95 protein-coding genes and 1 pseudogene (1 of these 96 running past the window's edge) are annotated in these 115,343 nt (G+C 55.2%); 88 read left to right on the top strand and 8 right to left on the bottom strand.

Annotation, left to right across the window (positions count from 1 at the left end):
• Positions 1-528, bottom strand: partial view of an S-layer homology domain-containing protein gene (locus GT003_RS15490; RefSeq protein WP_161699314.1) — the 5' portion only. 3,525 nt of this gene lie to the left of the window's left edge; 528 of the gene's 4,053 nt are visible here — the first part of the coding sequence; it begins with the start codon at positions 526-528; its stop codon lies beyond the left edge, outside the window.
• 496 nt (positions 529-1,024) lie between these two features.
• Between GT003_RS15490 and GT003_RS15485 the strand changes: the two genes are divergently transcribed.
• The 30 genes from GT003_RS15485 (at position 1,025) to GT003_RS15340 (ending at position 44,430) form a co-directional block, all read left to right on the top strand.
• Positions 1,025-3,166: an alpha-galactosidase gene (locus GT003_RS15485; protein WP_161699312.1), complete on the top strand. Its 2,142-nt coding sequence runs from the start codon at positions 1,025-1,027 to the stop codon at positions 3,164-3,166.
• Positions 3,163-4,617 (top strand): sialate O-acetylesterase, encoded by a 1,455-nt coding sequence (locus GT003_RS15480; protein ID WP_161699310.1) that lies wholly within the window; start codon positions 3,163-3,165, stop codon positions 4,615-4,617. The genes GT003_RS15485 and GT003_RS15480 overlap by 4 nt, the downstream gene beginning before the upstream one ends.
• Before the next feature lie 28 nt (positions 4,618-4,645).
• Positions 4,646-6,256: a hypothetical protein gene (locus GT003_RS15475; protein WP_161699308.1), complete on the top strand. Its 1,611-nt coding sequence runs from the start codon at positions 4,646-4,648 to the stop codon at positions 6,254-6,256.
• Between the two features lies 1 nt (position 6,257).
• On the top strand, positions 6,258-7,304 hold the full coding sequence (locus GT003_RS15470; protein WP_161699306.1) for a zinc-dependent alcohol dehydrogenase: 1,047 nt from the start codon (positions 6,258-6,260) through the stop codon (positions 7,302-7,304).
• A complete protein-coding gene (locus tag GT003_RS15465) occupies positions 7,301-8,461 on the top strand; it encodes a mandelate racemase/muconate lactonizing enzyme family protein (RefSeq protein WP_161699303.1) in 1,161 nt (386 codons plus the stop codon). The genes GT003_RS15470 and GT003_RS15465 overlap by 4 nt, the downstream gene beginning before the upstream one ends.
• Before the next feature lie 28 nt (positions 8,462-8,489).
• The gene (locus GT003_RS15460; protein ID WP_170312239.1) at positions 8,490-9,269 is read left to right on the top strand and encodes a 3-hydroxybutyrate dehydrogenase; all 780 of its coding nucleotides are present in this window, start codon (positions 8,490-8,492) and stop codon (positions 9,267-9,269) included.
• A gap of 14 nt (positions 9,270-9,283) precedes the next feature.
• On the top strand, positions 9,284-9,994 hold the full coding sequence (locus GT003_RS15455) for a CoA transferase subunit A (protein WP_161699301.1): 711 nt from the start codon (positions 9,284-9,286) through the stop codon (positions 9,992-9,994).
• A complete protein-coding gene (locus GT003_RS15450; RefSeq protein ID WP_161699299.1) occupies positions 9,991-10,659 on the top strand; it encodes a 3-oxoacid CoA-transferase subunit B in 669 nt (222 codons plus the stop codon). The genes GT003_RS15455 and GT003_RS15450 overlap by 4 nt, the downstream gene beginning before the upstream one ends.
• Positions 10,656-11,852 (top strand): acetyl-CoA C-acetyltransferase, encoded by a 1,197-nt coding sequence (locus GT003_RS15445; protein ID WP_161699297.1) that lies wholly within the window; start codon positions 10,656-10,658, stop codon positions 11,850-11,852. The genes GT003_RS15450 and GT003_RS15445 overlap by 4 nt, the downstream gene beginning before the upstream one ends.
• Positions 11,849-12,556, top strand: a complete 708-nt coding sequence (locus GT003_RS15440) for a PIG-L deacetylase family protein (RefSeq protein WP_161699295.1) — start codon at positions 11,849-11,851, stop codon at positions 12,554-12,556. The genes GT003_RS15445 and GT003_RS15440 overlap by 4 nt, the downstream gene beginning before the upstream one ends.
• A gap of 42 nt (positions 12,557-12,598) precedes the next feature.
• Positions 12,599-13,753 (top strand): trans-sulfuration enzyme family protein, encoded by a 1,155-nt coding sequence (locus GT003_RS15435; RefSeq protein WP_161699293.1) that lies wholly within the window; start codon positions 12,599-12,601, stop codon positions 13,751-13,753.
• Positions 13,750-16,548, top strand: a complete 2,799-nt coding sequence (locus tag GT003_RS15430; protein ID WP_161699291.1) for a glycosyl hydrolase — start codon at positions 13,750-13,752, stop codon at positions 16,546-16,548. Before GT003_RS15435 ends, GT003_RS15430 begins: the two co-directional genes overlap by 4 nt.
• Positions 16,545-19,655, top strand: coding sequence for an alpha-L-rhamnosidase (locus tag GT003_RS15425; protein ID WP_161699289.1), 3,111 nt, complete (start codon positions 16,545-16,547; stop codon positions 19,653-19,655). The genes GT003_RS15430 and GT003_RS15425 overlap by 4 nt, the downstream gene beginning before the upstream one ends.
• 12 nt (positions 19,656-19,667) lie before the next feature.
• Positions 19,668-20,582 (top strand): DMT family transporter, encoded by a 915-nt coding sequence (locus GT003_RS15420; protein WP_161699287.1) that lies wholly within the window; start codon positions 19,668-19,670, stop codon positions 20,580-20,582.
• Positions 20,567-21,469, top strand: coding sequence for a sugar phosphate isomerase/epimerase family protein (locus tag GT003_RS15415; protein WP_161699285.1), 903 nt, complete (start codon positions 20,567-20,569; stop codon positions 21,467-21,469). The genes GT003_RS15420 and GT003_RS15415 overlap by 16 nt, the downstream gene beginning before the upstream one ends.
• A 27-nt stretch (positions 21,470-21,496) precedes the next feature.
• Positions 21,497-22,720, top strand: a complete 1,224-nt coding sequence (locus tag GT003_RS15410; protein ID WP_161699283.1) for a carbohydrate kinase family protein — start codon at positions 21,497-21,499, stop codon at positions 22,718-22,720.
• A 16-nt stretch (positions 22,721-22,736) separates the two neighbouring features.
• The gene (locus GT003_RS15405) at positions 22,737-24,176 is read left to right on the top strand and encodes an L-fucose/L-arabinose isomerase family protein (RefSeq protein ID WP_161699281.1); all 1,440 of its coding nucleotides are present in this window, start codon (positions 22,737-22,739) and stop codon (positions 24,174-24,176) included.
• Entirely contained in the window at positions 24,169-25,674 is a 1,506-nt protein-coding gene (gene arfA / locus GT003_RS15400; RefSeq protein WP_170312238.1) for an arabinosylfuranosidase ArfA, read from the top strand. Before GT003_RS15405 ends, arfA begins: the two co-directional genes overlap by 8 nt.
• A gap of 159 nt (positions 25,675-25,833) precedes the next feature.
• The gene (locus tag GT003_RS15395; RefSeq protein WP_161699279.1) at positions 25,834-26,538 is read left to right on the top strand and encodes a PIG-L deacetylase family protein; all 705 of its coding nucleotides are present in this window, start codon (positions 25,834-25,836) and stop codon (positions 26,536-26,538) included.
• 58 nt (positions 26,539-26,596) lie between these two features.
• Positions 26,597-28,165, top strand: coding sequence for a glycoside hydrolase family 32 protein (locus GT003_RS15390; protein WP_161699277.1), 1,569 nt, complete (start codon positions 26,597-26,599; stop codon positions 28,163-28,165).
• Between the two features lie 159 nt (positions 28,166-28,324).
• Entirely contained in the window at positions 28,325-29,968 is a 1,644-nt protein-coding gene (locus GT003_RS15385; protein ID WP_161699275.1) for a response regulator, read from the top strand.
• Positions 29,949-31,772 carry a cache domain-containing sensor histidine kinase gene (locus tag GT003_RS15380; protein ID WP_161699273.1) on the top strand — a complete coding sequence of 608 codons (1,824 nt, stop codon included), beginning with the start codon at positions 29,949-29,951 and terminating at the stop codon, positions 31,770-31,772. The genes GT003_RS15385 and GT003_RS15380 overlap by 20 nt, the downstream gene beginning before the upstream one ends.
• 152 nt (positions 31,773-31,924) lie before the next feature.
• A complete protein-coding gene (locus tag GT003_RS15375; protein WP_161699271.1) occupies positions 31,925-32,827 on the top strand; it encodes an ABC transporter permease subunit in 903 nt (300 codons plus the stop codon).
• Entirely contained in the window at positions 32,824-33,723 is a 900-nt protein-coding gene (locus GT003_RS15370; protein ID WP_204798917.1) for an ABC transporter permease subunit, read from the top strand. Before GT003_RS15375 ends, GT003_RS15370 begins: the two co-directional genes overlap by 4 nt.
• 92 nt (positions 33,724-33,815) lie before the next feature.
• Positions 33,816-35,624: a type 2 periplasmic-binding domain-containing protein gene (locus GT003_RS15365; RefSeq protein WP_161699269.1), complete on the top strand. Its 1,809-nt coding sequence runs from the start codon at positions 33,816-33,818 to the stop codon at positions 35,622-35,624.
• A gap of 83 nt (positions 35,625-35,707) precedes the next feature.
• Positions 35,708-37,378 (top strand): SGNH/GDSL hydrolase family protein, encoded by a 1,671-nt coding sequence (locus tag GT003_RS15360; RefSeq protein WP_161699267.1) that lies wholly within the window; start codon positions 35,708-35,710, stop codon positions 37,376-37,378.
• 40 nt (positions 37,379-37,418) lie between these two features.
• Positions 37,419-40,106 (top strand): alpha-L-rhamnosidase, encoded by a 2,688-nt coding sequence (locus tag GT003_RS15355; protein WP_161699265.1) that lies wholly within the window; start codon positions 37,419-37,421, stop codon positions 40,104-40,106.
• Positions 40,107-40,127: 21 nt separating this feature from the next.
• Complete coding sequence (locus tag GT003_RS15350) at positions 40,128-41,210, top strand: SGNH/GDSL hydrolase family protein (protein WP_161699263.1); 1,083 nt, start codon at positions 40,128-40,130, stop codon at positions 41,208-41,210.
• Positions 41,207-42,334: a beta-galactosidase gene (locus GT003_RS15345; protein WP_161699261.1), complete on the top strand. Its 1,128-nt coding sequence runs from the start codon at positions 41,207-41,209 to the stop codon at positions 42,332-42,334. The genes GT003_RS15350 and GT003_RS15345 overlap by 4 nt, the downstream gene beginning before the upstream one ends.
• 71 nt (positions 42,335-42,405) lie before the next feature.
• Positions 42,406-44,430, top strand: coding sequence for a hypothetical protein (locus tag GT003_RS15340; protein ID WP_161699259.1), 2,025 nt, complete (start codon positions 42,406-42,408; stop codon positions 44,428-44,430).
• Between the two features lie 122 nt (positions 44,431-44,552).
• Here the strand turns inward: GT003_RS15340 and GT003_RS15335 are convergent, their stop codons facing one another.
• Both GT003_RS15335 and GT003_RS15330 read right to left on the bottom strand, forming a co-directional pair.
• Entirely contained in the window at positions 44,553-45,266 is a 714-nt protein-coding gene (locus GT003_RS15335) for an LbetaH domain-containing protein (protein WP_161699257.1), read from the bottom strand.
• Positions 45,267-45,470: 204 nt separating this feature from the next.
• A complete protein-coding gene (locus tag GT003_RS15330) occupies positions 45,471-46,439 on the bottom strand; it encodes a helix-turn-helix transcriptional regulator (RefSeq protein WP_239565885.1) in 969 nt (322 codons plus the stop codon).
• Between the two features lie 119 nt (positions 46,440-46,558).
• Here GT003_RS15330 and GT003_RS15325 point away from each other — a divergent pair, with 119 nt between their 5' ends.
• The 15 genes and pseudogenes from GT003_RS15325 to GT003_RS15260 all read left to right on the top strand — a co-directional run bounded on the left by GT003_RS15325 (position 46,559) and on the right by GT003_RS15260 (position 60,278).
• Positions 46,559-47,038 carry a hypothetical protein gene (locus tag GT003_RS15325; RefSeq protein ID WP_161699255.1) on the top strand — a complete coding sequence of 160 codons (480 nt, stop codon included), beginning with the start codon at positions 46,559-46,561 and terminating at the stop codon, positions 47,036-47,038.
• A gap of 325 nt (positions 47,039-47,363) precedes the next feature.
• A pseudogene (locus GT003_RS15320) lies at positions 47,364-48,372 on the top strand (AMP-binding protein); the annotation flags it as partial.
• Between the two features lie 39 nt (positions 48,373-48,411).
• The gene (locus GT003_RS33025) at positions 48,412-48,858 is read left to right on the top strand and encodes a class I adenylate-forming enzyme family protein (protein WP_338045949.1); all 447 of its coding nucleotides are present in this window, start codon (positions 48,412-48,414) and stop codon (positions 48,856-48,858) included.
• Positions 48,855-50,009 carry a thiolase family protein gene (locus tag GT003_RS15315; protein ID WP_161699253.1) on the top strand — a complete coding sequence of 385 codons (1,155 nt, stop codon included), beginning with the start codon at positions 48,855-48,857 and terminating at the stop codon, positions 50,007-50,009. The genes GT003_RS33025 and GT003_RS15315 overlap by 4 nt, the downstream gene beginning before the upstream one ends.
• Positions 50,006-50,386, top strand: a complete 381-nt coding sequence (locus GT003_RS15310; RefSeq protein WP_161699251.1) for an FAS1-like dehydratase domain-containing protein — start codon at positions 50,006-50,008, stop codon at positions 50,384-50,386. Before GT003_RS15315 ends, GT003_RS15310 begins: the two co-directional genes overlap by 4 nt.
• Positions 50,383-50,736 (top strand): MaoC family dehydratase, encoded by a 354-nt coding sequence (locus tag GT003_RS15305; RefSeq protein ID WP_239565884.1) that lies wholly within the window; start codon positions 50,383-50,385, stop codon positions 50,734-50,736. Before GT003_RS15310 ends, GT003_RS15305 begins: the two co-directional genes overlap by 4 nt.
• Positions 50,733-51,554, top strand: a complete 822-nt coding sequence (locus GT003_RS15300; RefSeq protein ID WP_161699249.1) for an SDR family NAD(P)-dependent oxidoreductase — start codon at positions 50,733-50,735, stop codon at positions 51,552-51,554. The genes GT003_RS15305 and GT003_RS15300 overlap by 4 nt, the downstream gene beginning before the upstream one ends.
• Positions 51,551-52,513, top strand: a complete 963-nt coding sequence (locus GT003_RS15295) for an NAD(P)H-dependent flavin oxidoreductase (RefSeq protein WP_161699247.1) — start codon at positions 51,551-51,553, stop codon at positions 52,511-52,513. Before GT003_RS15300 ends, GT003_RS15295 begins: the two co-directional genes overlap by 4 nt.
• 99 nt (positions 52,514-52,612) lie before the next feature.
• Positions 52,613-53,449 carry an oxidoreductase gene (locus tag GT003_RS15290; RefSeq protein ID WP_161699245.1) on the top strand — a complete coding sequence of 279 codons (837 nt, stop codon included), beginning with the start codon at positions 52,613-52,615 and terminating at the stop codon, positions 53,447-53,449.
• 280 nt (positions 53,450-53,729) lie between these two features.
• On the top strand, positions 53,730-55,448 hold the full coding sequence (locus GT003_RS15285) for a hypothetical protein (RefSeq protein WP_161699243.1): 1,719 nt from the start codon (positions 53,730-53,732) through the stop codon (positions 55,446-55,448).
• A complete protein-coding gene (locus tag GT003_RS15280) occupies positions 55,445-56,983 on the top strand; it encodes a M20 family metallopeptidase (protein WP_161699241.1) in 1,539 nt (512 codons plus the stop codon). Before GT003_RS15285 ends, GT003_RS15280 begins: the two co-directional genes overlap by 4 nt.
• Before the next feature lie 298 nt (positions 56,984-57,281).
• Positions 57,282-57,761, top strand: a complete 480-nt coding sequence (locus GT003_RS15275) for a hypothetical protein (RefSeq protein WP_161699239.1) — start codon at positions 57,282-57,284, stop codon at positions 57,759-57,761.
• Positions 57,762-57,785: 24 nt separating this feature from the next.
• A complete protein-coding gene (locus GT003_RS15270; RefSeq protein WP_161699237.1) occupies positions 57,786-58,262 on the top strand; it encodes a GyrI-like domain-containing protein in 477 nt (158 codons plus the stop codon).
• A 365-nt stretch (positions 58,263-58,627) separates the two neighbouring features.
• On the top strand, positions 58,628-59,191 hold the full coding sequence (locus tag GT003_RS15265; RefSeq protein ID WP_338045948.1) for an RNA polymerase sigma factor: 564 nt from the start codon (positions 58,628-58,630) through the stop codon (positions 59,189-59,191).
• On the top strand, positions 59,163-60,278 hold the full coding sequence (locus GT003_RS15260; protein ID WP_161699233.1) for a DUF4179 domain-containing protein: 1,116 nt from the start codon (positions 59,163-59,165) through the stop codon (positions 60,276-60,278). The genes GT003_RS15265 and GT003_RS15260 overlap by 29 nt, the downstream gene beginning before the upstream one ends.
• Positions 60,279-60,324: 46 nt before the next feature.
• Here GT003_RS15260 and GT003_RS15255 read toward each other — a convergent pair whose 3' ends face one another.
• On the bottom strand, positions 60,325-60,684 hold the full coding sequence (locus tag GT003_RS15255; protein ID WP_161699231.1) for a BLB8/JUQZ-1 family protein: 360 nt from the start codon (positions 60,682-60,684) through the stop codon (positions 60,325-60,327).
• A 272-nt stretch (positions 60,685-60,956) separates the two neighbouring features.
• On the opposite strand from GT003_RS15255, the gene GT003_RS15250 reads away from it, so the two are divergent.
• The 16 genes from GT003_RS15250 (at position 60,957) to GT003_RS15175 (ending at position 78,534) form a co-directional block, all read left to right on the top strand.
• Entirely contained in the window at positions 60,957-61,220 is a 264-nt protein-coding gene (locus GT003_RS15250; RefSeq protein WP_161699229.1) for a hypothetical protein, read from the top strand.
• Positions 61,221-61,393: 173 nt separating this feature from the next.
• A complete protein-coding gene (locus GT003_RS15245; RefSeq protein ID WP_161699227.1) occupies positions 61,394-62,344 on the top strand; it encodes a carbon-nitrogen hydrolase family protein in 951 nt (316 codons plus the stop codon).
• Between the two features lie 24 nt (positions 62,345-62,368).
• Positions 62,369-63,334, top strand: a complete 966-nt coding sequence (locus GT003_RS15240; protein ID WP_161699223.1) for a PLP-dependent cysteine synthase family protein — start codon at positions 62,369-62,371, stop codon at positions 63,332-63,334.
• 105 nt (positions 63,335-63,439) lie between these two features.
• Positions 63,440-63,895: a VOC family protein gene (locus GT003_RS15235; RefSeq protein WP_161699221.1), complete on the top strand. Its 456-nt coding sequence runs from the start codon at positions 63,440-63,442 to the stop codon at positions 63,893-63,895.
• A 164-nt stretch (positions 63,896-64,059) separates the two neighbouring features.
• On the top strand, positions 64,060-64,470 hold the full coding sequence (locus tag GT003_RS15230) for a MerR family transcriptional regulator (RefSeq protein WP_161699219.1): 411 nt from the start codon (positions 64,060-64,062) through the stop codon (positions 64,468-64,470).
• Between the two features lie 562 nt (positions 64,471-65,032).
• A complete protein-coding gene (locus GT003_RS15225; RefSeq protein WP_170312237.1) occupies positions 65,033-66,034 on the top strand; it encodes an oxidoreductase in 1,002 nt (333 codons plus the stop codon).
• A 427-nt stretch (positions 66,035-66,461) separates the two neighbouring features.
• Entirely contained in the window at positions 66,462-67,334 is an 873-nt protein-coding gene (locus GT003_RS15220; protein ID WP_161699217.1) for an alpha/beta fold hydrolase, read from the top strand.
• 87 nt (positions 67,335-67,421) lie between these two features.
• Positions 67,422-67,757, top strand: a complete 336-nt coding sequence (locus GT003_RS15215) for a thioredoxin family protein (protein WP_161699215.1) — start codon at positions 67,422-67,424, stop codon at positions 67,755-67,757.
• Positions 67,758-68,257: 500 nt separating this feature from the next.
• Positions 68,258-70,024 (top strand): ABC transporter ATP-binding protein, encoded by a 1,767-nt coding sequence (locus GT003_RS15210; protein WP_161699213.1) that lies wholly within the window; start codon positions 68,258-68,260, stop codon positions 70,022-70,024.
• Positions 70,021-71,826: an ABC transporter ATP-binding protein gene (locus GT003_RS15205; RefSeq protein ID WP_161699211.1), complete on the top strand. Its 1,806-nt coding sequence runs from the start codon at positions 70,021-70,023 to the stop codon at positions 71,824-71,826. Before GT003_RS15210 ends, GT003_RS15205 begins: the two co-directional genes overlap by 4 nt.
• A gap of 457 nt (positions 71,827-72,283) precedes the next feature.
• Positions 72,284-73,282, top strand: coding sequence for a mannonate dehydratase (locus GT003_RS15200; protein ID WP_204798915.1), 999 nt, complete (start codon positions 72,284-72,286; stop codon positions 73,280-73,282).
• A 219-nt stretch (positions 73,283-73,501) separates the two neighbouring features.
• Positions 73,502-74,176: a response regulator gene (locus GT003_RS15195; protein WP_170312236.1), complete on the top strand. Its 675-nt coding sequence runs from the start codon at positions 73,502-73,504 to the stop codon at positions 74,174-74,176.
• 11 nt (positions 74,177-74,187) lie between these two features.
• On the top strand, positions 74,188-75,231 hold the full coding sequence (locus GT003_RS15190) for a sensor histidine kinase (RefSeq protein ID WP_239565882.1): 1,044 nt from the start codon (positions 74,188-74,190) through the stop codon (positions 75,229-75,231).
• Positions 75,232-75,407: 176 nt separating this feature from the next.
• Positions 75,408-76,193, top strand: coding sequence for an ABC transporter ATP-binding protein (locus tag GT003_RS15185; protein ID WP_161699209.1), 786 nt, complete (start codon positions 75,408-75,410; stop codon positions 76,191-76,193).
• On the top strand, positions 76,171-78,150 hold the full coding sequence (locus GT003_RS15180; protein WP_338045944.1) for an ABC transporter permease: 1,980 nt from the start codon (positions 76,171-76,173) through the stop codon (positions 78,148-78,150). Before GT003_RS15185 ends, GT003_RS15180 begins: the two co-directional genes overlap by 23 nt.
• Positions 78,151-78,198: 48 nt before the next feature.
• Complete coding sequence (locus GT003_RS15175) at positions 78,199-78,534, top strand: YxeA family protein (protein WP_161699205.1); 336 nt, start codon at positions 78,199-78,201, stop codon at positions 78,532-78,534.
• Positions 78,535-78,659: 125 nt separating this feature from the next.
• Here GT003_RS15175 and GT003_RS15170 read toward each other — a convergent pair whose 3' ends face one another.
• Positions 78,660-79,769, bottom strand: coding sequence for a glycoside hydrolase family 172 protein (locus GT003_RS15170; RefSeq protein WP_161699203.1), 1,110 nt, complete (start codon positions 79,767-79,769; stop codon positions 78,660-78,662).
• 140 nt (positions 79,770-79,909) lie between these two features.
• On the opposite strand from GT003_RS15170, the gene GT003_RS15165 reads away from it, so the two are divergent.
• From GT003_RS15165 to GT003_RS15130, 8 genes are all read left to right on the top strand, one after another.
• A complete protein-coding gene (locus GT003_RS15165; protein ID WP_161699201.1) occupies positions 79,910-80,782 on the top strand; it encodes an AraC family transcriptional regulator in 873 nt (290 codons plus the stop codon).
• Between the two features lie 528 nt (positions 80,783-81,310).
• A complete protein-coding gene (locus GT003_RS15160; protein WP_161699199.1) occupies positions 81,311-82,177 on the top strand; it encodes an SDR family oxidoreductase in 867 nt (288 codons plus the stop codon).
• A gap of 129 nt (positions 82,178-82,306) precedes the next feature.
• Complete coding sequence (locus GT003_RS15155; protein WP_161699197.1) at positions 82,307-82,801, top strand: NUDIX domain-containing protein; 495 nt, start codon at positions 82,307-82,309, stop codon at positions 82,799-82,801.
• A gap of 66 nt (positions 82,802-82,867) precedes the next feature.
• Positions 82,868-83,206 carry a VOC family protein gene (locus tag GT003_RS15150; RefSeq protein ID WP_161699195.1) on the top strand — a complete coding sequence of 113 codons (339 nt, stop codon included), beginning with the start codon at positions 82,868-82,870 and terminating at the stop codon, positions 83,204-83,206.
• A 203-nt stretch (positions 83,207-83,409) separates the two neighbouring features.
• The gene (locus GT003_RS15145) at positions 83,410-83,817 is read left to right on the top strand and encodes a MerR family transcriptional regulator (protein WP_161699193.1); all 408 of its coding nucleotides are present in this window, start codon (positions 83,410-83,412) and stop codon (positions 83,815-83,817) included.
• Positions 83,814-84,413, top strand: a complete 600-nt coding sequence (locus GT003_RS15140; protein ID WP_161699191.1) for an NADPH-dependent F420 reductase — start codon at positions 83,814-83,816, stop codon at positions 84,411-84,413. The genes GT003_RS15145 and GT003_RS15140 overlap by 4 nt, the downstream gene beginning before the upstream one ends.
• Positions 84,414-84,663: 250 nt before the next feature.
• Positions 84,664-85,632 (top strand): C45 family autoproteolytic acyltransferase/hydrolase, encoded by a 969-nt coding sequence (locus tag GT003_RS15135; RefSeq protein ID WP_161699189.1) that lies wholly within the window; start codon positions 84,664-84,666, stop codon positions 85,630-85,632.
• A gap of 147 nt (positions 85,633-85,779) precedes the next feature.
• Positions 85,780-86,790 carry an SDR family oxidoreductase gene (locus tag GT003_RS15130; protein WP_161699187.1) on the top strand — a complete coding sequence of 337 codons (1,011 nt, stop codon included), beginning with the start codon at positions 85,780-85,782 and terminating at the stop codon, positions 86,788-86,790.
• 31 nt (positions 86,791-86,821) lie between these two features.
• Here GT003_RS15130 and GT003_RS15125 read toward each other — a convergent pair whose 3' ends face one another.
• Positions 86,822-88,174, bottom strand: coding sequence for an aminotransferase-like domain-containing protein (locus GT003_RS15125; protein ID WP_161699185.1), 1,353 nt, complete (start codon positions 88,172-88,174; stop codon positions 86,822-86,824).
• Positions 88,175-88,307: 133 nt separating this feature from the next.
• On the opposite strand from GT003_RS15125, the gene GT003_RS15120 reads away from it, so the two are divergent.
• The 16 genes from GT003_RS15120 to GT003_RS15045 all read left to right on the top strand — a co-directional run bounded on the left by GT003_RS15120 (position 88,308) and on the right by GT003_RS15045 (position 109,252).
• Positions 88,308-89,246 carry a DMT family transporter gene (locus tag GT003_RS15120; RefSeq protein ID WP_161699183.1) on the top strand — a complete coding sequence of 313 codons (939 nt, stop codon included), beginning with the start codon at positions 88,308-88,310 and terminating at the stop codon, positions 89,244-89,246.
• Positions 89,243-90,118, top strand: a complete 876-nt coding sequence (locus tag GT003_RS15115; RefSeq protein ID WP_161699181.1) for an NAD-dependent epimerase/dehydratase family protein — start codon at positions 89,243-89,245, stop codon at positions 90,116-90,118. The genes GT003_RS15120 and GT003_RS15115 overlap by 4 nt, the downstream gene beginning before the upstream one ends.
• A 241-nt stretch (positions 90,119-90,359) precedes the next feature.
• Positions 90,360-91,154 (top strand): endonuclease/exonuclease/phosphatase family protein, encoded by a 795-nt coding sequence (locus GT003_RS15110; RefSeq protein WP_161699179.1) that lies wholly within the window; start codon positions 90,360-90,362, stop codon positions 91,152-91,154.
• Positions 91,155-91,590: 436 nt separating this feature from the next.
• Entirely contained in the window at positions 91,591-92,670 is a 1,080-nt protein-coding gene (locus GT003_RS15105; protein ID WP_239565881.1) for an ABC transporter permease, read from the top strand.
• 15 nt (positions 92,671-92,685) lie between these two features.
• Positions 92,686-93,552 carry a carbohydrate ABC transporter permease gene (locus GT003_RS15100; protein WP_161699177.1) on the top strand — a complete coding sequence of 289 codons (867 nt, stop codon included), beginning with the start codon at positions 92,686-92,688 and terminating at the stop codon, positions 93,550-93,552.
• A 36-nt stretch (positions 93,553-93,588) separates the two neighbouring features.
• On the top strand, positions 93,589-95,187 hold the full coding sequence (locus GT003_RS15095) for an extracellular solute-binding protein (RefSeq protein WP_204798914.1): 1,599 nt from the start codon (positions 93,589-93,591) through the stop codon (positions 95,185-95,187).
• 21 nt (positions 95,188-95,208) lie between these two features.
• Entirely contained in the window at positions 95,209-96,135 is a 927-nt protein-coding gene (locus GT003_RS15090) for a TauD/TfdA dioxygenase family protein (RefSeq protein ID WP_161699175.1), read from the top strand.
• Between the two features lie 63 nt (positions 96,136-96,198).
• Positions 96,199-97,593, top strand: coding sequence for a sulfatase (locus GT003_RS15085; protein ID WP_161699173.1), 1,395 nt, complete (start codon positions 96,199-96,201; stop codon positions 97,591-97,593).
• A 377-nt stretch (positions 97,594-97,970) separates the two neighbouring features.
• On the top strand, positions 97,971-99,725 hold the full coding sequence (locus GT003_RS15080) for a sensor histidine kinase (protein WP_161699171.1): 1,755 nt from the start codon (positions 97,971-97,973) through the stop codon (positions 99,723-99,725).
• Positions 99,722-101,110: a helix-turn-helix domain-containing protein gene (locus GT003_RS15075; RefSeq protein WP_161699169.1), complete on the top strand. Its 1,389-nt coding sequence runs from the start codon at positions 99,722-99,724 to the stop codon at positions 101,108-101,110. Before GT003_RS15080 ends, GT003_RS15075 begins: the two co-directional genes overlap by 4 nt.
• A gap of 229 nt (positions 101,111-101,339) precedes the next feature.
• Entirely contained in the window at positions 101,340-103,121 is a 1,782-nt protein-coding gene (locus GT003_RS15070; protein ID WP_161699167.1) for a type 2 periplasmic-binding domain-containing protein, read from the top strand.
• Positions 103,122-103,200: 79 nt separating this feature from the next.
• On the top strand, positions 103,201-104,103 hold the full coding sequence (locus tag GT003_RS15065) for an ABC transporter permease (protein WP_161699165.1): 903 nt from the start codon (positions 103,201-103,203) through the stop codon (positions 104,101-104,103).
• A gap of 20 nt (positions 104,104-104,123) precedes the next feature.
• Positions 104,124-105,011 (top strand): carbohydrate ABC transporter permease, encoded by an 888-nt coding sequence (locus GT003_RS15060; protein ID WP_161699163.1) that lies wholly within the window; start codon positions 104,124-104,126, stop codon positions 105,009-105,011.
• A gap of 207 nt (positions 105,012-105,218) precedes the next feature.
• On the top strand, positions 105,219-105,818 hold the full coding sequence (locus GT003_RS15055) for an NUDIX hydrolase (RefSeq protein ID WP_161699161.1): 600 nt from the start codon (positions 105,219-105,221) through the stop codon (positions 105,816-105,818).
• A 199-nt stretch (positions 105,819-106,017) separates the two neighbouring features.
• Entirely contained in the window at positions 106,018-106,164 is a 147-nt protein-coding gene (locus tag GT003_RS15050; protein WP_161699158.1) for an AraC family transcriptional regulator, read from the top strand.
• A 211-nt stretch (positions 106,165-106,375) separates the two neighbouring features.
• Entirely contained in the window at positions 106,376-109,252 is a 2,877-nt protein-coding gene (locus tag GT003_RS15045; RefSeq protein WP_161699156.1) for an S-layer homology domain-containing protein, read from the top strand.
• Positions 109,253-109,484: 232 nt separating this feature from the next.
• Here the strand turns inward: GT003_RS15045 and GT003_RS15040 are convergent, their stop codons facing one another.
• Positions 109,485-111,287 carry an LGFP repeat-containing protein gene (locus tag GT003_RS15040; RefSeq protein ID WP_161699154.1) on the bottom strand — a complete coding sequence of 601 codons (1,803 nt, stop codon included), beginning with the start codon at positions 111,285-111,287 and terminating at the stop codon, positions 109,485-109,487.
• 361 nt (positions 111,288-111,648) lie between these two features.
• On the opposite strand from GT003_RS15040, the gene GT003_RS15035 reads away from it, so the two are divergent.
• Genes GT003_RS15035 through GT003_RS15025 form a run of 3 tightly spaced genes read left to right on the top strand, consistent with a single transcriptional unit; the run spans position 111,649 to position 115,150 of the window.
• On the top strand, positions 111,649-112,332 hold the full coding sequence (locus GT003_RS15035) for a response regulator transcription factor (RefSeq protein WP_161699152.1): 684 nt from the start codon (positions 111,649-111,651) through the stop codon (positions 112,330-112,332).
• Complete coding sequence (locus GT003_RS15030; RefSeq protein ID WP_420831453.1) at positions 112,278-113,696, top strand: sensor histidine kinase; 1,419 nt, start codon at positions 112,278-112,280, stop codon at positions 113,694-113,696. Before GT003_RS15035 ends, GT003_RS15030 begins: the two co-directional genes overlap by 55 nt.
• Positions 113,612-115,150, top strand: coding sequence for a hypothetical protein (locus GT003_RS15025; protein ID WP_161699148.1), 1,539 nt, complete (start codon positions 113,612-113,614; stop codon positions 115,148-115,150). The genes GT003_RS15030 and GT003_RS15025 overlap by 85 nt, the downstream gene beginning before the upstream one ends.
• Before the next feature lie 90 nt (positions 115,151-115,240).
• On the opposite strand, the gene GT003_RS15020 is transcribed toward GT003_RS15025, so the two are convergent.
• On the bottom strand, positions 115,241-115,343 hold a 103-nt coding region (locus GT003_RS15020; protein WP_161699146.1), incomplete at its 5' end, for an IS3 family transposase.

Here is a 115,343-nt window from a genome sequence, read left to right as displayed (position 1 = left end):
CGTCGAATAGCTGTCGGCGATGCTCGATAAGTCGCTGTAGCCGACGATGCCGCCGACAGCTTCATGTCCGGCGACGGTTCCGGATACCGAGGAGCCCGACAATTGGGATCCGCTAAAATCGCCCACGAGCCCTCCGACGTAGGCGTATCCTCGGACATTTGCATGCACGAGATGCACATTGGCGATGCTGGCGCCGTCGGTATGCTTAAACAACCCTACATTGTTTTCTCCCGGCCGATCGATGTTCAAATTGGAAATCGAGTGCCCCTGGCCGTCGAATTTGCCGGTGAAGGGCGAGCTGCCGGAATCGCCGATCGGGTTCCAATCGGCATAGCCCGAAAGATCGATATCCTCGATCAGCCTGAAGTTGCCGGCGGGATGATTCCTGATGTCATCCAATTCCGCGGGCGTGCGCACATCGATCCACGTTTCGGCCGCAGCGGCTTCCCGCACGGCTGCTAACGAAGGCGCCAGCGCCGCAACCAGCAGGAGACAGGCCGTCATGAGAGAGAGGCGCTTCTTTTTCAATTCATTCACTCCTTTGTCGTCGGTGTTCAAAAATAGGCAAACATATAACTATTAGCCTTAACGTCCTAAAATCCTTTATTTTTTCGACAATTATTCCCAATCTCCGACAAGTCGACCGGTCTAGAATAGTGATTGCAGGGTCTTCGGTAGGAGTCCGGGTAACATGAATAGGTACCTTTAGAAGCCGCGTGATTGCGGCTTTTTTGCTTTGCTCGATAAGCAGCCGGAAAGGGCTCGGCAGTTTCCGGTGCCGAAAGTCCAAAAATCATAAAGAAAATACAATTTTTATCGCGAGCGAATTCCGCAACCTCCGCGTGGCGCCGGATTGTTATAGATTCCGCCGAAATGTCCATGTTTTCCGAGGAAAGCCTTTTCTATAATGAGTCCATAAAGAGGCGAAATGGCTGCAATAACGGCAGGTTAGAGCACGTAACCGCGACAAGGGACTGCCTATCGAGAGGCGTCCCTTTTCCACGAAAGAGAAGGTGGTTGCCCAATGAACGTAACGTCCAACGCCATAATCGCGGATTTAGAAAAGCTGCGTTTCCAGTACGTGTCGGAGCTGTCGGTTTACACGGAGTCGCTCGTGGACGGCAGGCTGCTGGTTTCGGGATTTCAAGATAACGGCATCACCATTTACGAATTAAGCGATCTAAAGGATAAGCCGGCTTTCGATCTCGTCGTGGACGGCGAATCCATCTACTACGGCTGGGAATTCGCGGGCTTCGTCTCGGACGAGGACGCGACCGGCAACGCGCGCGGAACGCTGACGTTGAGAAATACGATAAAGCCGCTGCTTCTGAACATAACGACGGGCTGCTGCGGATTCGGCTTCTTCACGAGATCGATGGAAATCGCGAATCTCTCGGAGGATGCGACGCTAGGACTTACGAGCATGGTTCCTTTTAAGGGATGCATATGGAACGTGAGCGACAACTTGGCGGATAACCTGCGAGACCATACGGTCTCTCCGTATTCGGTGGGAAGATTCAAAGACTTGTATTGGTCGCACGAGGGCAATTTCGATTGGCAGGATATCCCCTTGAACACCGGCGTCTTCTTCCAGTCGACGTTCGGCATGAGCGGGCACAGCAATCCGTTCTTCATCCTTCGAAACAACATCAACGGCGGCTACTTCGTGTGCCAGATGGGCTGGTCCTCCAATTGGAAAACGGCCTTCTTCGCGGATTACTTCAACGACGGCCGGCTGCCCATGAAAGTGAACTTGAATTTCGAGATCATGCCGGTTACGCCGGCCCCGGCCAGACTGATCGCGCCGGGCGAATCGGTTCAAGCGCCCGTCGTGCACTTCGGCATGAGCCATGTCGACTTGGACACGGCGGTCCAGAACCTCCATTCGCACCTGCGAAAGTCCGTCCTGCGCACGGCCGGCGACGGCCTGCAGCCGGTCATCTATAACCAGGCCGGGTATATGCAGCCGGGCTATAAGCAGCCGCAGATGAGCGAGGTAGGGCTGAAGCGGGAGGCGGATATCGCGGCGGCGCTCGGAGCCGAGCTTCTGATGGTGGATGCGGGCTGGTACGGGAATAACGGACAGGATGGCGCGGATTGGGGCAATACGACAGGAGATTGGCATCCCGCGGAAGGCCTCCCGAACGATCTGTTCCCTGTCTTCGACTACGCGCGCTCCAAAGGCCTGAAGGTCGGATTGTGGGTAGAAGCGGAAACCGCCGGCTCCAAATCGAAGCTCGCGGAGGATCACCCGGACTGGTTCCTTCATAAGTACGGCAGCAAGTTCGAACGCGTCCTCGACCTGGCGAAACCGGAGGTCAAGGCTTTCGTGGAGTCGGAAATCATCCGTCTCGTGGAGAAGTACGATCTGGATATGTTCCGCTTGGATTACAACTCCAGCTCCAACGACGGAGGGTTTAACCGGCGGGACGGCAGGAACGAGAATACGCATTGGAGGCACGTAGAAGCGGTTTACGACATTTTCGAGCGCGTGGGCAAGCGGTTTCCGAACCTGCAGCTGGAGAACTGCGCAAGCGGGGGAGGGCGGACGGATATCGGCATCGTCAGCCGGTTCACGACGACCTGGGTGTCCGATTGGTTCAAGATGCCGCGGACGGTTCGGATCCTGAACGGCATGAGCATGGCGCTGCCGCCCGAATATATCAACCGGTCGACGGGCATCGAAAGCGCGTATGCCGGAAATCTCGATACCCAATTGCACGCGATCGTCATGGGGCATCCGACCTTGTTCGGCATCGCGCCAACGCTGGAGAATGCCAATCCGGCCATTATGAAGACGACTCGCAAATATATCGAGATCTACAAATCGTTTATCCGAACCTTTCATCGGACGGCGAAGGTTTATCATCATACGCCTGTCATACCCGGAGCGGACGGCAGCGGATGGGCCGCGCTGGAGTACGTATCGGAGGAGCGCAGCAAAGCCGTCGCGGCGGTATTCCGGCTCGTCAACGCGGAAGAAAATGCGTATACGATCAAGTTCAAGGGACTTAAGAAGAATGCCTCCTACCGGGTACGAATCGAGCCGGAAGGCAGCGAGTTCTCGCTCGGCGGCTATTCCTTGTCGAGAGAAGGGCTTGAGATCCAGCTGGATACGGCGTTGACTTCGCAGCTGATCCTGCTGACGGAAGAGGGTTCGCCATGAAGCCGAGCCGCACGGAAATTCGTTTGAGCGATACGGCGTTTCCATGCAGGATCGTCGAACCGGTGCCTCATCAGGTGGTGCAACGAGACGAACGGAACGAAGCCGTCATTCCGATCAAGCTGGAACTGGCGGGCGTTCTTCCGGCAGGTTCGGAGCTTTGTGCGGAAGCCCGATTCAACGGAACAAATTCCGTCGGCCCATGGACCCCTCTGGGCCCTGCAGAGAACCATGCAATTACGGGCGTTTTGGCAAACGTGCCCGTAGGAGAACACAGCGTAGAAATCAGAATCCGATCGGGAACGGCCGATTCCGATGATTCCCGTACGGCGTTCGGTTCCGTCTCGCCGGTATTCGCGGGAGATCTCTGGATACTGGCCGGTCAATCGAATATGGACGGCGTAGGCAAGCTCGGAGAAATTCAGCAGCCGGAGGCCGGAATCAGCTGCTTCTACTTAGGCGATCGCTGGGATGTCGCGACCGATCCGCTCTGCTGGCTGCTGGAATCGGTCGACCCCGTCAATCGAGAGGTGTCGGATGCCGAGCTTGCGCAAGCGATTGTCGAACAAAGGCAATTTCGCCAGCATGGAGCGGGCTTAGGCATTCCGTTTGCGAAGGAAGTGAGACAACAGGTCCAAGTGCCGATCGGCCTCATCGTATGCTCCCATTCCGGAACGAGCATGGCGCATTGGGATTACCGGCTTGCGGACAAGGGTGGCGATTCCTTCTATGGGGCAATGCTTCGCCGGATTAACAAGCTTGGCGGTAAGGTCAAAGGAGTCCTGTGGTATCAGGGAGAGAGCGATACAGGCACGGTGACCGCTCCTCTGTATTACGATGCGATGGTTTCCTGGGTAGCTGCTTTGCGCCAAGACCTGAACGACCCGCTGCTACCGTTCATCTACGCGCAGCTTTCCGTGTTTCATGTCCTCGAGCCCGATACGCGATGGCCGGATCCCGCTTTGTGGAACCGCGTGCAAGACGATCAGCTGGCGCTGGAGCAAGCTATTGCCCATTCGGCCATGGTTCCGACGATAGACGCCGGTTTGGCGGACATTATCCATCTGGATACGGAATCGCTTCGGATCGTCGGACGAAGAATGGCCTGGCAGGCGCTGCGGATCGCCTACGGAATGCAGGTGGCGGAGAAAGGGCCGCGTCCGGCCGGATTTCGCTGGAACGAGGCGCGTACGGAGCTGACGATCGACCTGTCCGGCATCAATGGCCGGCTGCAGGAGATCGGGCCATTATGCGGATTTCGGGTGGAGAGAGAGAAGCGGAGAATTCCGTTCGCGGCCGAACTGACGGAAGACCGCCAAGGCATCCACTTGCGTTTCGAGCAATCCGTGCCCGCCGACTGTCAGCTTTCCCACGGTGCAGGCTTCAACCCCGTCGTCAACGCGAAGGACGCGATGGGCATCCCGTTGGCCGTATTCGGACCGGTTTCCATATGAAAAGACTACTACGCGAAGGAGCAAACCAATGAAGCTGAATTACAGCATGGAACATCGGCCGCTGCTGGACGTCGACGCGCGCGATCGTCTGATCGGACTCATGAAGGACGCGGGAATACGGAAAGTGTGGATCGCCGGCTTCTTCTCCGGAAAAATGATCGATACGGCAGAGCTTATCGAAGCGAGAGCATTCGCGGAAAGACACGGACTCGAGGTCGGAGCGGTCACCATCCCGATCGGGCATCCCGGCAACGCGCTGAATCCGGACGATCCGGATCTCGAGCATCTGGAAATTCCGAAGCATTGGCACTATCGGATCGATAAATCGGGCGAGACCGTCTACTATTGCGGCGCGATCGATGCCAGCTTGATCGAAGACAACGCGCAGGCGGCCAGAAAGCTGAGGGAAGCCGGCTTCAAGGAAGTCTTCCTGGACGACGACTTGAGGAACGCCAACTTCGGTCCGGATATCGAAGGGTGCTACTGCGAGGCCTGCATCGCGGAATTCAACCGGATCTACGAGCGGCGGGCGACGAGGGAATCCTTGCGCGACGCGACGATCGATAAGCGGGACGCGGACTTGATGCTGGACTGGGTCGCGTTCCAATGCGGCAAGGTGACGGACGTCGTCGAAGCGACGGACATCGACGGGGTTCGGCCGGGGATCATGGTCATGCATTACGGCGATGAACGCCATGGCATCGACGTGCCTTCCATCCGCGCAAGAATTCCGGATACGATCTTCCGGGTCGGGGAGCTTCACTTCAACGACGGAACCTTCGGCAGCCCGAACGGGAAGGCGCAAGAAATGATGGGCATCGCCTACCACTTGAATTTCATGGCCGGCGCGGATGCGTACAGCGAATCGACGATATTCCCTCCGAGATCGCTCAAGCCGCACAATCTGGTCTATAAAGCGAAAATGGCGATTACGGCCGGGATCGAGAACGTGCTGTTCATGAGCGGGACGTGGCTGTTGGACGAAAGCTATTGGAACGCTTTGGCTGCCGCGCGGCCGGCGTTGGAAGCGCTCGACCAAGCTTGTTCGGATACCGTCCGGAGCTATCCGGTACATGTCGCCTATGGCACGAGCGGCGCGTATTCGGAAGCGTTCATCCCTACGACTTTGCCCGTGCTGGCGGGCTTGCCCGCAAAGCCCGTTCGCGCGGACCAAACCTGCGACGACGGAGAGCTGCTCTTGTTCTTCGGCGCGTACCGGTTAAGCGAGCAATGGCTGGCGAAGCTGCCTGCTTACAAGCAAGTGGTATTCGACCGGATAGCGGCGGAAGCAAACAAAGACATGCTTGAGCGCTTGGGACCATCCGCATCCCATATCGTCTTCTGGGACCGGGAGGCATCGTCGGCGAACGCTGCGGAAGGAACCGCGCAGCTTCGCGAATTGGTGAGCCGGAGCGGAGCAAGCTGGCAGTTCCCTTGGGTCGCCGAGGGTGAAAACATCGGGCTGACATGGCTTGCGGACAGCGGAAAAGCGGTGCTGTCCAATCTGGCGGAAACCGAATCGGAAGGCGTCGTGAATTGGTCGGGTACGCGGTATCCGGTCGTGCTTAAACCGTTGTCTTTCGCCGTCTTGGAACGATCCGGCGCCTACGTCGAATACGATTCGGAGGTCGCGCCCTGACATGACGAACGCAAACGCGCGAAATCAAATGTGGGAATGGACGGGATTCAATGCCATGGCGCCGCGCGAAGCCGAACGCGCCGACGTGGGTCCCGGTCAAGTCGAAGTGCGCATTCGGGCGATCGGCATCTGCGGCACCGACCTGCACATCATGAGCGGCCATGCGGAATTCGGCAAGCCGCCGCTGCCGCTCGGACATGAATTGGCAGGCGTCGTGGAGCGAGTCGGCGCGGGCGTTGCTTCCTGGCGGGCCGGCGACCGCGTATGCGTCGATCCGTTAACGGCTTGCGGCGCCTGCGAGGCGTGCTTAGCCGGGAACAAGCACCGCTGCCTCGATTCCGGAGAATTCGGTCTTCATTATCCCGGAGGCTGGCAGCGGTTCATGGTCGTTCCCGCGGCCAACCTCTACCTGCTGCCGGACGCGGTCGGCTTCGCGGAAGCGACCCAAGCGGAGACGCTGCATTGCTGCCTGGGCGGCATCGATAAGCTGGACGTGCGGATCGGCGATCAGGCGACCGTGGTGGGCGACGGCCCGACGGGCTTGTATTTCGTGCAGCTGTTGAAAGCGGCCGGCGCGGGCAAGGTCCGCATGATCGGCATGCGGGACTACCGGCTCCGGCTGGCGCGGGAGCTCGGCGCGGACGAAACGACGAACTTGCGCGATCCGGACGCGATCCCGCCCGCGTCGAACGCCCAAGACATCGTCATCGACGCGGCGGGAACGGAGACGTCGCTCGCGCAAAGCATCGATATCTTGAAAATAGGCGGCAGGCTGCTCCTGTTCGGACTCGCCGGCAAGCCCATAACGGTGGATATGCAAACCGTCGTTCTGAAGGAACTGAGCTTGCTTGGCTCGACCAACGCCCCGCATGTATGGCCCCGCGTCATTCAGATGCTGGCGGCCGGCCAGGCGAGGGTGAAACCGCTTCTTACGCATACCTATACGTTCGGCGAGATGGATAAAGCGATCGCTTTCGCTCGAAGCCAGACCGACGAAGCGATCAAAATCATCGTTTCCATAGACGACAATCAGGAGGAATCGCAATGAAAATTACGGCCGTTCGCACGAAACCGATCAAAATCCCGTTTTACAAAGGCGAAAAATGGTCGGGCGGCACGAGGTACAGCGCCCCATCGCTCATTATCCAGATCGAGACGGACGAAGGCTTGATCGGCGTCGGCGAATCGGTAGGGCCGACCATACCCGTTATTCAAACGGTGGTAGACAAGGAATTCGCCCCGTTCGTCGTCGGCCGCGATCCGATGGAGCTGGAATCCATCCTTCACCGGCTGGAGGAATACTGCGTCAATTGGAAGCAGATCGGCTACTACGGCATGGCGGGCATCGAGATGGCGCTGCTTGATTTGAGAGGGAAAATATTGAACACGCCGGCCTACAATTTGCTGGGCGGCAAAGTGAAATCGGACGTCGCGTTCGCCGGCTACATCTTCATCGATGCGCCGGAAGCCAACGCTGAAGAAGCCCGGAAATTCGCCGCGGCGGGGTATACCGAACTGAAGCTGAAGGTCGGAAGGGACATCGATCTGGATACGAAGCGAGTCAAGGCGGTGCGCGAAGCGGTAGGTCCGGCGATGAAGATCCGCATCGACGCGAACCAGAACTGGAGCGTTCCTACCGCCATCAAAGCGATCCGGGCGATGGAGAAATACGATCTGCAGATGGTCGAGCAGCCGACCCGTTACGACGACGTGGACGGCATGGCCGCCGTCGCGCGCGCGGTCGACGTGCCGATCATCGCCGACGAAGGCTGCGCCACTTACGAGGATGCGCTGCGGTTGATCGACAAGCGGGCATGCGCGTGCTTTCTCGTCTACCCGTCGGAAGCCGGCGGCATCTTGAAAGCGAAGCAAATCGTCGACCTGGCCAACCATGCCGGCATTTGGTGCGTTACGGGAAGCTGGGCCGAGACCGGCATCGGAACGCTCGGCAACGCGCATTTCGTCGCCTCCTCGCGAAACTTCCCGTTTGCGAACGACACGCATCTGAACTTCATGACCGGCGATCTGCTGCGCGAGCCATTGGCGTTCAACCAGGGCCGAATCGCGGTACCGGACCGGCCGGGCTTCGGCATCGACCTCGACGTGACGAAGCTGGAACGCTACGGCGCGAGCTTCGAACGGGAAATGGTGTTTTACGATCCGAAGGACCCGCAGTTCCAACCGCGGATCGGCCAAATATTATAGGCGGACAGCGGCAAGGAGGCCGATACCCATGTTACTGGCAAACAAAGTCGCGTTCATAACGGGAGCGGCGAGCGGAATCGGATTGGCGATCGCGCGGAAGTTCGCGGACGAAGGGGCGATCGTCGTCCTGGCCGACAGAAGAGGCGAAGCCGCGGCCGCTGCCGCGCGCGGCCTGGAAGAGGATGGCGCGGCCGCGGAGGGAATGGAGCTGGACGTCACGAACGAGACGCAGTTCGCGGATGCGATCGCGCGCGTGCTAGAGATACACGGACGTCTGGACGTTCTCGTGAATAACGCGGGCTTGCAGCATGTCTCGCCGATCGAGCAATTTCCGACGGAGCGATTCGAATACATGCTTCAGGTGATGGTTACCGGCGCGTTCATCGGCATCAAACACGCTTTTCCGATCATGAAGCGGCAGCGCCGGGGGCGCATTCTCAACATGGCTTCGATCAACGGCGTAGTCGGGTTCGCGGGCAAGGCGGCTTACAACAGCGCGAAGCACGGCTTGATCGGCTTGACGAAGGTCGCGGCGCTCGAAGGAGCCGAACACGGCATCACCGTCAACGCGCTATGCCCCGGTTACGTGGATACCCCGCTCGTGCGAGGGCAGCTCGAGGATTTGGCGCGCTCGCGCGGCGTACCGGTGGATAACGTGCTGGAAGAAGTCATCTATCCCCTCGTCCCGCAGCGAAGGCTGCTGGATGCGGAAGAGATCGCGGATTACGCGGCCATGACCGCGAGCGACAAGCTGCGCGGCGTGAACGGAGCGACGCTGATGATCGACGGAGGCTATACGGCCCAATAGGAGGTATTGGCAGCATGAATAAAGTAGCGCGTTCGGCCGAAGAGGCGATAGGGCACATTCCGGACGGAGCGACGATCGCGGTCGGCGGATTCGGTTTATGCGGCATACCGGAGAACTTGATCGCGGCGCTGCGGGAACGGGGAACGAGCGGACTTACGATCGTCAGCAACAATTGCGGCGTGGACGATTGGGGCCTCGGCCTGCTGCTGGCGAACCGGCAGATCAAGAAGATGATCGCTTCGTACGTCGGGGAGAACAAGGCGTTCGAGCGGCAATTCCTGAGCGGCGAGCTGGAAGTCGAGCTCGTCCCGCAAGGAACGCTGGCCGAACGGCTGCGCGCCGGCGGCGCCGGCCTCCCGGCGTTCTATACCCCTGCGGGGGTAGGCACGCCGGTGGCGGACGGCAAGGAGACGAGAACGTTCGACGGCCGCGCTTATTTGCTGGAACGGGGGATCAAGACCGATTTCGCGCTCGTGAAAGCATGGAAGGCGGATCCTTACGGCAACCTCGTCTATCGCCGCACTTCCCGCAACTTCAACCCGCTCGCCGCGGCAGCCGGCGGGATCACGATCGCGGAAGCCGAAGAGCTCGCGGACGTGGGCGAGCTGGATCCGGACGGGATCCATACGCCGGGCATCTACGTGCAGCACGTTCTGCGCGGCCGGCAGTACGAGAAACGGATCGAGCGCCTGACGACGCGGAGACCGGAGGAGGAACGCGTATGAGGGACAGCCGTTCGATCATCGTGTCGCGGGCGCTCGATGAGATCGAGCCGGGCATGCATATCAATCTCGGGATCGGGATGCCGACCTTGATCGCGAATGAAATTCCCGCCGATCGCGGCGTCATGCTCCAGTCCGAGAACGGCCTTCTCGGCATCGGACCTTATCCCGAAGAAGGGCGCGAGGACGCGGATCTCATCAATGCGGGCAAGGAAACGGTGACCGCCGTGCCCGGCGCCGCCTGCTTCGACAGCGCGGATTCGTTCGCGATGATCCGGGGCGGGCATGTCGACCTGGCGATTCTTGGAGGCATGGAGGTCGCGGAGAACGGAGATTTGGCCAACTGGATGATCCCGGGCAAGATGGTGAAAGGCATGGGCGGAGCGATGGATCTGGTCCACGGCGCGAAGCGGGTCGTCGTCATCATGGAACACGCGAACAAACAGGGAGATTCGAAGGTGAAGCGATCCTGCGCGCTTCCGCTGACGGGGCAGGGGGTCGTGCATCGGCTCATCACCGAGCTTGCGGTGTTCGATTTCCGGGATGGCGGAATGACGCTCGTCGAGCTGCAGCCCGGCGTTACGGCGGAAGAAGTGCGGGAGAAGACCGAAGCCCGTTACCGGGTATGCGACCGGCTGGGCGGGACCGACGGGGAGATGCGGGCATGAAGGAAGTCGTTATCGTCAGCGGCGTACGGACGGCGATCGGGAGCTTCCAGGGCAGCCTGGCATCCGTGCCCGCGACCGAATTGGGAGCGATCGTCATTCGTGAGGCGCTCTCGCGCGCCGGATTGCGCGACGGGCAGGTCGACGAGGTCATCATGGGGAACGTGCTTCAGGCGGGGCTCGGACAGAATCCGGCAAGGCAAGCCTGGATCCGGGCGGGATTCACGAACGAGGTTCCCGCCATGACGATCAATAAAGTGTGCGGATCCGGATTAAAGGCGGTCGTGCTCGGGACGCAGGCGATCCGGGCCGGCGATGCGGATATCGTCGTCGCAGGCGGCATGGAGAACATGAGCCGGGCGCCGTACGTGCTGAACGAAGCGCGCGCCGGACTTCGAATGGGCGATGCCCCCCTCGTCGACGCAATGCTCAGCGACGGTCTCCGGTGCGCGATCAACGACGTGCATATGGGCATCACGGCGGAGAACGTGGCCGCGCGTTACGGCGTCTCTCGCGAGGAACAAGACGCATACGCGGCGATGAGCCAGCAGCGAGCGGAACGGGCGATCGAGACAGGCGCGTTCCTGCGGGAAATCGTGCCGGTACGCGTTCCCCTGAAGAAAGACGAGCCGCTCGTCTTCGACAAGGATGAATATCCGCGTCCCGGCACGACGGCCGAATCGCTCGGCCGATTGAAACCCGCGTTCCGTCAGGACGGCACCGTGACGCCCGGCAACGCGTCCGGCATCAACGACGGGGCCGCGGCGCTCGTACTAATGTCCGCCGACAAAGCGGGCGAGCTCGGGATTCGGCCGCTCGCGACCGTACGCGGATACGCCAGCAGCGCTATCGATCCGTCGATTATGGGTATGGGCGCCCACGCGGCGACGAGCCGCCTGTTGTCTTCGGCCGGCATCGGTTCTCCGGCCGACATCGACCTGTTCGAGCTGAACGAAGCCTTCGCCGCGCAGGCGATCGCCGTCGCGAGAGCGCTCGGGGTCGACGAAGGGCGGCTGAACGTTAATGGTGGAGCGATCGCACTTGGGCATCCGATCGGCGCCAGCGGAGCGCGAATACTGGTCACGCTGCTGCATGAGCTGGAGCGAAGGGACGGACGTACTGGCGTTGCCGGCCTCTGCATCGGCGGAGGACAAGGAATCGCGATGATGATCGAGAGGAGAGGAGAACTACGATGAACGTATTGGCGATTTGCGCGCATCCCGACGACGCTGAAATCTGGTGCGGAGGGACATTGGCGAAATACGCGAACCGCGGGGACAAGGTAACGATCGCGATCGCGACCAACGGGGAAGTCGGCTCTGCGACCCATACCAAAGAGGAAATCGCCGAGATACGCAAGGGCGAGTCCATCGCGGCGGCCAAGGTGATCGGCGCGGACCTTCTATGGCTGGGTTACCGCGACGAGTTCTTCTTCGATTCGGAAGACGCGAGGCTTGCCTTCATCGAAGCCATGCGCGCCAGCCGGGCAGACGTCGTGCTGACGCACTGGCCGGAGGATCTCTACAATCCGGATCATACGATTACCGGCAGAATGGCCAACGACGTCGCGATCATGACGACCGTTCCCAACATCAAGACCGCCAGCCCGCCGCTGGCGAAAATTCCGATCGTTTATTTTATCGAGAGCGTCGCGGGTCTCGGCTTTCAACCGGAAGAATACGTCGACATCACGGACACGTTCGAAGCGAAGAAAGAAATGCTCGCCGAGCATAAGAGCCAAATCGGCGACTGGCTGCAAGATCAATACGGCTCCAACGCCATGGAGATGATCGAGATCACCTCCCGGTTCCGGGGGATTCAGTGCGGGGTTCTTTATGCGGAAGGCTTCATCAGAGCCAAAGCGTATCCTCGCAATATCGCGGGTTCATTGCTTCCGTGATCCAAACAAGCTATAGGCAAACGAAAGGGGGAGCTCCGATCCATGAAAGCACGCATGCAGACAATGCTGACCCACTTCGGCGAAGAGAACGTTCATGGTGCGGTTATTCCGCCTATTTTTCTGAATTCGACGTTCGTTCATGAGTCGTACGAAGCGTTTCAAGAGGGGAAAGGCCATTATTACTCGCGCGTAAGCAATCCGACGTTGGACGTACTGGAGAAGAAGCTCGCCGCGCTGGAACAGGGCGAAGCGGCGAAAGCGTTCGCCTCCGGAATGGCCGCGATATCCGCCGTGTTGTTCCATTTCTTGAAGCAGGGCGATCATGCGATCTGCAGCACGCCGGCCTACGGCGGAACGTTCGGGATTCTGGGTTCCTATATGCACAAGTTCGGCATAGCGGCCGACTTCGTCGATTTCCGGGATACGGAGCGCGTACGCGCCGCGATAAAGCCGAATACCCGGTTGATCGTCTGCGAGTCGTATTCGACCTTCTTCATGGACGTATTCGATCTCGAAGCCATCGTAAGCCTGGCAAAGGAACATGGGCTGCGAACGGTGATCGACAATACATGCGCCACGCCCGCGAATTTGCGCCCGCTGGAATGGGGATTCGACGTGGTCGTCCATTCCGCGTCCAAGTACCTCGGCGGCCACAGCGACGTGATTGCCGGGGCCGTGATCGCGTCCCGCGAGATCATCGATCGCATCGTTCAGGTCGAGTACGGCATATTCGGCGGCGCGTTAGGCCCGTTCGAGGCGTGGCTCGTGACGCGCGGCCTGAAAACGTTCGGACTCCGGATGAAGCAGCATGCCGATTCTGCGATGCAGATCGCGAGGATGCTGGAGGCAAGCGACAAGGTGGCGAAAGTGAATTTTCCGTTCCTGCCGGGCCACGGGCAGCATGCAATGACCAGCAAGCAATTCGACCAGCCGTCGGGCTTGTTGAGCTTCGAGCTTCACGGAGGGAAGGATGCCGCCGCCCGGGTGATCAATCGCTTGCGGTACTTCAAGATCGGCGTGAGCTGGGGAGGCTTCGAAAGCCTCGCGTATTCGCCGGGCATGAGCGGCGGACATGACCAATTTGCCGGGACGGAGTATGAGCCGCGGCTGGATCGGCTGATCCGGATTTCCGTCGGACTCGAGGATACGGCCGATCTCATCGAGGATTTGCAAACGGCATTGGAGGCAGCGGAATGAGCGGCACGCGCATGGACGATTATCGCAAGATGCTGCTGAACCCTTCCGTCGAAGCGAAGGGCTTTACGCGCTGGTGGTGGTACGGCGCGGCGGTGACTCGCGAGCAGATCAGCCGCGAGCTTGCGCATATGCAGGAAGCGGGGCTGGGCGGCGTCGAGATCCAGATCACCTATCCGCTGCAGGAGGATTCCGAAGCGGACGGCATTCGCAATCGCGCGTACTATTCGCCTGAATTCTTCGACATGGTGGACCACGCGCTGACGGAAGCCGAGCGGCTGGGGCTGTTCGTCGACTTGACGCTGTGCTCGGGCTGGCCGTTCGGAGGCCCGTTCGTTCCTTACGACATGGCGCCCGACATTCTCATCCCTTATCAGATCGACCTCGTCGGTCCAACGGAATACGAGATGGACTTCACGACGATCCTGCCGGGCAATCCCAGCCATGCCGTCATGGGCAAGTTCGAGAACGGAGCGATCGTGCAAGGCACGTTGACGGATCTGACGGAATATCTGGACGCGACCTGGCTTCACGGCTGGCCTTGGGGCCACAAGCTGAACAAGGTGAGCGTTCCGGAAGGCCATTGGAAAATCTATATCTTCATCACGAACATGTATAAGCAGCAGGTCGGCATCCCGGCGCCGGGCATGGAAGGCTACGCCATCGACCATTGCCGCAAAGACGTCTCGGATTTTTACTTCGCGCAATTCGGAGACCCGCTGATCGAGAAGCTGGGCAAAGGCCGCGTCCGCGCGTTCTTCTGCGACTCGATCGAGCTGGGCGGCAACAACTGGACGAAGATCCTGCCGGCGGAATTCCTGGCGCGCAGAGGGTACGACTTGACGCCCTTCATGCCGGCGCTATGGGGCAATATCGGCGAAGCGACGGGGGACATCCGCTACGATTATTACCGCACGTTCTCGGAGCTGACGATCGAGAACTTCTTCCGCAACTTCACCGACTGGAGCCATTCGCGCGGATCGAAAACCCGCATCCAGGCGCACGGCACGTGGGGCGATATCTTGCAGGCGTACGCCGCGGCGGATTATCCCGAAGGCGAAACGTTCGGCGCGAACGACAAGTACGAGGTGAACGCGGTCCATCGGCGGCTCGCTTCGTCCGCTGGCCATGTATACGGGCGCAAAGTCATCACGAACGAGACGTTCACTTGGCTGCGCACGCCGCGATTCACGGAGACGCTGGAAATGATGAAAGCGGCGGTCGACGCCGTATTCCTCGACGGCATCAACCAAATCGCGAACCACGGCTATTCCTATTCGCCGGAATCGGCGGGGAAACCGGGCTGGGCTTTCTACGCGTCCTCCTTCATCTCGCACAACAACACGTGGTGGGAATACTATCCGATCCTGTCCGCCTACATTCATTCGGCGTCCGCGTTCCTGCAGGCCGGCGACAGTTATGCGGAGACCGCCATCTACTTGCCGCAGGCCGACGTCTGGTCTTCCACGCCCCTCGCGGAGCTGCATATGGCGATGAAGCTGGAGGAGCATATCGGCAAGCCATTGGTCGACCGGGTGCAAAAGGCCGGCTACGCGTTCGACTTCCTGAACGACGAAGCCGTGACAGCGTTGTCCCGCCTGACGGATCAGGGGATGGAGATCGGCGCGAACCGGTACCGGACGATCATTCTGCCGAAGGTCGCCCGGATGCCGCTGGAAACGGCGGACCGGCTGAAGGCGTTCGTGCTCGAAGGCGGCACGTTAATCGTCGTCGGGGATCGTCCGCGGTCGGTGCCGGGTTATGTCGGACGGGAAGCGAACAACAAGAACCTGCGGCAGCTGATGGACGATCTGCTGGGCGGCCGTGCCGGGGAATGGAATCCGGTCGGCAAAGGAAAAACGATCCGAGTCGCGGACGAAGACGGGTTGATAGCGCGTATGCGCGAGTCGCAGGTTCCCGTCGTCGCGATCGAATCGATCGGCGAAGAAGGCGATCCGGAACCGGCCGCGCAAACGATCGGCTACGTCCACCGGATCTTTGATAACGGGCATCTTTATTTCGTCTCGAACGTGTCCGGGGAAGCGAGACTGGCGCGGATAACGTTCAAATACGGCGGCCGTTCCGCGGTCGTGCTGGATCCGATGACGCGCGAAACCGTTCGTTTCGTTCATCGCGGCGCGACGGTCGTCGAGCTCGCGTTCGAACCGTTCCAATCGTTCGTCGTCATCTTCGACGACGACCTTCCGGAGACGGCCGGAGAGGCTTCGATGCTGCGGGCGACGGCGGAGCACGCACAAGTGCTGCAGGACATCTCGCGGGATTGGACGCTGCGGATACCGGAGGCGGGCTTCGAACGCGAGTTGGCGCGGCTTGAAACCTGGGAACGCTTCGAGGAGACGAGATATTACTGCGGCCATGCCTATTACGAGAAGACGATCGTCCTCCCGGAGATTCCGCCGGCAAGCAGGATCTGGCTCGAGCTCGAAGGCGTGCGCGAAGTGGCGGAAGCATTCGTGAACGGCGAGAGCGCCGGCGTTCTCTGGAAGGCTCCGAGGCGCCTGGACATCACGGACCGGCTGCGCGAGGGAGAGAACGCGCTGCGCATCAAGGTCGTCAATCTCTGGATCAACCATATGCTGTCTCCGGACTTGGCAGAGCCGAAGCCGGCGTCTCCCGTCTCGGAGAACTGGCCGTATTTCACGGAGAGAATCCGGCAGATTCGCGACAGACGACTGTACGGACATAAGGAAAGACAGCAGGTCGAGTCGCCGCAGCCTTCCGGATTATCCGGAAAAGCCGTGTTGACCATCACAAGCGGGAGGATTGAAACGCAATGAAAGCTTACGAATTAAAAACGGACCAGACCTTCCAGCCGCTGGGGATCATCACGCAGCAGCCGCTGTTCGGATGGAAGCTGGACGCATCCGAGCGGGCGCAGCGGCAGACGGGCTATCGCATCCTCGTCGACACGGACGCCGAGCGATTGGCGCAAGCGGCCGGGAGCGTCTGGGACAGCGGGAAAGTCGCTTCGGACGAAACGCTGCAGATCCGCTACGCGGGAAAGCGTCTGGCGTCCGGCCAACGCTATTATTGGAAAGTCATGGTCTGGGACGGGAGCGGCGCTGCTTCGGAATGGAGCGCCGCCGCTTGGTTCGAGACGGGGCTGCTGCTGCCCGAAGAATGGCAGGGGAAGTGGATCGGCGGCAATTCGGACTATAACCCGCTCGAGGGCTGCAAGTGGATCTGGCATTCGCTGCCTGCCCGGGCGGACGCGACCGTCGTCTTCCGCCGCACGTTCGGCCTCCCGTCGCATAAGGCGATTCGGCAGGCGATCTTCCACGGGACTTGCGGCGGTCCATTCACGCTGTTCGTCAACGGCAGCACGATCGCCAAGCAGAATGCCAGATGGAAGCAGGATTGGACTTCTCCCTTCACCTATATCGACTTCACGTCCAAGCTGGGCGAAGGGGATAACGCGCTGACCTGCGAAGCCGCGATCGCGGACGGCGAACAGGCGGGCTTCATCGCCGCATTCGAACTCCACTACGAGGACGGATCGATCGAGCTCATCTCGACCGATTCCGATTGGCAAGCGTCCTGCAAGGGCGCGGACGACGGCGAATGGCAGCCGGCGAACGTGATCGCGGAGTACGGCGACGCGCCGTGGGGGCGGATCAAGCGAAGAGGTCCGGCTCCGCTGCTCCGCAAGGAATTCGACGTCGAGAAGCCGGTCAAGACGGCTCGCCTTCACATCTGCTGCCTCGGCTATTTCGAACTGAGCCTGAACGGATACCGCCTCGGCGACGGACTGCTTCAGCCGGATTATACGCAATTTCCGAAGCGGACGTACGCGCTGACGTTCGAGGGCGAGGCTTACCTCGCGGAAGGATGCAACTGCATCGGGGTCGAGCTGGGACGCGGGCATTATGCCTACCAGAAAGATTGGATCGGCGACGTGCTGAGCAAGCCGGAACCGAGCACGGGCACGATCGAGCCGAAATTCCGTCTTCAGCTGCAGCTCGACTACGCGGACGGAACGAGCGGCACGATCGTGAGCGACGAAACGTGGCGGACGGCGGACGGCCCGACCCGGGACGACAATATCTGGTACGGCGACAAGTACGATGCCCGCTTCGAGCAGAGCGGCTGGGACACGGCCGGATTCGCGAGCGACCACTGGGCGCCTGTCAACCTCATGACGCCCGGCGAAGGCGCGATCGAGGCTGCTTTCGTCCCGCCGATCCGCGTCGTGGAGACGGTCCCGTTCGTTCCGATCGGGAAGCCGAAGCCGAACGTCTACGTGTACGATTGCGGCAAAGTAACGGCCGGCTGGGCGAGGCTGACGTTGACCGCCGCACGCGGAACGAGCGTGAAGCTGATCTACGACGAGCGGCTGCGCGAAGACGGCACCTTGGATATTTGGAAGCGCGGCTACGATCATCAATTTTGGGAGAACGCGCAGGAGGACGTCTACGTCTGCAAAGGCGGAGGCGAGGAGAGCTGGGAACCGAAGTTCAGCTACAAAGGGTTTCGTTATATCCAGATCGAGAGCTCGTGCGACATCGATCTGCTGAAGCTGGAAGCGCTGGTGTTCCACAACGACGTCGACGCGATCGGCAGCTTCGAATGCTCGAATCCGCTGTTCAACCGGATCCACCGCGCCATGGTCGATACGATGCTGAACAACTTCCACAGCATTCCGACCGACACGCCGTACCACGAGAAGAGAGGCTGGCTGGGGGACGCCCAGGCGATCGCCGAATGCGCGACGATGAACCTGGACCTGACGGCGTTCTTCTCCAAATGGGTGCAGGACATCGCGGATTCGCAGGATGAGGACGGAGCGGTCTGCCACACGGCGCCGGGCCCGTTTCTGTACATGACGCCTTCGCCGGCGTGGATGTCGGCATTCATCATCATCCCGTGGACGTTATACGAGTACTACGGAGACCGGGAGACGCTGCGCAAGCACTACGCGGGCATGAAGCGGTACTTGCAATACGAATGGAAACGCTTGGTCGACGGCACGAGCACGGACGAGAGCTACGCCGATTGGGCGGTGCCGGGACCGTTCATCGGTCCGGAAGGCGGCGATCTGCTCGCGACCGCCTACGTGTTCCATTCCTGCACGTTGATGGCGAGAATCGCCGAGGTGCTGGGAGAGGAAGCGGACGCAGCGGAATACCTGGCGGCCGAAGAGCGGCTGAAGATCGCTTTGAACGGAAAATTCTACGATGCCGAGCGGCATGTCTACCGCACGCCGATCGAAGTGGGCTACCGGCAGACGTCGAACGTGCTCCCGGTCGCCTTCGGCGCGGCGCCGGCAGCCGATGTTCCACGCGTGACGGCGAATTTGGCGGAGGACATCCGGACGCGGACGAACGGACATTTGGACACGGGCTGCTTCGGCACGAAGTTCCTGGCGCCTGCGTTGACGGAACACGGTCATGGCGAACTCGCTTACGAGCTCGCGAACAAGACGACGTACCCGAGCTGGGGCTACTGCCTGGCCGTCGGCGGCACGTCGTTCTGGGAAGCGTGGGAAGAGGAAACGCGTTCCTACGACCACTACTTTCTCGGCACGATCGACGATTGGTTCTACAAGCATCTAGCGGGCATTCGTACCGGCTCGAACGGGTACCGAACGAGCATCATCAAGCCCTGCGTGCTCGGCGACCTGACCCGCGTCAGCGGCATGATCGAGACCGTCCGGGGCCGAATCGGCTCGACATGGGAGAAGACGGCCGGAGGCATCGCGCATACGGTAACAATCCCGGCGAATACGACGGCGACGGTGTACGTGCCGAAGACCGGAGACGGCCCGCTTAGCGAAAGCGGAGTGCCGGCCGGGCAGGCGGAGGGCATCTTCTCGCTTGCGGAGGAACACGATTACTGGAAAATCGAAGCCGGCTCGGGCACGTACCGGTTCGAAACGGCGAATTAGCGGAGGCGCTGCATGTCGGATCGTTCGGTTGTATTCCAGCTGCTCGGCGTCACCTTGCTGTGGGGCGGCAATTACGTCGCCAGCGCTTATCTGCTGACGGCATTCTCGCCGATCCTGCTCGCGTTCGCGCGATTAACGGTCACCTGCCTGCTGCTGATAGGCGTAAGCCTGCGGGGCGGAGGGATCGCCAAGCCGAACCGGCAGGAATGGGTGCTGCTTATCCTGATCGGCGTTACGAGCTCGCTGCTGTACCAGATTTTCTACTTCGTCGGCCTCGCGCGCACGAGCGCGGGCAACGCGGCGCTTATCATCGCGCTGTCTCCCGTGGCCACGGCTTTCCTCGCGCGCGCCATCCTGAAGGAGAGGCTGACGGCCTTCAAGCTGACCGGCGCGCTGGTCGCGCTGGCCGGCGTCGCGATTATCGTCTTGAACGGCGGCCGCGTGACGGACGCCTCGAGCGGGGACCTCTTCATCCTGCTCGCCATGACGATGCTGGCCTCGAGCGTGCTGCTGATCCGCAAGGCGACGATGACGATGAAGTCCCGGGACGTGACGCTGTATTCCACGATCATCGGGACGCTGCTGATGATCCCGGCGGCAGGAGCCGAACGGCTGCAAGGCCATATGTATTACAGCGGGCAACCCTATCCGTGGGCGCTTCTGATCGTCATGGCGCTGTTCGCCCAAGGGATGGCCGGGCTCTGGTGGAACCATGGCATCTCCAAGGTCGGCGCCTCGGCGAGCGCGATGTACATGAACATCCCGCCGTTCGTCGCCATCCTGGTCGCCTACGCCGTCCTGGGCGAACCGATCCGGCTCGCGCAAATCGCGGGCGGCGCGCTCATCGTCGCGGGCGTCACGGTATCGAACGCCAAAGCCAAGAAAACATCGAATCGAGGGGATTACGTTCCATGGCGCCGAATTTGAAGCTGGGCATCAACATGGGCTTCGCGAACAACAAGTATCCCGAGCCCAAGGTCTGGACCCGCATCGTCGCGGAGGAGATGGGGCTCCGGTACGTGCAGTTCGTCGCGGACCTGCTTAACGTCTACCTGCCCGAAGACATCGTCGAAGAACAGACGGAAGAGATCATCAAGTACGCGGATCGATACAAGCTGTCGATCACGAGCAGCTTCCTGAGCTCGTATACGCGGGTCAATCATTTCATGCATCCGGACGCGAAACACCGCAAAGCCTGGTTGGACTGGTTCAAGAGGTTCGCGGCGATCTCCGCGCGGATGGGGGCCAAGATGACCGGCGGCCATCCCGGCATTCTGACCTTCGCGGACTACGACGATCCGGTCCGCCGGGAAGAGAGGACCGCCGAGGGCATTCGGCACTGGCAGGAGCTCAGTTGGTTCTGCCGCGATCTCGGCATGACGTGCATGATTATCGAGCCGATGTCCGTCCCGCGGGAATTCGCCAACACGGTCGAGGATACGCGGGATCTGCTCGCCAGGCTGAACGACGGAGCGGGCCTTCCGTTCAAGCTGTGCCTGGATCCCGGCCATGCCCCGCACCCGCAGGATCGCGATCCGTACCGCTGGATCCGGGAGCTCGGCAGCGAGTCGCCGATCATCCATCTGCAGCAGACGGAAGCCGGACACAGCCGGCATTGGCCGTTCACGAAGCCGTATAACGACATCGGCATCATTCATGCGGACAAAGTCATCGAAGCCATCGAAGCGTCCGGCGCGGCGGAGGCGGAGCTGATCTTCGAGATTTATCACCGCGAGGCATGGTCGTCGGAGTTCAGCATCATTCCCGATCATCGGGAATCCGTCGACTATTGGCGACGGTACGTGAAGCACTAGGCTGACAGGAGGAAGGAGGCGGCGATAATGACGCTGACCGGCAAGGAAGCGGAGGCGGCTTGCGACGTGATGGTGTGCGGCCATATCTCGATCGACGTCATTCCGAGGTTCCGTACGGGCTCGGACTCCAGTGCGGACCCGCATGAATCCGGCGCCGCGAGGTTGACCCCGGGCGGCCTGATCGAGACGGACGCCGCGGAGTTCAGCACCGGCGGCGCGGTCTCGAACACCGGCATCGCGCTCCATAAGCTCGGGGCGAAGGTGCGACTCGTCGGGAAAGTAAGCGACGACTTCTTCGGCAGCTTAACGCTGCGCCTGCTCAGCGAAATCCATCCGGCGTTCGCGGAGAGCATCGCCCAGGCGGCCGGAGAAACGAGCTCGTACACGATCGTCGTCAATCCTCCGGGAACCGACCGGATATTCCTTCATTGCCCCGGGACGAACGACACGTTCGCCGGGCAGGATATCGACTGGGAACGAAGCGCCGGCACGCGCCATTTTCACTTCGGCTATCCGCCGCTGATGAAGGGGATGTACGCCGACGGCGGCGAACGGCTGGCCGGCATTCTGCGGGCCGCGCGGCAGCAGGGCATGACCGTCTCGCTGGACATGGCGATGCCGGGCAGGGGAACGGCCGCTTATGCAGCCGATTGGACCGGCATTCTGTCCAGGGCGCTGCCTTTCGTCGACATCTTCATGCCCAGTCTGGAAGAGATGCTCATGATGATCGGGCGGGAAAGTTACGAGCATCTCGCCGGCGGAAGCGATGACCTATGCGAGAATGTCTCCACGGAGACGATCCGGGAGCTTGCCGAACGGCTTCTCGCGATGGGCTGCGGCATGGTCGTGCTGAAGCTCGGCGCAGCCGGGCTCTACCTGCGCAGCTCGGAGCGGTTCTGCGGCATCGGGGAGGAATGGCGCAGCCGGGAATTATGGTCGCCCTGCTTCCGCACCCGCGTCGAAGGGACGACCGGCGCGGGCGATTGCACGATCGCCGGGTTCTTGAAGGGCTTCCTGCTGGCGCTCGGACCGGAGGAAACGATGACCGCCGCGGTGGCGGTCGGCGCGTTCAGCGTCGAGCAGCTCGGCGCGACGGGCGGCATCCCGTCTTGGGAGAAGGTGCAGGCCCGAATCGATTCGGGATGGGATCGGCTTCCGACGAAAAGGCAGCTTCCCGATTGGCGTTGGCTGGAACGTGCCGGCGTATGGGCCGGACCGGCCGACCCGATAGGAGCGGACAGCGACGAATAAGAGGGGGAAACAATCGATGGCACGCAAAACAAGAGGACGTACGACGCTGGGCGTCATCGTCGGGAACCGGGGGTTTTTCCCCGGACATCTGTGCGAGACGGGACGCGCGGAGATCGTCCGCATCCTGGAGGAGGAAGGCATTGACGCCGTCCTCCTGGACGTCGGCGCGACCAAGCACGGCGCGGTCATGACGCTGGACGACGCCAAATTATGCGGCAATCTGTTCAAGGCGAACCGCGACCGAATCGACGGCATCCTGGTCACGCTGCCGAATTTCGGGGACGAGAAGGCCGTCGCGAATACGATCCGGTACTCCGGCCTGGACGTACCCGTGCTCGTGCACGCCTTCGCCGACGATATCGGGAAGATGGGCATCCAGGACAGGAGGGACAGCTTCTGCGGCAAAATGTCCGTCTGCAATAACCTCAAGCAATACGGCATTCCGTTCACGTTAACGACGCTGCATACGGTGAAGCCGGACAGCGCGGGCTTCCGCGCGGACCTGCAGCGCTTCGCCGCAACCTGCCGCGTCGTCAAGTCGCTGCGCGGCGCCCGTCTCGGTTCGATCGGGGCCCGCCCCGCTTCGTTCAATACGGTGCGCTACAGCGAGAAGCTGCTGGAACGCTCGGGGATCACGATCGAGACGCTCGATCTGTCCGAAGTGTTCGGACGCGCGAACAAGCGCAAGGAGGGCGATCCGGAGGTACGGCGCAAGCTGGAAGAGATCGCGGCTTACGTCAACGTGAAGGGATTCCCGAAGGACAATTTGGTCCGCATGGCGTCGCTCGGCGTCGTCGTCGAAGAGTGGATGGACGACAACGATCTATCCGGGACGGCGCTCCAATGCTGGACGTCGATGGAAGAGTACTTCGGCATCGTGCCCTGCACGGTCATGAGCATGCTGAGCAGCAGCCTCATCCCGAGCGCCTGCGAAGTCGACATCACCGGACTCGTCGGCATGTACGCCCTACAGGAAGCCTCGGGCAGACCGAGCGCGCTGCTCGATTGGAACAACAACTACGGGGACGATCCGGACAAAGGCGTCGTCTTCCACTGCAGCAATTTGCCGAAGGAAGTTTTCGAAGAGATTCATATGGACTACCACGAGATTCTGTCGGGCACGGTCGGACGGGAGAATACGCTCGGCACGATCCAGGGCCGCATCAAGGCGAGCCCGTTCACGTACTGCAGCATCGCGACCGACGATTTGAACGGCGGCATCGCGGCGTATACCGGAGAGGGGATCTTCACCCGCGATCCGCTGCTGACGTTCGGAGGCTACGGCGTCGTGCAGGTTCCGAAGTTCCAGAAGCTGCTGCGCTATATTTGCGAGAACGGATTCGAGCACCACGTTTCTTCCAATATGTCGAAGGTGGCCGACTCGATCGAAGAAGCGCTCGGGAAATATATGGGCTGGAAAACGCACCGCCACGGGGAGTCCGAAGACTATGAATAAAGCGAGCATGATCGTGGACAAGGAATTCGTCATCGGCACCGTCGATCCGAGGCTGTACGGCTCGTTCATCGAGCATGTCGGCCGGGCCGTTTACGGCGGCATCTACGAGCCGGGCCATCCGGAGGCGGACGAACGGGGCTTCCGCCGGGACGTGATTGCGCTCGTCCGGGAACTTCGCGTCCCGATCGTCCGCTATCCCGGCGGCAACTTCGTATCGGGGTACGAGTGGGAGGATGGGGTCGGCCCCGCCGCTGCGCGCAAGCGGAGGCTCGACTTGGCATGGGCGGCCGTGGAGACGAACGAAGTCGGCACGAACGAGTTCGCGTCATGGGCGGAGAAGGTCGGCGCGGAAGTCATGATGGCCGTTAACCTCGGCACGCGCGGGCCGGCGGATGCCCGGAATTTAATCGAGTATTGCAACCATCCCGGGGGTACGTATTGGAGCGATCTGCGCCGATCGCACGGCTACGAGGCGCCTCACAAGTTCAAGACATGGTGCTTGGGCAACGAGATGGACGGACCGTGGCAGATCGGGGGCAAAACGGCGGACGAATACGGGCGCGCGGCGGTGGAAACGGCCAAGCTGATGAAGTGGGTCGATCCTTCGATCGAGCTGGTTGCCTGCGGCAGTTCGATGCGCGACATGCCGACGTTCGGCCAATGGGAAGATACCGTGCTGGACCATACGTACGACCAGGTCGATTACTTGTCGCTTCATGCGTACTACGGCAACCGCAAGGACGATACGGCCAGTTTCGTCGCGAAGACGCTCGAGATGGACGATTACATTCATTCCGTCATCGCCGTCTGCGATTACGCCAAGGCCAAGAAGCGCAGCAAGAAGACCATGATGCTGTCGTTCGACGAATGGAACGTCTGGTATCACAGCGCGGATGCCGACCGGCAGATCGAGCGATGGACGATCGCGCCTCCGCGGATCGAGGACGCGTATACGCTGGAAGACGCGATCGTGGTCGGCTGCATGATCATATCTTTGCTGAAGCGCGCGGACCGCATTCGGATGGCCTGCATCGCGCAGCTGGTGAACGTGATCGCGCCGATCATGACCGCGAACGGTGGAGATGCGTGGCGGCAGACGATTTTTTACCCGTACATGCATGCCTCGCTGTATGGCCGCGGAGTCTCGCTCAAGCCGATCATCCGCAGTCCCAAGTACGACTCCGCGGCGTACACGGACGTTCCGTATCTGGAATCCGCCGCCGTCTACGACGAGGAGTCGGAGCAGTTGACGATATTCGCGGTGAATCGGGACTTGAAGGAAGGGCTCGAAGTCGAAGCGGATCTCCGGCAGTTCGCCGGTTATCGAATCGCCGAGCATCTGGTGTTGGACGGTCCGGATCCCAAAGCCCGGAATACGGAGGTCCAGCCGCTTCGCGTAACGCCGCATGCCGGAGGCAGCTCCGAGCTCCGCGACGGCCGTCTGCGGACGATACTGCCGAAGCTGAGCTGGAACGTCATACGATTGACTAAAGTTTAACCCCGTTAAATGAAGTGCAGCTTTACTTGATAATGGTTAACTTCGTTAAAGATATTTATTCATTTACTCATTCATTCATTCATTCATTCATTCATTCATTCATTCCTCATTCATTGCGTCCCACATGTTTAACCCCATTAAGAAAGCGAGAGGATCCCTATGAACGTATTGGCCATCGGCGCGCATCCGGACGACATCGAAGTGTTCTGCGCGGGAACGCTGCTGAAGTACAAACAGCAAGGACACAACATCTATATCGCCCTGACGACGAGCGGCAACATCGGTTCCAACGAGTACGAGAGCCGCGAGGCGATCGCCGCGCAGCGGGAGCAGGAGCAGTTGGACGCGGCGAAGATACTGGGCGCGGAAGTCCGCTTCCTGCGCTTCGACGACCAAGGCCTGCAAGACACGCCCGAGACGCGGCGCGCGGTCATCAACGCGATTCGCTGGGCCAATCCGGACGTCATTCTGGTCAATTATCCCGAGGATCCAAGCACGGACCATGCGGTCACCGGGAAGATCGTCAGCGAGGTCATGCTGTCGATTCCGGGCAAGCTGATTCCCGCCGACGAGCCGCCGATCGCGAAGAACCCTTCGCTCTTTTACTATTCTTCGGCCGTAGGAATTGGTTTTCTTCCGGAAGCGTACGTCGATATCTCGGATGTATTCGATACGAAGAAGGAAGCCTTGTCCAAGCATACCAGCCAATTCAACTGGATGGACGTCTACCAGACGCATAACCTGCTCAACATCTTGGAGATCGCCGACAAGTTCAGAGGATTGCAGGCCGGATGCCGCTATGCCGAGGGCTTCCGGGCATTCCGAATCCACGGCTACATGCCGAATTTCAAGCTGCTTCCCTAGCATGACGCGCGGAAAGCGTCTGCCGAAGCCATGCTGATCCAGAGGAGGAGCGGAAACCATGAACAAGCAGCATCTTCATGATGCCATCCGGGGTGCGCAGGAGATCCGATTCAAGCTGCTCGACGATCCTTACCGGCCGGGGTACCATTTCGCGGTACCTGAAGGGTTCGGCTGGCCCGGCGACCCGAACGGCACGTTCTATGCGAACGGCCGGTATCATCTGATGTATCTGTACAGGGATCACTATTCGACGACGGAAAGCTATAACTGGGGGCATGTTTCCAGCCATGATCTCGTTCATTGGCGATTTCACCCCGATGCGCTGGAAGCGAGTCCGGGGGACAACGGCGCCTTCAGCGGAGGCGCGTTCGTCGACGACGACGGAACGGCCTATCTCTCGTATTCGAGCCTGGCGACGGACCTGGCGACGATGTCCGGAGGCGGCGTCGGCATCGCCAAGAGCTCGGACCGCCACTACGACAAGTGGGAGAAGTTCGAGAAGCTCGCGCTGCAAGCCACGGAGCTCGGCATTATCGAGCTTGTCGGTCCTTCCGGGGAGATCATCTCCGCGGGCTGCTGCGACCCGAGCAATATTTGGAAGCATAACGGCATGTACTACATGCAGACCGGCAATTTATGCGTGCTCGGGAAGTTCGGGAGAGCAGCGGATTCCCCGCTGGAAGCGAGAGGAGATTACACGGACCTCTTCCGTTCGGCCGACTTGGTCAATTGGGAATACGCGGGACGCTTTTACGAGCGCGACCGAACGAACGAGTGGACGCAGGAATCCGAGGACAACATGTGTCCGAGTTTTCTCCCGCTTCCTTCATCCAGGGACGGGGGCGAGCCTTCCGATAAGTACCTGCAGCTGTTCATTTCCCATAACAAGGGCTGCCAGTATTACATCGGCGATTACCGAGGGGAGCGATTCCTGCCGGAGCGGCACGGCCGAATGACCTGGGGCGATCGGGCATTCTTGGCTCCGGAAGCGTTAATGGACGCGAAGGGCCGGCAGATCATGTGGGTATGGCTGATCGATAATCCCGAGGACGATCTGGAGAAATACGGATGGTCCGGCGTATACAGCCTGCCTCGCACGCTGTGGTTGGGCGAAGACGGCGAGCTGCGCCAGGCGCCGGTCGACGAGCTCGCCGCGCTCAGGTACAACGAGATGGAATTCCCCGCCGCGATTCTTCGGGAGGGAGAGAGCCTCGAGCTGACCGGCATCCATGGCGGGTCTTCCGAGCTCAAGCTGACGATCGCGCCCGGAACCTCCGCCAAAGTCGGCTTGAAGGTGCGCGCGTCGGCGGACGGAGAGGAAGAGACGCTGCTCTACTACGACGCGGAAGCCGGCGAGCTCGTGTTCGATTCGACCCGCAGCGGAACGGACGGCATGCCGATCCGCGAAGCAGGCCCCTTCCGATTGGCGGACGGCGAGAAGCTCGAGCTGACGATATTTCTCGATCAATCCGTCATCGAGCTGTTCGCGAACGATCGGCAGGCAATCGCAAGACGGGTGTATCCGAAGCGTCCGGACAGCACCGGCGTGTATCTCTACTGCGAAGGAGGCTCGGCCTCCTATGAATCCATCCTGGCCTGGGAAATGATGCCCTCCAATCCCTATTAATAGGAGGCGTTCCCGCTTCGGACCCGCGCCAAACTATCGATCCCATATAAGAAAGAGCCGATTCTTAATCCGAATAGGCTCTTTCTATTTACATTCAAGTGTCTTCTCACGATAATCGTATTACTAGGGAACGCAAGATTGCGAAACGAGGTGCGCGTCATGATCAAGGTCATCATCGTAGAAGACGAAATGCTGGTGCGAATCGGCCTGAAAAACTCGATCGAATGGGCGAAAATTGGCATGGAGGTCGTAGCGGATTTCTCCAATGGGCAGGCAGCGTGGGATTTCTACCAGCAAGCCAAGCCCGACCTGATCTTGACCGATATCCGTATGCCGAACATGGACGGCATGGAGCTGATCTCCCGCGTCAGGGAGAACGACGCGCAGACCAAGATTATCATCCTGACGGCTTACGAAGAGTTCGATTGGGCTCATAAGGCCATGCGGTTCGGCGTCACCGATTATATACTCAAATTCAAGATGTCCATCGACGAGATGGTGTCGGTGCTGCAGAAAGTACAGACGGAATTGCAATCGAAGAGCGTGCGGTCATCGGCTGAACCGCAGCATGACCTGCTGAACGTCATCACGCTCAAGGAAAACGCCATGAAAGATTATATGTCCTACGGGCGGTATTCGGATGCGGAATTCGCCGCCATCGCGAAAAACCTCGGCTTCCGCCTTCACCCGGAGCGGCTGATTCTCTGCGTGATGGCCATCGATAACTTCAAGCAGATGGAAAACAAATTCAAGGACAATCACGGGAATCTGATCCGATTCAGCATTCTGAACATGGTGAGCGAGCTGCTGGCCGGCTACAACCGGGGAGAGGTCATCTACGAGCGGGACGAGAAATATATTTTGGCGTTCAGTTTCCAGGATATCGTCAGCGAGTCGAATATCTATCAGCAGCTGCAGGATATCCTGTCGCATATCGGCAGCGTCATTAAATCCTATCTGAACGCCTCCGTCACGTTCGGGATCAGTTCGATCGACAACGGCTACTCCGCCATCAAGCATATGTACGACGAGTGCCTCCGCGCGCTGGAGCTAAGATTCGTTCTCGGGCACGAGAAATATATCCGCTCGGACTTGACCAAAACGGACCGCGTTTGGAAAAACGCGGAATTGAAGCTCGATAAGATGTACCGCGAATTGGAGCCGTTCAACGAGAAGTACTTTAAAGAAATCGAAGCCGGCATCCTGTCGCTCGGAAAGCTCGAGGGCATCTCCAAGCAGGCGATCCAGGTGATGATGATTCGCTGGATTCACTGGCCGACCGTTAACCTTAATATTTACGCCAACGACATCTCCAGCCTTGCGCTCGACTATGCGGGCCGGATTCACGAGAGCGCGACTTTGGACGAGAACGTCGCGATTTTCACGCAGTATCTGCTTGACGTTCAAAATTATCATAAGAAGAAACGAGCGATCAGCAAAGAAATCGCCGAGGCGATCAAGTATATTCAAACCCATTACGATCAAGACATTTCCCTGCAGCAGCTCGCGGATCAAGTGAACATGAACCCCAGTTACTTAAGCAAGCTGTTCAAGAAGCATCTGCAAACCAGCTTCATCGAATATTTAAATCATTATCGGATCGACATGGCAAAGGACCTGTTAGTGAATACGCACCTGAAATCCTATGAAATCGCGGAGAAGACCGGCTATATGGATGACAGTTATTTCAGCCGCATATTCAAGAAGCTGACCGGGATGAGGCCGAATGAATTCAGGAAGCATTGGTTCGTGGACGGCAGAGAGGAAAGAGAGGACGAAGCCGATGATGAGAGTCTTCAATAAGTCCAATCGCCATTCCTTGGCGCATCAATTGGTCGTCTCGTTCCTGGTCATCTTCCTGCTCATCTTTACGCTCAGCTCGCTGGTTGCGTACTTCGGCATCCTGAACGTCTTGAAGAACAATGCGAAAGTCACGAATCAACAGCAATTCAAGCAAAACGATTATAATCTGTCGGTGTTCGTGAACGAGGTGGATCAGGTTTCCAGACAGCTCTTTCTCAAGGCGGAACTGGAAAGCTTGATCTATTTCAAGAGCATGACCGAGATGAACAGCGTCGTGCAGGTTATGGCGGCGTTCCAATATTTCGCGGAAACGCTTTCGGCGAATAAATTCATCGAATCGATCAGTTACTTCGGGGATAACGGCTTTATGATCCGGTCGACCGCGCAAAGAAACGATATCTTATTCGATTCGTCCAGCAAAGTGAATGATTTCTATCAAACCCGAATCTTCGAAAAGGTGAAGTCGGCGGCGCAGACGCTTGTCTGGTTCGGCGGATTTACCGATCAGGATTTCAATATCTCGGACGAAAAGCCGCCTACCGGCAAGGTCGGCAAACCAACCCACTATATTACCGCCGCGCGCAGTTTTTTCTCCAACAACCACTCGGCTACGCTTGTCCTCAATATCGATATGAAGTATTTCAACGATATCTACAATCATGCCAACGATAAACGGAATAACGCCCTGTATCTGGTCGATGACACGGGCATGATCGTCTCCCACGGCGAAGAAGCGAAGATCGGCCAAGCAGGAGCAGTTCCCCGGCAAACCAATCCGGCCTCGGGCGCAACGGATCTGTTTGCCAGCGAAGAACGGAACGGCAAGCAAATCATGTCGTACCATATCAACAGTTTGGGCTGGCTGCTCGTTCACGAGATTCCCGTCAGCATATTCACCAAAGACATTTTGACGCTCCGGCTCATCGTCGTGACGATGTTCATCTTCAGCCTGGCAACGGCGGCCATATTATCGAGGTACTGGATCCGCAGAGTAACGAAGCCGCTCAACAGCTTGACCACCGTCGTGAGAAGAATGGGACAAGGCAATCTGGGACTCACGCTGGATCTGGATTTGAAGAACGAACTCGGTATTCTCATCGACCAATTCAATAAGATGTCCAAGAACATCCAGGAATTGATCGAACAGAAGGAAACCATTCAGGAAGAGAAACGGACGATCGAGATCGGAGCGCTGCAGTCGCAGATCAACCCTCATTTCTTCTATAATTCGCTAAATACGATCAAATGGATGGCCATCATGGTCAAGGCGGACAACATCGTGGAGAGCATCACGACGCTCGGGGATTACTTGCAGCCGATGTTCAAGCAAGGCATGCTCTGCACGATCCGGGAAGAAATCGAGTATATCGAAAACTATATCAAAATCATGAATAACCGAATGGCGGGCGGGGTTAAGCTCGACTATCAGATTTCCCCCGAAGTCTTGGACTATCCGATTCTGCGTTTCCTCCTGCAGCCCCTGGTCGAAAACGCGATCACGCACGGCTTGAAGAACCGAACCGGCGGAACGGTTAAAATTACGGCCACGGAAGAGAAAAACCAAATCGTCTGGAGCATCTCCGATAACGGCGAAGGCATGTCCGAAGCGAAGCTGCAGGAGGAGAGAGATTCGCTCATGCGCGGCAATAACGAACAATCGCAGGAGAAGAAGGGGATCGGCTTGTACAATACGAACCGCAGAATCCAGCTTCACTTCGGCGACCATTACGGCATTAAGATCCACAGCAAGCCGCAAGAAGGGACCGAATTGAAATTCAAGCTGCCGAAAGTGCAAAAAACGTAAAGAAAGTGCAACTAATTCGGAAGGATGGCGCGAAGCCTATTTCGGGCATTCGGTTTGTTGTGTATTTGACTAGAAAGTCCATTTTTATACGATAATTCTCCTCCTATAATGAATCTATAAGACCTACTAACGTCAGGTAAGGAGAATCAACGATGCTATCTAAAAGGAACAAAATCGGATGGACCTATTTCTTAGTCGCCATGCCCTTCATGATTTATGTGATCGCTTTCTATTTCGTGCCGCTGTTCGGTTGGATCTATTCCTTTTATAACTATAATCCGGCACTCAGTTTCTCGCAGTTGAAGTTCGTGGGTTTCGATAACTTCGTGAAGATCTTTCATGAACGAAGCGAAATATTCCGGGTTCTTAAGAACACCCTCGCAATGAGTTTCCTCATGATCCTGATCACGCCCTTGCCGATGTTCGCGGCGGTTATGATCAACGAAATCAAGCATAACAAGTTCAAGCGTTTCATTCAGACGGTGACGACGCTCCCCAATTTCATAAGCTGGATCGTCGTATTCGCCTTATCGTTCGCGATCTTCTCCAATGAAGGACTCTATTACACGCTGCTGCGAAACTTGCATATCGACGTGCCCGTGATCGGCATCATGGGCAACAACGGCGCGGCTTGGTTTTTCCAGGCGGGTCTGTATGCGTGGAAGACGATCGGCTGGACGATGATCATTTATATGGCCGCGATCGCGGGAATCGACAGCGAGCAGTACGAAGCGGCCCGCATCGACGGTGCCGACAAATTCGGCTTGATGCGCCACATCACGATTCCGGGACTGGGTCCGACCTTATTCGTCCTCCTGCTGCTGCAAATCAGCAATTTGCTGAACAACGGCCTCGATCAATTCTTCGTTTTCTATAATCCGCTGGTCGCTGATAAATTGGATGTGCTCGACTACTACATCTATAAAGTCGGTTGGGGAGTCAGCGATTATTCGTACGCCACCGTGCTGGGCATGGTCAAGTCTCTTCTGGGCATCGGTCTCTTGTTCGCCGTCAACTATCTCTCCAAGAAAACGAAAGGGGAGTCGATCCTGTGATAAGCAAACAACGGCGTTCGCTGGCCGAACGAACTTTCGACGTCTTGAACTATGCGATTATGGCCTTGTTCTCCTTTATCTGCATCTATCCGTTCTATTACGTATTCATCTATTCGATCAGCGAACCGAGATTGGCGCAGAAGGGCATCTACCTCTGGCCGGGCAAATTCAACGTCGACGCGTATATCAAAATCTTCAGTCTGAACACGATCCCGCATGCTTTCCTGGTATCGGTCGAGAAGACCGTGATTTTCACCGTATTATGCGTCTATTTCTCGTCGATGCTCGCTTATCTCTTCACCAAACACGTGATGCCGTTCCGCAAACTCATGTACCGCATCGTCATTTCGTCGATGTATCTGAACTCGGGGTTGATTCCGTGGTATATCACGATGAAAACATACGGCTTGCGCAATTCCTTCCTGCTCTACGTCCTGCCGGGCATCATCAACGCCTTCTATATCATCCTGATCAAGACGTATATCGAGCAGCTGCCCGCCTCGCTGGAAGAGTCGGCTCAGATCGACGGAGCCGGGTTCATGACCGTCTTCAATCGCATTATCTTCCCGCTGTCCAAACCGATCGTCGCTACGGTTGCCGTATACGCCTCGGTAGGCTGCTGGAATTCGTGGCTCGATAACTACTTGCTGGTCGAGAATCCCAACCTGCAGACGATTCAAGTCATCTTGTTCGGCTATCTGAACGAAGCCCAGAGCTTGACGCAGGATATATCGGCCATGCTGGCCAATGCCGGTTCGGGCAGGCAGCTCCATCTCTCGCCGGAAACGATCAAGATGAGCATCACCGTTATCTCGGTGCTTCCGATCGTCCTTGTCTACCCGTTCCTCCAAAAGAATTTTATCAAGGGCATCATGCTTGGCGCTGTAAAAGGTTAATACGGACCTTGAATGCGGATATGATGGTTTTTCTAGAGAACCATTTATCAATAGATACAGCCATGAACCGATAATTCCAGGGAGGCTATTCGATGAAGAAGAGAAAGTATCTGCTTGCGATCGTTCTTGTCACGACGCTCATCTTGCTAAGCGCTTGCTCAAGCAATAGCAATACGAATACCAATAAGAACGATGCCGCAACGAACGCAAACGGGGGAAATGCAGGCAACGGCGGGGCGGCGACGACCGATACGCCGGACGATTCGGCCGCGCCGGACGGTTCCGAGCTTCCCAGAGATCCGATCACGCTGAAAGTATTCATTGGCGGAACAGATGATAACAAGGGCGTTTGGAACACGAGCATCGCGAAAGAAATTCAGAAAAAATTCGGCATCACGCTTGATTTCATCACGGGCGACGACGTCAAAGAGAAAACGCTGATCGCCGGCGGCGACTTGCCCGACGTGATTACGACCGGCGGATCGGTGAGCGCGCTGGTCGACTCCTTGATTCAAGGCGGCCAGGTCATTCCGCTCGATGATTTGATCGCGAAATACGGTTCGAACATTACGAAGAACACGCCGCAAGCGCTGGATATCATGAAAGCGACGGCAAGCAACAATACGGGCAAAGTCTATTTCTTGCCGGTTCGGGTGAATAAGGCCGCAAGTACGCCTACGCCGTTGTTAACCGCGCTGGCCGGATTCTATACGAGATGGGATCTGTATAAAGCGATCGGCGCTCCGGCGATGAGCAATGAAGACGACTTCTTGAAAGTCAACAAAGAAATGCAGGATAAGTTCCCGAAAACGAAAGACGGCAAGAAAACCTATGCGTTCTCGGCATGGGCAGCGGATCCATTCCCTTACATCATCTCCTATCCGTTCTCCATGGGGTATAACAACTGGACGGCAGATACGTCCATCAGCGCTACCACCGGAGAGGTCGTAGACAATTATATCGACAAGGATGGCGTATTCTGGAACGGGATCAAGTTCTTCAATAAAGCGTACCGCATGGGATTATTCGATCCGGAAGGCTTCACGCAGAAAATCGACCAGTACATCGCCAAGCTGAACAACGGTCAAGTCTTCAACTCGGCGGCCAGCTTCTGGACGGGCGGCAATGATCTCATCGCGAATACCGGCAACGACAATGCGGAATTGCAGCAGCTGCCTGGACCGTTCCCCGGCTATATGGCGCTGTATGCCAAAGACGCTCCCGGCGGAAATCTATTGGGGCCGGCCCGCGCCATTACCAAAGCCAATAAATATCCAGAACGCACGATGGAATTGTTCAACTACCTCAGCGGCGACGAAGGCGGAAGATTGCTGTTTACCGGCGTGAAAGGCGTAGATTGGGATGTCGTCGACGGCAAGCCGCAATTGATCGGCAAGATGGCGAATCCTTCCGATGCCGGATATAACGATTACGTGAAAAGCGTAGGCGTGACCACGCTGAACAAATTATCGAATCTGCATGAAGCCTGGACGGCGGAAGACGGATATCCGCTCGATCTCAAGCTTGTCATCAATCCGGCTACCATTACGAAGGCCGAGAAGGAATTAGCCCAGCAAAACGGCGCGGAGCTGTACCCGGGGCAAGTCTATGACAAGTTGGTTAAGGACGGCAAGGCCGTCACGGATTCCAAATACTTCGCGTTCACGGCGTTCGTCAAGCAGATGTCCGAGCCTAATCAACAAGTGATGGTTAAGGCGGATCAGTATTTCTTGGCGAACGTGGCGAAGTATATCATGGCCAAGGACGACGCGGCTTTCGACGCCGCGAAGAACAAAGCGGTGGACGATTTCATCGCGATGGGCGTGGACAAAGCGTATGCCGAATTCCACCAGCTCATCGATGATGCCAAAAAGTTCGCCAAAGACAACAATTTGGAATAAAAACGGACGTTAGCGAGCGATTCAGTATAAGGGGACGGCCTTCGGCGGTCCCTTTTTACTTCGATTAGCGGGAGGACTTTTCCATGCGCATAACCTGTTCAGGCCTTGCGGTCGTACCCACGGAGCCGGCTTCCATGAACGTCATCGTCGAGCCGGGGAGCATAGAGATGGGCAAACGGTCCATCGAGCTTGCGCAAGCGGTCTCGATTCGAATTCGCGAAGCAGGGCAAAGGCGGTATACCAAGCAAATCTATCACATCCAAGGCGAAGGGACCGCTTCGCCCAGCGGATGGAACGGCGAGAATCTTCGAGGCTCGGCCGGGGCGCCGTATCAACGCATGGTTCCGGGTTCGCTGCAGGTCTATTCGAAGGATCGGGCGAAGCAATACATACCGGAAGTAGATTACGCGGAAGACAGCTATTGGGGGACTATCAAGCGTCATCCGCAGGGGGAGATCGGCGCGGGTCAGGAGCTCTCCATCGATTACGACGTCTGGCTGTGCCGATACGATGCCGTCGTTCTGCTCGAGGACGGAACGATACGAGTCGTCGAAGGCGCAAGCGAAGCGCCGGAGTCCCGCGAGCTGCTGCTGCCCGAGCCGCCGGCGGTTCATTCGGGCTTCGTTCTGGCCCATATCTTCACGGGTTGGGGACAAACCCGTATCCATGGCGGAGGAAGCGTGATCGCGGCGAGCGGCTCGCCATCCGCGCGGTCGACGAATTCGCGGCCGGTCCTGTCGGGGCGGTACGAGGACATGGCAGAACGCACCTATGTGGTCGAAGTTTCAGCCGCGAATAGCGATCCCCGGGAACAGTATCTCTACCGAATCGGTGCTACCGGAGAAGATTACGGCACGGATGCATTCTTAACGACGGCTAATTTGCGATGGACGGAGGAGCAGCCGCTGCCGCTCGATCGGAAGCTGCCATTGCTGCTGCAATCCGCTTACCGTTACCCGGTCAGCTGGGGGCTGGAGCTGGATTTTTCGCAAATGGAATCGGAAACGGGCGCAAATTGGGACTTGTCCGGCGAATACCGCGTTACGGCTTATCCGGAAATGATCTTCGATCGAAGACAGGCGCTTAACGGAAGCGATCCGCTGGCCTTTATCCCCTTGGAGCAGCGCGCTCATCTGGATCGTTTCAGGAGCAAGGCTGCTGCAGGAAAACCCGTACGCATCGCGTTCTTCGGCGCGAGCAACGCGCGGTCCGGATTATGGCCCGCTCAAGTCGTGCGCGGACTCAGGCAAGCTTACCCGCAAACCGCGATCTCGACTTCGGTCATCGCGTACGGAGGAGAAGAGATGCGTCACGGCAGGCATCGCTTCCAACCCGAAGTGTTAAGCGCCGCGCCCGACTTGATCATCATGGAATATTTCATCAACGATGTCTGTCATGGCGATCCGGAAGAAACCGAACGGGCTGCGCGTTCGATTCTGCAGCGGATCCAAGATGCCGGCATCCCCTGCATCCTCCTAACGAATAACGGCGCCAATCCGCTCTTCTCCAGATACGGTTCCTCGAGCAGCTTCCGGAAGTATCATGAGCTGTATCGGCGCCTGGCCGCCGAATACGGAATGGCTTTCGTCGGCGCTTACGCGTATTTCAGCCATCTTCACAGGTTCGGGAAGTATTTCCTAACGGAGCTTAAAGGCAACATGGTGAACCATCCTTATGGGCTTGTCGACCAGAATTGGGGACCGTTCGATGCCGTGCTCAGCAGCGCCATATTGAAACTGATACAAGACCCATGATTATTACAATCCGTTCATCGATCCCATTGGAGGCGATTGCATGCACAGCATCATCCCGACGAATCTCAAGACGGAATACTTGTACAACCCGCTCGGCATCGACTCGACCCGACCAAGATTGAGTTGGATGATCGAAACCAAGGCCAGAGGTTTTCTCCAATCCGCTTACCGCATCCTCGTCTCCACGGATATACGGCAGCTCCTGGATGAAACCGGGAACGTATGGGATTCGGGCAAAGTGGAGTCGGAGCAATCGGTGTTCGTTCCGTACGGCGGGGCGCCTCTTCGGTCGAACGAGCGCTATTATTGGAAAGTCCGCGTATGGGATACGGAAGGGAATCCGTCCGTATGGAGCGAAACGGCCGAATGGTCCATGGGACTTCTGAGCCGGGACGACTGGAAGGCGGAGTGGATCGGCGAACCGTTCAAACCCGTTGAAGGAAACCGGGAAGCCGGTTTCTTCCGTAAGTCCTTCGCGATCGGCAAGCCGATTCGGGAGGCGACGATCTATGCGACCGCATTCGGCGCGATCGAGATCAGCCTCAACGGGAGCCGTGTCGGCGAAGACTATTTTGCTCCGGAATGGACCGATTATCATACGAGAGTTCATTACAGGACGTATGATGTCACCTCCTTGCTGCGGGAAGGCCCGAATGCCGTAGGGACCATTCTCGGGGAAGGATGGTACAGCGGTCACATCGCTTGGTACGGGAAGAACCTGTACGGCGAGGCGCTTCGATTCATGCTGCAGCTGTACGTCCGTTACGAAGACGGGACGGAGGAGACGATCGTCTCGGATGCATCGTGGAAAGAGAGCAAGGGACCGATCCTGTTCTCGGATTTTCTCATGGGCGAGAGCTACGACGCGAGGTTGGAGCACCGCGGTTGGAACGAAGCGGGCTTCGACGATTCGGCCTGGCGCAGCCCGCATGCGTTCGGCGGTTTCAAAGGCTGGATCCAGGCGCAGATCAGCCCGCCGATCCGGGTCATGGAAGTCATGGAACAGATAGCCGAGCAGAAGCTTGCGCCTGGAACGCGGCTCGTCGATATCGGTCAGAATATGGTCGGCTGGGCGCGCATCCGATTGATGGGCGACCGGGGCTCGGCGGTCACGCTGCGCTATGCAGAAGTTTTGAACCCGGACGGGTCGATCTACACCGATAACTTGCGCACGGCGAAACAAACGGATACCTATATCCTCAAAGGCGAAGGCGAAGAAATCTACGAGCCTCGGTTTACGTTTCACGGCTTCCGATACGTGGAGATTACCGCGTCCGCGGATGTGAACGTTCTTCAGGTCACGGGACGCGTCATCCACAACGCGATGAAGCCGACGGGCAGGCTCGTCACGTCCGATGCGGGCGTCAATCGATTGTTCAGCAATATCCAATGGACGCAGCGCGCGAACTTTATCAGCGTCCCGACGGATTGTCCGCAGCGGGACGAGCGGATGGGGTGGACAGGCGATGCCCAGATCTTCTCCCGCACTGCAACGTATAACATGGACGCGGCCGGGTTTTTCGCGAAGTATATGACCGATATCGCGGATGCGCAGCGGAAGACGGGCGCTTTCACGGACACGGCGCCGTTTCTCAAAGGCTTCTCGGATTGGAGCACGTTCGTCGCTTCCGCGGGCTGGGCCGACGCGGGCGTTATCATCCCTTGGACGATGTACGGCGTCTACGAAGATCGTCGGATCATCGAAGAGCATTATGACGCCATGGCCGCCTGGATGGCGTATCTGGTCCAGATGAACCCGAGCCTGCTCCGCACGGATACCCAGTATTACGGCGACTGGCTGTCGCTTAACGCGAATACGCCGATGGACGTGTTCGCGACCGCTTACTTTGCCTACTGCGCCAAGCTCATGGCGGAGATGTCGGAGGCGGTCGGGAGAGCGGAGCAAGCTGCTTCGTACGCCGCGTTATTCGATCGCATTCGTTCCCGATTCAACGAAGCCTTCGTGACCGAGGACGGACGAATCGCGGGCGAGACGCAGACGGGTTACGCGATGGCGTTGTTTATGGATTTGCTCCCGCAGGATACGAGACGGAAAGCCGCTTCCCATCTGGCCGCGGATATCGAGCAGCGCGGCTGGCATATTACGACGGGCATCCATGGCATCAAATATTTGCTGCCCGTTCTATGCGAAGTGGGCTATGAGGATGCCGCATACCGCCTGCTGCTGCAGGATACGTATCCTTCCTGGCTGTATTCCGTTCGGAACGGAGCGACGACGATCTGGGAAAGATGGGACGGCTGGACCGAGGAGAAAGGCTTCCAGAATCCGGGCATGAACTCGTTCAACCATTACGCGCTCGGCGCCGTAGGGGAATGGATGTTTCGTTACATGGGAGGCATCGACAGGCGATCCGATACCCCCGGGTATAAGCATATTCAGATTCGTCCCTTCATGAACGACAAGCTCGCGTTCGTGGATTGCCGCTACGAAAGCAGTTACGGGACGATCCGGAATCGCTGGTCGATCGAGGGCGGCGCCGCGGACATTCAGGTGACGATCCCGCCGAATACGAAGGCGGACATTCATATTCCGCATGCGGACGGCGAGCCCGTGTACGAAAGCGGACGACCGATACCGGACGGGGCGAACGATCGGGCGGGAACCGGAGCGTCCATCATCGATCTTGGGATCGTCGGAGACAGACGCGTCTTTCAAGTCGGGTCCGGCGACTACCATTTTCGGACTCGGCTCGGAGCGTCGAAATAACGAATGGAGGATGCGCGAACGATGGAACGATCCGTTACCGAAGACGAGCTGAAGTGGCTCTCGCCCGATGAACCTCCTTTTCGGATTGCAGGCTTCGCTTGGTGGGCAAAGGAACGCAAGTATCGCCGGCTGCCGGTCACGGCTCCCGGCGCTATACGCGACATATTGAATGATTTGGCGGACAACACGTCCGGAGGTCAGATCCGTTTCCGAACGAACGCGACGAAGCTCGCCATTCGGGTCAAGCTGTTCGCGCCGAATACCGCGGAACATATTCCCGCGACGGCCGTGAACGGATTCGATTGTTATGTGGGAGCGCCCGGGGAGCAGCGGTATTACGGAACGACGAGATTTCCCCACGATGCCGATCAGTACGAGTACGTATTCTTCGAAGGACGGGAAGCGGAGATGCGCTGCGTAACGTTAAACTTCCCGTTGTTTCAAGGCGTTCACGAAGTCCGGATCGGGGTGAATCCGGGGGCAGGCCTGGCCGAATATCCGGCTTATGCGTCGGACCGCAAAGTCGTGCTGTACGGAACCTCGATTACGCAGGGAGGCTGCGCGTCGCGGCCGGGCATGTCGTACGCGAACATTCTGAGCCGCAGGTTTGACAGGGAATTCATCAATCTGGGCTTCTCCGGCAACGGTCAGGGCGATCCCGAGATCGCAAGGTTCATGAGCGAGATCGACGATCCGGGCTGCATCGTCATCGATTATGACGCCAACAACCCGACGATCGATAATCTGATTCGCACGATGCCCGAATTTCTGCGCATCTTGCGAAGCCGGCATGCCGAGGTTCCGATCCTCGTCCTGTCGCGGATTCCTTACGGATACGAGCATCTACTGACGACGTCCCGGGAAGACAGAATCGCGAGACGGAATTATCAGAGAGACCTGGTAGAGCAGCTTCGCGGCCAAGGCGATCGCTTCATCGCTTTCTGCGACGGAGCCGAGTTGACCGGAGAACTGTGGAACGAATGCACGGTGGACGGCGTTCATCCTACCGATCTCGGCTTTATGAGAATCGCGGACGGACTGACGCCGATTTTGCAAACGCTGTTGAATGAAGGGATATCGACGACTGGAGGAATCAAGAAATGAACGATTCGACAGCCGCCGGCTTGAGGCCGTTTCCGATCGGTCTATGGGTACCGCCCCCGGCTCATGCGGTTTCCATCGAGAGCTACAAGGATATTCGCGATGCCGGGTTTACTTTCGTGATCGGATTCAGGGAACTCGAACACGGCGAGGAAGCCGTGATCCATGCTTTGGACTGCTCGCTCGAGAACGGGCTGACCTATATCGTCAGCGACCCGCTCGTGAAGAATTTGGATGCGGACCAAGCACCGGCCATGGAGCCGCTGTTGTCCCGGTTTTCCTCGCATCCCGCCTATATGGGGCACTTGTTCTACGACGAGCCCAGCGCCGACCAATTCGACCGCTTGGCAGCGCTCGCCCGAACCTACGACACGCTCGTCCCGGACGGACTGGCCTACGTGAATCTGCTGCCTGATTATGCATCCGCGAAGCAATTGGGAACGGAGACGTACGCGGAACATGTGGAACGGTTCCTGGATACGTTTCAGCCGAAGATATTATCGTACGATTACTATCCCTTAAGGATGGACGGTTCGGTGAAGGCGACGTATTACGCGAATTTGTGGACGATCCACAAAGCCTGTCGCTCGCGCCGCGTGCCGTTCTGGCTGTTTATTCAAGCGATTACGTTCAACGGCACGTATCGGGAACCGAACGAAGCGGAGATTCGTTGGCAGGTCAATGTGAGTCTCGCGTTCGGCGCGAAGGGCATTCAATACTTTACCTATTGGACGCCGGAACCTGCCAACGGAGAGACCTACGGAGAAGCGCTGATCCGGAAGGACGGTTCCAAGACTTTAACCTACCGGAACGTTCAAACCGTCAATCGCGAAGCGGCTTCAATAGGTCCGGTCTTGCAGTCGCTGGAATCCGTGGGGCTGCTCGTATCCGGGGAACCGCTGGCGGGCGTTGAAGAAGTTTGCGATTCGTTCGGCCCCGTTGCCGCCCTGGAAGGCGATCCGGCCATTGCGGGGTGCTTCTCCAGCGGCGGCCGGCCCCATTCGTTATTCGTGGTCAATCGCGAATACACGCTCCCGGCCGAGTCGGTCATCGTCTTCGCGGACAATAGACGCGTGACGATTCGGTTGGAACCGGGCGAGGGCAAGCTGGTACCACTCTCGCAATGATACAGGAGCGCGGATTCGGGCTTTTGAAACAATCAGGTTATCATGTTTGACATCGGAGGGAGATGCAAGCGATGGATAGATCCGGCGAGTTAAAGCTTTCGTTTCGGATAGTCGTGAATCGGTACGAGGAGGAGGAGCAATTTCAACAGCTCCTGTCATTCCTGACGGCATATAAGGACAGTATCGACGAGCTCGCGATATTTACGGAGTATTGGCATTACGGTTATTACCCGTTAGATGAATTCAGCGCCAGATGCGCCATCATCGACAATCGGATCGAGCGCTTGCGCGCGGCCGGCTTCCGAAATGTCGGCGTGAATATGCTTGCCACGCTGGGCCATTTTCCCGAAGGCTGGGACTGGTTTCCCGCATTACCCTATCAAGGAGCGGTGGGGCCGGACGGGGCGGAGTCCACGAGCAGCTTCTGTCCGAACTCCGACGAATTTCGCGCCTACATAGCCGACAAGTATAGGCTTGCCGCGCGGACGAAACCGGATTTCATCTGGGTAGACGACGACGTGCGGATGTTCGCGCTGGGCGTCGACTATGCTTGCTTCTGTCCGGCATGTTTAGATATCTATAATCGAAATCACGCATCCGACTTCACGAGAGAACAGCTGGTGAACGAGCTGAATGCAAGCGAAGGCGGAATCCACCGGGAGCGATGGGTCCAGCAGAACATCGAGACGATCGAACGCTTGCTTGCGCACATCGCGGAAGCCGTACACGGCGTGGACGCCTCCATCGAACTGGGCCTGATGACGGTAAGTCTCAGCATATCTACGTATACCGGCGCCGATTACAAGAGATGGTTCCAGGCGTTGAAGGCCGTGAAAGCCCGGCCGGGCGGCGGCTTCTTCGAGGACGGCAAGCCGTTCGGGTTCGTGCGCAAGATTCACGAGACCAATCGCCAGATCGGACTTTACCCGGACTCCGTGCGGGATATCCAGTACGAACTGGAGAATTTCCCGTTCCAGCGATTGGCCAAATCCGTCCATATTACGCTCTTGGAATGCACGGCGGCGATCATGGCCGGTTCGAACGGCGTGGCATTCGATGCGCTGAAGGGCGAGAAGGGTTCGCTGGAGGACTATCGCGAGCTGCTGCAGGGCATTCAGGCGAGCAGACCGTTATGGGCCGAGATGGAGCGCATTGCCGGCAGCTATAGAACCGCTGGGCTTTATCCGGCTTTGCCTGCCGCGTATGAAGCCAAGCGAAACGTAGAGAACGGCAACTGGTTCGACAGCATCGCGGTGGACAATTCCCCTAAGGCTTATGTGCTAAGCGAGATCGGCATTCCGCTCGCGATGCATCCGGATTCCGCCTGCGGCGTCATCCTCTCGGGGAACATGCCGGAGGCCTACTCGACCGAAGAGCTGATCGCGATGTTAAGCGGCGGCGTATTGCTGGACGGCCGCGCCTTGGAGATCTTAACCGATCGTGGCTTGGGGGCTTATTGCGGAGTTGCGGTTGACCGTGTATATGACAACGGCGTGCTGGAGCGGTTCACGGACGATCCGCTGAACGGCGGCGATCAAGGCGAGGAGAGAGATGCGCGCCAATCGATGTCGAAAGGCGCGTGCTATGCTTTGCGGGCGCTTCACGATGAAGTGCGCGTACTTAGCCGGCTGATCAGCTTCACGAACGTGGATCTGGGTCCGGTCTCGTCGGTCTACGAGAATACGCTGGGCGGCCGGGTTGCCGTTCAAGGCTATATGCCTTGGCAGCATATTCACTCCGCGGCCAAGAGAGCGCAATTGCTGCGGATCTCGGATTGGCTGAGCGGCGGACGTCTGCCCGTAATCATCGACCGCTGCTGCAAGGTGGTGCCGTTCTTCAAAGGAGCGGAGGATGGCAGCGGATGGCTCGTCCTGTTATTGAACGGATCGTTCGACGAAACTGGCGCGATCGAGGTCAAACTGCGTGCAGCGGCGGACGGCGGGCGCGTCTATGAGCTGATGGCCGATGGCAGCAGCCGGCTGCTGGCGGATCGCGACTACCGTCAGGGGAATGGCGAGATCATCCTTACGCTGGATCGCATCGGCAGCTGGCAGAGCAGAATGTTTTATCGGACGGAGCGCCCTGGTCAAAAATAATCGCTTTCGCTGCTTCCGCAAGGTCGCGTTCCAGGTAAGCGCATGTCGATCAAACGTTGAAATTCGCGCAAACGAATGGCCGGAAACTTCCTGCGTGGAGTTTTCCGGCCATTCGTATATCCTCATAATTTCGTATGGTTGTATGCTATTCCGCAGGAGCAGCGGCGAGTGCCGAACATGGCGTCGTAGGAGGGAGGGAATTCCGAGTAAACCCGGATGACCTGTTCGGCTAACTCCTCCGCATCCTTGGGAACGGCGGCGAGCGAATCAGCCTTGACCTGGGTATCGATATGCGCGCCCGGCGGGACGAAACGGTTCGGCGCCAGCCGTACTCCGTTGGTCAAGATCGCATCGTTCGAAATATAGGAGCCACGGCCGACATATGCGTTGAAGAGAATAGCCTTGAAGCCGATGAATGCATCGTCTTCAACGAGGCAAGGACCGTGAACGATGGCCCCGTGAGCAATGGAGACTCTGTTGCCTATAAAAATCGAATAAGGCTTGTTGGCCACCTGAATAGATCGATTCGCCAATCCGTGCAGAATCACGCCATCCTGAATATTGGTTCTCGAGCCGATAAAGAATGGCGTTCCTTCATCGGCCCGAAGCGTTGAGGTTGGCGCAACGAACACTTGGTCCGAGATACGCACATCGCCGATGACACTGGTGAACGGACCGAGAAAAGCGCTTGGATGTATGGAAGGATACCGCGAAACGGGATTCGCCGACGTGATGGGATTCGGGCCAATAAACCTTGCGAATACATTGACGGGTCCTCTCGGAAGAGGATCGGAATCTTGCTGCCGGACGCTGTCCCGGCGAGGGTAGAATGTCATGTTAATTCTCCTCGCGACTGTCTTGGAATGACTCACTCCTAAGATATTCCGCTTATAGGCCATTGTCGCAAGGGCAGCGAGCCCATTTCTCGCCACACACCCGGTGCCGTCCCCGCACCTCTGACTCCTCCGTATGATCGAGGTGATTACACAGTCATGATGTATTCGACAGGTGCCGGCAATTAGTTGAGTTAAGTTTTTTCGTTAAAAGGCCGGCGGCGTCCCTAAACGATCTTCCAAAATGACGCGCAGCTCGTCGGGGATCCGTTCGAACGCGACGCCTTTCCCCAGAAACAACAGCCAGTCCGCATAATAAGCCAACGAATCAGCGTCGGTCACATCCAGTTGAACATTGAAAATCCCGCTCGATTGAAACATGCCGGTGAACGACAATATAATTCCCGGGGGATGCATGCGCTTAAACCGCTGAATCCCGGTCGCATCGAGCTTCACGATCAGATTGGACTCGCGTGCAAAAAGCCGTTTTCGGCTTAAAATCTCTTGCTCCGACCATTTCAACTCCCGTTCGGAAATCGCCGAATCCCGGAGCATCACGACAGGCAAATAACGAAATCCATTCGTATCGAGATCATAAACCTCGGCCAGCCACTGCGCGTTCGAGTTAAAGATATGGAGCAAATAAACATCCATCAGCAGCGGCCAACCGGGACTCAGCTCATAAGTCAATCGAAGGTGCTTATCCCGCACGGCAAGCGAGATCAGCTGGTTCAGCTCCTGGGGCGCCGCGTCGTCGAGCTCCAATAGATTCGGATTGGAAGGATTGGTATTCTCGAAAAGCAAGATACGGTTCAGCTCGATCAGCTCGTCTTGCTGGGCTTGCGACGCGATGCCGATAAGTTTCTCGGTAATGGACCGGCGATTATGCAGGTACGGCAGCTGCGAATTCTTCGAGGCGATGAAGCTGATAAAAATCGCCTTGAGCTCTTCCGGCGTGAAGCGGACGGAGGGCAGATACTGATTTTGCAGGACATTATAGCCGCCCCCGCGCCCAAGCTCGGTCGTCAGCGGGAATCCCATCGCCTGGATCTCGTTAATGTCGCGAATCGCCGTTGCGCGGGATATCTTAAACTCCCGCTGGATTTCGGCAATCGTAAAATGCGCGCGGTTATTGATGAAGCGCATGATCAGGTTCACTCGTTCTGTTTTTTTCATGCTTGTATTGTACCAAAAAAGCAGCATAAAGCGCGAAGAAGAAAATAAAAGGTTCATTTTTTGATACATTCCGAGAGTAGGATCAATCTTGTAGAAACCAACTCAAAGGAGCGAATAAAATGACGAATTACGCGATAAAGACCGTTTCGGAAAACTACAAAATGACCGGTTTCGGCGTGACGCTGGAAGACTATAACGATTGGGCGGGCAACGCTGCCAAGACCGCGGCGAAGAAAGCCGAAATCACGGCAAACAACAAGCTGGCCGAACTGCTCGCGCTCGCGGACGGGCAGGAATACCAGATCAATTACCTCGTCGGCGGCAAGGCTTGGCGCGGCTTCGGCGTGATGGGCGAGTTCGACGCGGAAGGCGCGGACGTGCTCGATTTCCTCGCTGGCGACTATCTCGTCGTGCCCGGAACGAGCGCGGACAAAGACCGCCTCGCCGATGAAATCACCGGCAAGGCGTTCGGCGGCCTGCTGCAAGAGATCACGGATTACAAATACGTCGGCCCCGGCAACGCCACCTATGTGAAAGCGGTCGATAACGGCGAATTCTACGGGGAAATGTGGCTGCGGGTCGAAAAAGTCGCAGGCTAGTTCTTATATCTAAAGAACACGCACATGGCAAAATGCGATCCATTATTTACGCAAGCCTGTTAGAAGCCCGCGGTTTTTGCGGGCTTTTTCCATTGTCGAATTCATACGTGCATGCAGCGCTTCAGAGCAATCGCTACATCATGAATCTATTGCCTAGGGACAGATATTCTAAGTATATGTTAACCTATAATTTATTTTGTGGTTTACAATTAAGAGGCATCGACTTATAATTCAAACCATTAGCTAGCGGCTTTCTATGCCATATGGACGCCAATTGCAGCCTGAAAGCCGCGATCTAGTAATCTTACTTAAGGTGTGACTGCAAATGAATTTGGTAATGCCTATACGTCGCCATGCACAGAGAGAGCCGGATCGAATCGCCATCTCCGATGGAGAGCGGCATCTTACATATGCGCAGCTTATGCAGCGGATTATGCGAATCGCTCATGCGCTTCGGAAAAGCTGCCCTGAACAAGCGAAGATCGCGATCCGATCCGGGAATCGAATCGAGTTCGCGGAGGTTTTTCTCGGTGCGATCTATGCCGGGTACGTACCCGTCCTGCTGGATCCAAAATGGAATCCAAGCGAAACGAACGACGTGATTGAACAGAGCCGGCCAAGCCTGATGTTTTGCGAACGGGGTTTTGACGAAACGACAGCGGAAGAACAAAGTCGCATCCAACGATTGACCTTCTCCGATGAACGGCCGGGAAGCTATGATCGGTGGCTGGCCTCGTACGAGCCGGAAACGACCGAAGCTTTCTCGGAGCGAACCCACGCAACCTTATTCATAGGTTTTACATCGGGAACGACGGGCATTCCGAAAGGGTATATGCGATCGCATGACTCCTGGCTGCGAAGCTTCGAGGCAACAAGCGCGGCGTTTCATCTGGAGCAGATGGAGCATGTATTGGCCCCGGGGCCGTTCGTGCATTCCTTATCTTTATTTGCACTGATGCAGTCCCTCTACGGCGGTGCGACGTTTCATATACTGCAGGCGTTTCTTCCATCCGAAGTAGTAGAACTGTGCGCCATGAAACGAAACATGACGTTATTCGTGGTCCCGACCATGATTGATTCGCTGCTGGAACTGTCCGATCCGGCAAGAGCATCCATTCACGCGTTGATCAGTTCCGGCGGAACGTGGTCCCCGTCGTCGAAGCAAAGATGCCGACAGGCATTTGCCGGGGCGAAGCTGTACGAGTATTACGGTTCTTCCGAAGCGAGTTACATCAGTTACATGGACGCAAACCCATGAAGGCAAAGCCGGCTCGCTTGGCAAACCTTTTGACGGCGTGGAAATTTCGATTCGCGACGAGGATTTCCAGGAAGTGCCCACGGGTACGACCGGCGAGCTTTATGTCCGGAGCGGGATGGTATTCAGCGGCTATTATGGATTGCCGGAAGAGTCGGAACGCGTATTTCGAGACGGCTGGCTCAAGACGGGCGATTATATGTATCGCGACCGCGACGATTATCTATATCTGGCAGGACGATCGCAGCATCGGATTAAAACGGGCGGCTTGAACGTTTTTCCGGAGGAAGTGGAGGCCGTGCTGCGCCGGATTCCGAACGTTCGCGAAGTAATGGTATTCGGCAAGCCTCACGAACATTGGGGCGAGCAAGTTACGGCCCTGATTCAATGGCGCGGAGATCGGCCGTTGTCCATGGAAGAGGTCAAGCAATATTGCAGGGAAGAGCTTCCTAGCTATAAAATCCCTAAAGCGTGCATCGCCGTGGACGAATTCATCTATACGAGCAGCGGTAAAATCGCTCGGCAATCCATGCAGCAGCAAGCATTGAAAGGCGTGATGTCATGACGGACGCGGTCATCGTCATGGCTGGACGCACGCCCATCGGCAAGATCGGGGGAGCATTAAGCCAATTAGAGCCTGAGGCTCTGCTTGCCCCGCTAATTCGGCATATAGTATCGGAAATGAGCGTACCGCATGACATGATCGATGATGTCATCATCGGAAATGCCGCAGGACCCGGAGGGAATATCGCGCGCGTCGCGGCGCTGGAAGCTGGTCTTCCCGTGACCGTACCCGGCGTAACCGTCGACCGCCAATGCGGATCGGGATTGGAGGCCATTAATATGGCCGCCAGGCTTATTCAAAGCGGGGCTGGCGAGATCTACCTGGCAGGCGGGGTCGAGAGCGCCAGCCGCGCGCCATGGAAGATGTTCAAGCCCAAGACGTTGACGGGAACCCCGGAGATGTATGCGCGCGCCCATTTTACGCCGGCTTCTTATGGGGATCCGGATATGGGGATAGCGGCGGAGAACGTGGCCCGGTCCTTTGCCATCCCGAGGGAGGCCCAGGATCGATATGCGTTGGAAAGTCATCGCAAGGCGGTCCGTTCCCGGACGTCAGGACGATTTCGCAGGGAAATCGTACCGCTTCAGACGGAAGACGGCAGCTGGGTTAGCGAGGATGAATGCCCGAGAGCGGATACCAGCCTCGAACGATTGCAGGCGCTGCAGCCGGTTTTTCTCGAACGAGGCACCGTAACGGCGGGCAATGCCTGTCCCGTCAATGACGGAGCAGCGCTTGTCCTCATCATGTCTCGCGAGAAATGCAAGCAGTTGAACCTGCAGGCCGTGCTGCGGTTCGTGGATGCGCGAGCGGCGGGAGTAGATCCGCATTATCTAGGGTTGGGTCCCGTTCCGGCCATCCGCAGCCTGTTAAGCCGTCAGCGATGGACGGTAAGCGATTTGGACGTCGTGGAGTTTAATGAAGCCTTTGCATCGCAGGTTCTGGCGTCCATGCAGGAGCTGCGCCTCTCGCCCGATAAGGTCAATATCGGCGGAGGCGCGATCGCTTTAGGCCATCCCTATGGCGCATCCGGCGCTATCCTGATGACGCGGCTATGCACGGAGATGCTGCGGGAACCTTACCATCGCGGAGCTGCAGCGCTCGGAATCGGCGGCGGAATGGGACTTGCAACCTTGGTCGAGGCAGTCGTATGAATCGCCTTGTTTTTCGGTATCGGCTTACGACGGCGTCCATTATGGCTTATTCGCAGAGCATCGAAGCCCCTTTGCAGAAGGCGGACGAAATCTTGATCGCTCCTCCAACGATGCCGATTACGTTCTGGAAGATCGCGGATGTTCCATGGCTCGATCAAGAGATCACTTATATTCATGGCCGGCAATCATTCGCCTACGATGCCCCGCTGATGGCGGAATCGCATCTTGATTGCGAATTGAAGCTTGCCAACCTGGAACACAAAGCGGGCAGCCGCGGAGCGTTGACCTTGTATACGCATATGCTTGTATGCATGTGCAACGGTGAACGGATCGTGGCCGCAGAAACGGTGTTGCTATCCGTCGGTGATCCCTCATGATCATGAACAAGACGATCACCATGGAAGCGATTCGTCACTATGCGGCCGCTTCCAACGATACGGCTGCGATTCATCACGACCCGGAAGCCGCCAAGCGAGCCGGGTTCGAGCGTCCGATCGCGCATGGCATGTACATCATGGGAATCGCGCATGCGATGTACATGAGGAAACATCCGGCACGCTGGATCCGTTCCACGCAAATGACATTTCTAAGCCCGCTCTTGTCGGATACGAGCGTTCGGTTGGAATTCGAGTGCAGCCAGGAAGAGGTTCGGGTCACCGTTATCGGCGAGAATGGGGAAGTCATCGCCAAAGGTTCGTTCCTGGTTGGGAGGAGGTCTGGATCGTGAAGAAAGTTGCACTAGTCACCGGTTCGAGCAGAGGTATCGGACGCAGCATCGCCATGCGGCTTGCGCGTCATGGATACCGGGTCGCCGTTAACGGAACGCAGCCCGGCGGCATTGACCGCGTCGTCGAAGAAATTCGGCAGCATGGGGGGGAAGCTTCGGGTTATTGCGCCGACGTTGCGGATTCCGCCCAGGTTACGGCCATGATCGAAGCCATCGTCAACAACGATGGTCCGATCGAGGTTTTGATTCATAATGCGGGCAACTTGCAGGATCGGAAATGTATCGACATGACGGACGAAGAATGGAAATCGGTCATCGACGTTCACTTGAACGGTGCCTTTTATTGCATTCGGCGGGTGCTGCCCTACATGCCCGAGCGAGGCGGCGATATCCTATTGGTCACCTCGACGGCCGGTCTGCACGGTTCTGTCGGACAAGTGAACTACAGCGCCGCCAAAGCCGGCATACTGGGCATGGCATGGACGCTCGCCGAGGAACTGCGGCATCGCCGTATCCGAGTCAATGCCATTGCGCCCGCTGCTTTAACGGATATGACCCGCCCCGTGATTGCGCATCTTGAGGCCAAGTATGCCCGCCGCCGGGAGCCCTTTCCGGCTTATTGGAACGTAGGCGGAACGGATGATGTCGCGCGTTTCGTTCAGCTGCTCTTGGAGCAGCCGGATCCGGAGCTGACAGGCGAACTATTCGGAATCAACGGTACTGCAGCGACGCGATGGCAGAAGCCGTCCAGCGTCTGGACGGAGAACGATCCTGCGGCATTTCTCGCTCACTGGAAAGAGAGGCGGGGGAGCATATGAATTGGAGCACGCGGTTGACTGACCTGCTTCATATCGAATATCCCATCGTTCAAGGCGGGCTTGCATACCTGGGGTATGCCGATCTGGCGGCGGCCGTATCCAATGCGGGCGGTCTGGGTCAGATTACGGCGATGAGTCTTCCGCGCGCCGATAGGCTGCGCGAAGAGATTCATCGCGCGCGCGCGTTGACGGACAAGCCCTTCGGAGTTAATTTGGCACTTGGCATGCACGGTCATGACATCCGCGATCGATTGCAGATTATCGTCGAGGAGAAGGTCCCGGTCGTATCGATCTCGGGCGGAGATCCGAGCGAGATCCTGCATATGCTCGAGCCGACGGGCATAACGTCTATCGTGCTCGTCTCCTCGGGCAGACAAGCGCGGAAGGCCGAACAGCGCGGCGCGTCGGCAGTCGTCGTGGTTGGCAACGAAGGCGGAGGACATCTCGGACGTGACGGCGTCGGCACCATGGTGTTGGTACCCAGCGTAGTCGATGCGGTCGGGATTCCCGTGATTGCCGCTGGCGGCATCGGCGACGGACGCGGATGGATGGCGGCCCATGCGCTCGGCGCGGAGGGGATTATGATGGGGACCCGTTTCATCCTGACGCAGGAATGCGTGGATGCAGCCGAATCCTATAAGCGGGCATTGGTCAGAAGCTCGGAGTCCGACACGGTGGTTATTAAAGCCTCTATCGGCTATCCGGCGCGGGTACTGCGCAACGCTTTTGCCGAGCGCATTCTCGATATCGAACGCAGAACGCCCCATTATGATGCGCTCCGAAACCTGGTCAGCGGTCAAGCTAACAGACGCTGGATTCATGATGGCCTGGAAGAAGAAGGATTCGGCTTGGCCGGCCAAGTCAGCGGCATTATTCACGATGTTCCTACGGTGGCCGGACTGATTGACGGGATGCTGAAAGAGGCGGAAGCGATCAGGGGCGCTTGGGGGTTCGATTGAACCGAAGCCTTAAGCTTTTGAATAGGAATGCGGCTTGGAGAAAAGAGTAACAAATGGAGAAAACGATGATGCACGAGCAAGAAACGGAGCGGATACACCATGTCAAAAGTTTGGCTCATCACAGGAAGTTCGCGAGGCTTCGGCCGGGAACTAACGCAGGCCGTGCTTGCGGCGGGGGATAAGGTCGTAGCGACCGCCCGCGATCGCGAACAACTCGCGTTTCTGCTCTCCGATTACGGAGACCGGGTTCGGACCTGTTCCTTGGACGTGACGGATATGCAAGCGGCCCAAGCAGCGGTACGGCTGGCTTTAGATGAATTCGGTTCCCTGGATATCGTCGTGAATAATGCCGGTTATGCGAACAGCGCGCCAATCGAAGAAATGACCGATGAAGATTTCAGGGCGCAGATCGAAACGAACTTATTCGGCGTCGTGAACGTAACCAAGGCGGCGCTTCCGATCTTCCGTAAACAGCGCGGCGGCCATTTTATTCAGTTCTCGTCGGTTGGAGGACGCGTCGGCGGAACTCCCGGCATGGGGGCCTATCAAACGGCGAAATATGCGGTGGAAGGGTTCTCGGAAGTTTTGAATAACGAAGTCAAGCCGTTCGGAGTTAAAGTCAGCATTATAGAACCCGGCGCTTTCCGTACCGATTGGCAAGGTTCGTCCATGGTTCGGGCGCAGGTCGGACCGGATTACGAGCAGACGGTGGGCGCGATAAACAAGATGCGGGAAGAAACCAACGGCAAACAACCCGGGGATCCCGCCCGAGCCGCGCAAATCTTGATTAAGCTCGTGGATCAAGCAGAGCCTCCGCTGCGCTTGTTGCTTGGGGCCGCGGCATTGGAAACCGCTTTGAAGTCGTCCAAGGAACGCGCGGCGGAAGCCGAGAAATGGGCCGATGTCAGCAGGGCTGCCGATTTTCCGGACGAATGAAGGAAAGCGTGAACGCTTGAATCCATATCGAATGAATGTCTAAGCTGCCGGAAAGCCCGGCGGCTTTTTTTTAATTCGCCATACGATGAATACCAAGCAGCTTCACCGCGTTAGGCGATATTCGGCTTAGCGATAGGGAGGACCAGGTCAAGAAAACTAATAAAAAGTAAAAAACGCCAATATAAAACGCTTTCGGCAAGCCATATACTGGAGCTGTCACTGTCGATCCGACCTGATCCGGCCGGATTGCAAATCCGATCCTTATGGGAGGGAAATCGCGATGAACGCAAACAAACCCGTCAAGCAAGCGGGCATTTCCGCGGAAGTCAAGGAAATTATCGTATCGCAGGAACAGTCGCTGGAAGAGCATTTGCGGAAGTGGAACGAAGAGCGCCGGGCCGGGGGAACGCCCGCGAAGCCGGGCCTAGGCCATCTCGCGCTGGGAGTGCCGCTTTATTGCCATCCCGAGTCGCGCTTCTACGGCAGCGGCGATTCGCTGCCGGAGTGGCTGTCCGAAGCGGCGGCCAATTTGCTGGCCAGCCAGCTGCCCAGCGGAAATATCTCGCTGGCGAACTGCAACATCGATTCTCCGCCGGATACGGCGTTCGCCGTTCATCTGGCGACGCAGATTTACCGGGTCTCCGCCGAATCTGGACTGAGCGGCATCGCGGCCGTCCAAGCCGAGGTACGGCGATTCCTCGAGCGGGCGCTGCCGGCTCTGCTGACCGGCGGCATTCATACGCCGAATCACCGTTGGGTGATGGCAGGCGCGCTGGCGGATCTGTATGAGCTGTTCGAGGACGAGCGGCTAAAAGAACGGGCTTTTCAGTTCTTGGACGAAGGCTTCGATATGACCGAATACGGGGAATGGACCGAGCGCAGCAACGCCATCTATAACGGAGCATGCGCCGTCCATTTGTACAGCGTCGGCAAAGTATGGGGTTTCGAGCCGGCCTTCGAGGCGATAAGAAGGAATTTGCATATGATGCGCTATCTGCTCCATCCTGGCGATACCGTCGCGACCGAATATTCCGGCCGTCAGGACAATGGCCAGACGCTGCCGATGAACGAATGGTATTATACGATTTATCATCTGATGGCCAATCTCGACGGAAACCCGGAATTCGCGGCTATGGCCGCCAAGACGGAGCGCACGGCCCCGCGCGGCTCCGGCGCGTTGATGCATTGGATGCTTATGCCGGACAAGATGAAGCTGCCGGAGCCTATCGAGCCGCTGAGCGACGACTATACGATACTGTTCGGCGAGAACAACAGGATAGCCGTCCCCGACACGATGCCCTACGTGCCCGGACGCAAGAAACATCCGCACGGCGCCGCGGTGCTGCGCCACCGGCGCGGACGGCTGTCCGTCACCGCGATGGCCGCCCAGCCGGACCTTCTGTACGTGCAGTACGGCGAAGCCCGGATGTTCGGTCTGCGGATCGCCGCTGGCTGGTTCGGCATCGCGGGCGTCGCCTTTCCTTCGATCCGACGAACGGGCGAACATGCGTATGTGCTGGAAACGGAGCTTGAAGGCTGCTACTGGGGGCCGCTGTCCCGGGAACAGGCTGCCCAAGCCGGGCATATGTGGGTAGACATGCCCAACTACGAGCAGCGGGTGAAGACGAATGTCCAATATCTCCCGATTGCCGTCGAGCTGACCTTGCTGGAGGACGGAGTCGATCTCCGGTTCGTATCGGAGCGGATCGCGGATATTTATTTGCAGGCGGTCTGCCAGTTCGATGCCGGCGGGACGCTGGAGGGCGACGGCCTGGAAGACACCGCTCCGCATGTTCGGCGGCTTGCCGGCGGGGAGGCTCTGTTCCGCAAAGGGGACGATTGCTTGCGCGTATCGCCGGGAGCATGCGAGCATGGCGATGCTCTTATGCGCAATGACAAGGCGAATCCGGACGCGATCAATATGACGATCAACTGGCTGACGCCGGCCGACCGGACGCTCCGCATCCGCGGCTTCGGTTCGGAAGGCCGTTCCCGTTGAGCGCATGCGAGCAAACCGGTCCGTCGGATATCAGCGAAGCGATACTAAAGTATGAATCCGATATCGTCCGGCATATTCGGGAGCTGGTCCGCATTCGCAGCGTTGCCGGCACGCCGGAACCGGGCAAGCCGTTCGGGGAAGGTCCGGCCCGGGCGCTCCGTTATATGCTGGAGCTGGGCGAATCGATGGGCTTCCGCTCCGCCGACATCGACGGCTATGCGGGCCATCTGGAATACGGCGAAGGCGATGAGATGGCCGCCATTCTCGTCCATCTGGATACCGTGCCCGAAGGCGAGGGATGGACGGCGGATCCGTTCGGCGGAGATGTCGAGGGTGGACGGATATACGGACGCGGCGCCGCCGACGACAAGGGGCCGGCGGTTGTGGCGCTGTACGCCTTGAAGGCATTTGCAGACCTGGGTATCGCGCCGCGGCGCAGGCTGCGGATTATTTTCGGGACGAACGAAGAGAATGGCATGACGGATATGGATCACTATTTTGCCCAAGAGCCGCTGCCCGAGTTCGGCTTCTCGCCGGATGCCGGTTATCCGGTCATTCATGCGGAGAAGGGTATCTACGTCGTGGAACTGAACTGGAAGGCGCGGACTCAGCCCCAGCTCATCGGAGCACGAAACAGGTCGAGCGAATCCGATAGCGGGCCATCCCCGATGGGAAACGGAACGACCGGATCCGATATTCGGCTGTCCGCAGTCGAATTATGTATCGTATCCATGGAAGGCGGTTCCGCGCCCAATATGGTGCCGGACAGCTGTCGGGCGGTCGTGGAAGCCGGGGAAGAGGCCGCGCGTATGATCCTGCAGGCCGCGTCCGGGCATGAGCGGATCACGGCCGACCGGATGGAGAACGGCAGACTAGTCCTGACGGCAGCCGGCAAGAGCGGCCACGGCTCCTATCCGCCGTCGGGGATTAACGCGATTGCCCATATGGCCGCATTTCTGGCCGATTTGGCGCTGGGAAGCGATAAGGAGGACGCATCACCGGCAGCTCGGCTGAAGGCCTTTCTCGCGAAACGGATCGGATTCGAAGCGTTCGGCGAGTCGCTCGGCATTGCCTGCTCCGACCCGGTGCATGGCAGGCTGACCGTCAATCTCGCGCAGGTCAGTCTGAACGCGGAGGAAAGCCGCGTCATCTTGAATATCCGGGTCCCGGTGGTCTTCGACGGGGAAGAGCTCGTCTCGCAGCTTCGCAATCGGCTGCAGGCGGACGGGATCCGGCTGACGGTGCAATCCTGGCTGCCGCCGCTGTATGTGCCGCCGGAGCACCCGCTGATCCGCAAGCTGAACCGCGCCTATGAGACGGTCACCGGAGAATCCGCGGGTCTTCTGTCCATCGGCGGCGGCACCTATGCCCGCAAGCTCCAGGGAAGAGGCGTCGCTTTCGGCGCGGGCTTTCCCGGCGGGCCGGACAATCATGCGCATCAGCCCGACGAATTCGTTGGGATTGCCGATATGATGCGGCATGGCCGCGTCTGCCTGCAAGCGATCTACGAGTTGATCGGCATGCCGGACGACTGAATAGAGCCCTGTTTCGTTAAGGCCGCGGAAATAGCATCTGGTGCATGGTTACGCCGTTTGACGGGTCCCGATCATAAGCACCGTACGTGTTGGATGGTTCTCTTCAGAATGTAGTTTCGTGCAGCACATGGGAGCAGTTTGCCGGCGGGCAGCTGCTTCTTTTTATCGGGCGAACCGGAATACGATAACCACGTCAAGCGCAAGCGTTTATCCCAGCCGAAAATAAAAGGTTTCATTTTCTGATACATTCCGAACTTAGAATCAATCTTGTAAAACAAATCAAAAGGAGCGAACAAAAATGACGAATTATTCCATCCAAAGCATCGCGAAAAACTACAAAATGACTGGTTTCGGTGTTACACTGGAAGACTACAACGACTGGGCAGGCAACGCGGCAAAGACCGCGGCGAAGAAAGCCGAAATCACGGAAAACAACAAGCTGGCCGAACTGCTCGCGCTCGCGGACGGGCAAGAATATCAAATCAATTACGTCGTCGGAGGCAAGGCTTGGCGCGGCTTCGGCGTGATGGGCGAGTTCGACTTGGAAGGCGCGGACGTCCTCGATTTCCTCGCTGGCGACTATCTCGTCGTACCCGGAACGAGCGCGGACAAAGAGCGCCTCGCCGATGAAATCACCGGCAGCGTATTCGGCGGCCTGCTGCAAGAGATCACGGATTACAAGTACGTTGGACCTGGTAACGCCACCTATGTGAAAGCAGCCGAGAACGGCGCGTTCTACGGGGAAATGTGGCTGCGCGTCAAAAAAGTCGAAGACTAATTCTCGCAAATAAGGAGCAAACATATGACAACCTACACGCTGGAACACAAAAAATCGTTCACCTTGACCGCATTCGGTTTCTCGATCCGATCGAATTTCCAAGACATGCCGGCCATGCAAAAGGAAAAAGCCGAATTTTGGGGCGGACTCCAAGCCGACGGGCGTTTCGATAAGCTCAAAAAAGCCGCCAAGGACGATCGCGAATGGTCGGTTAACGAAGTTTATCAAGGCAAGCCATGGAACTATTTTGCGGTATTGGCCGGCAAATCGGTGGCGGATGCAACGCGAATCATCGAATTTCCGGAGAGCGAGTACATCGTGGTCACGGGAAACGGAGACAAGGAAACGTTGTTCGATCAGCTGACGTACCGCGCCTTTGGCGAAGTTTTGTCCCAAATTACCGACTACGCGTACATCGGAGGTCCGAATGCGACGTTTCGACAAGATAACGGAGACGGCACGTTCTACGGAGAATTCTGGGTGCCCGTGGTAAAAAAATAAGATGCATGCCTTCACCCTGCGGCTGGTTCGACTTGTTATTGAACGGGTCGTCCGGAGCAGGGGCTACTAGCGCATCCATCCCATGAAGTTAAGCCGGTCAGCATGCGCTGAACCGGCTTTTTCGACTTTGTAGGACGGGATTCGATCAGCCCATCGAAAGGCCGGTCGCGGCATTCTCTTCAGGCGTGCCGAGCCAATAGCCGGATGAAGCAGCAGTTTGAACGTAGCTGGAAGGATTGGAAGCCAAGTAAAATATGCACTGTTGCTATGCGTTCATTACGTCTATAATTTTTTTTAGCCTGCTGTCACAAAACGTCTCTAAATGCAGTTATAGGTGCAGTAAGGAGGAGAACGAATTGGATGACGTGAACCTGTTCGAAGAACAATCCATCAACGAAATTGTCGATCTGGTTAAACATGGAGATACAGAGGCATATTCGTTTCTTATAAAAGCCTTTCAAAAAAAGATCTATCTGTATTGTTACTACTTGCTCGGCAACCAAGAAGAGGCCGAAGATGCAGCGCAAGATACCTTTATTTCGGGCTTCAATCAAATCGGACAGTTCTTCCCAACCGTTTCTTTTGCAGCGTGGCTTTATAAAATCGCCCATCATCGATGCATGGACGTATTGAAAAAGAAGAATCGACGGTTTCATTTGTTCAAGAAGTACCAGCAAGAACTAACCGTCTCCGATCAACCGTCCGATCGTTATTCGGATTATATTCATGAACTCTTGAGCTCATTGAATGCGGAGGAACGCAGAATCCTGCTGCTTCGGGCGTTAGAAGAATATTCCTTCGAGGAAATGAGCGCTATCTTGGATATCAAGCCCGCGACGCTTCGCAAAAAATACGAAAGACTTCGGAAAAGACTTATCAAAGGCAAAGGAGGATTTCATTATGAGCATGCCTACAAAACAAACGGCTGAGCGGGAATTCCGCTATTTGGAGAAGTTAATCCGCGAGACGCCCGTACATATCGACTTAACCGATCAAGTTATGAGCCGGCTTTATAAAGGTTCCTTGCCCGAGCAAGTTCGCCCGAAGAAATGGGGGAGAGCGGTATGGGTCGCCGCATCCGTCTTTGCGCTGTTTGTTATCGTCGCCAGCACCGGCTTGGTCTCGCCCGTCATGGCCGAATCGCTTAAGAAGATACCCGTGCTTTCCTCGTTGTTTCAAGCAGCCGGCGATTTAGGTTTGAAAACCGCCGATGAAGCTGGCATGGTCACGAAATTAGACGTTGCCGATACCCATGACGGCGTAACGCTGCAAGTACCGGTTGCTGCCTTCGACGGTACGCGCGTGTCCCTGGGACTTGAGCGGAAGCATGGAGCTGCAGCAACCGATACCATCGGCGAACAAATACAAACGATTGACCTATCGATTAACGGGAAACCAGTTCAAACCTATGCGCCTGGAAATTCGAATACCATCGGCATTTCTACGTACCCGGGCATGGATAAAGATTCATCCATCATTGAATTCTCTGATTTGCATAACCAGGGGGGACGGCCATTCCCCGACAAATTCGAATTGTCTTTGTCTGTTTACTTGAACGGCATTCAGGAACCCTTCGTTCTGAAAATACCGGTAAGCAAAAACACGACCAAAGAACAAATCGCAGCGCCCAATGTGAGTCGACATGCGCAAGAGCTCGATTTCACGCTGAAAAAAATCGAACGAACCCCGATCACGACAACGATTTCCACTCAAATCGCGATTCCGATTGATAAAAAGCTAACGCTGCCTATTCAAACCATGGGGATCGAAGTCGTGGACGATACGGGGAAGAAGCTAAAGCTTCTTGGAGGGAACAGTTGGAACGATACGGATGGGCATCTTCTTATGACCGACTATCATTTTGAACCGCTGCTCTCGGATTATAAGACGCTGACGATTAAACCGTTCTATTATCTCTTCCAGGACGATAAGCATAGCTTTGTCCTCGATGGAAACGGAACGCCTCAAATCGCGTTTATACCGGAACTTGAAATCACGGTTTCAGCAAACCGGTAAAATAAAAAATGCGGGCGAGTATAATCACTCGCCCGCATCGCGTGCTTTAAACCGATACGACAAATGTGTAGATGCCCAATACATCGCCGTTGGCTTTGAATGCTTTCACTTGCGCCGTTCCGACCGCGATCATCGTGGCTTTGTTGCCGCTTAGCGAAACAACGTTGGATCCGCTAAGAATAACCCAAGAACTTCCGGACATAAAGTAACTGCTGCCAGTACTCAGCGGCACCGTTTGATCATAGGCCTGTATTTGACCGGGGTTAGCAGGCGTAAAGGTAACCGTGTAATGCAATTCAGGAGTGTCTTGAACGACTGCCGGCGGAGTCGATGGACTAGCGGAAGCTACTCCCCCCATAGTCAACAACATGGCTGCGGTACCGAGTACGATGATTGCTTTTTTCATTGGTGTAATTTCCCCTTATACATAATTTAGCTACATATACATTTATATACTATAAATATAGGTCTTTCAACATAAATAATTTAATAAACCATTAATAAAGCGGTGGTGATACACAATGTACGATTTATTATTGTGGCTTTTGATCCTTCTTTTAATGGTTGGACTGATTATAGGCGCAAAATATTTGGTGTATGTTTATGATTCTGAGGAAATGTTCGATCGGGAGGACTAGTTCTTAAGAGGGTCATGCATGAAGAGAGGTGTTTAGGTCCATGATTGAGAGCACGGATTTAGGGAATAAAGCAAACGTACTGAGGGAATTTGAAGTTTATGGATATCAAGTCGCGTACTATTTACTAGAAGACGAGGCTTTGGCCGAGCAAGCGGCGCTGCGAGCGTTAAGCGAATTATTCACGGACAATGAATTTTTCCGTACATCGACTTACATTCAGAAACAAAAAACAAAACAAGTCTGCATCAAGCATTCCTTATTAACCAGGAGCCAGTATCCTGATCGCGCGGCAACCCACGGATAATCAGCTTATCGCTTCAGAATAGAGAAAAGTGCAAATCTTGCACTTTTCTTTTGTTTGTATTCCGGTTTATGTTGGATCAAGAGGGGGCGATTGCCGATCGCGGTTCCTCATACGGCGCATGCTTGGCGGGAATCCAAGCCTAATTCTGTCTTTAGTTAAGGTGGCGAATAACGATGGCGAAGTATGTCACGATAAGTTGTTTAGGTCCTAGGCCGTTGGTCGTGGACGCACATGCGCCTGCCCAACAGGCGGTGGAACAGATGATTCAACACTGGCAGCGTCAGCTGGACCAGGTTCTCCCGGATCGTCCGGATATGATCATCCTGCCCGAAGCTTGCGACAGGCCGGATCAAAGGACGCTTTCGCAAGATCAAAAATTAGCCTATTACAAGGTTCGCGGCTTTCAAATCCGCGATTTTCTGGCGGGCGTTGCGAAGCGGCACCGTTGTTATGTCACGTATCCGGCGCATATAGAAGCAGAGGACGGCACCTGGCGCAATGCGATGCAGCTCATCGATCGCGAGGGTCAAGTGATGGGGGCTTATCATAAAAACTATCTGGTTCCCGACGAGTACGACAAGAATAATATTCGATACGGAAAAGAAGCTCCGATCTTTGAATGCGATTTTGGGCGAGTGGCCGCAGCGATATGCTTTGACCTGAATTTCGATGGACTTCGGGAGCAGTATGCGAAAGCAAAGCCGGACGTGATCGTGTTTCCTTCCATGTATCATGGCGGGATCATGCAAAACTATTGGGCGTATTCCTGCAGATCTTATTTTGCCGGCGCGATAGCCGGCTTGCCTTGCACGGTCATAACGCCATTGGGTGAGGTGGCGGCACAGAGCACGAATTATTACTCTTTTATCACGACCAAGATCAATTTGGATTATGCGGTTATTCATATCGATGAAAATGGGGCGCATTTTCTCAAGATCAAGCAGAAATACGGGACGAACGTCAAGATTCACGACCCTGGCTATCTGGGCTGCGTACTGTTGACTAGCGAATCTCAGGACGTTACGGCGAAAGAAATTATCGCGGAGTTTGGGCTGGAGCTGATGGATGATTATTTCCGTCGTTCAGAAGCGTCTCGGTGCATGCCAGGGCGAATAGAGCGTTGAATCATCCAGGAAGGTGTTGGATCCATGTTCGACTATCGTGGAATAATTCTGGACGGCGCTCATCAAGCGATAGGAAGCACGCCTATGGTCAGGTTGAGCCGGCTAACCAAGGAAGTAGAGGGAGAAATTTATGCCAAGCTCGAATACCTCAATCCCGGTTTTAGCAAGAAAGACCGTATAGCGCTGCAAATCATAGAAGAAGCAGAGCTGGATGGGACGCTGCTTCCAGGCCAGACCGTCGTTGAGATGACGAGCGGCAATACCGGAACCGGGCTGGCTATCGTCTGCGCGGTGAAAGGGTACCCGTTCGTTGCCGTGATGTCGACAGGCAATTCGATCGAGAGAGCCCGGATGATGCGCGCGCTTGGAGCCGAAGTCGTGCTGGTCGAACAAGCAGCCGGTTCCATCCCTGGTCAAGTGTCCGGCGAGGATCTCGCGCTCGTAGATGCAGAAACGCTTCGTATCGTTCAAGAACGCGGCGCATTCCGGGCGGATCAGTTCCATCATCGAGGGAGCGTGCTCGCGCATGAGCTTCATACGGCTGAAGAGATATGGGAGCAGACGGGCGGAGCATTCGACGTGTTTGTTGACTTTGCAGGCAGCGGCGGAACGTTTGCCGGCTGTGCCGGAAGGCTGCATGCCTATAAGCCGGCCATTCGCAGTTATTTGGTCGAACCCGAAGGGGCGCCGTATCTGGCGGGCGGGACGTTAACCCATCCGAACCACAGCTTGCAAGGCGGCGGTTACAGCATGGCGCTGCCATTGGTGGATCGAAGCTTAATCGCCGGTTTCTTGACGGTTACCGATGAGGAATCGATTGCAGCTTGCAGGCGATTAGCCCGCGAAGAAGGAATCTTCGCGGGATATTCTTCGGGGGCCAACGTTGCCGCAGCCCTGCAGCTGCTGAAGTCGCGAGAGAGGGGAGCGAGGATCGTCCTGACGATCAACGATTCCGGATTGAAATATTTGAGCACCGATCTCTATCCGTAAATGGGAAAACGGGATAATTTTTTATGAACCGGTGTATGGTTTCATGTCGGTACATCGTTTATTCCGTGTACGGTATTCTTAAGCATCTACATTGGAGGGTTTTAGATGGAAAAGAAGGCATTGTTAAAGCGCATCGAGTGTGCCTATTTGCCCGTGACGGATGTCGCAGCTTCCGCTGCTTGGTACGAGCGCGTACTGGGCTTGAAACTGCGTTCTCCGATCCAACCGGGCAGCGGCGCCATCATGATCATGGAAAGCGGACAATGGCTATTTCTTCTTCCTGCCCCGGGAGGGAATCCCCTGCATTTCGTAACAACCGGATGGACCGAGGATCACAGCCCATTCGAGATGTTTCCAATCTGCTTCGAGACGGATGATATTCGGGCACTGGATTCATCACTGAGACAATCGGGCGTGTGGATGGAGGAAGCGATCCGCGATGAAGGAGGGTGCGGACTGCAGCTGGATTTTAAAGATCCGGATGGCAACAAGTTTCAAGTCTGGCAGCAACCAGTTATCGTGCCTAGCAAGATGCCGACAGAACAATGGGTATCCTCGTAAGATCGGAACGTTAGCCGAATGCCGAGAGTACGTCCTGCCGCGATAATCGCGGTTTTTTTTATGGATTCCAAGTTTTCGAAAAAACGATCTCCAAAAAAATGCGTTTGACTTAAAGTACGCTTTAATGCTTAAGATAAGCTTAAAGCGTACAAGGAGCTGAAATCATGCCGTTCTCCATTAAAGAAGCGTCGGAAATGCTCGGATGCCCTGCGCATACGATCCGTTATTACGAGAAAGAAGGATTGCTGCCGAATATCGCGCGAGATGAACATGGGAACCGTATTTTCGAACAGAAGGATCTGGACTGGATCAAGCTTATGACTTGCTTTAGACGTACGGGAATGAAAGTAGCCGCGTTGAAACAGATCGTGGATCTCGCATTGCAAGGAGAATCGACGATTCCGCAGAGAAAAGCCATTCTCGAGGAACATCAACAAGAACTGCATAGGCAGCAACTCGAACTGAACGAAGCCTTCCATGCGGTCAATCAGAAATTGTCTATCTATGATGGGATTCAAAAAGGCAATTTAGCTCCAGACCGAGACTTGCGCATGGATGAGGGTAAGTTTCATTAATTAGGACCGAATAAGGCATAACAAGGCTGCCGATCTCGTTAGCCTTGTTTGACATGCCGAAATTTCTGAATAACACCGTGCAGCAATACGGATTCGGTTTAGATGTACCCGAGCCTTCCGTTGTATATTTTTACCTGCTTGACTTAACGTGCACTTTAAGGTTTAGGGTGTAGAAGTCGCAGAACGAACACGCGATTACGATAACAAAGGAGAGAATATGAAATGAAAAAGATCGAATAGCCATCGCGGCAGCGAAAGAAGCTTCAAGACATTTTCGAAAACGACCCTCGAAGAACGGAGTGGGACGCTCGAACGGCTGCATGATGTAAGGATGAGCGATTGAATAGCCCGAGCGGGAACGGGATATTCTGAGGAATGACAAGCGCTCCGATTAAATCTTAGTCCTGGTATGGCGAAAATATCGTTTACGGGCTCCGCCAACGAGGGAAAGGCTGATCGGGTAGAACATGTTGTACGTCAGGCGATCTTAGGTTACTAAGAATAAATTCAAGTTGTTGCTGTCCTAACCTATAAACGATTATAAAGGAGCGAGATCATTCAAATGAAATCTTATGCCATCGGCCATACAACGATTCAAGCTCCGATTCCATCGGGGTTCGGCCCTCATACGACCGCGAGAGAAGCTTTGGGGAATCGTAATTTGGAAGGAATAGTAGCTATCGTGACTGGCGGGTATTCCGGCATCGGTCTCGAGACCTCTCGCGTATTAGCGGAGGCTGGCGCTACGGTCATCGTGCCGGCGAGAACGCCCGACAAAGCAAAAGCGGCGGTGGCGGGTATTCCGCGTCTGGAATTGGAGACGCTGGATCTAATGGATCCGGATTCGATAGATAACTTCGCGGACCGCTTTCTAGCTGCGGGGAGACCCTTGGACATCCTGATAAACAGTGCCGGCATTATGGCAGCCCCGCTTATGCGAGACGCTCGCGGTTATGAGTCCCAATTTGCAACGAATCATTTGGGTCACTTTCAGTTGACCGCGAGGTTGTGGCCGGCCTTATTACAAGCGAAGAGCGCACGGGTCGTGGCGGTTTCCTCGCGCGGTCACCGTCTCGGCGGCGTCGATTTGGACGATCCGAATTTCGATCGGAGAACGTACGATAAGTGGAAAGCCTACGGACAATCCAAATCCGCGAATGTGCTGTTTGCCGTCGAACTTGATAAACGCGGCAGCGCTCAAGGGGTTCGCGCTTTCGCCGCACATCCCGGGCTTGTTATGACGGACCTAAGCCGTCACTTGTCGGAAGAGGAGACTGGTCGTCCGAAACAAATAAACGACGAGCAGGAAAAACCGGCCCCAGATCCCGAAGCAGACCAATTCAAGACCGTTGAACAAGGAGCGGCTACGAGCGTTTGGTGCGCGACCTCCGATCAGTTGGACGGAATGGGCGGTGTCTATTGCGAGGATGTCGATATATCCGAGGCGGTTCCCGCTGACAGCGAGAAGGGGACTGGCGTTAGGCCTTGGGCGATCGATCCCGACATAGCGCAGCGGCTCTGGGAGCTGAGCGAAAAGCTCGTCGGCGTTAAGTTCACGATTTAAATTGATGGACCATGATTCGAAATCATTGGTATTTCCTCTGTGCAACAAGGGGCGGAGAAGGAAAAAGCGAAGCGCTGGCTGGCTGGCTTGAAGCCCGTCGATGAACCGTGCAAGAAACCTTAGCCCGACTAAAGGGCTAAGGTATTTAGGGTGTTCAAAATCAAAAATTCGCCATGCTTACAGAGCTGCATTGAGGTGCCTTGGCCATGGAAGATAGCGTCGTTAACGATGCTCTGAAATGGACGAAGTACTTCCTCTTGCCTTTAGGGGAATATGAGACTAAAATGAACTTTATGCAGCTGATGAGTATTCGGCCAGTTCACTTGTCTCAAATAGGGGCATATAAGACTAAAAGGATCGAGCGTAACTTGCATTAAACAGGTCATACTGTAAGAAAATAAAATCGACTAAAGGACGGGGTTGCAAGATGAACGAAAATAACTACCTGGAGCATCGCATAGACCGGGGGCAGGGCAGCATCTACGTAAGAGAGTATGCGGGTAAAGACCCTGCCTTCGTGCTGATGCACGGCTTCCCTGACAATTTGGGAATTTACGATCGATTGGTTCCCTTATTGACTGCGGGAGGCAGACGAGTCGTCGTTTTTGACTTTCTGGGCTTCGGTGCTTCCGACAAACCCGCTGGCGCCAAATATAGCTTTGAGCAGCAATTAGGAGATCTCCATGCTGTTGTTCAAGGTTTGAATCTGAACAAAATCGTCCCAGTAGGACATGATGCTTCCGGTCCCGCGGCAGTCAACTATGCGATTGAGCATCCGGAACACGTGGAGTCCGTCTGTCTGATGAATGCTTTTTATGTCGATTCGCCAACGGCTAAATATCCAGAACTCATCGAGCTGTTTGCGACGACGAATTTGAAGGCTCTTACGCAAGCCATTTTGCGCAGCCCGGAACAATTCGCATGGGTGTTAAATTTCCAACGAAGCAAATTTCAAGAGCATCTGAAAGAAGATCAAAAAGATTTTTATGCGAAATTCCTCGGCCCGTTGATCGACGCCAATTTCAGAAATCAACCTAGTTCTGGCCCGGCTTTTGCGCAAATGACTTCGCAATTGTTCGAAGAACTCGCCAAGAATGCGAAACGGATCAACAAGATTTGGGCAACTGCCATTCCCGTCCAACTCATCTGGGGCGAAACCGATCCATATCTCAATTTTGGCATAGCGAAACATCTACAAACACTGTTGAAACATTCATCCTTGCACGTTCTACCGGCGGGGCACTGGGTTCAATTGGATATGCCGGACAGGGTCGCCCAGATCATGCTGGGTAACGGGTAAGCGGCGCTGCAACGAAGAGGAACTAAAAACAATAATTAGCCACCCTCAGATGCGTTTAGGCGGAGGAATGGGGAAAGGGGTTGCATAATGGGAATCCATTCATTAAGAAAAGAGACGTTTAGAGGACAGATCGACCAAGGGATAACGCTGGTTGAATTTTACGATCTTAGCAGCAAACCTTGTTTAGAACAGCTTGACACCTTAGAGAAGCTGGCTCAAGAAGCAAGATATCAAGCTGACGTCTCTAAAGTCGACATTCATCAAGAAAGAGAACTTGCAGCTGAATACGGCGTGTCGAGCGTGCCGACCTTAATGCTGTTCAAGGACGGCTATAAGGTGGAAACATGGGTCGGGCAGCAAAGTAAAGAAGTCCTGCAGCAGCATATCACGAGCTATGCAACGATGGGCGATTCTTGCGTGTAATGAAGTTTGGTGTCGAACACGTTGAAAGTACAGCGACTCAACTGATAGCCAATTCCGCGATATATCAGACTGCGACCGATCAATCCGGTAATTCGCCGGATTCGTCAGTCTTTTTGTTAGCCACGTGCGGAATCAAGAACATCCGCCAATAGCGTGTCTCCCTCCATCCCCGTAGCGGTACCCAACCCGACAAAATCCTTTTCATCCATATTCTGGTTGACGCTGTTCGTAAGCCCGTGCTATAGTTTCCTTATTCAATTTCTGCCTATAATCGTTTAACCAAGGAGGTCGCCAAGATGACAAATGCAATGATGCCCATCCAATCCAACTGCATAGGTTTGCATCCTTTGGCTGACCCTAGCGTGCGTATGCATTAATTTGCTCTACGTATCTCGCTCCAGGCGGCTGCGCCTGGAGTTTTTTATATTTCCTCCAGGTCCCCGTCTGCAGGTTCACGGTCACGCCGCGATTGCTCAAGCCAGAAAGGGGTCTCCGCCGCCATGCCGCAAAAACAAGAACGCATACAACAACAATCCAAACCATCCATGACCTGGCTTTTCCAGTACCTGCGTCCCGTCAAATGGAGAATGCTCGCGCTCGTTCTCTTGCTGTTCGTAATGACGGCCCTGCAGCTCCTGAACCCACAGCTCGTTCAACGGTTCATTGACCAGGCAACCGGCTCTGGAAGCGTATCCAGCCTGCTGTCGCTGGCGGGTTTGTATCTCCTGATTGCCGTGCTCAATCAGTTGTTTACGGTCTCGGTCGACTATCTGGGAAACGATGTCTCCTGGCGAGCGACCAACCGAATTCGGGCCGACCTGCTGAAGCATGTGTTATTGCTCGATATGCGGTTTCACAACACGAAGACGCCTGGTGAAATGATTGAGCGGATCGACGGGGACGTGACCAGCATGTCCAATTTCTTCGCGATGTTTGTCGCCAAGATCATAGGCAGCTTCGTCCTGCTCGCAGGCATTCTCGGCTATATGTTCGTTTACAATTGGCCGATCGCCGCGACGATGACGGCATTTACCTGCATGTCCATCGGGGTTATGTTCGGCATTCGCGACATGGGCGTCAATGCCTCCCAATCGGAGCGGCAGGCGAATGCCGCCCTCTTTGGTCTAATCGAGGAACGGATCGCCGGTATTGAAGACGTTCAAGCGAACGGCGGAGTTCCGCGCCTGATGAATCGTTATCACCGGGCGATGCGGTCGGTATTCCTATTCGGACGCAGAGCTTGGATGCGCCGAGTCATGCCTTGGAATGTCACCGTCGTGATGTTCACGGTCACCGTCACCATCGTGCTCATGATTAGTGTCCACATGTACCTGCGGGGACAAATCACGCTCGGCATGCTGTTCCTTTTCTTCCAATACACCCAAATGCTGAACGACCCGATCGAACAGCTCGGCGATCAAATGCAGGAGTTTCAGAAGGCGAAGTCAGGCATGCGCCGCGCTCGGGAGCTGCTCTCGCTGCAAAGCGAAATCGCCGAGGGCGGGGATAACGAGCTGCCGCAAGGCCCGTTATCCGTATCGTTCGAGCAAGTGAACTTTGGTTACAACGAAGAGCAGCGTATTCTGCACGACATCAGCTTCATGCTGCAACCGGGAGAGCGGCTAGGCCTCATCGGACGGACGGGCAGCGGCAAGTCAAGCATCAGCCGGTTATTGCTCCGTCTGTACAACTTGGATACCGGCGTCATTCGGGTAGGCGGAGTGGATATCCGTTCCCTGCGTTTGAAGGCGCTGTATCAAAAGGTCGGCATGGTCACGCAGGACGTGCAGTTGTTTGACGGCACGCTTCGCGACAACCTGACGCTGTTCAATCCCCGCCTCTCGGATGAAGAGATCCTGGAGACGACGAACCGGCTTGGATTGCTTCCTTGGATCGAGGCGCTGCCCGAAGGACTGGACTCGCGTCTCTCCGCCGGAGGGGCATCGCTCTCTGCAGGCGAAGCGCAGCTCTTCGCGCTGACGCGGGTATTCCTGACTAAGCCGAGCCTGGTCATCCTCGACGAACCTTCATCGCGGCTTGATGCCGCGACAGAGGCGATTCTGCAGACGGCCGTAGACCAATTGCTGGAGGGATGTACGGGGATCGTAATCGCCCATCGCCTTGCTACGCTCGATCAAGTCGATAAGATCATGGTGCTGCGCCAGGGGCGCATGATCGAATTTGGCGCGCGAGCTGCGTTGGCGCAGAATCCATCATCGGAATACGCCCAGCTGCTGCGAGCCAACCGACAGGAGGAATTCGCATGAGTGTCTCACGATTCATGGGGAAATTGTTTCGGTTCAACCCCTCTCTATATCTAGTGAATGGCTTGCTGTGGGGGATCTTTCACGCGATGCCCGTCGGCATCGGGTTAGGGATGAAATGGTTCTTCGACCGAACGACGACCCAGTCCCACGATTATCTTTGGCTCGCCTTGCCGCTCATCGTTGTCGCGTGCGTTCGATTGGCCAGAGTCGGCGTGTTTTTTATCGCCTTCTTTAAGTGGGTGACGTACATCTATCACCTCCAAGCGCTATTGCGCCGCAATATGCTGGCCGGTATCATGCGCTGGCCCGGACGCAACTTACCCGCTTCTCCCGGCGAGGCCATGACGCGGTTCCGCGAGGATGTAGATGAAGTCGTCGAATACGTGGAGTCCTGGGTAGACTTCTGGGGGCGCGTCATCTATGCGGTGACTTGCATCGTGATTATGGTCGACATCAATTGGAAGATCACGATGGTGGCGATTCTTCCGCTCGTCATCGTTACGCTGTTCAACAACTTGTCCGGCAACCGGGCGCGGCGATATTCCAAGCTGAACCGGGAAGCGACAGGCCGCATTACCGGCTTCATCGCGGAGACGTTCGGCGCCGTGCAGGCCGTGAAGCTGGGTCAGGCAGAGGATCACGTGCTGAACCGGTTCCTACGGTTGAACGAGGGACGGAGGAAGGCGGCTTTGCGCGACAATCTGTTCAGGCAGTGGATGAGATCGCTGAACCAGCATGTGCTCAGCATCTGTACGGGCGTTATCCTCTTGATGTGCGCTTCGGAAATGAAAGAAGGGCGTTTCACCGTGGGCGACTTCGCGCTCTTTACTTCTTACCTGAGTACATTCGCTTTCAGCGTGTCGCTGTTCGGCTATATGGTCTTCCAACACAAGCGGCTGCGCGTTGCGCTTGACCGGATGCGGGTGCTGTTCCGCCAGGGGGAGGAGGATGGCATCGCGGAACAAAATGAAATCCATCTGTACGCTGATCCCCCAGAGGTCGAATCTCCGGCGGAGAATGAGAATGATCGACTTCAAAGCTTAGAAGTTCAAGGTTTAACCTATAGGTATCCCAACTCGGAGAATGGAATCCGCGACGTCTCCTTCAAGCTGGAGCGAGGCAAGTTTCTCGTTATTACCGGTCGGGTCGGATCGGGCAAATCCACGCTTGTCCGCACGCTGCTTGGACTCCTGCCGAAGTCGGATGGCACTATTCTATGGAACGGGCGCGTAATAGCAGACCCGGCCGGTTTCCTAAAGCCGCGGAGGACTTCCTATACGCCTCAAGTGCCGCGGTTGTTCAGCGATACGCTGGGCGAGAACATCACGCAAGGCGCCGCAGTCTCGCAGGATGCTATGAACCGCGTGATTCGTTTGGCTGTCATGGAGCAAGATCTACAAAATTTGGAGAAGGGGCTCGAGACGTTCGTCGGTCCGCGCGGCGTCATGCTCTCCGGCGGGCAAATACAACGTGCGGCCACGGCTCGCATGCTCATGACGCAATCGGACTTATTCCTCTTCGACGATCTGTCCAGCGCGTTGGATATCGAAACCGAGAACGTGCTGTGGGGGCGCCTGTTCGAGGAGCCGGATGTAACGTGCATCGCGGTTTCTCATCGCAGGGCGGCACTGGCGCGAGCCGACCATATCCTCGTGATGAAAGACGGTCGCGTCGAAGCAGAAGGCTCGCTATCCGAATTGCTGGCCACTAGCGTCGAGATGCAGCTGCTGTGGCAGGGCGAGGAGGCGAAAGCGGACAATGGGGAGGAAGAAGAGGAACAGCTGGTCAAAGGGGCGAAATAAGCATCGTATAGCTGCGGCGGTCCGCTCATTTCGTCAAAGAAGAGATAGATTGATTTGGATAACATGTAGCTCTGCCTTGCTTCGAAAAGAAAGGTGGTTTTGGCAATGAAAAGGTATCCTTTCATGTTTTTTTTAGCCATCGTTTTATTGCTCGTTAACGTGATCGTATATATATTCGAACCCTTTGAACCTAAAGTCGGCGCGATCGGAGAACCTCATAAAGATTGGGGAAGCTTTATCTCCACGACGATTCTCCTCGTTGCGGTTTGCGTGACTACTTTTTTTGCATGGCAGAGAAATAAAAATAAATAAAAACAGCTATATGAAGGCAGCTGGCAGCGCAGCGGGGATTCTACGAGAAGGAGTTAACATGGTCTATTACGAAATAGGATATATAAGGTTTGGCTGCATACACATCAATCAGGATTCCAACTTTGGACTTGGACGGTGAGCGCGCGTGAACAAAAAGATGCGGATTGCCTTAGGTCAGATGCAAGAGTTGACGCATGAAACGATGACTTTCGCCAAGCAATTAGGCGTAACGAGCATTCAGCTCAACACCCCGAATCTTCCGGGAGAATACGGTTGGTCTTACGAAGATTTGTTTGCCTTGAAGAAAACTTGCGATGACAACGGATTGATCTTGGAATCGATTGAAAACGTTCCCATTCGCTTCTACGATAAAATCATGCTCGGCTTGCCCGGCAAGGATGAACAAATCGAAAACTACTGTACGATCATCCGTCATATGGGGAATGTCGGGATTCCGGTACTCGGTCACCACTTCATGCCGAACTTCGTGTGGCGGACATCCACGGAGCCCGGCCGCGGCGGCGCTTTGTGCACGGCATTCGATCTTGATGCAGCAGCAAGCGGCATCAACCAGGTGAAGTATGCCTCTAACCGGGAATCAAGAGTTCCTGACGAATCGGTCATGTGGGACAACTACGCTTATTTCTTGAAGGCGGTGCTTCCGGCAGCCGAGCAATCCGGCGTGCGGCTGGCGTTGCATCCTGACGACCCGCCGGTTGCAATGCTTGACGGAACGGCTAGAATTTTTTATAAAGTAGAGAATTTCAAGAAAGCAGAGGCGATAGCCAATAGCGATGCCTGGGGATTGAATCTGTGTCTGGGCTGCTGTTCGGAGATGGTCTACGGAGCAGCGAATGTTATGGAAATGATTCGGTATTTCGGACCGAGAAATAAAATCTGTTATGTGCATTTTCGCGATGTACAGGGCACGATGCCGAAGTTCCAGGAATGCTTCCTGGGAGAAGGAAACTTTCATCCGGCGGAAGTCTTGCGGGAACTGAAACGATCCGGATTTACGGGTTTCTTAATGGACGACCACGTACCCAATGTCATTCAGGATACTGCATGGGGTCATCGGGCGCGTGCGCATGCCGTGGGCTATATGCAGGGTCTGATGAATGCATTGGAGCTTCTGGACCACTAGTCTGGCGAACTGCTCATGCGTCAATGTGAAACATGGGCTCGGGTTGACCTGAGTCGTTGGATGTAGGATGCTCTTGCTCGAAAAGAAGCAAAAGGGACTCGTTCATGCTGTCGCAATCCCAATCGTAGCGCGGCGTCGCGGACTTGCTTGTTCGGCGTGATGGACGTACACTTAAGGGCAAACTAAGCATGCTGCGATTGGGGTGCACCGAACCTGGATATGAATGTGTTTATCGTCGAAGACGATTCCTCTATACTGGGGCTGCTGAGGGAAAGATTCGAGAGCTGGTCTTTGCGCGTCTCCGCCCCCCGCGATTTTGAACATATTATGGACGATTTTCTGAACGAAAAGCCTCATCTGGTTATTATGGATATCCAGCTGCCCAAGTTTGACGGCTTTCATTGGTGCCGGGAGATTCGAGGGGTTTCGAAGGTACCCATTCTGTTCTTATCCTCCCGGGATCACCCGATGGACATGGTGATGGCCATGAACATGGGAGCCGACGACTATATCCAAAAACCGTTTCATCTAGACGTGCTGCTTGCCAAAGTGCAAGCTATTCTTCGCCGCACGTATACGTACGGAGAAGAGGCGGCCGACGTCATTGAATGGAAAGGCGCCTTGCTGCTGCTGAATCGCGGCTTCATTCGCAAGGACGGAGAGGAAGTCGAATTGACCAAGAATGAATTTTTTATCCTCGCGACCCTCGTCAAAGCGAAGAATGAAATCATTTCTCGGCAGGAACTCATTCGAAGGCTGTGGGAGGACGAGCAGTTCGTGAACGACAATACGCTGACGGCGAACATGACGCGGCTGCGCCAGAAGCTGGTTATCCTGGGGCTCGAAGAAGCAATCGTGACCAGAAAAGGATTGGGTTACATGGCCGTGACATAGAAGGGAGGGCGATGATAGACGTGCTGCTGCGGTATGCGGAAAGTATGAAGAGCTGGATGATCATGGTGCTGCTGCTGCTCGGACTCACCGATATGCTCTTGCTGCTGGACCATGGAATCACCATTCAGCTTGAGTCGATTGTGTATCTGAACGCCCTGTACCTCTTGTCATGCATCATATTCTTCCTGTGGCGATTCCGGCGTGAAACGCGTTATTACCGGGCGCTGCGCGCCCTCGCCGACGACATCCAAGACGACTGGGTCGAAGCCTTGCCCGAGCCTGATTTTGCGCGGGACGAGCTTGTAAACCAGGCGCTGCGCGCGGCGGACCTCTTCTATAAGCAGAAGCTGGCTGAATCCAACACGGCACTGCGATTGGAGAACGACTATATTGCGTCCTGGGTACACGAGATCAAGGCGCCGCTGACAGCCATGAAGCTCACGATCGAGGGTCATCCCCGCGATCCGGTCATGTCAAGAATCGAGGCGGAATGGCTGCGTGTCTACTTGCTGATCGACCGGCAGCTCTACATGTCCCGGCTTCCTGCCTTGGACAAGGATTATGTGCTGGAGCCATGCGGCGTCCGTGGGATGGCGAAGAACGAAGTGCGCGATATGGCTTCCTGGTGCATGGAGAAGAACATTGCCGTCGAATTCGAAGGGGAAGAAGCCGATGTCGTCACCGATCGGAAATGGTGCCGGTTTATCATTCGACAGATCTTAATGAATGCTGTCAAATACAGCCCCGGAGGAGGAACCATTCGTATCTCCGTGTCGGTTCTGCCGGATGGCCACGTTCTGTTACGCATGACCGACGAGGGGCCGGGCATTCCGGCGCATGATCTGCCCCGGATATTCGAAAAGGGATTCACAGGCGGAAACGGAAGAATCCACAATGCGGCGACCGGTCTGGGCTTGTACTTGGCACGGAGCGTCGCCGACAAGATCGGGGTAACGATCGAAGCGAAGGCAGGCCGATCGGAAGGCACCGAGATGCGGATGTTGTTCACCGCCAGAAACGGCTTCGAAGCCGTTCGGAGCGAGAAGATGGAATAAGACGCGCTGGGCAAAGCCAGCGACAGCAGCCGGGATAATATCCGCGGCTGTTTTTTTTGAATCGGGCCCAAAATGACAATAATGTAACCTACCGCGCTGTCTTGTCACCCAGATCTAGCGACGCCGCATGCCTGGACGATTTAAAATAAAGCAAATGCATAAGTGGAGGGCCGAGCATGAATACGAATGTTTCGCAGAAAACGATGCTGCAAGCGCAGAGCATCCGCAAGTCCTACGGGAAGAAGGGCAGCGCGCAGCAAGTGTTGAAAGGGATCGATCTTCACGTTGCGGAAGGAGAGTTCGTTGGAATCATGGGGCCGTCGGGCTCCGGGAAGACGACTCTTCTGAACGTGCTTGCGACGATCGATCGTCCAACGGAAGGCAAGGTTCTGATCGAGGACGCAGATGTTTCCGACATGAAGGACGCCGAATTGTCCGCCTTTCGCCGCAAGAAGCTAGGGTTTGTATTCCAAGACTATAACCTGCTGGATACGCTGACCGTCAAGGAAAACATCCTGCTTCCCGTGTCCCTTGGACGGCGGAATAGATCCGGAGCCGAGCTGGCCTATCAAGCCATTGCGCAGTCCCTCGGCATAGAAGGGCTCGCGGACAAATACCCACATGAACTGTCCGGTGGACAGAAACAACGAACATCTGCCGGCCGCGCCCTCATCCATCGGCCCGCCTTGGTATTCGCCGACGAACCGACCGGGGCGCTGGATTCCAAGTCCGCATCCAACCTGTTAGATACCATTTCCAAGCTTAACCTGGAGAGACGGGGCACGATCGTGATGGTATCGCATGATCCTGTCGCATCCAGCTATTGCAGCCGCGTTATTTTTTTGAAGGACGGCAGGATTTATTCGGAAGTCTACCGCGGCGACAAATCGAGACAAGCTTTCTTCAAAGATATCATGGACGTGCAAGCGGTCCTCGGAGGTGAAGCGGTTGACGTTGTTTGAGCTTGTCCTTCGCAGCATGCGAAAGAACATCAAGCACTATTATCTTTATTTTTTCGTGTTCATTTTTTGCACGAGTCTATACTTCGTGTTCGTCACCTTGCAGCACGATGTTTCACTTCCGGATCGGATGGATGGCGGTTCTGTTTTTTCGCAAGCCTTCTTGGCGGCGGGATTCCTGCTGCTGCTGATCGTGTCCGTGTTCACGATCTATGCGAACCGTCTGTTCTTCAACCGGCGCAGCAGAGAAATCGGACTCTACCAGTTGATCGGCTTAACGAAAAGAGGCGTCGTTCAACTGCTGCTGCTGGAAAACACGCTTCTCGGCATCGGGGCGCTTGTCGCGGGCATCGTTTGCGGAGCGTTGGTATATCGAATTTTCCTGGTGCTGATCAGCAGCCTGCTGGGTTTCGATGGGGTCGTAACCGTGCATTTCTCCCTCTCGGCTATGTATCAAACGGCGGCAGTGTTCGCCGTCCTGATCGTGTTGACATCGATTCAAATGGTGCGGATGACGTACCGGACGACGTTGATCGACTTGTTCCAGGCGGAGAACCGGCATGAACATCCTTCGACGCCCGCTAACGGCCCGGCTGCAGTCTTCGGCTTGCTCGGCATCGTCCTGATACTATACGGGTATTGGCAGTCGGGCCGAATATCGCAGAACACGTTATTCATCGGCAGCCTCGCTATCTTGGGCTCGATCATCGCCGGCACCTATCTCTTGTTCCGCGTCACGATCGGTTGGCTGTTCGGTCGGATTCGCAGGGCCGCCAACGGGCATCTCGGATTGAGGCGGGCTTTGTCGCTTGCTCCTCTGATGCACAGGATGAGGGGACAAGCCAATTCGTTGACCGTCATTACCGTACTATCGGCCATGACGCTAACGATGGTTGCCGCTGCTTATTCGTTTTATTACTCCGCGGGGAAGGACACCCGCAATGCCCTGCCGTACGATTTCGCGATCGAGAACGGCGAGTCGAACGCCGCCAAGCATTTCGGCGAGGAGTTGGATGCCAAAGGCATACGTTATGACCATCGGAAGGTGGATGCCATACGGCTTACAGGGAAGATTTGCGCTGTTCCGAGCCTGTCGGCGTGCGAAGAGACGACGCTGCTGGTATTACCCGCAGAGCAGCTTAGGCAGACCGGCGCGGACATCCCGGTGCCCGAACCGTGGAATGCGGCGATGTATGACGGGAATGCCAAGCTAGACAGGTTAACCCAAGATCCAAATGCGGATCTTCCCAAAACGATCGAGATGGATCTGCTCAAGAGCGAAAGCGGAAACAAGCTTCAGCTGACGGATGTCGTCAATCGATTCGCCATGAACTACAACGTTTACGGCGATCAGCTCGTCGTGTCCGAGACGACTTTTCGGGCACTCAAGGCTGGAATGACGGCATTGCCCCAGTATGAACAAGAGCAGATGAAAGAACGGCCCGACTATGCAGCGGTGGCGTTCGATACGTTTCAGGTACCGGATAAGCCGCAGCGGAAAACAGCCTCGGAAGCTTATGCGGCATTCGTCCCCGAAGGAAGCCATCCGTTCGACTACGAGCGCGAATACCGCGACAAGCTGCAAAGCTTCGGCTTGTTTATCTTCATTACGGGCTTTCTGGGACTCGTCTTCCTGATTTCGACGGGCAGCATGCTGTATTTCAAACAGATGACGGAAGCGGAGCAGGAGAAGCGCAGCTTCATTACCCTAAGGCAGCTCGGATTCGAGAAGAAGGACATCCTCAAGGGCATTATGCGCAAGCAGCTGTTCGTCTTCACGATTCCGCTCGCGATCGGGATCGCGCATGCAGCTTTTGCCGTCAAGACCGTCTCCGTGCTGGTGCCTTCGAGCATCGTCGTGCCGTCCGCGACGGCCATGGGCGGGTATGTCTTGATTTATTTCATCTTCGTCTTATTAACGATGGGGTACTACAAGAAAATCGTCAAAGCTGCCATATGAATCGGAGACAGGCCAGACAGCTTGCCTTCGAGAAGGAGAATGCCAATCATGATCAAAAAAGTAACGTTTACCGCAGTCGTTCTTGTTATCCTAGTCATTCTGTTCGTCGTGAAGTACAGGGACGTAGCGGATCGCTTCAATCCTTTCCTTGTCAAAACGTACGTGTACGTCCAAATCGACAAACCTGGAGAGTCCGAACCGCATGGAAGAGTCGCTTACGCGCTTACGGGATTCGATGCGGAGGGCAAGAGGAAGAAAGTTCGATTCACGGCCAGTACCCAGCTGCCGAAGGGAACTTATTTGAAAGTATTGGCCAAAGGCGCGTATACGGAGGCTTACGAGAGGGTTGATGAGGAGGCGTTGCCCAAAGCCTTTGAACGATGAACGCGGAGCATACATGGATGATAAACCTGAGTCGCAGTTGAAAGATAAACGGATTCTAGGACTCTAAACGACGCTGAATGTGCGAAAAAACCGTCCATGCCATGGACGGTTTTTAACATCGCGCCTTACTTTTCATTGCCCCACAAAGTAGACGCGTTTCCTTTGGCCTTGCGCCATTCATGCCGCCATAAGTGGACGTCTCTTTCGGTTATGACCGGCATATTGCCGCGTAATTCTTTGGCGGGAAGCGCGGGATAAGGCAGATGCGGCTCCGTTTGATACCAGTAGGCTACCGTAGAGAGGTCCAAAGTCAAGCAGTTGTCATGCCCATGTTCGATGCTGGCGTGCAGCGATTTCTCGAATCGAATGGGGTCCTGCAGAAAAAAACGGTAGCAATGGGTCCGGCCCATCCACCCGATTCGATCGGGGACTTTGGCATAACCGAAAAAAGGATGCGCATAGGTTTCATTCGGACACCAGGAGCTGTTGAAGAAGTCCTCGGTACCCGTACCGTGTAACGAGCCGGGCCAATCCTCGCCATCGATCAGCCACATATCGTCTCCTTCGCCATACCACATGGGACCCGGATTATCGACGTAATAATTGATGCCGACAAAATGTCCGCTCCCCGCAATATCGGCGAATACATAGTTATGCGCGACGCTCGGATTGTTCTCCGAGGCGCCAAGCGTTGCCCACTCATTCTCGCCGACTTCCTTCTGTACGCCCGTGATTTCGCGTCTCCATGAAGCATGAAAGCGGCCCATGGTTTCTGGCATTTCCGGATGAACCTCGTAATCAATGTAATAATAAAAACTTTTAATAGGCTCGGCTGATTGGTTCTCCAAGGTAATTCTTGCGCCTTTGCCATAGGGCATGGAGAAATAGCTATTCAGTGCCTTGCCTTGCTGCGGCGCCGCTGCGAGCGGGAGGGAAACGAAATTGTATGCCTCGCCGAACCCCTGTCCAAAAAAATCGCCAAGCGGAGACTCGACGCTAGGTTCTTCTTCTCCATCCCAATACATACGGATGATCGCGTTGCGCCTTATAAACGAATCCTCGCAATTCAACGTGATCCAGATATGCTTGACGATTCCGGCTCCTTCCATCATCGCAAGCTCGGCTGTCGTCCCAGCGGCAATGGCGATGTAATCATCGTTTCCGCCGGTCCGGTCGTAGCTCGAGATTCGTTTCGTTCGGATGCCTGGCTGCAAACGGCAAATGTCATTTAACATGATTTAACGCTCCTATTCCGTATTTTCTCTAGTATAGCTGCGTTGGCTGAAAATGGATTTAGTCAAACCTATTGATTTTTTAACACTTCTTGCTCTATGTTTACGAGAAGAGCCATTTTGTAGAGGAGACCAGATGGGTAATGGAACGGTTATTTAACCAGCTCAGTCCTTACGTGCGTATTGCGATCGACAGCATGCTTTGGTCGTCCTGGCGCGTGGAGGAGCGCGAGATATGGGACTATGAAATCCTTTATTTGAAGGAAGGCCGTCTGGAAGTCAGCGTGGAAGACAAGATCTATGCAGGCATAGCGGGCGATATTTTTATCTTCAAGCCCGCCCAGCGACATTCGATTCGGGCGCTTGACGGGCTCCCGGTGAGGCAGCCGCATATCCATTTTGACTTGATCGAAATCGCGGACAGCAAGGATGTCCCGGTATCTTTCCGAATGTCGCGCGATATGCAGCCGCATGAGATACGCTGGTTTCGTCCGGATCTGCTGTCGGCAAATCCGATGTATCTCCCGAATCATATTCGCCTCCGTCACCCCGAACGCTTCGAACTGATGCTGTTCGAGCTGATCGAGGAATTTCAAACGAAGCCGCCCATGTACGAAATCTCATGCAAGGGGCTGCTCCTATCGCTGTTGATTTACTTGATCCGGCAGCATGGCTGGCATACGGAGGAGGCGGGAGCGGATATGCAATCCATCCGGCGCTATCTGCACCAGAATAGCGAGCGGGAGGTTCATTTGGAAGAATTGAGCGCGCAGTTCAAGCTGAGCAAGTATTATTTGGTTCGCGCCTATAAACAACGATTCCATATCAGTCCGATCGAACATCACCGGCAAATACGTCTCGATAAGGCGAAGCTTCTATTGCGTTACTCTAATGCGCCTATTCAGCAAATCGCGGATCAGCTGCGATTCGGCAGCATTCATGCGTTTAGCCGCGCTTTTAAATCGGCGGAAGGCGCATCGCCGTCGGAATATCGGAGAATGCTTCAGGTACCGTAAAGGGTTAACAACGACAGGAAGCGATGCGAGTCCGGCTGTGGCACGAAGAACATACCTGATCTTTATCTGCCGAAAGTAAAATTGCGTCCAAGGATATTATTTAATGGCATTAATGTCATTAAAACAATAAATTACTGCAAAACGTAATGAAAAAGAAGCGACGCCGATTTGGGCTACGCTTCTTTTTCATTTGAAGAGGTTTAGAGGTCACTTACGGTCAACAGCACTTTACCGTGAAAATGCCGTACATTCCTTCTAAACCATAAGAATATAACATGAAATGCGTTGGAATAAATAAAACAGATCCAGTATGATGGCAGTACTAATTTTCGAAGAGATCTAGATGGGGAATGTCGCATGAAGCGACTGCACGTAACTGGTCGTTGTGAAAGGGCGTTCTGCACGCCGTGCAGCACGCGGTACCGCCTATTGGGAGATTATTTTGTCTTGATCATGGTAAAGCTTTAACAGTTTAGCAAGTTGAAAGAAATTCGATACTTACTACTAATCATAGAAGGAGAAATCATAATGATTCTTGTAACTGGCGCAAACGGCAAAACGGGTCGTGCAATCATCAAGTCTTTACTAGTTAAAGGAGAACGGATAAGAGCTTTTGTCCATCGAACCGAGCAAATCGAGGAAATGAAAGCATTGGGCGAGATGGAAATCGTTGCAGGAGATATGTTGGATCAACTAGCCGTCAATGAAGCAGTCGTGGGAATCAGGGCCGTATATCATATTTGTTCCGCCATGAATCCCGATGAAGTTCAAATCGGACAAGTGATCATACAAGCAGCCCGCTTGGCCGAAGTCGAACATTTTGTATTCCATTCCGTGTTACATCCCGGCATTCAAGAAATGCCGCATCATCACAAAAAACTCTTGGTCGAGGAGCTCCTGGTGAACTCAGGTATCCCTTATACGATTGTTCAACCAGGAGTATTGATGCAGAATATCCTCGAGTCTTGGAAGCTGCTTAGCGAAAAAGGCATTTTCCAACAAAAGTATTTTACGACGCCGGAAACTCGCATAGGCATGGTCGACTTAGAAGACTTAGCCGAGGCTGCTGGCATCATTCTTACTCGTCCGGGACATGTTTGGGCTTCCTACGAAATCAGCGGACCTGAAAATTTATCGTTGTCCGATATGAAAGCTGCAATGGAACAGCATTTCGGCCATGAGATCACCGTGGAGACGCCGCAAGACGAAATGTTCGCAGCGCAATTAACTAAACGCGGATTAGGAGACTACAAAGTAAATACAATCGTCAAGATGTTTCAACATTACAATGAACATGGATCTGTCGGTAATTCGAATGTTTTAATGTGGATATTGGATCGGAAACCGAATGATTTTTCTTCCTTCATTCTAAGAACATTGAAAAGCAACATCTGATGCTGAACTTAAGGAATCTGCGAGAATGTAAAGAAACGCGTTTCGAGGGCTGCCAATTTGGCGGCCCTTTTTCGTTTATTCGAACCAGGAAGTTCTGTTATAATTTGGAATAGAGAAGGAGGGGACGAATTGAAAATCAGGACCGCAGCGAGAGCAATTATTATCAAGAATGATAAACTACTCGTACTAAGAAGAACTGGAGTGCAAGGCGAGTTTTATGTTCTTCCCGGCGGCGGGCAGGAGCATGGAGAAAGCATACATGAAAGCTTGGTTAGGGAAGTAATCGAAGAAGTAAGTCTGGTGGTCGAACCTGAAAAACTACTCTTTATAAATGAATTCATAGCTAAAAGGGATTCTCTATTTCCTGATTTAGAGCCTGATGTCCATCAGATAGACTTTACCTTTTTGTGTAAGGTTATTTCGGATAACGAAGCAGAGGTTGGAGAAACTCCTGATCTCCACCAGGTGGGCATTGCGTGGATTCCACTGAATGAAATAACCGATTATAGATTGCGTCCTGCTAATGACCTCCATTTTATACTTGGTGCCCCATCGAGAAATGCGCTATCGCAGTGGATTACAAATAAAGAAAACGTAAGTTCCCCATTATTTATTGCTGGCTAAACAATCGGGGAACGATCGTTTCGGAGAAATCATTTACATAGCCAAAATGAGGAAGGGGAATTTAGCATGGGATTGAAACTTCGTTCTTCTTATTTAACCATTCCCGTCCGTAACTTCAACGATGCACTCAGATGGTATGGCGATCATTTTGGTTTCGAAGTCGTACAAAAAGATCCGAATTACATCGAGCTCCAAAATGACGCCGGCATCAAAATCCTGTTCCAGCAAAATGAGCATCACCTGACTTCGCAATTCGTCTATCCTGATGGCGCAGCGCAATCATCCTATGGATTTATGGTCGATGATGCACAATTCGCGTATCGTTATTGCATAGACCATGGAATCCGAGTGGGAGAATTGTTCGACTATCAGGGGCAATCGTTTTCATTCTACGACCCGGATTGAAATTTTATTGAAGTGTGGAGCTTACCAAAGGCTTCAGAAAACGCCTCCAACTAACTGGTGCCATTACCAGACTCATAAGCTCGGGGCAACGATTTAATCCATACATGATGAATAGAGATGAGACCTTAATTCCGAGGTTGACCTGGAGTCGACTCCAGCCTATAGAATAAAAATATTCGGTAACGGGGAGGAGTGGGAACCAGATGTATACGATCGGGCAAGCGGCGGAGTTGGCGGGTTTCAGTATCGATACGCTCAGGTATTACGAAAAAATCGGCTTGACCAAGCCGCCAATGAGAAAGCCGGGCGGCCTGAGGTTGTATAGCGAGGACGACGTGCGGCTGCTGTCTTCGTTGCACTGCCTCAAAAAGACGGGGTTGTCGCTAGAGGAAATGAAGGCGTTTCTGCAGGAAGGACGATGCTTCGCGAATCCTGCTTTCCCGCTAAGCGACGAAGATAGGGAGGCCATCGCAGGCCGTACGCAAATTCTTGCCAAACATCTGGCTAGAATGGAGGCGGAGTATTTAGCGCTAGCGAACGTCATCGGACAGACCAGAGAGAAGCTGGATTTCTACGATAAGATATTGAAAATGGAGGCAGCGGTAAAATGAAGATCGCTTCGATTGGTTCAGGGAATATGGGCGGGACACTGGGTAAAAGATGGGCGGCTCTTGGGCATCGCGTGATGTTCGGCACACGGAACCCGCATAGCGAGAAGATAAAGCTCTTGCTGCAGGATGCAGGCGCTAACGCTCAGGCCGGGACGATCAAGGAAGCGGCAGCGTTCGGCGAGGTCATCCTGCTAGCCGTGCTGCCCGATGCTGTGGAACAAGTCCTTACCGAGGCGGGGGATCTGGATGGCAAGATCCTTATCAATTGCACCAACCGATACGACGCCAAGTCCGCTGATGCGGAGGTCCGGCGTCTGGCTCAGCATGCGCGCGTCGTCCGCGCTTTTCATACGCTGCCTTGGGAAGTGCTTGCAAACTCGCAGTACGAAGCGGGCGTTGCCACGGTATTCTTGAGCGGAGATGACCCCGAAGCCGTAGAAGCCGTTGCTGCGTTGACTACCCAGCTGGGACTGGATCCGGTAGCTGTCGGCGGGCCTGACGATATGGCGAAGGTGGAGACGGCGATCGGGACGATGTGGAGAATACTCGCTCCCAAGTTCGGGCGGGAATTCAGCCTTAGCGTGCTTAGACGGTAAGATCACGCGTCATTCAAGGATGCCTAAGCAAGACTTGTTTAAGCGTGCAATCATATAACTAAATCTAAAATGATTAAAGGCATTAACTATCGTAGGAACGATGGGTCAATTGTGATAGGGGGCAGCCGGTCTAACGATCGGTTGTCTTTTTGCATTGCAGGTGTGGAAGATAGCAAAAATGATCAAGCAAGATCGATTATTTTTAGATAAGGTGGATGCAAAAGGGAATTGACGAGAAGGAGTGTCGGCGATGAGCAGCTTAACGAAAACCTATCGGTTCAGACGCTTGCCTGCTGTAAGACAGGATGCAGAAATGTGGAATTCTCATATCGCGGAGCATTGGAATCTCGATCTCTTCCGCCCTCAGCATCCGATTCGGACCCCCGAGGCTAAGGAGCTGCTCGAACAGTATATGCCTGAGCTGCTGCTCGATTATGTAGCTCTGCTATCCGCCGCTCCGGACCTTCCGGGTCACGCGCAAATGCTTGCCATGTACAATCTGCCGCCATTCTTCTCGGGTTGCAGCAACTCGATATCGCTTCGACGGGGGCATCCGACGTTGATTCGCAATTACGACTTTGGAATCCATGAATTCAGTGGGGTCATCCGTCATGAACCGCTCCCCGGGGGAGGATGGCTGATCGGTTCCGCCGAATACGGCTGGGGTTACCTTGACGGAATGAATCATCATGGTCTTGCCGCGGCGATCACTTTCGGCGGAAGTCATGCGGTCGGCGACGGGTTCAGCATTCCTCTGATCGTCCGTTATGTCCTGGCAACTGCGGCCACGGTCTCGGAAGCCGTGAAGCGGCTCCGCGCCATACCGCATCGCCTTGCTCAGAATATCTCGCTTCTAGACCTCGAGGGAGATTACGCCGTCGTATATGCCTCGCCGGAAGGCGTAACCGTGGATCACGGACTTATCTGCTGCACGAACCATCAACGAGAGCGACCGGAATCCGGGCACGGCGAGATCCGTACGTTAGAAAGGTTTGACCATCTATTTCAAATGGCGGGAAACATATCTCCGGCGGACTTCCTGCAAGAACCTTTGTATAACAGGCAGTATTCAGAATCGTTCGGTACATTGTACACGGTCGAGATCGATCCCGTATCCAAGTCCGTTCATTATCACTGGCCGGAGGGCCGAGAGTTAAATGTCACGTCCGATTCACCTGAGACGGAACTGATCATACCGTTAGCCGCGCAGCGAAAATAACGTATACATGAAATTGAAACCGGCACCGTTCCGTGGACAGGAAGGTGTTTCGTAGTATGCTGACTGGATTGGTTATATGCCGCTGTTCGCTGAATCTTTTTCCATGGGATGCTACAATGTTACTGATCATATAAAGGAGTGATAGCGATGAAGGTGCTGTTTATCGGAGGAACGGGACTTATCAGCACGGCAGCCTCTACGCTGGCTGTGCAGCAGGGAATGGAGCTGTATCTCTTAACCCGGGGTCGCCAGAAAGGCGTACCGCCCGAAGGTGCCAACGTACTTCGAGGGGATATTAACGACAGGCAGGGCATGAGGGAGCTGCTCGAAGGAAAGCATTTCGACGCGGTGGTCGATTGGATCGCCTTCAAGCCAGAGGATATCGAACGGGATGTCGAGCTGTTCGCGGGAAAGACCGATCAATATATCTTCATCAGCACGGTAGCGACGTACCAACGTCCTCCAAGCTATTATCTCTTCGATGAATCAGCTCCCCAGCACAATCCGGGATGGCCATATGCCGTCGACAAAATCGCCTGCGAAGAGCGGCTGCTGCGGGCTTATCGGGAGACGGGGTTCCCGGCGACGATCGTCCGGCCCTCGCACACATACGGCGAAACCGCGATCCCTTTTGCGATTACGAGCGGGGCGCATCCGTGGACGCTGATCGACCGCATTCGTAAAGGGAAGAAAATCATCGTTCCGGGCGACGGCACCTCGCTGTGGACGATTACGCACAATACCGATTTCGCCAAAGGACTGGTTGGATTGCTGGGCAATAGCCAGACGATCGGCCAAGCCTTCCACATCACGTCGGATGAGGTGAAGACATGGAACCAATACCTGGCTGCGATCGGCCAGGCGGCAGGTGCTAAGCCGGAAGCGATTCACATGACATCGGCCTGCATCTCGTTGTTCTTGCCCGAGTTCAAGGCAGCGCTGTTTGGCGACGCAAGCAACAGTTACGTCGTCGACAACCGGAAAATCAAAGCATTCGTGCCCGGCTATCAGGCCACGACGAATTTTGAACGCGGCATTCGGCAATCGCTCGCGTATTTTGAATCGCATCCGGAACGCCAGACGATTGATGAAGCACTCGACGCCCGTATGGATAAGATGATTGCCTCTTACGAGAACTTCTTGGCGAGCATTGTCTAATCGTACTTTATAAAATGGTCTTCGCCGCCGGTTATAGTCGTGCATTGCGCAGCGTCCGCCTGATCTCCTCGAATATCACCCGGATGCCGCCGTCGATCTCGCTCTCCTCCACGCGGGTAATGCTCAGCTTCAGCATGGGCGGATGGCTGCGGCCGGACAGGAAATTCGTCGAGAAGTCCTGCAGCGCGAGGTGCTTTCGTTCCAGCCGGTTCAGCAAAGCGGGCATGGAAATAGCGTCCGGAAGCGTCAGGTACGTGTGTACGCCGGAATCGCCAGCGGGGTGACGGACATCGTCCAGGTCGTTATGCATCTCCAGCGCCTGGCGCAGGCGTTCCATCCGGCTGCCATAGGTCGTGACGATTTTGTGCTTGCGCCGCTCGAACATGCCGCTCTGAAAATAAATCTTGAGCGCGGCCTGCGACAGCATGGAGCTGTCGATATCGGCGAGCCGCTTGTACCGGCTGAACGGCTCCAGAAGCTCCGGCGGAAGGACGGCGGCGCCGATCCGCAGGCCGGGAAACATGATTTTGGAGAAGCTTCGCAGGTAGATGACATGAGAAGACGCATAGGCATGGATGGGATCGGATTTCGAGTCGGTCACCAAATCAAGCAGATAATCATCCTCTGCGACATAAACGTCGTAACGCGCGGCAAGTTCGGCGATCGTTTTCTTGGCGTCTTCGGAATAGGACGTACCGAGCGGATTATGAAACCGCGGAATCGTATAGAACAATTTCACGTCGCCCGTCCGAAACAAATGCTCCAGCCTGTCCAGGTCGATTCCTGCATCCGTCCGCTCGATCCCCAGAGCCGGAATGCCCAGCGTTTCGAGCAATTGAATCATATTATGGTACGTCGGCTGCTCCAGCAGCACCGCGCGTTTGCCGTTCGGAAACGGCATCCCGGCCAGAATGGACAGCGACTGCTGCACGCCCGAAGTGATGACCATTTGCTCCGGCTTGGCAAAGACTTGGCTGCCGGCAAGATGCTTGCTCAGAACTTGCAGCAGGGAAGGGAGGCCCTGGGGCGTTCCGTACGCGAATAGATCGTTGCGGTACATGTCGATGGCTTTGTTGAGGCAATGTTGAAAATCCAAATAAGGAAACAGGCCCGGATCGGGCGAAGCGGCGGAGAAATTCAGCATCGTTCCGTCCGCCGACTGGACGTAGGCCGGTTTCTTCACGACCGCGTAATAGCCGCTTTGCGGCACGGAATAGAGGAGATGACGCTTCTCCAGCTCGGCGTAAGCCCGGATGACCGTGCTTTTGCTGCAGGCATAATGCTCGGCCGTTTCGCGGATGGACGGAAGCTTCTGGCCGCCGCGGATCGCGCCGTCTTCCATTTGCGATTCGATGTCGTGCATGATCATGGCGTAGACTCTCATTCAAAGGGATCTCCTTCCGTATAAGTGTACCGGTACAGTTCGCGCAAACAAGGATTGAACGGACCGCTTCTGTCCCCTACACTATGAATACATAGCCGGCCGGCATGAAGGGATTCACAAGGGGGCGTAAGCATTGGAAGCTGCTCGGCAGCGCACGGTATATGGGTTAGCTTTATTATACGCGGTTATTATCGGATTCGCTTTTCTGTTTACGAAACAAGCAATGGTGTACACGAACCCCGTCGACATGCTGGCGTTTCGCTTTACGCTGTCGTTTCTCGTCTTGGCGCTTCCCGTAGCCGCGGGGAGGGTCAAGCTCGGGCTGCCCGGGGGCGATTGGCGGCGGATAGTTCCGATCGGACTCTTGTATCCGGCTTTGTTTTTCGGCTTCCAAGCCTATGGGCTGATGGTTACGACTTCGTCGGAAGCGGGGATATTTCAAGCGACCACTCCGGTTTTCACGCTCGTGCTGGCTTCGGCGCTGCTTCATGAACGCACGAGCCGGATCCAGAAGACTGCGGTGTTTTGCTCGGTCGGCGGAGTAATCTTCATCATGGCGATGAGCGGAGCATCGGTGAACGGCACGAGCTTCGGCGGCATCGCGCTGCTGCTGGCGTCCACGTTCGCGTTGTCCTTGTACGGCGTGCTCGTGCGGAGATGGAGGGGCGAGTTTACGCCGTTTCAGATGACCTATGTCATGATGACGGTCGGCTGCGTTGTTTTTGACGGTTCGGCGCTCGGTAGACACGCGTACGCGGGAACGCTGGGCGGCGTGCTGGAACCATTCGCCCATGGCGGGTTCATCGCGTCTCTGCTCTACATCGCGTTGTTGTCGTCGGTCGTGTCGTCGATGCTGTCCAATTACGTCCTATCCCGAATCGAAGCCTACAAAATGAGCCTGTTCATCAATCTCGGCACGTTCGTCTCGATCGTGGCTGGCGTCGCCTTCGAGGGTGACCGGTTGGCGTATTACCATGTCATCGGTGCGCTCCTGATCATTGGAGGCGTTCTAGGGGTTCATGGCCGAAAAAGAAAACCGCGGCAAGCGGCAATGGAGGTCGAAGCAGGATGAAAATCGCAGTAGCAGGCGCAAGCGGCGTCGTAGGCAGAGCGCTCGTTCCGCTGTTGGTGGAGAACGGCCACGAGGTAGTCGGCTTGATTCGCAATCCGGCTCACGCAGCCGATTTGACCGGCAAAGGCGCGCACTATCGCATCGTGGACGTATTCGACCGCGATGAATTGTTCGAAGCGCTTCGCGAAATAAGGCCGGAAGCCGTCATCCATCAGCTGACGGCGCTGGGCGCCAGAAATTTCGCGGATAATGCCCGTATCCGCAAAGAAGGGACGAGGAATCTCGTGGACGCTTCGCTGGCTGCAGGCGTGCGCCGTATCGTCGCCCAGAGCATCTCGTGGGCTTATGCGCCGGGCGAGGGACCCGCGTCGGAGGAGGAGCCGCTGGATCTGGAAGCGCAAGCGCCGCGCATTGCAACGATCCATGGCGTCGCGGCTTTGGAGCAGGCGGCGGCCGACATGCCGGAGGCTGTCATTCTGCGATACGGCTTGCTCTATGGCGCAGGCACGTGGTATGCCGCGGACGGCTTGATGGCGGATCTGGTCCGTGCGCGGAAGCTGCCCGCGACGGATGGCATCAGTTCCTTCGTGCACGTTGAAGACGCCGCACGCGCGGCCGCGCTCGCGCTAGCCTGGCCGCCAGGCGCCTACAACATCGCGGACCGCGAGCCTGCGGCGGGCACCGAATGGCTGCCCGCCTTCGCTGCCGCCGTCGGCGCACCGACGCCGGCGGTCGAGCGCGGCAGTGCAAGAGGAGAGAGAGGGGCGCGGAACGACAAAGCGCTCCGTCAGGGCTGGGAGCCGCGGTACGGATCGTGGCGGGAAGGATTCCGGGCGTCGCCGGGCATGACGGCAAAGCCGAGCATGGAGTAATGCGGCGCAGCATTGGGGGAGTAAGCGTTTTTGAACCATAAAAATCCAGAGCCATGAAGCCAGGTGGATGGAAAGAATGCGATTGTTGTTCAAGCGTCAAAGACCGATTCAGGTGAGACATTATGCACTTACATGCGTTGGTAAACACGATGTAAACTATAGGTGGATGTAACCGTTTCCGTTTATCCATGGAATAGTAGGTTCAGCGTATTGAAAATAAGAGAAAGGGGACTGCATAGGTATGATAGAGATCACTGTCATGACGTTTAATTTGCGCTATCCGGAAATCAATGATGGCCCCGATTATTGGCCGAAACGAATCGACCGAGCGTCCGCCGTTATCAAAGAACATCATCCTTTGCTTATCGGCACGCAGGAAGGCTATCACGCGATGCTCAACGATTTGGGGGCGCGGCTGAACGAATACGATTGGGTCGGGCAAGGTCGTTTCGGGGAGCATGAGAATGAGCATAATGCGATTTTTTATAACCGCGGCGAGCTGGCAATGGAAGAAAAAGGACAGTTTTGGCTGTCCGAAACGCCGGAGACGGAAGCTTCGATGAGTTGGGGGAGCTCGTTTCCGAGAATCTGCACGTGGGCGCGTTTCTTTCACCGAAAGTCAGGTAAATCCTTCTATTTTTACAACACCCATCTAGACCATCACAGCCAGGAAGCGAAAGACCGCGGGATTCAAAAAATAGGAGAATATATGGCTAGACAACGCGCTTTAGATGGGCACCCGGCGCTGCTCTCAGGGGATTTCAACTCGTTTCCCAGCGAATTCCCGATTCGTTTTTTGCGAGGCGAGATCGAGGTTGACGGCAGGAATAGCGATTTGAAAGACGCGTACTCCCTGATCAGAGGAAATCCGGGTTTAACCTACCATGACTTTAAAGGCGGCGATTCGGGAGAACCGATCGACTATATCTTTGCTACCGCCGAATTCGAGATCAAGAAGGTGCAGATCGATCGCCGCCAAATAAACGGCAGGTATCCGTCGGACCATTATCCAGTCGTGGCGAAGGTCCAATTCTAGAAATCGTATTCCGTGCCGTCTGCAACAAGGTGTCGCGAAATCGTATGATCCCCTTCAAGTAGTCACTCAAAAAACCTTCATGTTTTCCATGGAGGTTTGAGTGCTATTTGGAGGGTGTTTTTTTATGGCTAAAAGGGAAAAAATTCAGGCCTATATTAAGTTCGGGAGATCGATTCAGGGAACTGCTGGAAGACGCGGCATAATCAAGTTTTCTTTTTTCAGAGTTGTAATTATTTTGAAAAAACCGTTGACGCCTCAATACGTGCATGTTAACATGAGTTTCATAATAAACAAAGTAAACTCATAGGAATAGTAATTTATCTACCGGATCACCGGAGACCAGTGCCTGAAGAGGTGCTGCGTCTCCTTTTTTTATGGAACCGCCTGGTTGACCAGAGGTCCTTACTAACCCCGGTTATTCTACCGCGTATGCAAAATGAATAAAGCGTCGACTGGTTATCCGGAGACACAACATCAACCACCATGTTGTGTCTTTTATTATTTTTCTAGGAAGGGAGCACCTACGATGGAATTCGTTGACAGCGAGTCAGCGCGTAAAGAAGTCGCGTTACGACAAGCGGCAGTTCAATCGCCTGATCGCGTCCGCAAAAGAGCAAGTTTACTAAGGTATATCTGGTTTAACCGTTATCTGTATATCATGCTGATTCCGGCACTGGTATACTATCTGATTTTCCACTACATCCCGATGTACGGCGCGGTCGTTGCGTTCAAGGAATTCAGCATTACAAAAGGAATTTTGGGCAGCGATTGGGCAGGTTTTGAGCATTTCCGGTATTTATTCTCGCAGGATAAATTTTGGGAAGTCTTTAAAAATACGGTCATCATCTCGCTTTACCGGCTTGCCTTTGGATTTCCCGCTCCGATTATCGCTGCGTTGTTATTGAACGAGGTTAGGTCAAGACTGTTCAAGCAGACGATTCAGACCGTGATTTACCTGCCGCATTTTATCTCCTGGGTCATTTTGGGAGGGATTCTTATCAATCTGCTCTCCACCGACAGCGGTGTAGTGAACAACATCATTAAGCTGTTCGGAGGCACGCCGATTGGTTTTCTGAGCAATGAATCCTATTTTCGCAGCACGCTTGTCTTATCCATGATCTGGAAGGAGTTTGGCTGGAACACCATTATTTACATCGCCGCTTTGGCCGGAATCAGTCCGCATTTGTATGAAGCGTCGGTCATCGACGGAGCAAACCGCTTTCAGCGGCTGCTGTATCTCACGATACCGCTGATCAGGAGCACCATCGTGCTCATTCTCATTCTTCGGCTTGGCGGTATTATGGAGGCGGGCTTCGAGCAAATATTCGTGCTTTATCATCCAGGCGTATACCGCGTCTCGGATATTATCGACACTTACGTTTACCGGATTGGCTTGACGGATGGTAAATTCAGTCTTGCGGCGGCGGTTGGGTTGTTTAAGTCGTTGATCAATTTCACGCTTCTTGTTCTGGCTAATTGGCTTTCCCGGAAGATGGGAGAACATGGCGTTTACTGATACGGGAGGGAGCTTATGCATTATACAAGCAGGGTAGGGAAGCTGTTCGATTCGTTCAATATTGGATTCTTGGCGATTGTAGCGATCGTTACGATATATCCTTTCTGGGATACGTTCGTTGTATCGATCATTCCGCTGAAGGAGTACCTGGGATCCAATATTCATATTTTCCCTAGAGAGGTCACCTTCGAGGCTTATCAGTACTTATTCTCGATGAACGAGCTTTGGACGTCTTATGGCGTAACGCTGTTCGTCACGGTAGTAGGCACGGCGATCAGTATGTTCCTTACGGTAACGGCAGCCTATGCGCTTTCCAGGCCAGGTCTGAAGGGAAGCCGAGTGATTATGTTTTTCTTCGTGTTTACGATGATGTTCAGCGGCGGCATCATTCCGACCTATCTGGTCGTCAAAAACCTCGGCATGATGAACTCGGTGTGGGCGTTGATTTTTCCGAGCGCGCTGGCGACGTATAACCTGATCATTATGAAAAACTTCTTCGCCGCGCTGCCAGACGGCTTGGTCGAAGCGGCCCGTATCGACGGTTGCAATGATCTAAGAATATTGTACAAGATCGTGATTCCGTTATCGCTGCCGGCCATCTCCACCATCACGCTCTTTTATGCCGTTACCAGATGGAACGAGTTTTTCAATGCGATCTTCTTCATTAGCGACAAGGAGCTTTGGCCGTTGCAGCTGTTCTTGCGAAGCATGCTGTTCGAGAACGAATCCTCGTACTCGGGAGGCGGCGACAGCGTATTTCTACTCGGGCCGTCCATCAAGATGGCGACGGTTATGGCAGCTTCTATTCCGGTCATGCTCCTCTATCCGTTTTTCCAGAAGTATTTCACCAATGGCGTGTTGATTGGCGCGGTCAAGGAATAATTCCTTCCTATAAAAAAACAAGCAGGAGGCAGTGAAATGATGCATTGGAGAGAGAAATCAATGAAAAAATGGGTGGTCTTGGCAATGGCCGCAGCGTTAGTCATAACGGCAGGATGCTCGGATAAGGTTGCAAATAAAGCTGGCAGTAACGGAAACGGTAACAGCAGCAGCAATAGCAGCAGCAATGGTTCTACATCGAGTACGGAAAAGCCGTATGAGCTCGTTTATTTAACTACAGGCGACCAAGGGGCGAAGCCGCTGGTTCCGAACGACCGCATTATTGCCGAGATTAACAAGCGGCTGAACATCAAGCTGACGATCAAGATCGCGCCAGAGTTTTCGTACGACAAGATTAACGTAGCTATCGCAAGCGGGGATCTTCCTGACGTTGTGACGACGCAGTATCCCTCTTCCTCCGTTTCCCAGTGGATTAAGGAAGGTATTCTTCTTCCGCTCAACGATTATTTTGACAAAATACCCACGATTAAAGCCAAGCTCGATAATGGTCTGCAGTGGACGGCGGTAGACGGTAAATATTACGGATACCCCTTCGTGAGCGGTATGGAGAAGTCGAATTATACCGTTCAATTCCGCCAGGACTGGCTGGATAAGCTGGGCTTGCAGCATCCGAAAACATTGGATGAATTCGAAGCTGCGCTGAAAGCGATCGTGGAAAAGGACCCTGACGGCAACGGCAAGGCTGACACTTTCGGTTACATCACGAATAAGCCGGTGCCTGGCGACGCTTTGACTGCATTTGATTTTGTTTTGTATGCGTACGGACTTCCGGATGCGGACTATGTTCTGAACGATAAAGGTGAAGTTATCCCTCGCTTCGAACATCCGGCCTTCAAGGCAGGTATCGAGGAGCTCCGCAAGTGGTATAAGGAGAAATTGATCGATCCCGAGTATATTCTGTATGACCGGCCTGCGAAGGAACAGAAGTTTTTCCAAAGCAAAGCGGGCGTTATGGACGGTCCATTGTTCCGTCACGTGAGCCGCATCGAAGGTAGCCTGAAGCAGGTCAATCCGAATGGCGTGCTCGGATACGCGCCGCCCCCAGCCGGACCGGATGGCAAGCAGGGTATGGCTACCCATCCGAAAACGGCATTGTTCACGGCCGTTACCAATAAGGCGAAGAATCCGGAGAAGGCAGCGGAATTTATCGAATTCATGTTGTCCAAGGAAGGCCGCGACTTGCTGCAGCTCGGCATTGAAGGCATCCACTATACGAAGCAAGGAGATAAAATCATTTACAATGAAGCGGAACGCGAAAAGGACGGATTTGCACCGAATGGCTGGAGTCATCCGCTTGCTTGGGGTAACGTGACGTGGCCGATCGATGAAGATTACTTGCCGCAGACGGAGCCGAATATTGATCGCGCTCGGGATTCGGTCAAAGTCGCTTCGCAATACTTCGTTCCGAATCTCGTTACCCGCAGGACAGATGCGGAGATTGAATACGGTAAAGCCGTCAATGAAGTGTATAACCAATATTTCGTGGACCTTTTGAACGGCAAGATCGACGTCGATAAAGGGATTGAAGAGCTAGGAGAGAAATGGCGTCAAGCTGGCGGCAATGAAATTCTGAAGTCGGTCAACGAAGAATACAAGAAGGAAAACGCAAACCAATAGCGAAAGCGAGGAGCATCTACCATGACGAAAACGATCGTACCCGAAGAACGTCCCCGTCAAATTCCGGACCGAGGCATTAAAGGCGGTCCTCGCATCATCAACCGGCTGCCGGAAGGAGTGGAGGAGCAGCCTTACACGCTGTTTCAAGTAAAGCCTTATGGTCCTCTGATCGGCGCGGAAATCGAAGGCGTCGATCTTCGCAATCCCGTAACGCCGGAGCTCCAAAGGGAGCTGAATCGCGCGCTGCTGGAGTGGAAAGTGATTTTCTTCCGTAATCAGGACATTACGAGCGAACAGCAGCAGTCATTCGCCCGTCTGTGGGGAGAACTGGAGACGCATCCTTTTCTGCCCCAAGGTTCTTCGGATGAAGTCGTTCGTTTCGCCAAGGATGACAAAAAAGCCGGGTATGAGAACAATTGGCACTCGGATGTAAGCTGGCGGTTGACGCCAGCGCTGGGAGCAGTCCTGCGCGTGACGGAGGCGCCTGTTTTGGGCGGAGAAACCTTATGGTCGGACCAAGGTGCCGCCTATGATAATTTGCCCGACGAGATCAAGGAGAGAATCGATGGCCTCACGGCGATTCATGATTTTACTCACGTCTTCGGCGTGCGGCTCTCCCCCGAGGAATTGCTCAATCGCCAGGAGGAATTTCCGGCTGCCGAGCATCCGGTCGTGCGTACCCATCCGGAAACGGGAAGAAAGACGGTGTATGTCAATCCGAACTTTACGGTGCGGATCGCAGGTCTGGAGCAAGAGGAAAGCGAAGAGCTTCTCTCGTATCTGTTTCGTCATTCGCAGCTGCCCGAGTTCCAGGTCCGCTTCCGCTGGGAAGCGAACTCCATTGCGTTCTGGGATAATCGCGCCACGCAGCATTACGCGAATTCGGACTATTACCCGAACCGCCGCGTTGCGGAGCGCGTGGCGATCGTAGGCGACCGGCCTTATTAAGCAGAGATAAGCCCGCGAGCAGACGCGGGCTTCTTCGCAATTATGGATGGGAGGAAGAAACGGATGAGTCAACCGACGAAGAAACCGAATGTGTTGTTTATCCTCATCGACGACATGGGCTGGAAGGACTTGGGCTGTTACGGCAGCGCCTTTTACGAAACGCCTCATCTGGACCGTCTTGCCGCCGAGGGCATTCGGTTTACGGACGCCTATGCCGCCGCTCCGGTCTGCTCGCCGACACGGGCTAGCATCATGAGCGGGAAATATCCGGCGAATGTCGGCGTGACCAACTGGATCGGCGGCCGGACAGCCGGAAAACTGATCGATGCGCCGTACATCAGGCATCTCCCGCTTCAGGAGAAAAGCGTGGCGTCCGCATTAAAGGAACAGGGCTACCGGACTTGGCATGTGGGCAAATGGCATCTCGGCGGACAAGACCATTATCCGGACAAACATGGCTTCGATGTTAATATTGGCGGCTGCAGCTGGGGGATGCCGTTGAATGGCTTCTTCAGCCCTTATGGCATCGAGACGCTCGAAGAAGGTCCGGTCGGCGAATACTTGACGGATAGGCTGACGGACGAAGCGATTCGGCTGATCCGGCAAAATGACGGGACGCCGTTCTTTTTGAACTTGTGGCATTATGCGGTCCACATCCCGATCGAGGTGAGCGCAGAGCTTACCGAGCGTTTCGCGGCCAAGGCCAGATCGCTCGGGCTGGACCAACTCGATCCTTTTGTGGCGGGAGAGCCGTTTCCGTGCGAGCATAAACAACATCTGCGGGTGCAACGGAGAATGATCCAGTCCGATCCCGCGTATGCGGCGATGATATATAACCTCGATTGGAATATCGGCCGATTGATAGAAGCCTTGGAAGAGACGGAACAGCTGGACGACACGGTAATCGTTTTCACGTCCGACAACGGCGGTTTGGCGACGGCCGAAGGTTCGCCGACCTGCAACAGTCCGCTTCAAGAAGGCAAAGGCTGGATGTATGAGGGAGGCGTGCGGGAGCCGCTAATCGTTCGTTGGTCCGGCGTGGTGAAGCCGGGAAGCATCAGCGAAGTTCCCGTGTCGAGCCCTGATTTTTACCCGACGCTGCTGGAAATAGCAGGTGCAGGCCCGCTGCCGGAACAGCACGAGGACGGCGTAAGTTTTGTGCCATTGCTCAAAGGAGAAGAGCGTCTGGACCGGGAAGCGTTGTTCTGGCATTACCCGCATTACGGCAATCAGGGAGGGACGCCGGGGTCAGCAGTGAGAGAAGGGGTTTACAAGCTAATCGAATTTTTCGAGGATGGGCGATTGGAGCTGTATAACTTAAGGACGGATCTGTCGGAAGCGTCTACTATTGCGGGCGAGCAGCCTGAGATTACGGAGCGGCTGCACCGGAAGCTTCGCGATTGGCGCGAGCGGATCGAGGCGAAGATTCCAGTCGGCAATCCGGCGTATAGTCGCTGAACGCTTCTACGTTAAGCAGAATATGAAACGGAGTTCGGGATAACCCGGACTCCGTTTTTTTGCTCCGACAGGATAGCTCCGGTATTCAGGTCTTGGCGCGAGGGATTGCGAATTAATTCAAAATCGATCTCCTGGATTCGGAAGCGTCTATTTTGGAACGAACTTGGTATTGAGCTCGGATACCCGCCGGGGCATGGGCGCGGGAGAGGTGGGCGGTTGCACGAAATCGTTGTATAATAACTGAAGAGAAACCATTTTAAGGATAAAGGACGATTGTCCAACCGGCCATAATCGCTTATCATGAAGAAACATCCATTTTGATAAGCGCTTACACAACAGACACGATCGATTCTTCCCACACCGAAGGGAGAGCTTTCATGGTCCGCGTCCCAAATGGCGTTCTTCTGCCGCACTCGCTCAAAACAAGGCTCATTATCGTACTGCTGCTTGCGTCGTTCATTCCCGTTTCCTTAATTGGGGGCATCTCCTACTATACCATCTATCACTTGCTCGCCAACAAGCTGGAGAAAGGCGTACAGAGCACGTTGGAGCAAGAGAAGATGAGCCTCGATAATACGCTGAACAATTTGGACTATGCCTCGCAGCAGCTGACGCTGTTCGGGGATATTCGCAACCACTACAACGACTTTATCGGCCAATCCGACCCGTTGGAGCGCGGCGCGATCGAGAAGGACGTTTATAAATTCACGACAATCGTCAACTATACGAATCCCGATCTCGGACTGATGACGTATTACCTTCCGGGCAACGATACTTATCTATTCTCCAATATGAACGTTAGCCCTAACCTCCACATTCAGCAATTCCCCCATATCTCCACGCCTTACGCGGGACTTGAATTCCTCGGTCCGCATCGTACGCTGTATCCGTACAGCGACAACCGCGTGCTCTCCGTGCTCCGTACGGTCAGCGGGGGCGCCGGCGACCCGCCGATCGCGGTCTATATCGAGACCAACTTCAAAGTGTTCCAGGACAGGCTTAGCAGCTTGCCGTACGGATTGCCGATCAAGCATATTTTGCTCAATACGGATGGTTCAACGATCTACAGCGAAGATGAGAAGGCGTTTCCGCTGCAAGCCGCGTTCGAACCGGACAAGCTGATGGGACGCACGTATTTCGAGCAAGGCGATTATGTATTGTTCGCCTCCCAGGGCCGGCACGGCTGGACGTTAATTACGGCGGTGAAGAAGAAAGAGTTTTTCCGCGAACAGAATGAATGGATCGTCCGTTTCGTGATGGTCGGCTTCTTATCGATTGTCGCGAGCTTAGGCTTGGCTTGGCTGATTTGGCGGATGATCTATCGCCCGCTCATCCGGTTAAATCGGTATTTGCAGCATGCGGCGGCAACGCGATTCAACGAGCCGGTCAAGTATACGGGAGTGTTGGAATTCGACGACTTGCTGGGCACGTTCGGCTATATGAAGGGCGAAATCATGCTGCTGCTGAACGAGATCGGGGAGCGGGAACGAAACAAACGGAAGCTGGAAGTCGAAAAGCTGATGTACCAAATCAATCCGCACTTCATTCACAATACGCTGAACACGGTGCAATGGCTGGCCAAGATGAACGGACAACGCGATATATTCGATCTCGTATCCGACTTTATCGAGGTGCTGGATTACAATCTGGGCAAAGAAGGCAAGATCGTGACCGTCAGGCAGGAGCTCAAGGCGCTCGGCGATTACGTGCGATTGCAGCAGATGCGTTACCAGCATTCGTTCCGCGTGGATTACGATGTCGACGACGACGTGCTGGAGCTTCCATTCCTGCGGTTTCTGCTTCAGCCGCTAGTAGAGAACTCGCTCTATCATGGGTTCCGCAACAAGGACGGCTTCGTTCTGGTGTCGATAAAACGCGAGGGCGATCGCTATTTGATCATTCATATCCGGGACAATGGCGAAGGGATGCCGCCGGAGAAAGTCAACCAGCTGTTCGAACAGCCGGACAGGGTGGCCAAGAAGGTCGGGCTCGGCATCGGCCTGTCTTACGTGCAGAACATGATCCATACCCATTACGGGGAGCCGTATCGTCTGGAGGTGGTCAGCGAGCTGGGCATCGGGACGACCATGACCATTCGGCTGCCGCTCGAAATCGGAGGAGAACTCGAATGATCAGGACGCTGTTCGTGGAAGATGAGTTTTTCGTACGGCAAGGCTTCGTCCATTCGCTTCCTTGGGAGAAATTCGGCATCCAAATCATCGGGGAGGCGGATAACGGGGAGGCGGCGCTTGCTTTCCTGCGCGAAAATGAAGCGGATATGCTCATTACCGATCTGACCATGCCGTTCAAATCGGGGCTGGAGCTGCTGATGGAAGTCAATACGCTGTATCCGTCGTTGGCGACCGTCGTCTTGACTTGCCACCGCGACTTTGACTTCGTTCGGGAGGCGCTGCGTCTGGGAGCGCTTGACTATATCGTGAAGACTCGGCTGGACGCGGCGGAACTAGAAAGCGCGCTGGCGCGCATCTGCGAACGCATGCTGCAGCGGCAGCAGCAGCAGCCGAAATCGCTGTCGCCGGGGTTGCTGCTTGTACCGACCGGAGGCGAGATCGGGCAGTTCCCGGAACGGCTGCGATTAGCGCACGGCTTAAGTCTGAACAGGATCGAAGGAGACAGCTGGTTCGTTCCCGAACCGGGCGAGGCGTCTGTCAGACTGGCCGAAGAAGCCGATGCAGCCGGGTGGGCGGCCGTGCAAATTACGGATCATTGGAATGAAGACAGCCGGGTCATTGCCGAGCTGCTGAGCAGCTACCGCTTGTATTCGTTTCCTTACCGCTGGTCCCGGTCAACCGGTTCCACGATCGTATCGGCAGCGGAATTAAAGCGGCAGCAATTCGCGAAGCGGCAGCCGGCAGCCGCAATGACCGAGCTCGCCAAATGCTGGTACGGCTGCGGCTGGATCTTCGAAGACGAACTCTTCGATGAATGGCTGGCACTCGTGCAGCGATGCGAACCGCCGGTCGGAGAACTGGCTGCGATGACGGAAGCGTCCCTGTTCGGCTGGCGGCTGAGCGACGGGTTAAGAGATGCCGGGATGCCGGAGCAGCTCGCGTCCGGTACGAATTTTATATGGGACCGATGGACGGAGGAGCTGCGTCAGTCCCGTGACGGTCTGCTTCGGCGGTATGAATCGCTCCACTATTCAAGAGACGTCTATGCGAGCGCATTGAAATCGTTGGAGGTCATCCGCCGGCACTTGAAGGAAGGATTGTCCCAGGGGGAAGTCGCCCGGATGGTCGGGCTCAGTCGAAGCTATTTCAGCCAAATATTCAAGAGCATCTTCACGATGTCCTTCAACGACTATGTGAAGGCGCTCAGCATCAGCACCGCGCAGCGGCTGCTTGCCGTGAGGGAGCATCCGATTTATTGGATCGCCGAACAGGCGGGTTTCAAGGATGAACGGTATTTCAGCCGGGTGTTCAGGGAACATACCGGCATGCTGCCGTCCGAATACCGTATCCGCAGCCTGCACGGCAGCGCTGACGCTCGGCCGTAGAATCCTGTTGCGAACAACCGCGAAAATCATCCGATGCCTGCTTGGACTCGCAACGGTTTTCGCCGTATCCGCCTACATTCTTCGCTAATGAATGAGTACGCATTCATAGTACACTTTGGTAGACGATCGAATCGGGCATCCGCATACTGGTTACGCAACGATAGAGCTTATGGAGGCTCGATGAGCAAGGTAAAGAGGTCGTCGAACAATAGGGAGAGAAGGGGTATATATGAAGAAGTCTCGCGTGGGACTTGCCGCCGCAGCCGCGTCGCTGCTCATTCTAGCCGCCTGTTCCAACTCGAATAACAATGCGGGCGGGAACGAAGCCAACGACAATGCGGAGAAACCGGCCAACACCGCTTCAGCCACGACCGGAAATGACAAGGCAGCGACCGGCAACACGGCGAACAAACCGGCCGAGAAGCCGGATCCGTTCGGCAAATACGCGGAACCGCTCGAAGTCAGCGTCATCTACGACCGCAATCCGGAATCGGAGAAAAGCTTTATCCCGGAAAGCTCCTACGAGTCGAACTGGAATACGGATTTCTGGCTCGACAAGCTGAACATCAAGCCGGTTGTCAAATGGAGCGCGCCGTCCGGCGACCAATACAATCAGAAATACAACTTGATGTTCGCGAGCAATGACCTGCCCGATATTTTCCTGCTGAAATCGACGGACAACAAGCAATCCGCGCGGAGCATGCTGAAGAAGCTGGTCGACGCCGACATGGTGGAAGATCTAACCGACGCGTACAGCCAGTACGCTTCCGACGAAGTGAAGGATTATTATAATACGTTCGACAATAAGGCGCTGGACTACGCCACCTTCGATGGCAAAATGTACGGTCTTCCTTCCCAAGGCGACACGTATGCCAACGTTCAAATTTTATGGGTCCGCCAGGACTGGCTGGATAAGCTGAGCTTGCAGGCGCCTCGTACGATCGACGATTTGGTCACGGTGGCCATAGCGTTCAAAGAGAAGGATCCCGACGGGAACGGCAAGCCGGACACGATCGGCCTCGCGCTTCAGAATCAGTTTATGGATCCCGGCTTCACGGATGCCGTCTCGATCTTCAACGCGTTCAACGCCTATCCGAAAAGCTGGGTCAAGGACAGCAGCGGCCAGCTCGTATGGGGCGGCATTCAGGATACGAACAAGAAGCCGCTTGAAGTATTGGCCGGCATGTACAAGGAAGGACTGCTTGATTCCGAATTCGCGCTCAGCGACGGCAATAAGGAGGCGGAATTCATTACGTCTGGCAAAGCCGGCATGCAAATCGGATCCTGGTGGAACGGCAGCTATCCGCTCACCTTCAATATCGACAACGATCCGAAGGCCGACTGGAAGGCGTACACGCTGTCAACCGACAATAAGATCCATGCCATCATGAACTTCCCGACCGACCAATTCCTGGTCGTGAAGAAGGGATTCAAGAATCCGGAAGCAGCCGTGAAAATCCTGAACCTCTCGACGAGCATCAGCCATTCGAAATTCCAAGAAACCATCGATCGCCGCAATGAACTCAACACCAAGTTCGGAACCGACAAGGTGGATGCGCCGACGATCATTCCGAATTTCGGCATCGGCTACCTCGATACAACGCTTCGCAGCGTTAAGCTGTTCGAGGATATATTCGCCGGCAAAGCGAGCGTCGACGATCTGACGGTAGGCGAGAAGCAAATTTTCGAAAACTCGCTGAAGCCGAATCATGACAACCCGCGCAAGGACGCCGGCAAGTACAAAGATTACATTAACTGGATGTCGGCATTGTCCGCCATCGCGCATTCCGATCTGGACATTCAGTGGAACGGCTTCAGCGGCACGACGCCGACGTATGACGCCAAGATGGGATCGCTGATCGATAAACAATTGACGGTTTTCACCAAGATCATCATGAACAAAGAACCGGTCGACTACTTCGATACGTTCGTCAAGGAATGGAAGGCGCAGGGCGGAGATACGATTACGAAGGAAGTCAACGAGGCAGCCGCCAAGGAAAGCGGGAACTGATAGAAGACGTTCGATCTGGATGGCGCCAAGCGAGTCTTGGCGCCATCCGGCATAATCAGGCAGGTGGAGCGTGAAAGTCATGATAACCAAACTGTTCAAGAACGACCAATTTCATTATCACGTCATGCTGATTCCGGTGTTCATCGTATTCATCCTGTTCAATGTGTTTCCCATTTACGGCGTCGTGCTGGCATTCAAGCATTTCGTACCGACGAAGGGCGTGCTCGGCTCGCCTTGGGCGGGGCTGGAGCACTATCATTTTCTCGTGCAAAATCCGGAGATCTGGCGCGTGCTCCGCAATACGCTGCTCATCTCGGTCGGCAAACTGGTCACTCTGCTGGTGCTGCCGATTATCCTGGCGTTAATGCTGAACGAATTGCGAACGAAATGGTTCAAACGGACCGTTCAAACGATAACGTATCTCCCGCATTTTCTATCCTGGGTCATTCTGGCCGGTATCTTCCGGGACATCTTCTCCACGCACGGCATCATCAACTACATGATGGAATCGATCTTCCACATCAAGCCGATCATGTACTTGGGCAGCAATATCTGGTTTCGGCCGATCATTATTTTGTCCAACATGTGGAAGGAAATGGGCTTCTCGACGATCATCTACCTCGCTGCGCTCACCAGCATCAGCCCGACCTTATATGAAGCAGCGGAAATCGACGGCGCCGGTCGGATTCAGAAAATATGGCATGTATCCATTCCAGGCATCGCCGTTATCATAGCCTTGCTCGCGACGTTGAGTCTGAACGGCATCCTGTATGCAGGATTCGATCAGATCTACAACTTGTACAACGTCATCGTATACGATACGGCGGACGTCATCGAAACGTGGGTATTCCGCAACGGCCTGGTCGGAGCGCAGTATGAAATCGGCACGGCCGTCAGTTTGGTCAATAGCCTGATGGGATTGATCCTGATCGCCCTCACGTACACGCTCGCCTATCGTTACGCCAATTACCGGATATTCTAGCGGGAGGGGAAGGACAGCCTATGATTTATTCCAAAACATTCGGCTCGCGGGCTTTCGACTGGGTCATCATCGTCATTCTGATCCTCGTGTCGGTCGTCACGCTGTTTCCGATCTTGCATACGGTGGCCGTGTCGTTCAGCAATCCCGCTGTCGCCGGCTCCGGAACGATTACGGTGCTGCCCAAAGGCTTATCGTTGAAGGCGTACAGCCATGTCCTGGACGACAAACAGTTTTTCATATCGCTCTGGGTGTCGCTGGAGCGGATCGGCTTGACGCTGCTGCTGGGCACGGTCGTGACGTATTTGGCCGCCTTTCCTTTCTCGAGAGAGACGAAGGACTTTCGCATGCGGAACATCTATTTGTGGTTGCTGCTGATCGTCAGCAGCTTCAACGGAGGCATCATTCCGGGGTACATGAATGCGAAGAACCTGGGGCTGTACGATAATTTCTGGATATTGGTGCTGCCGTATCTGTTTAACTTCGGCAATATCCTGCTCGTGTTCAACTTCTGGCGCAATCTGCCGAAAGAACTGGACGATTGTGCCAACATCGATGGAGCGGGTCCTTGGCTGAAGCTGACGCAGGTGTATTTCCCGTTGTCGCTGCCGGTGCTGGCAACCATCTCGCTCTTCACGATCGTTAACACGTGGAACGAGTATTTTCAGGCGATCGTGTTCATCAACGACACGCATCTGCTGCCGCTCCAAACGTATTTGCAGCAGATCGTCGTCACGATCGACCCGATGGCGCCGGAAGATATCGGCAAAGGCGGGATGCTCTCCGAGGTTTCCAACCAAACGCTCGACGCCGCGAAAATCTCGCTCACAATGCTGCCGATCCTGTTTATTTACCCGTTCCTGCAGCGGTTCTTTATTCATGGGATAACGCTTGGTTCGGTGAAGGAGTAGCGGGGGCGCAAGGATACCGGAGGGCCGACCGATTGAACTGCACGCCGTCGGCAGACAATGGAATTCATAATGATCGGTATGCGGTCTTCGTCCTAGCTTTAATGGGCGGAGGCCGTTTGCGTTCTGCAGGGGAATTGAGTTTGTTCCATCATTGGGCATCGTTGCATGGTAATATAAGGGTGAAATGTTTTAAAGGGAGGCAATTGCGTGGGCGATGAGATTGTTCAAAAGGCCGGAGCATTCGTACTATCAAATAGAAGGATGGCGTTTATAATGGGACCGACTGAGGATCAATCCGCGCTTGCCATCGTAAGGCTAGGCGGGCATAGAGAAGGAGCCGAAACGGCATGGGAATGCTCGCAACGCGAGGTTCTCGAAGAATCTCGAATGCGAATAACGCCGATCATACCAACCATGTCTTTTTATTGTCCCAATACTATCTTCGATATCGAAATACGCTTGGAACCCATTGCGGAATTTCAAAATGTTCCTATCGAGCCTCGTCCTTTGATTGTGGGACATCAACGTTCATTACAAGCTGTAACGCCGATTTTCCTGGCATCATCAGATGACGAACCGGTACCCAGCATGGAGACGAAAGCATTGATGCTATTGACTCGCAAAGAGGTTATTCGTCTATGTTCCGAAATCATAACCTTGGATGAATTCGTATCTTCAGGCGGTAAAGTCCTGTTTAACCACCATTTGGATGGAAATTTACCCTTTAAACCTTTCGGACACCTCATGATGCTTTCGATTATTCTTGAACGGTATCCCGACGTGATTCCGAATTCAATCTTCCAGTGAAATTCGATGCTAGCAAGATAGCAAGCATGTCTATCCGAGATCATGATTGTATCGCGGGTGACGTATCCGATCATCTAGTAAACAAACAAAGGCAGCCAATTGGCTGCCTTTGTTTGTTTCGCTAATCCATTAACAGATAGCGGAATTCACGGGATACAGCGAGCGGTATTTCCGCAGGGTATTCAGCAAAGCGACGGGGATGAACCCGCTTAAATTTCTGGCCCGCGCGGTCGGCTACCAGGATCCGCTGCATTTCTCGAAACAGTTCAAAATGCGGACGGGGCTCTCGCCTAAGCAATATCGTGCGTACGCGCAGGAGAGGCTGACGGCAGGAGAAGCGCTGTAACGGCAATCGCGAAGGAGACCTTTGGTAGTTTAATAGCTTAAATGGAGCTCTGCGGCTTGCGATCGCAGGCAATTATTTGTGGACGGGAATCCACCTCCACTGGACATTTTTCCCTCACGAGTTCAAAATTGCCGCTTGTATAATTGAAATTGAACACGAGAACCTTGTAAATTGCTTAAGGCGATCAACGAAGAAGAGAGGAAGGATTCCTATGAAGAAGCGTTTAGGCATGTTCGCGATGGCGCTGCTGCTGCTCGCACCCATGCATACGTCTGCTGCCGATTCGGCTGATCCAGCGGGCGACGATACGGTCAATGGCAGTAATCTCGTTCCGAACGGTGATTTTGAAAGCGGTGCCATCGGCTGGCCCAACTGGGTGAACATCAATATCGGCCAGGAGGAGCCGCACGGCGCGGAGCAGGCGCTGAAGATTGCGGGCGGTTTCGGGATAACGGGACTTGATTTCGGCGCGCTCGAGCCGCAGCGGACCTATCGTTTCGGAGCGTGGTATAAGTACAAGAACGGCGATGCGGGCGGCAACTTGAAGCTGACCCTCGGCAAGAGCTTCTCCCGGCAGCTCGATTTTAATGAAGCGGATGGCGAATACCATTACATCGAGACGCTATTCACGGCTCCGCCGGAGCTGATGAAACTCTCGAACTCCAATTTGACGCTGGTGAAGTGGTCGAATTCGGATTTTTATCTCGATGATGTCGTGCTGCAGAAGATCATGACGCCAGATGACGCGAAAAAAGAAGCGATCTCGCCATCGTTCCTGCATTCGACCGACAATACGGAAACGACTGTCGATCTCGTATGGGATGCGCCGCAAGGACATACGGACATCGCCTATACCGTCTATAACAACGATCAAAAGGTCGGCGAGACGGACAAGCCGTCGTACACGGCAGAAGGCTTGCAGGCCGGAAGCGCGAATGCGTTTAAGGTCGTGGCCATCGAGGACACGCTGCAATCGTTCCCGACCAACACGTTGACGGTGAACACGATTACGCCGCTGCCGGAGCTGACGAAAGAGATTTACCCGGGTCAAATCGGCGTCGGTCTCGAAGGGATCGGCGGACGCGGCTTCGAGTTTTCCGATGCGGCGAAGACGCTGAGGCAGTGGGTAAAGGCAGACGGCTCCGAAGGCGTCAAGGTCGATGCGAACGGCTGGCCGCTCGAGGACGCGGCGACGGTGATGTTCGACCAACGACCGGTAGCGGCGTGGCTGAACGATATTGACGATCCGTACAAACGGTTCCCGGACATCAGCGGCACGTACAAGCTGTCGTTCAAAGGACAAGCGGTCATCGGCAATATGGATCCTTCCAGTCCGATCACGGTGACGAATCAGCATTACGATAAGAAGTCGGCTACGACGACTGCGGATATAAACCTGCCTACGGGCAGCGGACTGATCTTTATGAGCTTTAAGCAGACCAATGGCGGCGTTCAAGACGTGAAGCTGATGCGCCCTGGCTATGAGCTTGACGGCAAGGAGACGTTCACGCGCGAATTTTTGCAGGCGCTGCAGCCCTTCAGTACGCTGCGCTTCATGGACTGGTTGAGCACGAACAACAATAATCCGGCGTACCCGGCCGCGACCGAGTGGAAGGACCGGAAGCTAACGACGGATGCGACCCAGCTCGCGCTGGATGGCAAGAACGGTGCGGCGTGGGAGTACGTCATCGAGCTCGCGAACGAGACGAAGAAGGATATCTGGATCAACATTCCGGTCGCGGCTAGCGATGATTACGTGAAACAGCTCGCGAAGCTGCTCAAGGAGAAGCTCGATCCGAGCGTACGCATCTACGTGGAATACTCGAATGAAGTATGGAACGATCTATTCACCCAGCAAGCCTACAATAAGGCCGCGGCCATCGCGGAAGGCTCGCAGCCTGGCTCCGTTCTGAATAAGTTCACGATGAAATCGTATTTTGACGATCCGAACGATATGGACTATACGCCGGAGAAGCGCTCGTGGACGCGCCACCGCATCGCGCAGCGGCTGATCGAGATCGGCCGGCAGTTCCAGTCCGAGCTGGGCGAGGATGCGCTGAACACCCGCGTCAGGCCGGTGCTCAGCTGGTTTGCCATCATGCCGGACCAATACGAGGACATGCTGAACTGGGTATCCAAGACGTATGGCGATCCGAAGAACTACTTCTATGCGATCGCAAGCGCGCCGTATTTTAACTCGAGCGCGGCAGGCGAAGCGGCTTCGGCAACGGAGGTGCTGACGGCGATGCAGGCGGACAGCGCGAATTTCAGTAAGCCGGATGGCAGCAAGAAGCAGCTCATCTCGCTCGCAGATCAGTATGGCTTGAAATCGTTCACGTACGAAGGCGGTCCAGACTCCGGCGGCGGCAGCACCGTGAACGTGGACAACCGCATCGCGGCGCATCGCTCCGAGCGGATGGGCAATCTGGTGAAATACGATGTCGGCAACAATTTCCTTGCGCAGGACGGCGACATGTTCATGTATTTCACGCTGACAAGCGGTTACAATCGGTACGGCATGTGGGGCGCGACGGAAGATATTTTCAATGGGCTGAACACGCCGAAATACGAGGCGCTTACTTCGCTGCTCGGTACGGAGGAGCAGCCTTTCATCGATGTCCCGCAAGGTCACGCTGCTTACGATGCGGTGAAAACGCTCGTAGCCGATCACATTGTGACCGCAGATTCGAGCAGCTTCCATCCGAAGCAGGTACTGACGGCTGAAGAACTGGATACGCTGCTTGCTAGACTAGCAGCCTACGCGCAATCGCGCACATCGGCGAAGCTTGACGGCCTTGCGCCGCAGGCGAGCCGGCATGACGAGAAGGCGGAAATAAGCCGCGAGCAATTGGCCGTGCTGCTCGTGCATGCGTACGAAGCCGGCACTGGCCGGAAGGTGAACCACCCGGAGGCGGTCGTGCTGAAGGATCAGAAGCAGGTGACGGCGCAATCGCTCGGCGCGGTTCAATCCGCCGTGGCGGCGGGTTTGATGACGACGTCGAAGGACGGCAAGTTCCAGCCGAAGGCGAAAGTAACGCGCGCCGAAGCTGCGCTCGCGTTAGCGCAGCTCGCGGATTACCTGCGTTAAGGGCCGGCGGACGCTTGCGGCCTACCTGTAAGCGGCCGGAAGCGAATTGCGAACGCCTATCGATGCGATCTGGTCCTGTCTCGGCAATGACCGGACGATTCCGAATGATTGGTACCGGCCGCCTGAGGGGGCCAAGAGACAGCCATTCAAAGATGCACGCCGATATGCGGTAGATCAAAAAGAAGAGCGGTATTCTTGGACGTTTTTATCCATGAATACCGCTCTTTTATGCTTAAAAGTCGGCAATCAAACTGTCCAGCTTGCTCTGTGCGATTAATTTGCGGAATCTACCCTCTAAATCCGGAAGCGGGTTTACGAATATCTGAAGCGAGCCGTCAGCTGCGAGCATGATATCGAGGACGTCGATTTTGCCGGTTCCCCGTTGGCTAACGCCCGTAGGCAGATCGCCAAGTACGAGGGAGCCTAGCGAAGTCGGAGTGGATTGAAATGCGTCCGTTAAAGCAGTGACGATTTCATCGCGAATTGTGTCTGCGAGTACGCCATGAACGCGAACCGACCATCGCTGCAATGCGGCCAAAACGGTCTTATACTGGGGATAAGTGAACGATTCCAGAGGCGATGTTGTTACGAACCGAAGATCGACTTCTACTTCCCAAGTCGGATCGGAGACTACGGGCAAACTCACGAAGCCGCGTACGCGAAGTTTAAGGGTTCGCGGAACAGAGGACCAGAAGCCGTATGACCAATCCCCGACCCCGGCTGCGTCGACGCCGTATAGACCGGGTCGAATCTCGACGGATATTAAACCTAAGGCGACCGTCTTCGTTTTCATCTTTCGATCGAAGGTTTTATAGATGGCGTCTCTCACCTGGGATTCGGAGACTTCTGCAGCCAGCGCGACCAGCGCTTCGCTTCCATGTGCGAACACCATGCCATTTTCGAATTTACTCCAGTGCATATCAGGGTTGTCTTCCGGAGGGTATAGTCCGGTAAGGGAGTACTGATCTGTCACGGGGTAGCCAAGCCTTCCGGTTTCCCACCCTTCGGATGCCCACCGAAACCGAACGGAACCCATTAGATAGAAGGGTCCTGTTCGAGGCGTCCAGTAGATCGACGCACTCTTCTGAAAATGATTAAAGCGTCCAATGCCGTCGGGACATATCGATTCGTCGGTGGTAGGCAAACCCAGCAGCACCGGACCGTTGACGGCAAGATACTTATTGCGTATTTCTCCATGGACCTCGTGAGCGCCGGTCTCGGGTGTATAGTAGATATCACAGTCCGCATACCGCTGTACGAAACCGCCTCCGGCACTTCGAAGTTTTCCTGCCGGTTGACTCGCTAGTGCGCCAAGCGAGCGGGCCTTTGCCTCTATTGCGATCCGTGCATCAGAGAATCGACTGTGGAAGAGGGTTGCATCGATGGGAAGGAAATCTGACCGCAGAACCTTGGATGAAATCACAAGATCAGCGTCGAATAATGTCTGAAGTTCAATATGTTCGACGCTCTCCGGAAGATGTCCAAGTTCCGGCGCCGGTCCAAGTTGAGTGATGATTTCCTTCAGTGGTATCCCAACGAATCGAACTGCCGTTGTAATCGCTTCGTTAACAAGACGCTTCAGATGTTCGTCGTTGGTGTGATCGGCGACATCTCTGGCTAGATTAGCAAAATATTCGTGAGTATCGGCTGCATAAATCTGATCCTCTGGAGCAGCGTGAAGCGCTTGGGCCGAAAGCTCCGTCAGCTTTCCGAGACCCTCAACGACTCTCGCGCTAAGTTTAGGATCGTTAAAGACAATTGAATCTACGGTGGGGCGGGCTGCGCTGCTGAGCTGGGTCAACAGCTTCACTGCCTGCGAGTATCCGAACTTTCCTCGAGCGGCGTAAATTGCAGTCGTGTTTAACGCATGATTGTCCGCGGCGGCGAAATTCTTAACCGTGTCCCCGGCGCAACCGCCGCCGGATGTACTGCCATCCGACTGAACCACCCCCGTCCCTTGTACGCAAAGCTCCCTATCCCTGGCTGTGACCAACGTGTTGCCGTCAAATGTTCCGCCTACGCATTTATCCGCCATTTAACGCTCCTCCATCCCATGTAACGCTGAATGAAATTTCGAAATAAGAGCCGACAGCATTGTTGAATAACACTCCATGTTTATGCGCTTAGTCGATCTAATTTACCTAATATATGGAATTTAAATTTGACTCCTGATTTGTACCATAATCGATCCAGGTGAGCTATGATACTCGAGATGCGAAATAAGCTCATGCCGCAATTAAGTCCTGGATTTGACTTGAAAAGCTTCATTGGGATGCACTAACATGATCGTAAAGCAAATCAACAATCGCTAACGCCCCGCCGATTATTAATTTCATGCTCATTTCATAATTTCCAGGTACATTAATGCTCTATGGTTGCTACAGGAGGATAGAATCATGCGTATCTTGCTCGCGGAGGACGATGAAATGCTTGGTGAACTAACCGAGCATCAACTGAAACGGCAGTATCATGTCGTCGATTGGATGAAAGACGGGCGTCAGGCAAAGGAAGCGCTAGCAGCTGGCCGGTATGACGTATACGTACTGGATTGGATGATGCCCGGGATGTCGGGGCTAGAACTTGTACGCGAGATCCGCAGAAGCGAGGATCATACGCCCATCCTCCTGTTGACGGCGCGGGATGCCGTTCAAGACCGGGTAGAAGGGCTGCAAGCCGGGGCAGATGACTATATGATTAAACCGTTTGCGTTCGAGGAGCTTGAAGCACGGTTATTCGCCCTGTTTCGTCGACAGGATCGGGGGTACCGGTCGTCGGATATGATCAACTTAGGCGAGATAACGGCGCATCTGAAGCGGTTCGAGGTCACGCGCAGAGACACGGCGATTGTCTTGACAAGACGCGAATTTCAATTGCTTGTCTGTTTGATGCGCCATGCAGGCCAAGTCCTTTCACGGGAACAGCTGCTGGATCAGGTTTGGGGGCTCGAGTCGGATGTGACGCTGAATGCCGTCGATGCCACAATCAAATTACTGCGCAAAAAAGTGGACGGGCCTTATGAAACAAAATGCATTCAGAGCATCTATGGCGCAGGCTACCGGTTTACGATAGGTGGGGAATGAGAACGATGTTCAAACGGACGCGCACCCGGTTAACGCGAGAGTTCTCGCTCACCATTGGCATTATTCTTGTGATCTCCGCGATTTTCTCCTTATGGATGGTACAGCAGATGCTGACGTCCACGGAAGACAATCAGCTGGACGCCTTAAGAAGTCAGTATGAGGCAGAGCTGCAGAAGCTGGTCCAGTCTCCTAAAGGCCAGATGGTGTTCGGTCCTTCTGCAGATCGGGACAAGGTGAATTCGTTCTATGAACCCGGAGGTTTGCAGCTCAATCAAACGGCATGGTTGCTTGATCCGAACGGGGAAGTGATTTTTCAGTCATCGCCATCCGGCAAGGATCCGTCCGGAGCGATTTTTCCGCTGACGGCGCTCTTGCCGAGCCTTCTCGCGGAACCCGATCATAGCTATCGCAACGTAAGCGCCGATGGAAGGACGTTCCGAATCGGCGGAACGGTCATACCGGATGGGGAAATCAAGGACTACCGGATAATCGTCGCGCAGGAAGTAACGAATGATAACCAACTGCTATCGCAGCTGCGCTGGGCATTTGCAGGGTTCGCTCTGCTTATGCTTGCCGTCGGTGGAGCAGCCGGATTCTTACTGGCGGGAAGAGCGATGGGGCCGATCGTACAAGCTTTCCGTCGGCAGGAGCAGTTTACTTCCGATGCCTCGCATGAGCTGCGGACGCCGCTTAGCATTTTGAAATCCGCCTTCGAAGTGTTGGACGAGCAGCGCGATAAACTGCCGGACTTCCATCGAAACGTATTGATGAAGTCGGGACGGGAAATCCACCACATGAGCCGGTTGGTCGAAAATTTGCTCGTGCTTGCGCGAAGCGACAACGGGCGGCTCGAGCTGGCCGTCTCGCGTTTCTCTTTGCGGTACACGGTCCTTCAAGCGATGGAACAATTGGAGTCGATCGCAGCATCGAAACATGTGCGGCTGGCATGGGAGAACTGTCAAGGCGCACCAAGCGAGGACAACGCGATGATTCAAGCGGACGAGGTACGCATTCGGCAGCTCATCCTCATCCTGATCGAGAATGCCATACAGTACAACCGGGAAGGCGGGAGCGTTACCGTATCCTTGGAAACGAATGCCCAGAAGACAGCCATTATCGTGAGCGACACGGGAATCGGCATTGAAAACGAGCATCTGCCTCGTATTTTCGAACGGTTTTATCGGATGGATAAAGCTCGGAGCCGCCGGTCGGAGGGTACAGGTCTCGGGCTTGCGATAGCCAAACAAATCGTCGATGCGCATCGGGCAAGGATAGAAGTATGGAGCACGCCCCAGGTCGGCACGACTTTCCGCGTGACGGTTCCGAACATTTCAGATTCTTTTCAGAATGTTGCTTTATCTTAAATCATGCAGCCTCCCGATTAGACGGAAGGCAAGTTCGAATAAGGATGGGATCTTCAATGAGGAAGAATTGGAAGCTCGCCGGCGCGGCAATGCTGATCGCGATAGCAGTGCCGGTAACTGCTTATGCGGCAGACAATCTGAACGGCAAATCGCAGGAGGATAAGCAGGCAAGCCATGCAAACGCCCAAAAGACAACGCCTGCCGGCAAGCAAGGCGAGAAGCCGGAGCCAGGCAAAGCGAATAAGTTGAAGCTGGATCTGCAAGCCATCGCTTCATCAAAGCTCGGACTGAGTCAAGCCGCCTTCGAACAAGCGCAAAAAGACGGCAAGTCGCTCGCGGATATCGCGAAAGAAAAAGGCAAAGCGATTCAACCGCTGATCGATGCGCTGACGAAGGAAATCAGTGACGAGATCGAGGCAAATCTTGATCCGAAGGATCTTACGCCCGAGGAGAAGGCCAATGTGAAGAAGAAGGCCGCGATGGAAGCAGAACGCATCTTCACGATACCGCTTAATCAGGAGAGCGATAAGCAGGAAGGTAGCTGGAATGTAGCAGCAGCGCTTCAATTAGTCGGAATCGATAAAGCTGCTTTCGCCGATCAGGTGCACGCGGGCAAATCGTTCGTCGATATCGCCAAAAATCACGGTATATCCCGTGAGCAGCTGATCGATGCGCTGTCCTCCGATATCTTGGCTAAAATCAATGAAGCCAAGGCGAGCGGTAATTGGACGCAAGAGCAAGCGGATAAGAAGAAGCAAGCAGCGCTTAACGAGGTTGAGGATTTTGTCGATCATACATCGGAGCTGTTTAAGAAGAAGGAGAGCTTCGGCGGCGAGCCCGCCAAAGATGCGAACTCCGAAGGAGAAGTCAAACTTGATTTTCAACAAATCGCCGCAACCAAACTGGGACTGGATAAAGACGCCTTTCAAAAGGCGCTCGAAGCCGGGAAGTCGTTAACTGATATCGCCAACGAAAAAAGCGTTGAAGTCCAGCCTCTGATCGATGAGATAACAAAGGAAATCCGTACAGAAATCGAGTCGAAGAACCCGAACGGACTTACGGACGAGCAGAAAGAAAACGTACGCAAGAAGGCTTCGTTGGAAGCGAAACGCGTCTTCGATACCCCGCTTAACAAAGAGCAAGAAGTCAGAGAGAAGGGCATTGGCGAATATAATATGAAGGCTGCATTCGAATTGCTGGGCATCGACAAAGCGACTTTCGCCGAACAGGTTCAAGCGGGCAAATCATTTGCGGACATTGCGGAAGTTCATGGCGTTTCCCGCCAAAGCTTAATCGATACGCTTATGTCGGACATCACTGCTAAAATCGGTGCTGTCCTAGCAACAGGCGAGATTACGCAAGCGCAAGCGGACCAGAAGAGGCAAGCCGTGCAAAAGGAAGTTGAAGATTTTATAGATCGCACGCAGACGATATTCGAGAAGCAAAAAAAGTAAATTTTTGGACAATATAGTTCAATTGCGAAAAGCGGCAGCCGGTCATGAACTGCACCCCGTCAAGTAGACAGTACAAATAAATAAAGTCAATTAGGCGGCCTTAGTCCTGTACTCCATCGGACTGAGGCCGTTTAGTTTTGCTTGTAATCGTTCATGGTTGTAGAAGTGGATGTAAGCCTGAATATCTCTGTGA

This window comes from Paenibacillus sacheonensis (assembly GCF_009909195.1).
GTDB classification, from domain to species: Bacteria; Bacillota; Bacilli; order Paenibacillales; family Paenibacillaceae; genus Paenibacillus_Z; species Paenibacillus_Z sacheonensis.
This window is presented reverse-complemented; position numbering and strand designations above follow the sequence as displayed.

What these genes read in the sequence shown, in the direction of transcription:
- GT003_RS15485 (WP_161699312.1), top strand. Translation starts at nt 1,025, where the DNA reads ATGAACGTAACGTCCAACGCCATAATCGCGGATTTAGAAAAGCTGCGT.
- GT003_RS15480 (WP_161699310.1), top strand. Translation starts at nt 3,163, where the DNA reads ATGAAGCCGAGCCGCACGGAAATTCGTTTGAGCGATACGGCGTTTCCA.
- GT003_RS15475 (WP_161699308.1), top strand. Translation starts at nt 4,646, where the DNA reads ATGAAGCTGAATTACAGCATGGAACATCGGCCGCTGCTGGACGTCGAC.
- GT003_RS15470 (WP_161699306.1), top strand. Translation starts at nt 6,258, where the DNA reads ATGACGAACGCAAACGCGCGAAATCAAATGTGGGAATGGACGGGATTC.
- GT003_RS15465 (WP_161699303.1), top strand. Translation starts at nt 7,301, where the DNA reads ATGAAAATTACGGCCGTTCGCACGAAACCGATCAAAATCCCGTTTTAC.
- GT003_RS15460 (WP_170312239.1), top strand. Translation starts at nt 8,490, where the DNA reads ATGTTACTGGCAAACAAAGTCGCGTTCATAACGGGAGCGGCGAGCGGA.
- GT003_RS15455 (WP_161699301.1), top strand. Translation starts at nt 9,284, where the DNA reads ATGAATAAAGTAGCGCGTTCGGCCGAAGAGGCGATAGGGCACATTCCG.
- GT003_RS15450 (WP_161699299.1), top strand. Translation starts at nt 9,991, where the DNA reads ATGAGGGACAGCCGTTCGATCATCGTGTCGCGGGCGCTCGATGAGATC.
- GT003_RS15445 (WP_161699297.1), top strand. Translation starts at nt 10,656, where the DNA reads ATGAAGGAAGTCGTTATCGTCAGCGGCGTACGGACGGCGATCGGGAGC.
- GT003_RS15440 (WP_161699295.1), top strand. Translation starts at nt 11,849, where the DNA reads ATGAACGTATTGGCGATTTGCGCGCATCCCGACGACGCTGAAATCTGG.
- GT003_RS15435 (WP_161699293.1), top strand. Translation starts at nt 12,599, where the DNA reads ATGAAAGCACGCATGCAGACAATGCTGACCCACTTCGGCGAAGAGAAC.
- GT003_RS15430 (WP_161699291.1), top strand. Translation starts at nt 13,750, where the DNA reads ATGAGCGGCACGCGCATGGACGATTATCGCAAGATGCTGCTGAACCCT.
- GT003_RS15425 (WP_161699289.1), top strand. Translation starts at nt 16,545, where the DNA reads ATGAAAGCTTACGAATTAAAAACGGACCAGACCTTCCAGCCGCTGGGG.
- GT003_RS15420 (WP_161699287.1), top strand. Translation starts at nt 19,668, where the DNA reads ATGTCGGATCGTTCGGTTGTATTCCAGCTGCTCGGCGTCACCTTGCTG.
- GT003_RS15415 (WP_161699285.1), top strand. Translation starts at nt 20,567, where the DNA reads ATGGCGCCGAATTTGAAGCTGGGCATCAACATGGGCTTCGCGAACAAC.
- GT003_RS15410 (WP_161699283.1), top strand. Translation starts at nt 21,497, where the DNA reads ATGACGCTGACCGGCAAGGAAGCGGAGGCGGCTTGCGACGTGATGGTG.
- GT003_RS15405 (WP_161699281.1), top strand. Translation starts at nt 22,737, where the DNA reads ATGGCACGCAAAACAAGAGGACGTACGACGCTGGGCGTCATCGTCGGG.
- arfA (WP_170312238.1), top strand. Translation starts at nt 24,169, where the DNA reads ATGAATAAAGCGAGCATGATCGTGGACAAGGAATTCGTCATCGGCACC.
- GT003_RS15395 (WP_161699279.1), top strand. Translation starts at nt 25,834, where the DNA reads ATGAACGTATTGGCCATCGGCGCGCATCCGGACGACATCGAAGTGTTC.
- GT003_RS15390 (WP_161699277.1), top strand. Translation starts at nt 26,597, where the DNA reads ATGAACAAGCAGCATCTTCATGATGCCATCCGGGGTGCGCAGGAGATC.
- GT003_RS15385 (WP_161699275.1), top strand. Translation starts at nt 28,325, where the DNA reads ATGATCAAGGTCATCATCGTAGAAGACGAAATGCTGGTGCGAATCGGC.
- GT003_RS15380 (WP_161699273.1), top strand. Translation starts at nt 29,949, where the DNA reads ATGATGAGAGTCTTCAATAAGTCCAATCGCCATTCCTTGGCGCATCAA.
- GT003_RS15375 (WP_161699271.1), top strand. Translation starts at nt 31,925, where the DNA reads ATGCTATCTAAAAGGAACAAAATCGGATGGACCTATTTCTTAGTCGCC.
- GT003_RS15365 (WP_161699269.1), top strand. Translation starts at nt 33,816, where the DNA reads ATGAAGAAGAGAAAGTATCTGCTTGCGATCGTTCTTGTCACGACGCTC.
- GT003_RS15360 (WP_161699267.1), top strand. Translation starts at nt 35,708, where the DNA reads ATGCGCATAACCTGTTCAGGCCTTGCGGTCGTACCCACGGAGCCGGCT.
- GT003_RS15355 (WP_161699265.1), top strand. Translation starts at nt 37,419, where the DNA reads ATGCACAGCATCATCCCGACGAATCTCAAGACGGAATACTTGTACAAC.
- GT003_RS15350 (WP_161699263.1), top strand. Translation starts at nt 40,128, where the DNA reads ATGGAACGATCCGTTACCGAAGACGAGCTGAAGTGGCTCTCGCCCGAT.
- GT003_RS15345 (WP_161699261.1), top strand. Translation starts at nt 41,207, where the DNA reads ATGAACGATTCGACAGCCGCCGGCTTGAGGCCGTTTCCGATCGGTCTA.
- GT003_RS15340 (WP_161699259.1), top strand. Translation starts at nt 42,406, where the DNA reads ATGGATAGATCCGGCGAGTTAAAGCTTTCGTTTCGGATAGTCGTGAAT.
- GT003_RS15335 (WP_161699257.1), bottom strand. Translation starts at nt 45,266, where the DNA reads ATGACATTCTACCCTCGCCGGGACAGCGTCCGGCAGCAAGATTCCGAT.
- GT003_RS15330 (WP_239565885.1), bottom strand. Translation starts at nt 46,439, where the DNA reads ATGAAAAAAACAGAACGAGTGAACCTGATCATGCGCTTCATCAATAAC.
- GT003_RS15325 (WP_161699255.1), top strand. Translation starts at nt 46,559, where the DNA reads ATGACGAATTACGCGATAAAGACCGTTTCGGAAAACTACAAAATGACC.
- GT003_RS33025 (WP_338045949.1), top strand. Translation starts at nt 48,412, where the DNA reads ATGGTATTCAGCGGCTATTATGGATTGCCGGAAGAGTCGGAACGCGTA.
- GT003_RS15315 (WP_161699253.1), top strand. Translation starts at nt 48,855, where the DNA reads ATGACGGACGCGGTCATCGTCATGGCTGGACGCACGCCCATCGGCAAG.
- GT003_RS15310 (WP_161699251.1), top strand. Translation starts at nt 50,006, where the DNA reads ATGAATCGCCTTGTTTTTCGGTATCGGCTTACGACGGCGTCCATTATG.
- GT003_RS15305 (WP_239565884.1), top strand. Translation starts at nt 50,383, where the DNA reads ATGATCATGAACAAGACGATCACCATGGAAGCGATTCGTCACTATGCG.
- GT003_RS15295 (WP_161699247.1), top strand. Translation starts at nt 51,551, where the DNA reads ATGAATTGGAGCACGCGGTTGACTGACCTGCTTCATATCGAATATCCC.
- GT003_RS15290 (WP_161699245.1), top strand. Translation starts at nt 52,613, where the DNA reads ATGTCAAAAGTTTGGCTCATCACAGGAAGTTCGCGAGGCTTCGGCCGG.
- GT003_RS15285 (WP_161699243.1), top strand. Translation starts at nt 53,730, where the DNA reads ATGAACGCAAACAAACCCGTCAAGCAAGCGGGCATTTCCGCGGAAGTC.
- GT003_RS15275 (WP_161699239.1), top strand. Translation starts at nt 57,282, where the DNA reads ATGACGAATTATTCCATCCAAAGCATCGCGAAAAACTACAAAATGACT.
- GT003_RS15270 (WP_161699237.1), top strand. Translation starts at nt 57,786, where the DNA reads ATGACAACCTACACGCTGGAACACAAAAAATCGTTCACCTTGACCGCA.
- GT003_RS15260 (WP_161699233.1), top strand. Translation starts at nt 59,163, where the DNA reads ATGAGCATGCCTACAAAACAAACGGCTGAGCGGGAATTCCGCTATTTG.
- GT003_RS15255 (WP_161699231.1), bottom strand. Translation starts at nt 60,684, where the DNA reads ATGAAAAAAGCAATCATCGTACTCGGTACCGCAGCCATGTTGTTGACT.
- GT003_RS15250 (WP_161699229.1), top strand. Translation starts at nt 60,957, where the DNA reads ATGATTGAGAGCACGGATTTAGGGAATAAAGCAAACGTACTGAGGGAA.
- GT003_RS15245 (WP_161699227.1), top strand. Translation starts at nt 61,394, where the DNA reads ATGGCGAAGTATGTCACGATAAGTTGTTTAGGTCCTAGGCCGTTGGTC.
- GT003_RS15240 (WP_161699223.1), top strand. Translation starts at nt 62,369, where the DNA reads ATGTTCGACTATCGTGGAATAATTCTGGACGGCGCTCATCAAGCGATA.
- GT003_RS15235 (WP_161699221.1), top strand. Translation starts at nt 63,440, where the DNA reads ATGGAAAAGAAGGCATTGTTAAAGCGCATCGAGTGTGCCTATTTGCCC.
- GT003_RS15230 (WP_161699219.1), top strand. Translation starts at nt 64,060, where the DNA reads ATGCCGTTCTCCATTAAAGAAGCGTCGGAAATGCTCGGATGCCCTGCG.
- GT003_RS15225 (WP_170312237.1), top strand. Translation starts at nt 65,033, where the DNA reads ATGAAATCTTATGCCATCGGCCATACAACGATTCAAGCTCCGATTCCA.
- GT003_RS15220 (WP_161699217.1), top strand. Translation starts at nt 66,462, where the DNA reads ATGAACGAAAATAACTACCTGGAGCATCGCATAGACCGGGGGCAGGGC.
- GT003_RS15215 (WP_161699215.1), top strand. Translation starts at nt 67,422, where the DNA reads ATGGGAATCCATTCATTAAGAAAAGAGACGTTTAGAGGACAGATCGAC.
- GT003_RS15210 (WP_161699213.1), top strand. Translation starts at nt 68,258, where the DNA reads ATGCCGCAAAAACAAGAACGCATACAACAACAATCCAAACCATCCATG.
- GT003_RS15205 (WP_161699211.1), top strand. Translation starts at nt 70,021, where the DNA reads ATGAGTGTCTCACGATTCATGGGGAAATTGTTTCGGTTCAACCCCTCT.
- GT003_RS15195 (WP_170312236.1), top strand. Translation starts at nt 73,502, where the DNA reads ATGAATGTGTTTATCGTCGAAGACGATTCCTCTATACTGGGGCTGCTG.
- GT003_RS15190 (WP_239565882.1), top strand. Translation starts at nt 74,188, where the DNA reads ATGATAGACGTGCTGCTGCGGTATGCGGAAAGTATGAAGAGCTGGATG.
- GT003_RS15185 (WP_161699209.1), top strand. Translation starts at nt 75,408, where the DNA reads ATGAATACGAATGTTTCGCAGAAAACGATGCTGCAAGCGCAGAGCATC.
- GT003_RS15175 (WP_161699205.1), top strand. Translation starts at nt 78,199, where the DNA reads ATGATCAAAAAAGTAACGTTTACCGCAGTCGTTCTTGTTATCCTAGTC.
- GT003_RS15170 (WP_161699203.1), bottom strand. Translation starts at nt 79,769, where the DNA reads ATGTTAAATGACATTTGCCGTTTGCAGCCAGGCATCCGAACGAAACGA.
- GT003_RS15165 (WP_161699201.1), top strand. Translation starts at nt 79,910, where the DNA reads ATGGAACGGTTATTTAACCAGCTCAGTCCTTACGTGCGTATTGCGATC.
- GT003_RS15160 (WP_161699199.1), top strand. Translation starts at nt 81,311, where the DNA reads ATGATTCTTGTAACTGGCGCAAACGGCAAAACGGGTCGTGCAATCATC.
- GT003_RS15150 (WP_161699195.1), top strand. Translation starts at nt 82,868, where the DNA reads ATGGGATTGAAACTTCGTTCTTCTTATTTAACCATTCCCGTCCGTAAC.
- GT003_RS15145 (WP_161699193.1), top strand. Translation starts at nt 83,410, where the DNA reads ATGTATACGATCGGGCAAGCGGCGGAGTTGGCGGGTTTCAGTATCGAT.
- GT003_RS15140 (WP_161699191.1), top strand. Translation starts at nt 83,814, where the DNA reads ATGAAGATCGCTTCGATTGGTTCAGGGAATATGGGCGGGACACTGGGT.
- GT003_RS15135 (WP_161699189.1), top strand. Translation starts at nt 84,664, where the DNA reads ATGAGCAGCTTAACGAAAACCTATCGGTTCAGACGCTTGCCTGCTGTA.
- GT003_RS15130 (WP_161699187.1), top strand. Translation starts at nt 85,780, where the DNA reads ATGAAGGTGCTGTTTATCGGAGGAACGGGACTTATCAGCACGGCAGCC.
- GT003_RS15125 (WP_161699185.1), bottom strand. Translation starts at nt 88,174, where the DNA reads ATGAGAGTCTACGCCATGATCATGCACGACATCGAATCGCAAATGGAA.
- GT003_RS15115 (WP_161699181.1), top strand. Translation starts at nt 89,243, where the DNA reads ATGAAAATCGCAGTAGCAGGCGCAAGCGGCGTCGTAGGCAGAGCGCTC.
- GT003_RS15110 (WP_161699179.1), top strand. Translation starts at nt 90,360, where the DNA reads ATGATAGAGATCACTGTCATGACGTTTAATTTGCGCTATCCGGAAATC.
- GT003_RS15105 (WP_239565881.1), top strand. Translation starts at nt 91,591, where the DNA reads ATGAATAAAGCGTCGACTGGTTATCCGGAGACACAACATCAACCACCA.
- GT003_RS15100 (WP_161699177.1), top strand. Translation starts at nt 92,686, where the DNA reads ATGCATTATACAAGCAGGGTAGGGAAGCTGTTCGATTCGTTCAATATT.
- GT003_RS15095 (WP_204798914.1), top strand. Translation starts at nt 93,589, where the DNA reads ATGATGCATTGGAGAGAGAAATCAATGAAAAAATGGGTGGTCTTGGCA.
- GT003_RS15090 (WP_161699175.1), top strand. Translation starts at nt 95,209, where the DNA reads ATGACGAAAACGATCGTACCCGAAGAACGTCCCCGTCAAATTCCGGAC.
- GT003_RS15085 (WP_161699173.1), top strand. Translation starts at nt 96,199, where the DNA reads ATGAGTCAACCGACGAAGAAACCGAATGTGTTGTTTATCCTCATCGAC.
- GT003_RS15080 (WP_161699171.1), top strand. Translation starts at nt 97,971, where the DNA reads ATGGTCCGCGTCCCAAATGGCGTTCTTCTGCCGCACTCGCTCAAAACA.
- GT003_RS15075 (WP_161699169.1), top strand. Translation starts at nt 99,722, where the DNA reads ATGATCAGGACGCTGTTCGTGGAAGATGAGTTTTTCGTACGGCAAGGC.
- GT003_RS15070 (WP_161699167.1), top strand. Translation starts at nt 101,340, where the DNA reads ATGAAGAAGTCTCGCGTGGGACTTGCCGCCGCAGCCGCGTCGCTGCTC.
- GT003_RS15065 (WP_161699165.1), top strand. Translation starts at nt 103,201, where the DNA reads ATGATAACCAAACTGTTCAAGAACGACCAATTTCATTATCACGTCATG.
- GT003_RS15060 (WP_161699163.1), top strand. Translation starts at nt 104,124, where the DNA reads ATGATTTATTCCAAAACATTCGGCTCGCGGGCTTTCGACTGGGTCATC.
- GT003_RS15050 (WP_161699158.1), top strand. Translation starts at nt 106,018, where the DNA reads ATGAACCCGCTTAAATTTCTGGCCCGCGCGGTCGGCTACCAGGATCCG.
- GT003_RS15045 (WP_161699156.1), top strand. Translation starts at nt 106,376, where the DNA reads ATGAAGAAGCGTTTAGGCATGTTCGCGATGGCGCTGCTGCTGCTCGCA.
- GT003_RS15040 (WP_161699154.1), bottom strand. Translation starts at nt 111,287, where the DNA reads ATGGCGGATAAATGCGTAGGCGGAACATTTGACGGCAACACGTTGGTC.
- GT003_RS15035 (WP_161699152.1), top strand. Translation starts at nt 111,649, where the DNA reads ATGCGTATCTTGCTCGCGGAGGACGATGAAATGCTTGGTGAACTAACC.
- GT003_RS15030 (WP_420831453.1), top strand. Translation starts at nt 112,278, where the DNA reads ATGCATTCAGAGCATCTATGGCGCAGGCTACCGGTTTACGATAGGTGG.
- GT003_RS15025 (WP_161699148.1), top strand. Translation starts at nt 113,612, where the DNA reads ATGGAGCACGCCCCAGGTCGGCACGACTTTCCGCGTGACGGTTCCGAA.